Raw genomic sequence first — 115,343 nt, forward strand, 5'->3', positions numbered from 1 at the left:
ACATCAGTGTCATTAGGCAGTACGTTGTCCGTTAAGGTGACGTCTTCATTGGTGGTTTTTACTTCTGGAGCGGCCACGGGCGCATCATTCACAGGGGTGACGGTGATGGTTTCTGTGGCGCTCACTTCTGTCGTGCCATCCGTGATGGTGTAGTCAAATTCGACTTCGCCATTAAAGTTGGCATCAGGCGTGAAGCTGATGACCCCTGCGGTATCTATGTTCACTACGCCGTTTGGTACGGCGATGCTTTGTGCCACACCTGGGGTTAGGACGGTGCCGTTGATCTCGGTGATGCTGAGGGTGTCGCCATCGAAGTCGCTGTCAGCGTTTAGTGGGTCTAGTACCACGGTACCGTCTTCTGCTACGGTATATGCGTCATCTTCGGCATTTGGGGCGGTTGGTGGATAGTCTACAGTGATGGTTGCTTGGTTTGATTTATTGCCTGTCAGATCAGAGACCACATAGCTCACCGGTGTCGGATCTTCGGTGAAGCCTGTTTCTGGGGTAAAGGTGACTGCGCCAGTTGTTGGGTCAACACTCCATACGCCTTCGCCTGCAACCGTTAAGCTGGTAACTTCAAGACCTGTGTCTGGGTTGATAAGCTTTACGCTGGTTGGGTCGATGTCGCCTTCAAGGTCGGTGTCATTGCTGAGCACGTCGATGACCACTGGTTGACCTAGCGTACCAGTTTGGATTTCATCTTCGGCATTTGGGGCGGTTGGTGGATAGTCTACAGTGATGGTTGCTTGGTTTGATTTATTGCCTGTCAGATCAGAGACCACATAGCTCACCGGTGTCGGATCTTCGGTGAAGCCTGTTTCTGGGGTAAAGGTGACTGCGCCAGTTGTTGGGTCAACACTCCATACGCCTTCGCCTGCAACCGTTAAGCTGGTAACTTCAAGACCTGTGTCTGGGTTGATAAGCTTTACGCTGGTTGGGTCGATGTCGCCTTCAAGGTCGGTGTCATTGCTGAGCACGTCGATGACCACTGGTTGACCTAGCGTACCAGTTTGGATTTCATCTTCGGCATTTGGGGCGCTATTATCGTCGTTAAAATCATTATTATCATTATCATCATTATTGTAGCTAGCAATTAAACCAACCAAGCCGATCCCTGCAGCAGCAGGAATCCACCAAGGAATAGCAGCGGCAATGTATTCTTCCCCACCCAAAGCTTGTCCTTCTACGTCACCATTTTCTAATTGCGTGACATAGTCATACGTTTCACCAGTATCTGGAATGTAGTAATAATACTCTCCATCTTCAGCGATGCCGACTAAAGCACTGTCTGGATTGTCATAGAATCCTTCTATGATGAGATCGCTATCTTCACCATTTTCTTCAAATGAGACATGTAAGTCACTTTTGATGCGTTTGGTAATGATGTGATTAGGTGCACGGTTAATCGCGGTATCATGAAACTCGTAATTGACTTTGTCTGTCGCTTGGATGACTGTTGGCATGCCATCTTGGGTAACCACTTCTATTTGGTTGACGGTCTTATGCACATCGTTCGTTTTTACGATTATAGTATTCATGTTGTTCCCTTCTCTTTTTAATTCAGTGATACCGCTTAGCATATCTAGTTAGGCAAATGTAATTGCCCGTGTGCTATATCCGTATTAGTTGTTTGGGCGTTCTTCAACTACTGCCACCACACGACGATTGAGCTGTCGGCCTTCTGCATTATCGTTATTGGCTCTGGGCTGAGACTCACCATAACCAATGGCAGTTAAGCGTTCAGGCGCAATCGAGAATTGTGTTATCAACACTTCTTTGACGGCGTTTACGCGGCGCTGCGATAAAGATTGGTTGTAGCTATCACTGCCGCGGCTGTCTGTATGGCCTTCGATGGTCACGACAGTATTAGGATATTTCGTCACGAATGCAGCCAATTCAGATATTTTGTCATAGTATTCAGGGCGTACTATAGATTTGTCTGTCTCAAACAAGACTTCAAGGTCAATGGTTACTTTTTCAGCGAGTACAGGTACTGTTGGTTGCGCGATAGGTGGCGGTGTTACGACAGGCGCTGGGCAGTTGGGCACCACTCGGCTGATTTGATGTGTCTGATAGCGTTTGGTATCTAAGAGTGGTAAGGCACTTTCAGGGGTTATTTGATCAAGCGTACTTTTACCTGTATTGTCCATATCCACATAGAAGAAGTAGGTTTGACCTCCTACCAGCTGATAGTCTTTTTTGTCTGCTAGTAAGTTGTTGTCTTTAAAACCAGTAGCATGCGCACTAATTTGATTGGTACCAACGCAAGAGTTGACGACGGTATAGTTACCAGGATGCAAACTGACTTGAAATCTGTTGTTGATGGCCACATTGGCACTGGTTTGTTCTACGTCATCATCATTTTTGCGGATAAAGACCAGTCTCGTTTCATCGGCATCAACGTTGGTGGTCAAGATTTTTTGGAAGTCGGTATCAGCTTGGTTATTCCATGTCACATTACCCACTCGGCGGCTATCACCTTCATTATCAACACTATTGTGACCAGTCATGGCACAAGCTGACAGACTCAATAAAATGGTTGGCAATACGATAGCCGCTGTCATATTCTTGAATACTCTTTCCATGGTACATTCCTAATTTATCAATAATTTGTGGGTAACTTTTCTGAGTTATTTCTAATAATATACTATGTTTGCGATATAAATTTAAATAGAGACCATTTTTTATAAATATGTTTATTCAAAATAAGTATACCTGTATATATATTTTTGTTAAAAAAAATGCACATAATTTATGTGCAATTAGTTTACTAATCATATACAGCTCCGATATATTTAGTATATCTCAATATTCATGATTCGTCATGTGTTGAGAATAAACTTTAGTGCATTTTATTAATGAAGCTACTCGTACCCTAAACCTTATACATCCTAGCTTGAAGAGAATTTTTCTTAATGAGGCTTGATAATTGTTACAATTATCTGTTACCTGATTCTCACCTTTTTACTTGCTATCCTTTTTACCGACAAATTGTACAACAGCACTAAGTCCTTGATGACGCTTCCCCTCTGACACTATACGCAGCTTTTCGACGCCAATGATTTCTGTAAGCCCTGGGAGTTCACCCTGAAAATAATGTAATGATCCAAAACGCTCTATTTGACTCGCAGGTGGCCCTCCGATAGCATCTGTCTCAAGCTGGTCTTTGGTATAAGCTTCGACGATAAACACACCATTTGGCTTTAGTGCAGTCGCAATCTGTGCATGTATATAGTGACGTAACGCGTCAGGTACGTGTGCCCAAATAGAGACAATGGCATCCCATTTATTCGTACCGAACGGGTAATCAGCCAAATCAGCCACTTGAGTTGTGATTGTCACCCCTCTGTCTTTTGCTAATTGTGTCGCTTTTATCAGACCCACTTCGGACATATCCATCGCAGTAACGTTATAGCCTTGCTCGGCTAAGAAAACTGCATTTCTACCCTCACCCTCTGCCAGACATAATACGTGCCCGCCTGTGGGAATCTGCTCAAACGTTTCTCTCAAAAAATCATTAGGCTCTTTACCAAATGCAAATTCTGTGCCGCTATAGTGTTCGTCCCACATATTTATCATCCTTTTTGTTTGAAACTGTCTCTTACTTTAGTAGCATTTTGCATAAGATAGGCATAGAGTGCCAGTAAAATACTCTGTATTAAATCAGCGGCTTAAAACCAATCACACTACTAAATTTGGAAAATCTATGATTTTCTAGCTTTCTAACCCACCTTATCCCACATCTTACTAAGACGCTTAGGCGATACTGCCATACGGGTCTTCATTGGCTGGGCAAATAGCTGAATACGATACTCCTCCACCATCCAGCGATAGTCACTAATTGAGTCTTTATCCGCACGCCCTGCTAGTCGCTCCATGTGTAAATCTAGCGCATATACGCCATCAAGATCTGCATCTAGATTATACTCAAGGCGTTCAAGACGAATCTCTAACGCTTCTAGGTAGCGTGGATACTGCTGCCAATGACTATAATCCATGCGATAGACAAAATCAGCCAGATGTAAATCTTCTAATTGATCTTCGATATCTTCGATAGACTCACCGAATATCTCTCGATCTAGCATCAATAATCCTTGGCGAATACGCTGCCATCGGGTATAGACATTTTTGAGGGTTTTGATGACGCTTTGACCAGTCAATAAGAAATTACCAGCCACCACTTCTAAGGTTTTCTCATACTCTTCCGAGGTAAAAGGCAACTCCTCAGCAAGCGCCACAGCGATATCGTCTGCATTTTCAGGCAAGTCTGTACTGTGATCAAATAATATATAATGCTCTTCAAGCGCTGCATCTAAGGCCGCATCGATGACAATCGTCTTAAGCTTTTCCATATCACCAAGTGGCGCAAAGGCCAACTTAAAGATACTGTCAACTTGACTAGTGAGCTGCTTTTTCTTTGCGCCAAGCTTACCTTTTACTAAGGTCAACACCCCGATGCGATGCGCCTGTAGTGCTGCATTGACATCCGTATATTGATGAATCGATACCGCTTCGCCTGCTTCATCAGCGACCAAAGCCGCAAACTGCTTCATCACCACGCCTGCACTATGATGGTTTTTGCTAAAGGCAAAATGTTCAGGGAACTCAGTATGTGCCCCTTGCTGCTCATTAACTGCTTGACGGGTTTCACTGGCATGTCGAATCTGCAACGTTTGCAGGTCGCGACCTTTTTCGATAATACGGTTTTTATCATCGACCACACAGATTTGTGGCTGTAAGTAGCGGTCAATCGTAGACGGATTAAATTTATCTGGTGTCACTGACATAATACCGCGACGATTCAACGCTTGGCAGAGCTGCTTCAGTAGTCCTTGTCCACCAGCGGGTTGCAACTCGTCAAACAAGCCATCAGCTGTATCAGGAATAGGTACTATCTGACGGCGGATATCTTTGGGTAATGACTTAAGTAATTGCAACACTAGCTCATAGCGCCAACCAGGAACGCCCCACAATAGCTCGATAGCATCAAGCTGCGGCAACGCGACAAGTGGTACGCGAATGGTCACACCATCATCATCACTTGCTGGGTCAAAGATATAACGTAGCGGTAGTTTTAAATCACCCAACTTCCATACTTCTGGGAAGTCTCCCGTGGTCGGTGCTTGGCTATTGAGTACGTCATCATCGGTAAAGAATAAATGCTTAGTGTCCGTTTTTTCGACTTCAGCACGCCAGTCTTCAAAAGATTTACGACTGGCAATATGCTCAGGAATTTTTTTATCATAAAACTGGTACAGCGACTCTTCATCGACCAACAAATCACGACGACGTAACTTATCTTCAATGCGTTCGATGTCTGCAATTTTATCCATATTGTGCTGTAAAAATGGCGCTTGACGACCCAAATTGCCAGTGACCAGACCATCACGGATAAAGATTTCACGTGACTCACTTAGATTGACTTGCTCATAATTGGTCAGCTGCTTACTGATAATAATCAAACCAAATAGACTAATCTGTGCATAGGCTTTGACGCGACCTGTCTTCTTCGACCAATGCGGCTCAAAGTAGTGATACTTCAACAAGTCACCAGCAGCTGAGATAATCCATTCCGGTTCAATCTTGGCCACCGTACGCATAAAGACCTGAGAGGTTTCTACCACCTCAAACGCCATCACCCATGGTGGTATCTGCTTAAACACCGTGCTGGCTGGAAATATTTTGGCTTTTTGTTGGCGGGCGGCGAGATATTCGCCACGATTTTCAGTTTTGTGAGCGATAGTAGATAACAGACCTGTCATCAACGCACGATGCAGGTTTGCGTACTTAACTGCCTTGAGCTCTTCATCTTCAATCGCTGTAGGATCACTAGTAGCAATTTCTAGCGCCTTGCCTTTAGCAGCAGCTTTGGCATCATTGACATCAGTAAGCTTCAAATCAGTGACCATTTGCACCAGTTGACGATGCGTCTGATGCCACTCTCGTACACGTGGAAAGCTCAGATAATTTTTCTTAGTAAACTGCTTGCGCTGATTACCAGACAGCTTATTGCCATCTTCGTCCTTTTCAAATAGCGCCTTCCATAAGCTCAAATAAAAGAGAAAGTCAGAGTCATCTTGGCGAAACTCAGCATGCTTTTGATCCGCTTGCTGACGTTTATTAACAGGACGCTCGCGTGGGTCCTGAACTGCAAGTGCGGCGACAACGATGAGCATTTCACGAATACAATCAAAGTCAGAACCAGCCACCAACATACGTGCCAGCCTTGGATCGATTGGCATACGTGCCATCTTTTGACCAGTAGCTGTCAAAGCGAGATGATCAAGACCTTTTTTTGGTTTTGGCTTATTGGTTTTATTCGCAGAAGTGGCTTCAGTTTTAGAAGTAATCGCTCCTAGCTCGTCGAGCAATTTATGCCCGTCCGTGACCAATCGACTATCAGGTGACTCGATAAACGCAAAATCATCGACACTACCTAAGCGCAGATTGGCCATCTGTAAGATGACTGATGCCAAGTTAGTGCGTAGAATCTCAGGTTCAGTGAACTCTGGACGACCGCTAAAGTCTTCTTCACTATATAGACGAATACAAACACCCGGCGCAACTCGACCACAACGACCTTTACGCTGATTCGCTGCCGCTTGTGAAATCGCTTCAATAGGCAAACGTTGTACACGTGAGCGGTAGGAATAACGAGAGATTCTCGCAAAGCCCAAATCAATGACATAGCGAATACCGGGTACAGTCAGCGCTGTCTCAGCCACGTTGGTAGCGATAACGATACGTCGACCACGACCTGATGGCTGAAAAATACGCTGCTGCTCTTCGTACGTCTGCCGCGCAAACAGAGGCAACACTTCGGTGTGCTTAGGCCCATGACGCTCTAAGACCTCTTGTGTCTCACGAATCTCGGCTTCCGTCGCGGCAAATATCAAGATATCTGCCTGATCAGCATGTCCTTTGCTTTGTGCATCACTAAAGCACTCTTCTACTGCAGCAACGATGGCACGTGGCAAGTTCTCTTCAAAGTCATCATAGCTATCATCATCGGAGCTCGTCACAGGCTCATCAGTGAGTGGACGATAACGAACCTCTACCGGAAAGCTTCGACCTTCAACATTGAAGATTGGCGCCGGCACTTTACGTTTAAGTTTGGCATCGTAATGACTAAAGTACTCACTAAAGCGCTTGGTATCTAACGTCGCTGAAGTAATAATGACTTTTAAATCAGGGCGTTTGGGTAGCATCTTTTTCAGATAACCCATAATAAAATCGATATTTAAGCTACGCTCATGCGCTTCATCGATAATAATTGTATCGTACTTACTCAAAAACCGATCATGACCCAGTTCAGCCAACAAGATACCATCCGTCATGAGCTTCACAACGGATTGCGCCGATCCTTGCTCATTAAAACGAATTTTAAAACTTATGGTATTCCCTAAGGGTTCACCCAATTCCTCTGCAATACGGTTTGCCACACTTCTCGCTGCTAGACGCCTCGGTTGCGTATGCCCTATCTGCCCTTTAATACCACGCCCTGCCAGCATCGCAAGCTTCGGTAACTGCGTTGTTTTACCAGAACCTGTTTCACCTGCGACGATAATGACTTGATTATCGATGATGGCTTGAATCAAATCATCAGCACGTTGACTCACGGGCAGATCAAGGTTTAGCTTGGCTGGCAAGTCTGCAGGAATGCTATCCATACGTGCCTGTACTGCTTCCTGAGATCGAGTTTTTATTTTGTCGTATTGCTCGCGTTTTTTCGTTAGCGCATTATTGGCTTTGTCGTTATTCTCTTTTTTACTCGACACAACAGCACGTGCCAACTCTCGCTCTAGACGCGTTAAGTAATAGCTGTCTTTGGCGAGTACTGGTAAATCAGCAGCCATATGAGATTGAGCAACTGCTTTATCATTGCTCGGTATGGCACTGTTTGGTGCGGTATTTAAATTTTCGTGATTTGTATCATCACTTTCTTTATTCGGATTAATGGTGCTGTTGATTTGACGAGTAGCATCTTTGTTAGATGCTTGTGTGGTATTCTCAGAATTATTGGGCATATATACTTAGGCTATTTATTATTTAAAAGTGTTTAGATTATGGGGGTAATTTGAGTGTGATTCAAGTTGGTTCTGATGTTTGGTCGGTAACCAAAAAGGCTGTTACTGATTTTCAAAGCGCTCATTCAAAATATTTCTAAGCTCATCAGTCATAGGCTTAAATTTAAAATGTTCTGGCTCCATTTGAGCAATGAAAGGATACTGATCATTTTCAATCGAGTTATTCTCACAAGAAAAATGATTCATCTCCTGACCAGTGATGGCATTAATAATATAAAAAGAGGTATCGCTATCTTCAAACTGTGTCAAATTATAGTAATTATTCGGATCCCGCATAACGAGATTAGTACCATTAGAAAGAGTCGTATAATAGGCATCTTCAGTAGCTTGCTGTGCTTCTAGCTTTAAAGGGTTACCTTGGGTGGCGAAATAATACTTGAGCATATAACCAATATCGCTATTAATCACATCCAAACGTAAATGCTCACCGTCTTCTGTGACACATTGATATATTATAAAGGGCTCATACACACGTGGATTGGTGGTCGTGTTTTCATCTTTCACACTCTCCCATTCCATGCCCATAATAGGTGCATCTAACATGACACCTCCCTCTTCCATCAATTTATAACCTATCGGTACGTCTTGATCATGTACCATAGATTGAGAGCTGGATAACTCACTGTTATCTTCTATAGCATTTTCAGCCTCGTTACTTGATACTCCTGTAGTGTCATCAGATTTTTCTGGTTCATTCTTATTATTCCAAAACGCTACAGCCACTAGAACAACGAACAGTCCTATTCCAATGCCAATACCTGCAATAACCCACTTGAAAAATCCTTTTATGAAATTTTGCAAATCTGCTCGCCCTATTCTATTTTTATGAATGAGTCATTTATTTAATCAGCTTGTTAATCATACTTATTAATTATAACGCCAAATTTTTCAAATTCTTTATACTCAAATAGCCAACATATTCTTTATCTGCTAAATCCTCATCTATTGCTTTATCGACAAAATCGATGGGCTCAATCACTAACTGAAGGTCTGATATCAGATCATTCACGTTATATATATCGTCTATATCTACTTCAAACTTATCATCAATATGTGAAGCAGCATCAAAAGGAGAGCTACTGTCTTTAAAAGTAAACTGCTGATAGAACGCACTCTGTTTTGCTTGTTTAATAGCACCTGCTTGATTGGGGGCAACGATGAGTAACTTATAATGAAACTCTTCAAAACTGCCCTGCTGGTATCCGCCGAGATTAATGAAAAATAGCTTTAGGTTTTTACTATGGTCTGTTTGATTGTCAATTTTATTACTGGGCTCAACCAATTTAATAGCATGACCATCAACGTTGGTAACCGCACGATACGAGTCAATGTGCCATTTGTTTTTTACTTCTGGCCAATGCTCATTGACATCTGTAATTAATTCACTCACCTGATTGGCCACACCAAAGAAAATATCGTGCTGCTCAATCAAGCGACCTTTGGGCCGAGCGCCCAGTTGAATCATATATAGGGTTGGCATAAGTAATTGCCTTATATAGTCATTCCACTATAAAAGTATGACAGCGTTAACCTTGCTTGAAGTATTTAATATACATCTACACTCGGTTGCCTTGTACTACTTTTAAATTGAATCGACTATAGTTAAAGTTATGGGGTAGATTCTTAAATAAATAATGTCATACCAAGCTTACAACACACGTCCCGTCCTCAGTGCAAATGCCCAATCTTCACGACCATTCTTTGAAGCTAATTGAGCAGCAGCCTCATAATCATAAGGCACCTTAATATGCTCTGCTTGCCAGCGTTTCCCCTGCTCGGTATCAACACATCTAATAATTGCATAACTTGCATGAGGAGAATAGGTCTGCATTCTATGGACATTAGGTAAGTCATCTTCATAGGCGGGATAACCAACGCTACCAGTATTGATAACCATTTGATCGGTCGATAGCTTTACCGTACGCGGGATATGCGTGTGACCACATACGACAACGGCACTATCAATACCATTGAGTAATGCCAGAATATCTGCATCGCTACGTACTCTCGGTTGACCTGTATCTATATTTTCTAACAGATATATCATGTCATCCGTCGGCGACCCATGACATAGATAAACGTCTTTGCTTAAATGGCAATCAAAAGGTAAGTTTTGCATCCACTCAATAGCCGACTTAGGCAAGTCTTCGATAATAAAATCTAGCGTTGGATTGCTCTCAATATCTGCCGCTGTCGCCTCATATATCTGCCTATCTTGATTACCACAAATAGTAATAATATCGTCTCGATAGGTCGTCAGCAGCTCATAAGTTGCTTTCGGCGCAATCGGACCATACAAAATATCACCAAGATTGACGATTTGTTCTACATCACGATGTTTTATATCTGCTAGAACTGCTTCTAGAGCAAAGACATTGCTATGAATGTCTGACATTGCAGCGATGGTACTGATATGCTTACTATTTAAATGCTTCATATTCATGATTTCGTCTTCCAGCTAAGGTTAGGTCTAGATAGCCATAATAGAAAATAAAAAACCCGATGTTTAAGAGTAACTTAAAGCATCGGGCTTAATTTTATGACCATACTATTTGCTAAGCTATAGTAAGAAGAAATACGCCCATAGCCCCACCACAAGAGTGGCAATAATATTTAGAATAATACCGGTACGAATCATCTCTGTCTGCTTAATGAGTCCCGTACCAAACACAATAGCATTCGGTGGCGTCGCAACTGGTAGCATAAAGGCACATGATGCACCAATACCAATGACCAATACTAGCACTTCATGTGGCAAGCCCATCTGCTCTGCAATAGCCGCAAATACTGGCACCAACAATGCGGCAGATGCCGTATTAGATGCGAACTCGGTTAAGAAGATAATGAATGCAGATACCGCAATCATCACCACAACCAGTGGTGCAGAAGACAATGCATTAGCGACCGTTTCACCTAGTACTAGAGACGCACCTGATACTTTCAACACGGTCGATAGCGCAATACCGCCACCGAACAGCATGAGTACACCCCAGTCAGTATTGTCAGATACTTGCTTCCACGATACCAGTCCTAAGCTCACCACTGCTGCTGCCGCTGATAAAGCGATAATGGCATCTGTATCAGTAACATCTAGTGCTTCACCAATTTGTTTGGAAAATATCCAACTCAACGCGGTAACAAGGAAGACAATAATCGTCACCACACGTGGTTTATTCCAAGCAATAGGCTCATCTTCTACTATCACGATTTTACGATTTAGATTGGGTTTGAGGTATACATACATCGCACCTAATAATAGTGGCAATAGCACCAACATCATAGGTATACCGAACTTCATCCAGTCAATAAAGGCGATATCCAGTGCCTTTGCTGCGATAGCATTAGGTGGCGAACCAACGATAGTACCCAAACCACCCAGACTTGCCGAATAAGCAATACCTAATAGTACAAATACAAATGTACCGCGATCTTTCTCACGATCGACCTGTGTCAATATACCAAGCGCTAACGGTAGCATCATCGCCGCAGTGGCTGTATTCGATATCCACATTGACAAAAATGCTGTTACGCCAAAGATCAAAAACACAGCGGTATTTAACTTACCACCTGACATCGATAAAATCTTTAATGCGATTTTTTTGTCCAACTGCTGCACATGCAAGGCTGCTGCCAAAGCAAAACCACCAAAGAACAAATAAATCGTCGGACTAGCAAAACTCTCTAAACCGATTTTGGCATCGAAATCTGGTATACCAATCAGTGCACCCACGACCACGACCAATAGCGCAGTAATGGTAACGTGTACCGCTTCCGTTAACCACAGCACGCCAATGAAAAACAATAAGGCAAGACCTTTATTGGCATTGATATCGAACGGTAACACATTATAAATAATCATAGCGATAATCGCCGCAATAGCGACGACTATCAAACCTTTACCGGTACCCTTTGGAAAGGTATCGGTAAATAAATACTCATTACCATCATTAGGTAGATGGCTGTCTAGTTTTTGCTCTGACATAAAACGTCCTTATTTCCTCAAAGACAGTGTGAATACACCCTCTGTATAAACGGCATTATAGTATTGACTTTGTCATTAACCCAAAAAATACGTGGCTATCATAGCAGATATATGACAGAAAAATTAATTGACAAATCACTTAATAAATTCACTCTAGAACATCCTTTTAACCATCTTTAATGCTGACATATTTATTACCAATAAGTGCCATCTTAATTTTGGTGTCATTATGCCTTTTATCCATGCACTAGAAATAGAAATACACTATCCAAAGCCTATATGATATCTGGTTACATATATTCACTAAACAAGTGTACACTGTATATATACAAGAGTATAGCTGTCTCTCATACTGACTGTTAATCCAAATAATAATAGACATTGTTAAAGTCTATTTCTATTAGAGATTTATACTGGAAATACATAAAAATAAATAGGAGTACTTTATGACAGACGCAAATAAAACTGACTCAACCACTAAAATGGCACCGAAAGACATCAATCAAGACGGTCTAGCCAAAAAAGACCAGCAACGTACCGATGACTCTGCATTAGATATGATGCAAGGTATGCATGAACATGAAAACCACAGCGAAGAAAACGATAAATAAATTACCGTTTTATGTTTAACGCAAAAAAGAATAGGCGCTTATCATTATGATTAGTGCCTTTTTTGTCTTGGCTCTCTCTTTTCTGGCAAATGATCTGATGCATAGTTATATATAAATGCCGCCGTCAATACGATGGTGATGGGCACCAACAACGCACCATAGCCTACTTTGGCATACAAAAATGCCCCGACGACACTACCACCGCAGAAGCAGTACCAAATAATAGCCTGAAAACCTAGTGTCGGCTTGCTGATTGAGCGACCTGCTAACCAATTACCAATCGCTGCGCCCATATCTGATGTCAAGCCTGTGAGATGAGTCGTACGAATGACGGCACCACTATAAGTAGCGACCATCGCATTCTGCAATCCACAAGCCATCGCTGCGGCTAACTGTCCTAGATAATCATGTTGTTGATACAACCAATAGCTAATCAACAGCAGTGACGCTTCGATATATAGTGCTCGCCCATAACGTTTGCCTAGCTTTAAAGGTGCTTGTCCAATCACGAAACCACTCAAGATCGCACCCGCTAAAAAAGACAGCAGCAGCGCACCAATATACAAAATACTGTGCACATCTAAATAAGCAATCGCTGATGCAAACAAACTCACATTACCAGTGACATGCGAAACTGACAAATTAGCAAAGCCCATCAATGCAGCAGTATTGACACAGCCCGCACTAAAGGCAAGCACTGCTCCACCCCATAAAATCCACTTTGGTAGTTTAGTTATCATATTTACTGCCTGAAGGCTAACTTAAAAATAGCCCCTAGTATAAACCAAAAAAGGCAGCCAATTGGCTGCCTTCCTTATTTCTTAAATGCTGTTTTTTTAACAATGTTATTATTTATCTAAGAATGCTCTTGATTATCTAAGACAGTTACTTTGGTTCGTCCAACATCATTAACTGCTCGCTAATAGCAACGGTATTAAAACCAGCATCAACAAACATAATCTCTCCAGTAATACCGGATGCCCACGGAGATAGTAAGAACAATGCAGCATTACCTACTTCTGTCTGGGTAATGTTACGCTGTAGTGGGGCAATTTTTTCGCTGATATCAAGCATTTTACGGAATGATTTGATGCCACTAGCAGCAAGCGTACGGATAGGACCTGCTGAAATCGCATTAACACGGATACCTTCACCGCCCATAGAAGTCGCAAGATAGCGAACACTGGCTTCAAGGCTGGCTTTTGCCATGCCCATGACATTGTAGTTCGGTAATACTGAAATGCTACCTTCATAAGTCAACGTCAGCATAGAACCATGACGCATGGCTAATAATGCACGAGCTTCTTTAGCCAATGCAACAAAGCTATAGCTTGAGATATCATGCGCAATATGACTGCCTTCACGAGTGGTCGCGTTGACAAAGTCACCATCTAGCTGATCCATTGGTGCAAAGCCAATTGCATGTACCACACCGTCAATACCATCACCCCAATGAGCAGTCACTTGCTCAAAGCAAGCAGCAATAGACTCGTCAGATGCTACGTCGCACTCTAATACCAAATCTGCTTCGAATTTTTCTGCGGCCATATCCACACGTTTTTTTATCTTATCGTTTGGATAAGTCAAAATCAGTGAGGCACCCTCACGGTGTAGTGCTTCTGCGATTGCCCAAGCGATAGAGAGTTTACTTGCGATGCCCGTTACGACAAATCTTTGTCCTTGAAGTAGCATAGTATTTCCTTTTGAATCGATCAAATTTATTGACATTAAAAAATTATTTAGAGTTGTTATATATGACAAATAGCCAGTGATAATTAAACACAAATGATAGGTGAACTATTATACACGAATTAATTTAAGTAAACAGTCGTAAACTAGATTTGCCTACAATGGCGTCTAATATTGATTAAACATTGAACTACGAACCACAGCAGTATGAAGTTAAGCAGATTTCAAGTATAATCACAGCCCTTCCCAGCTTGCACAATTTTTATAAAAATCCTTTATAACCGTTATTTATAACCAAGGATTTAGCGTTAAGCTACACCCACATTTTGGATGGCTGCCAAACTTATGAGTAACACCCCCACAATAACATTAGATTACCTAGAAAGCGCTGAGTCATATCGTCAATTAATCGGCTCAACTGGCGAAGACTTACAGCGCCCTGGTCTTGAAGAAACGCCCATGCGTGCAGCAAAGGCTTTTGCCCATTTAACCCAAGGCTATCATCAGAACTTAGATGAGGTCGTCAATGACGCACTTTTCCCATCAAGCAATCGTGAGCTAGTATTGGTACAAAACATTGAGTTTTATTCATTGTGCGAACATCATATGTTGCCGTTTCATGGTATCGCACATGTCGGCTATTTACCTAACGGACAAGTCTTGGGCTTATCAAAATTTGCCCGTATCGTTGATATGTTTGCCCGTCGTTTACAAGTTCAAGAGAACCTAAGCGAACAAATAGCACAAACTATTATGGAAGTCACTGGTTGCCGCGGCGTCGCTGTCGTGATGGATGCCGCACATATGTGTATGATGATGCGTGGTGTAGGTAAACAGCATTCCACTACACGTACGATGTCGATGTTAGGCGAGTTTGTCCATGATAATCAAGCCCGTACGGAATTTTTGAGCGCGATACCTAAGCGTCAACCTGCTTTTTGATTATTAAAATAAATAGTCATTAAAGATATAATCATTAAATATAGAGTCATTAAATATTCAAAAATAAGAAAAGGACGCCTATGCGTCCTTTTCTTATTTTAGTTCTGCTAAAACTTAAGAAGCGATTGGTTTTACGTCATCAATCCAATCACCGTAACCTTCTTTTTCCATATCCGCTAATGGTACAAAACGCAGTGCTGCTGAGTTCATACAGTAGCGCTTGCCTGTTGGTGCAGGACCATCATCAAATACGTGACCAACATGAGAGTCAGCATAGCGACTACGTATCTCAGTACGAACGGAGAATATACCGCGATCTTCTTTTTCAACGACCATATCTGTACTCAATGGACGAGTAAAGCTTGGCCAGCCTGTTCCAGACTTATATTTATCACGAGAAGAGTACAGCGGCTCACCGGATACGACATCGACATATAGACCAGGCGCTTTATTATCCCAGTATTCATTATCAAAAGCGCGCTCAGTGCCCTCTTCTTGAGTCACTTTATACTGAATATCACTGAGGGATTTCTTTAATTCACTCTTGGCAGGCTTTACAAAGGTCTTTGAATTAAAACCAGTAGTAGCCACTGCAGTAGTTGAAGGTGTGGTTGATGTATTTACTTTTACACTACCGGCCGCTGGTTTAAACTGGCTAAAATCCAACTCATAGTTTTTTCCATATACGCTCTCGATAAACTGGTAACGACCAGAGTTGAAGGTATACGCTTTATAACGAAGTGGGTTCTTTTTATAGTAATCTTGATGATATTCTTCTGCTGGGTAAAAGGTGCTGGCAGGCACGATTTCTATCACCACTGGTTTGTCATAAACGCCAGAGTCTTGCAACGCTTTTTTCGCCGCTTCTGCGGTTTGCCTTTCTTGTTGGTTGTTATAAAAAATAGCAGGTCGATACTGGGTACCACGATCTACATACTGGCCGTCAGCATCGGTTGGATCAGCGATACGCCATAATGCCTGTACTATGCCATTGTACGTTATTTTCGTCGGATCATAATACACTTGCGCCGCTTCAGTATGACCGGTGCCACCTGCTGATACCTGACTATAAGTTGGGTTCTGAGTCTCACCACCTGTATAACCTGATACCACTTCCACAACACCAGGTATCTTTTCATAACCCGCTTCTACACACCAAAAACAGCCGCCAGCGACTGTCGCCACTGCCAGATTAGGATCTGTAGGCGCATAAGGGTTACCAGTGGTTGGTGGTGTAGTCTTAGCAGTATTTTCAGTGGCAGCACAGCCAACAAAAAAAGTACTGCTCGCCGCCACAACCATAGCAGCGACCTTGGTGTTTAGTTTGAGGTTCATTAGAGTATCCTAAAAATAATGTTATGGAGTGAGGCTACACAGTTATCATAACCCTTGTGTGTCACTGAAATACACCTAATTTGTTATAAAAATTTAACGTAGCTTAAAAACTCTATATTTAAACTGAACAGTCATCGTTTAATGTTTATGACTTAAGCTGCTTTATAAGTTTATAACTTTATACTTTTTAGATAGGGGCTTTTGAGGGTCTATAAGCTAAAGTCGTACAGCGTAATATAAAAAAAGAGCACACTACATTGGTTGTAGCGTGCTCTTCTTACACCGTGAGAATATATCTTAGGCTACTTTAATACTTTCTTTTTTGTCACTAATACATTGATCACTTGCCTGCTTTATCTTCGTTAAGATATCTTTTATTTCAGATGCTGTTAGGTAAAGTGGTACTGCATAAGTATCACTGACTTCTTTTGCAGCGGCTTTAGCAATATTATCAAAATCACTGGTTTGTAAGCCATCAACAGTGGGATCGATATTTAAGTCTGTAATTAGCTCACGTACTTGAGCGATTAGATGATCGGTTATCGCACTATCAATACTGTCACTTTCAGCTGCTTGCTCCGTTTTCACCATGCCTGTTTTTCTAGCCAATGCCGCCAGTCTTTTTTGGCTTACTTGACGGTTCACGTCCAAAACATAAGGCAATACAATAGCATTTGCACGACCATGAGGAATACGATAATACGCCCCTAATTGATGAGCAATCGCATGCACATAGCCGAGGCCCGCTTTATTAAAGGCGATACCACCATAGTGAGCCGCTACACCCATCGCTTCTCTTGCTTTTAGGTCGCCACCATCTTTATAGACTATCGGTAAGTAATGCATAACAGACTTGACCGCAGAGGCCGCATAATAGTCGGTCTCTACGCTAGCGTTCACACTCATCCATGCCTCTAACGCATGTGTCAATACATCGATACCCGTATCAGCGGTAATATGAGCTGGCATGCCTTTCATAATAACTGGATCAATCGCGGCTGCTAATGGCACCATTCTAGGATCAATAGAAAGTGCTTTTTGATGCGTCTTGTCATCAGACACTACTGCGCCAAGCGTGGCTTCCGAGCCAGTACCAGCCGTCGTAGGCACACAGTACAATGGGATGGCTGGTTTCCTTGCTTTAAGAATACCAATGAGTTGCTTAGGTTCGCAGCGATTACCCTGCGACATCGCCATCATTTTGGCAGCATCAATGACCGAACCGCCACCGATGGCGATGATTGCATCGCACTTTGCTGCTATAGACTGGCTTAGACCTTCTTCGATGACCGTAAAAGTAGGATCTGGCGTAACACCATCATAGACATGATAGCTGATATTTTTTTCTTCTAAATATTCAGTGATTTTCGCAGGTATACCAAGTTTATTTAATACCGCATCAGTGACAATAAAGACATTGGTGCTGCCTTCATTGATGAGCATATCACACAGCTCGTGACAGGAAGACTCACCGACGAACAGCATTGGTCTTCTGATAGGTATCACATAAGAGACAGCTTTAAGCACTTTGGCACGAGTCTTAGCAACGGCGACATACCCTGCATGTTGCAACCCAATACTACCTACTAATTTAGAAATACTATTTTGCTTCTTCATGGGCAAACAATCCTTTTAATAATACCAAAATAGCAATAAATACCATTTTAATCAGCGACTAAAAGCTATATTTACGCTAAAAAATCACTTTCTAACCGTAGTTTACCACTGCTATCTATATGATATCGCTATTAATATGAACTGCTACAGTCAATTCCATTTAGGTAGGATGTGTTGTCACGACTAAGTGCTACTCGCCTGTAGTAAACGCCTGACATACAGATGTTGTGGGTTATGAAAAATATCTTCAGTACTCCCCGACTCTATACATGTACCGTCTTTTAATACCATGATTTTTTGGCATAGCGCCTGCACGACTTTTAGGTCATGGCTGATAAATACATAGCTGATTTGCAGTTTTTGTTGAATCTCACGTAGCAGGTTAACCACTGTCACCTGCGTGGTACTGTCGAGCGCGGAAGTCGGCTCATCCAATATTAATAGACTTGGCTGCATGATAAGCGCGCGTGCGAGTGCCACACGTTGTCGCTGACCACCAGACAACTCATGCGGATAACGCTGCGCAAACTCAGCTGATAAATGTACAGTAGCCAAACTATCAATGACTGCCTGCTGACGGGTGGCCTTATCGACACCTTGGACGAGCAATCCTTCTTCAACGATTTGCATCACTGTCATACGAGGATTGATACTGGCAAATGGGTCTTGAAATACCATCTGAATCTGCGAGCGAAAAGTGCGCAGTTCACGTTTCGATAATGCTGAAATATCTTGCTCATTGACGACTATCTGTCCACTAACACGCGCCGTGTTACCAAGTAACTGACTTAAAGCAAGCGCTGTCGTCGTTTTGCCAGAGCCGGACTCACCCACGATACCCAATGCCTGTCCTTTATGCAGCGTTATATCTAGACTTTTAACAGCCTCAAACCAACGCTTGGTACCGCCAAATAGACTTTTTTCTATTGGGAACTGTACTTGTAGCGTATTTACTTGCAGTACCGTTGACTGCTCATTTTTATTATCATCCAATATAATCAACGCTTGACCAAAATCCTGCTGGATAAGCGTACGGGTATACTCTGCTTTAGGCTGATTGAATACAGCGGCCGTTTGTCCTTGCTCAATCGTTTTTCCTTGGCGCATGACAATGACATCATCACTATAACGTCTGACCAAATTGAGGTCATGACTGATAAGCACCATCGCCATATTATGCTGACGCTTTAGATCATCTAACAGCTCAAGAATCTCATGTTGCAACGTCACATCGAGTGCCGTCGTCGGCTCATCAGCGATTAAAATATCAGGCTGCTGCGCCAATGCCATCGCAATCATGACGCGCTGACGCTGACCACCTGATAGCTCATGTGGATAGCGATTCAGCTTATCAGCAGGATCGGTAATATTGACATCATCTAGCAAGGCGATACTTTGTTCGCGCCATTGCTTTTTAGGGATGCCACTTAAACGCAGTGACTCAGAAATTTGTTTAGCGACTGTATGTAGAGGATTGAGTGCGGTCATTGGTTCTTGAAATACCATGCCGATACGCTGCCCACGTATAGCCCGTAATGCCGTGTTCCGCCCTTTACCATTAGCTATCGGTAAGGTTGTCATACCTGCTGAATCTGCCAGCTGAACCTTACCTGTAACGGTTAAGCTATCTGGTAATAATCCCAATAGCGCGAGACTGGCTATTGATTTACCAGAACCTGACTCACCAACGATAGCTAGGGTTTGCCCTTGCGTCAGCTCATAAGACAACTCATCAACCAAAGCCACGCACCCATCGGTATGAATACTGAGCTTATCTACCGACAGTATGACTGTGTTTGTTGCCTGACCATCATTTTCATTTAATCGGTTATTTTTAGCAGTCGTCATTGTCATATTAAGAGCGCCTCGGATCAAACGCATCACGCAGTGCTTCGCCAACGAAGATGAGTAGCGATAAAATAAAGGTCAAACTGAAGAACCCAGATAAGGCCAGCCACGGTGCATCCAGATTATTTTTGCCTTGTACCATCAGCTCACCAAGCGATGGTGAGCCCGGCGGTAAACCGTACCCTAAGAAGTCTAGTGCTGTTAAGGCAATAATATTCGCCGTTAAAATAAAGGGCAATTGAGATAAACTTGAGGCCAAAGCATTCGGCAAAATATGTCTCAGCATAATCTGACTGTCCGAAACACCAAGATTACGAGCAGCTCGGACATAGTCAAAGTTACGCGCGCGCAAAAACTCTGCCCGTACCAAACCCACCAGACCCATCCAGCCAAACAATAGCATCAGGGCAAACAGCATGGTGATACTTGGACTGAATAAACTGACCAAAATAATAATCATAAACAGCTGAGGCATCCCGCCCCACACTTCCATAAAACGCTGCCCGATTAAATCAACCCAGCCACCGTAATAGCCTTGGATGGCACCAACGATAATACCAATCAATGCGCCTGCAAGTGTCAATGCCAAGCCAAACAATAAAGACACCCGTAGCCCATAAAGTATGCGCGCCAGTACATCACGGCCCAAATCATCCGTACCAAGCCAGTTTTGGGCGTTGGGTGCTGCTGGATAAGGGATGCCTAGTTCTACGTTAGGTGTCTGATCAGCAAAAGGAATGAGCGGCATAATATAAAAGCCCTGCTCATCAATCAATGCTTGCACCGCAGGATCTTTGTAATTGGTTTCGGTTTCGAACACACCACCAAAAGTCGTTTCAGGATAAGCCTTTGCGACAGGGAAGTAATAGTCACCTTGATACTGCACCAGTAACGGTTTGTCATTCGCAATCACATTGGCTGCCATACAAATGGTAAATATCAGCGCAAAAACAAATAGCGAGATAACACCAAGACGATTTTGGCGAAAACGGTTTAGGCGTGCCTGCCAGATAGGATTTAGCCGATGTTTTTTTGGCATAGAAACAGGAGATTCAGATGAGGGTGTTGAAGGTGATGGATGACTTGACATTAGCGCCCCTCAAAATCAATACGGGGATCAATTAGGTGATAACTTAAATCGCTGATTAATTGTAATAACAAACCCACCAAGGTAAAGATAAATAACGTACCAAATATCACGGGGTAATCACGCTGCTGAATGGCTTCAAACCCGAGCAAGCCTAGGCCATCTAATTTGAAGATAATCTCAATCAGAAAGTTACCAGCAAAGAAAATGCCAACGATAGCGGCTGGAATGCCGGCAATGATAATCAACATAGCATTACGGAAAACATGCCCGTATAAGACTTGCCGCTCTCCTAAACCTTTGGCACGAGCGGTAAGCACGTATTGCTTGCCTAACTCTTCTAAAAAGCTAAATTTGGTCAAATAGGTCAAGCCAGCAAACCCGCCAACCGTACTTGCTAAGAGTGGCAACGCCAAATGCCAAAAGTAATCTTTTACTTTGCCAAGGGCGCTTAGTTGGTCAAAGTTCTCAGAGGTTAGCCCTTGTAGTGGAAAGATATTCCAGTAGCTGCCACCAGCAAAGAAAACCAGTAGTATGACGGCAAATACAAAGACGGGTATCGCATGACCGATAGCGAGCAGCATAGCCGTTGCTTTATCAATCCCAGAACCATGATGCATGGCTTTATAGACCCCTAGTGGAATCGCGATCATATAAATCAGCAGCGTACTCCATAGACCAAGCGAGATTGATACTGGCAGCTTCTCTACAATAAGATCGGTTACCGTCTGACCTTTAAAAAATGACTCACCAAAATCTAGCTGAGCATAATTCTTTAGCATCAGCCAAAAGCGCTCGGGTGCTGATTTGTCAAAACCGTATTGCGCATTAATCGCTGCCACCATCTCTTCAGATAAACCGCGTGTACCTTGATACGTGCTGTTATTGCTACCTGCACTGCCCGCACCAATATTACCAGCTAATGCATTTTCTTTTGCACCTTGTTCAATAAGCGCAAGCTGCTGCTCAACAGGACCGCCGGGGGCTGCTTGTACAATGACAAAGTTTGCGAGCAATATTAAAAATAGCGTCGGTAATATCAACAGTAATCTTTTTAAGATATAACGACCCATAACAGCAGCTTCCTAACATAACAAACATGACGATAGAGAAAACGAGCGGTGAACGCAGTTAGAAGTTATTTTTCAGCTCGCGTAAAGCAGCAAATACAGTCAAAGACTTATCATCGTTGATGCTTACTTTAGCCTTCACGCCTGCTATCACACTTGACTCTTGTGTACGTAAGAATACATTGACCATACGCTCATGCTCTAGGGTCACAGGTAATGTCGGCATACCCTGTGCGGTTTGCGCTTCTGCTTGTGTTAATGCTTGCTGCATTGCCTCATTAGCAGGCTCAATTGATAATCCAAAACGTAAGTTGCTGGCCGTATATTCATGCGCAGGATACAGTAGCGTCTCAGCAGGTAAGCCATTCAAACGCTTAAAGCTGTCATGCAATTGCTCGATTGTTCCGGTGAAGACGCGGCCGCACCCTGCACTAAATAGCGTGTCACCACAAAAGCAATGCTTGCGACTATCGATATCTAAAATATAGGCCACATGGCTAGCTGTATGACCAGACACATCCCAAACCTGTGCTGAGCAGCCCCATGCACTTACCGTACTACCATCTTTGATGGTTTGATCTTCATCCACATTATGCTCAGTATGCGCCACTAGGTGCGTCATCGGATAAGACTCTTGTAGCGCTGCGACGCCGCCGATGTGATCATGATGATGATGCGTGGTCCAAATAGACGTCAGTTCTAGATTGTTTTCTTCTAGGTAGGCAACGACAGGCTCAGCCTGACCTGGATCAATGACAATCGCTTGCTTATTGTTTTCATTAATCAATGTCCAGATATAATTGTCATTGAACGCTTTAATCGGGTGAATACGAATACTCATGGTAAATCCTTACGAATAGTTATCTCTGTTGCTTAATTTTTACCAGATGTTTTTGTGAAACGCTTTAACATTCAAAATTGTTAGCTTTTACCATTTCAAACAGCTACTGTTTTAAATAGGTATTAACACGATCTTCTGCTGCCTTGTCCGTCCACCAGTAGTCAATGCCGACAGCATTGGTAGGCAGTTTTTCAGTATGGCGGTATTGATTCCAGTAGGCGACATTGGTGCCCGACTTTCCATATAATGGCACTAAATAATGACCAGCACGTAACAAGCGGTCAAGCACTTGGGTATATAACACAATCTCTTCACGGTTCTTAGCGCGACCCAACTTGTCTATGACATCGTCGATTGCCACGTTTTTAATACCAGCTGTATTTCTATTACCCGCTTGATCGGCTGCCGCACTACCCCAAAAGCTTGCTTGCTCAGCGCCAGGTGATAAGCTCTGCGCAAATACATCCACCACCATATCATAATCAAAATTGCGCATACGCTCATAATATTGCGGGCCATCGACTTGACGCAAGGTCGTATCAAACCCTAAACGCTTCAAGTTGCGAATGTATGGCAACAGCACTCGTCCCATGGTTTCGCCTGTCATCAAAATCTCAATTTGAGCAAGCTGTCCATCAGGTTGATACAGCTTCATATCCGCATAATAGAAACCCGCATCTAGCAATAGCTGACGTGCCTCTAATAGCCCTTGACGATTAAAACCGCTACCATCAGTAGTAGGTAACTGCCAGTCTGCCAATACCGCCTGACGTTGTATTGGTTCAAGCATGGATAACAAAGGAGTTAGCACCTGCATCTCAGCAGTCGAAGGCGTATCCGTTGCGGCAAGCTCAGAGCCATGAAAGAAGCTCTGTAAGCGCTCATATTGCCCATGAAATAAGGTTTTATTCATCCATTCAAAGTCATAAGCTGCCGTCAATGCCTGACGAACACGAATATCTTGAAAGATTGGCCGACGCATATTCATCACCAGACCTTGCATAGGTACTGGATTTTGACTGCTTATCGTCTCTTTGTTAATTAGCTTCGCTTTTACTGCGGGGAAATTATAACCCGTTGCCCAATTGGACGCTTTGTTCTCAGGGCGGAATCGATATTGGCCAGATTTAAACCCTTCAAACGCAATCTCATCACTTTGATAATACACAAACTTAATCATATCAAAGTTATAACGACCACGATTGACCATCAAATCACGTCCCCAATAATTGGCATCGCGTATATAGCTGACCGCTCGTCCTGCATCTACACGTCCGAGCTTATAAGGACCACTGCCCATCAATGGCGTTAGACTAATCTTCTCAAAATCAGCATCGATAGAGGATTTGGCAAAGATAGGAAACTGCCCAACCGTTAATAAGATTTCTTTATTCTCATCAGACGCAAAGACAAACTTCACTCGTTGCTTATCCAGAACTTGAACGTCCTTAATATCACCTAAATAGCTGCGAATGTACATCGGCCCTTTGTTCAATATCGCATCATAAGTGGCTTTGACATCATCGCTAGTGACTGGCGACCCATCCCAAAATCGTGCAGCAGGATTGATATGATAAATAATCCAACTGGTATCGTCAGGATCATACGTCACCTTGCTTGCCAGCTGCGGATACATCGTAAAGGCTTCATTTAATGAGCCAGTCATCAGGGTATCATACAGATAGTCGGTACCAGCCATTGCCACACCAGTGGTCATCCATTTATTGGCAGCATTAAAAGTGCCGCGCGCATCAAGCGAGAGCGTGCCGCCTGTCGGTGCATTTGGATTGGCATAAGGCATGAATGGTGCGTCAATATAGTTGGTAGGACTGTTATGACCAAGCGCAGTCGTGGTGATTGGCGCTGCGATACTGACAGGTATACAGCTCACTGCGGCAATTAGCATTATGGCTTTTAGCATGGTGTTTTTTATCATAATAAAGTTATAACAAGCCCTTTTGCCAAACCGATGAATATATTTAGAATTTAACTAGTGACTGCATGCTAATTGAAAACTCGCTAAGCATGATAAGTTGCACAAAATTTATCATAACAAACTTCAGTTTTTTAACCTAATGGTTTGCAATGCAAAGTATGTAGTATTACAAACCATTTATCTATCCACCCATCTATCCACCAAGCAAACATGCTGATTTTAGACAAAAAAAAGACGCAGCTTATAAAGTTGCGTCTTTTTTTCTAAAACTGGTGCTGATTTAAGCGTGCTTTTTTTCAAAGGCAATCATAAAATCAACCAGTTGCTGTACCCAGTCTAGTGATACGGCATTGTAGATGCTGGCACGCATACCGCCCACATCACGGTGACCTTTTAAGTTCATCAAGCCTGCCGCGGCTGACTCTTCTAAAAACACTTTATCAAGACTGCTGTCTGCCAAGGTAAATGGCACATTCATAATAGAACGATGTTTGATAGCTACTGGATTGTTATAAAAATCGCTGTCATCAATCGTTTTATAGAGTAAGTCTGCTTTTTGCTGATTAATCTTGCCGATAGCAGCCACCCCGCCTTGCTCTTCTAACCAATCAAAGACCAGTCCTGCCAAGTACCAAGAATACGTCGCTGGCGTGTTTGACATAGACTCTTTTTCGGCTTGATGCTCGTAGTTCATTAGCAGCGGACACCACTCACTCGCCTGCCCTAATAGATCCTCACGAATAATCACAATAATCAGACCTGCGGGACCAATGTTCTTTTGTGCACCCGCATAAATCATCCCAAACTTAGAGACGTCAATTGGCTGTGATAAAATACAAGAAGACATATCAACGATAATCGGTGCATCAACCGTTGGCGGCTCAAATATTTGCAAGCCATGAATGGTTTCATTAGCGCAATAATGGAAATATGCGGCATCTTCACTTAACTGCCACTCATTTTGGTCAGGCACATCGGTAAAGTTACTTTCTTTGCCCGTTGCGACCACGTTAGTCTCACCCAGTCCCAGTTTGGCATAGCGATCAGCTTCTTTGATGGCCTTGCCTGACCAAGCACCTGTCGTTAGATAGTCTGCGCGCCCACCATTCAATAGATTTAATGGGATCGCTGAAAACTGTAAGCTAGCGCCGCCTTGTAAAAACAGTACTTTATAATTATCTGGAATGTCCATCAACGAACGCAATTTCGCTTCAGCTTTTTCCGTAATAGCAATGTACTCTTTACTACGGTGACTTACTTCCATGACCGACATACCGCTTCCCTGCCAATCAAGCAACTCATCTTGAGCGCGTGATAATACAGCAGTTGGTATCGTAGCAGGCCCCGCTGAAAAGTTAGGCACACGGTTAGGAGCGACGGTATTGATAGTTGATGTGGTGGTCATAGTCATTATCCTAAATATGATGAAATCATCGTTGTTTGTTGGAGCGTAAAAGTAGGCTATCAAAAATACGGTGAAACTGATTTTAGTGGTTTTTATTTGCTAATGTCTGTTTTTTATGCCGATAGTTTATACAAGTAACTTATGACCACACCAATGGTCAACTGGCTTAACCCGATAATTTATCCCAAAGCTGACGCTTTAAGCTGCTATCAGTGAGCATTTCATCTAACGTGGGCACAGCCGTAAGCGTCGGATGCTCAAGCCCTTCAGGCAATTCAGTCAACGCTATCACTTGTATGTCTTCACTGCGACCAATTTTAAAGACATATCCAGCAAGACTGGCATTGGCAAGCTCTGCGGTATCCATACCTTCACAAATAGGAAAAGAGGTGGTCTCACAAGTGATGGATAACGCTTGGGTAATATTTTGCCATAGCTTTTGACTGTCATTATTGAGTGCTTGGATATCAACCAAAACCACCCAATCACCATAGCGACCGCCTTGCAAATCAAATGGGGATACTTTCTTAAAGCTATCATCATTATTTATATGCGCAATAGGACTCTGCCCGATAGCAGCAGTGGTTTGCTGAGCTATGTTATCTACGAGAGGTCTAACTGCCACATCAGGAGTAGTGGTATCAAAACTATAAGTGACAGGGCTTTGTTCGTTAGGTGATTCTAACTCTACATCATTAGTATCATGGTAATAGTTGCGCGTGGCGTCATCATCGATGGCCGCTGATACAGAATCAGCAAATGCTATATTTGACATCTCGATGCTCACAGCAGCATTACTTTGCTGCTCTATACTTGGTTGTTCAATGTTAGTAACAGACGACACAGCCTGAGTAGGCGTATCAATTGTAGAATCAGAAATAGTAGGCGCAGAGATATCTGCCATATTGATGGTGGCTGAGCTTGGCTGCACCCACTGATTGATACCCATCATCGCTAAAATTTGACGCTGCTGCATACGATGTTGCAATACAATTAGCGGGTCTGCAATGTCACTCATACGTCTTTACTATCCTACTCATCTAAGATGGGTTTACAGAATATCTGTATTAAAAAATGTCAAATAACAACTTGAATCATGCAACTTCTAGTCAGACCAATGCGTATCAAACAATGCCTACACACTTCACTCAGTAACATCACTCAGTCATAGTATTCAAAAGAGCTTTCGAACGCCTAGCCAGCCCTCTGAAAGCAGCATTAGGCAATCATACTCATCTTGGCTGACTATCGTATCGTGTAACATCACCGTATGCAATGTACTCAGCCATTGCTGATAATTATTATAGGTGTAACTCTCACCAGTGGTATCATTATAATCTATTTGATTGAGGCCCTGTTGTCTCTCTTGATAATTATCACTGCGTTTGTCACCTATTGCAGACGACTTAACGGTAGAGGCTATGCACACAGGCACAGTCTCTATCAAGGCCAATAGCTGAATACTATTGAGGTTTTGTGCCGTCAACAGCAACCACTGTAGATTGGCATCGCTAATGGCTGCTAAATCAATATCAATCAAACGTGCATGGCGGCGCAAGTCCACGATATAGTGGGCCACACTAGCATCGTTATAGTTAAGCATTGAACTATCAAGCATTGAACTATCAAGCTTTGAACTATCAAGCTTTGAACTATTAAGCTTTGAACTATATAGCGCTGATGTCATTTGGCCTTTGACATCTTTTGATAAACGATATGCCAGTAAAATCAGCATCGTTCTCTTAACATCGTTCAGTCGAGCAAAGACCTGACCTGAAGGATCAAGCTGAGCATATATCACCTTTGTACCAGCTCTCAATGTATGCTGCCATGACTCATACTTACTTGCATGTGACGGCTCATCACTTAGCACCGTAGATAGTACCGGTAACAGCTGTTGTAAATGCAGCGCTTGCCATAATGACAAAATAGAAGGCATCCAAGACGCATCACTTTTGGCGTCAGCTGATTCTGACTGAATACTATGCGTAAGAAAACCTTGATCCGTCATCTTATCCGCTAAGTCTATACTCAAATCAGCAGTTAACTGGCCGTTAAAAAGTTCAGTGATACCTTGTTGATAGCGCATAAGCATCATACGACATTTTTTTTGCTGACTATAATGCTGATAGCTTTCATTGCTGTGGCTGCTCTCATGCTTCAGACGTAGCTCTGCAATCACACTTTCGGATAAATTATGCTGACTCAAATTTTTTATGGCAGTTGTGATTAGCGCACTGTCTAATCGTCGATCGATACTCGCCACGGTTTCTATCAATTTATGGTCGATGGCATGCGGTAGTATTTGCGCTTGGCGATGATCATCGGTTTTATTGGTAGTAACTTCGTACCAAATGTCAGCCAAGTCATAAGTGCTTGTCGTTACTAGGGCTTGACCCTGATGGCATAGCATCACCACTTCAATCAAGGCCTGTGCGCCTAACGGGTGGTGACTGTGATTGAGCACATACTGTGGCAGCGAGACTTTTTCAATATCATCGATGCTAATCAGCGCTGCCGATGGCAAATCGCTATCAGGTTTGGCCTGCCAAGGTTTTAACCGTTCATGGACATCCATATCTTGCGACTGCACCTGCAATCGCCCATCAATGACGACATCTTGCGCTACAACGAAATCTAGCCCTTTCTCTTCTTTCTCTACTCCATTATTCAATGCTTGAGTAGAAAGTAGTTCTGCGTGGGGTAATTGTTTGTCAGTATTTTCTTTTTTATCTATACTTAGGCTATTTGTTTTTACTTTACCCACGTCCCCGAGTCGACGCTGCTCATATATTTCTTTTATTTTTTGCTGATTGATGCGCTTCTCTTTGGCAACTTGTACGGCAAACTTATGGTAAGCATTGGCATTGATAGCACCCATACGCTCGGACAAACTGGGATGAGTCGCAAACCAAGAGACATCCCCCAGGTCTGTGCCACTACTGGCAAAGAAAAAATGACTGAGTCCATTGATATCAGTGATACCTGTCAAGCGTGAACCAAGTGAATCTTGGTGGATGGCTTTTAGTGTCTCCATAATCGCAGGAGAGCGCGTCAGCTGCACACTGGTCGCGTCGGCAAGCAGTTCACGCTCACGGTTGAAGCTATGTTTGATTAGCTGCGCACTGGCCATGCTCGAAAAACTCAACCCATGTAACAACAATGTCCAAACGCTACGAGGCGCTTGGCGATCTACTACCGGTTTATTTTGTAGCCATTTCGACTGAATTTTTGCGGTTGATTGTTGATTTTTTGACTGACTTTGCCAGTACGCCACCCACTCACTATGAGTGGTAAAGCTTGCGGTTTTCGCTTCGGTACTGCGGGCATGATTATCGATGGACTTTTGTGATAGATCGAGGTTTTGGTTGACGGCATTATCAAAATAATTGCCATTACCGATAGGATCGCTCCAGTCATATAGTATCTGCAAGCCTGCCAACACTACCATCAGCTGCAGATTGAAGGTGGCATCGCCATGGAGGATATGACCATACTCATGACCGATGAGCCCGTACAAAGCCTCATCAGACAGCTTATCCAGTGCGCCTTGCGTCACGACCAACACCATATCCTGACTGTGCCGACCCGCCACGAAACCATTGATGCCTTGCTCATCAGGCAGCACATACAGAATAGGCATACTCAAGCCTGAAGCAATGGCCAACTGTTGCGCAATTTCATAATAGCGACGGTAGACTGGCGGAAAATCACGCTCATCACGCACCGCAATATGACGTGCATTATAGCGAACCTTTTGTACAGGCTCATGCTGATGAGCAATGCCCTGACTGTGCTCCCAAGCGTCTTGGCTATGATCAATAAACAACCTAACAGCCCCTACGCGCTGAGCAATAGCACGACCGCCCGCTTTTAGACGACGATACTCCAAAAAACTACCACCAACGAAGCTACCTAATGTCCAGATAATGACCAGGACTAATGCCCAATAATAAATGCCACCCGTAAATAACGTGAGCAACAGGGCCATGACACCGAGCGCCACTGCCATATGCGCAAATACAATGAGAAAAAACAGCCCATAGAGCAATAGACTGCGCTGAGTACGTGTGCGCTGTTCACCAAAAAAATCCATCTACTTGTCTTACCTAAACTTTATATGGTCTAAATTTTATATTATCTAAACATAGCCGAACGCATGTGAATATCAGCCCATATTGACAACGGGGGCTTGAGCAATCGCTTTTCTATCTTCAAACACCAACTGACTTAATGGGCGAAAGCCAAAAGTAGTGCTAACCAGATTGTTGGGGAATACTTCGCGATCATTATTATAAAACATCACACTATCGTTATAGTGCTGACGTGCAAAACCAATTCGATTCTCTGTATTGGTTAGCTCATCCATCAGCTCTTTAATGATACTGTCTGCTTTTAGCTCAGGATATGCTTCCACGACAGCTGAGAACTGTCCCAATGCTTTGGACAGCATACTCTCTGCTTTGGCAAATAAGGCCATATGTTCCAGTGAGTCTGGCTGGTGTTTACTCGAGTCCTGCAAGCTTTGGGCATGGTTACGTGCGCTGATGACGCGAGTGAGCGTTTCTTCTTCATGCGTCAAATAACGCTTGGCCGTCTCAACGAGATTCGGAATCAAATCATGACGGCGTTTCAGCTGCACATCGATCTGAGCAAAACCATTTTTTGCTTGGTTACGGGCGCGTACCAATTTATTAAATATGGATACCCCAAATACAACCACCAACACCACAAAGGCAATAAACAGCCAGACAAACATCTTCATAATCAAATCCTAAAACGTTTCGTATTGATATTAAGGCCTGTTGCATACTCCACCATCGCACTGACAGCGACTTTCAATGAATATTCAACACACTCTAATGTTACTAAAAAGTTAATACATTGTATTTTAACTCATATTAATCAATGAAGTTTAGAAATTGAATAAGAAATCGAAATATAAAATGGATAAAATTAACGCAAAAAAAAGCCCTTTACAATGAAGGGCTTAATACATAATACTAGCGTTTCTGGCTGATTATAGAACCAATTATCAAATTTTAGGCAAAAAAAAGCGACTCCAAAAGCACATCCTCGGCACACATCGTGACTATTACCGTTGCTACCTTCCGGTCCTGGCGGGATTCATAGAACAATGTTGCGAGGCTACCAATGGAGCCACCAGTTGCAAATTATACAAGATTTTTTTAATTTTACAACCCCTATTATAAAACTGTTTTTGTAAGGCAAAAAAATCAGTAACTTAGGTGACAAAATTATCACAGCATTGCATCTGAATTTTGCTATGTTAGCCTATAAAGCTGAGCATGATGGATAGCAACTAACAAATAAAATGCACCGCTTTTAATAGAGAGAGATAGCGTTTAATGATGGCTTCTCTCTTTATCATTGATATAACTTACTGAGGAGATAGTAATGAAAACCACTCTACTAAACAAAGCAGCCCTAACGACTGGCTCTGCACTTCTATTAACCACTATGATGGGTAGCGCGCATGCAGAACCAACTGGCTACGACCAGCTTACTTTTCAAACAGAAGTAAAAGAAGAAGTGCAAAATGATGAAGTACGAGCCAGCTTATACAAAAAAGCACAGGCAACAGACTCAAAAGCATTGGCCACTACGCTCAACACCTCTATCAACAATGCCATGAAAATCGCCAAGCGCTATCCTAGCGTCACTGTCAGCACAGGACAACAACGCACCTACCCTCGTTATGACAAAGATAATAAAATCATAGGCTGGACAGGACAAGCCAATATAGATTTGAAGAGTACTGACTTTGCCGCGACCAGTCAGCTCATCGCTGATCTACAAGAAACGCTTGTCATGGAAAATCTCAGCTTTGGTGTATCAGATGCTAAAAAAGATGCGCTAGAACAGAAGCTAATGACCAGTGCCTCTCGCGCGTTTCAGCAACAAGCTAAAAACCTAACTAGCGCATGGAATGCTCGCGGCTATCGCGTGGTGAACGTCAACCTAAATACAGGTAGTAACTACCCGCGTCCGATGTATAGCGCCATGAGCATGAAATCAGACTCACTTGAGTCAGTACCAAGCCAAAGCTTTGAGTCTGGCAACACTACAATCTCTGTGACGGCAAACGGTACGATTGAGCTGACTAAGTAAATCAACTTATACTAGTAGTTGGTTCATTTATAAATTGAACTATTCATACTAAAAAGGCAAGCGCCATTAGGGTGCTTGCCTTTTTTCTTAAGCTGTTATTTATGCCATCGTTATTCATCAATAAGACAAGCTTTAATCACTCTGACTTAACTTTAGCAATAATTTTTGATACAACGAGAGGTTTTGATAGGCTGAAATCTGTTCTGCCTTTCTTTTATTATCTTGCAATGTGGTGTTGTTCTGAATCACATAAATGGTACGCTCAACCTGCTGGAGCGTGCCTCCTGCCTTATCGGTCACAACTGCCGTGATACTGTGCGATCCTGGTAAAATATCTAGCGTTGGGATGGAAGCACTGAGACCCTGCGCCATCTCATCACCATCTAAATAAATACTCACGTTATCGCCTGCTTGCAAGGCTGGATCTACTTGTACCTTGACATCGATACTTTGTGCTGGGCGACGATAAGCACGCTCTTCGCTAGGCTCAGTGATCGTAAGCTGATAACTGACTGCGGTCGTGACGGCCAAACTGCTTGGACTATCAGCATCAGGTGTAATAGTCGTCTCTGCGGTGGGAGTCTGTGCCGTACTGCTCGACTGACTACTTGCATTGCTATTGTTACTTGAACTAAAAGCATCACTGCTAGTCATCACACTGGTCTGACTGACTTGTTTATCCTCTTGCTGCTCATAATTCTGTGGACGGTCGGTAAAGGTGACTTGGCCCGTCTTTTCATCAACGACTTTGTAAATAGCAGAGGCATTTGCCAAAGGGGCGTAGAGACTGGCGGCACTCATAATCATAGCCGTCAACAGCCCTATATTGCCTTTTGAGAAAATCAGTTTTGATAATGAGATCATAATCAGTTAACCCAGTTATAGTGTTCACTATTAATATAGTATTATGACAACCATTATGCGATATTTTTGGTGTTAAATCAGCAATGATTTCAAGGAAAATTAGTTATGGCATCTGACCAATTATTTCGCGCATAAAAAGACCAGCTAAGAATAACTTAGCTGGTCTTTTTGACTCAAAATAACTGAGTGCTTTAGCGACTAATTAGCAGCTGTAGTACATATCGAACTCAACTGGATGTACAGTCACGTTCAGACGTTGTACTTCTTCTTCTTTCAAAGCGATAAACGCTTCTAGCATGTCTTCAGTGAACACATCACCTTTTAATAAGAAGTCATGATCGTCACGCAATGCTTGTAGTGCTACGTCTAAGCTCTCTGCAACCGTTGGGATTTGTGCTTCTTCTTCTGGTGGCAAGTCATACAAGTTTTTGTCAGCAGCTTCACCTGGATGCATTTTGTTTTGGATACCGTCAAGGCCGGCCATCAACAATGCAGCAAATGCTAAGTATGGGTTCGCTGTTGGATCAGGGAAACGGGCTTCAACACGTACCGCTTTAGGGCTGCTCACGTGTGGAATACGGATAGACGCTGAACGGTTAGATGCTGAATAAGCAAGTTTAATAGGCGCTTCATAATGTGGTACTAGGCGCTTATAGCTGTTGGTCGATGGGTTGGTAATTGCGTTCAAAGCACGAGCATGCTTGATGATACCACCAACGAAGAACAGAGCTGTTTCAGACAAACCAGCGTATTCATCACCAGAGAACGTGTTTACGCCATCTTTAGAGATAGACATATGCACGTGCATACCTGAACCATTGTCACCAACGATTGGCTTAGGCATAAAGGTGGCCGTTTTACCAAACTGATGCGCAACGTTATGAACAACATACTTTAGCTGTTGCACTTCATCTGCCTTACGTACCATCGTGTTGAACGCTACACCAATTTCAGACTGGCAAGACGCTACTTCATGGTGATGTACTTCAACGCTACCTGCACCAACGATGTCTTCGATACGTTCACACATCACTGAACGCATATCTTGTGAACTATCGATAGGCGGTACTGGGAAATAGCCACCTTTGACACGTGGACGATGCGCCATGTTGCCCCACTCATACGTCTCGCCTGTTGACCATGCTGCTTCTTCAGCAGTGATTTTATGGCTAACACCAGACATATCAATTGACCACTTCACGTCATCAAAGATAAAGAATTCAGGCTCAGGACCAAAATAAGCAGTATCACCAATACCAGTAGACTTTAAGTACTCTTCAGCGCGACGTGCGATAGAGCGTGGGTCACGCTCATAGCCTTGTAGCGTTGATGGCTCGATAATGTCACAAGTAACGACAACGGTAACTGAATCAAAGAACGGGTCAACAAAAGCGGTTTCTGGATCTGGGCGCAAGATCATATCTGAGGCTTCAATACCTTTCCAACCAGCAATAGATGAACCATCAAACATCTTGCCGTCTTCCATTACTTCTTCGTCAATGGTATGTGAAGGAAAGCTGATATGTTGTTCTTTACCACGGGTATCGGTAAAACGAAAGTCAACCCATTTAGCATTTGTTGATTTGATAAGGTCTAATAATTTGTTCGACATAAATAATCTCCGTTGTGTTGATCACGTTATTGCGATTTAAAGTGACTGGTGCAATTTACTGGTTCAAAAATATCAGCTGTGCTCTTAATACTAAATAGCGCCTTCAATATTATGCTTATTATCAGCACTGTCAATGTCTTTAGTCAAGACATGGTTGTAATGCTTTTTCTCATTCTAACAACATATAACTCACAATAGTAAATTCTTCCAGCACTTATTAATAATTATTTTTGAATCAATTTTCAGCCATAAATAATCATGAAAGTAGTGATGCAAACGCTGTGCCAACTTATAAAAATAATCATACCTGAGACAATACCTCTCAACTTAATTAGCAATTATTACAATTACCTATGACACGCTTTATTCTTTATCAAGTATGGCCTGTCAACGAATAATACGTCTCTTATGTCTCGTTTATAGACATGATACATCATGTTTTTGCACTATTTTGGTTCCGAAAAAATGCACCAAATTAAACTATGTTCTATTTTGGTGCGTATCTGACACTTAAAAATATCAAACAAGCCAATAACCAAACTCTCCTCGCAGGTACTGCGTCAAAATTATTGTAAGGTAAAATAAGTTTTACGCATGACTTACTTAGATAGTCTGTACCCTACATTTGATAGACCACAAAATAATGGTAAGATAACCGCGCCTTACAAACGTATGAATCCAGAAGCACTTGAGTCAAAAAGCACTTGAGTAAAGAAGCACTATAGATAAATATAAGTCTAAAAATACAATCACATCCATAAGTTGAAAACCCAATGATTTTGATGATCGATAATTACGACAGCTTTACGTACAATATCGTACAGTACTTCGGTGAATTACAGCAGGACATCACCGTCTGGCGTAATGATCAGGCCACCATTGAACAGATTCAAACCCTTGCACCAGATGTAATTGTCATCGGTCCTGGGCCGTGTGATCCTGATCGGGCTGGTATTTCTTTAGCAGTGATCGAAACATTCAAGGGTGTCATACCGATATTGGGTATTTGCTTGGGTCATCAGGCCATTGGACAAGCATTCGGTGGTCAAGTGGTCAAAGCGGGTGAAGTCATGCACGGCCGGCTATCGGCCGTCTACCATAACGGTCAAGGTGTGTTTGCTGAATTGCCTAACCCATCACAAGTCACTCGCTACCACTCGCTCGTCATTGGCAAACGCAGCCTACCCGATTGTCTCGATCTGACCGCATGGACACAGTATGCTGATGGTAGTATTGAGGAAATTATGGGTATCCGCCACAAAACTTTTGCCATTGAAGGGGTGCAATTCCATCCTGAGTCTATTTTGAGCGAGGCAGGTTATCAGCTGCTCAATAACTTTTTGCAAACACATAATTTGGCAGTGCTAGCCTCGAACGAGTTACCACAAGTTGGTTAATTAGCGACTAAATATAAGCGACCTGCATTAAAGTAGAACCCAATTTAATCAAAATAAACATATAAAAATATTAAGCGAGAATATAATGAGTACAACAAAAATAGAGGGCAATCACACGCCAGATAATATTACTAAAATGTCCGATGTAGATATTCATAAATTATTGACGGCATCGTTAGAAAGAATTTTTCAACACATTGATTTGACCTTCGATGAGATGTATCAAGTGATGCTGATCATCATGCAAGGCAGATGTAGTGATGCCATGATGGGCGCTATTTTGACTGGCTTACGTATGAAAGGTGAATCAATCGATGAGATTACTGCATCGGCCAGTGCCATGCGTGCCTTGGCTTCTAATATCGAACCAAAGAACTGTGATTATCTGGTCGATATCGTCGGCACTGGTGGCGATGGCGCTAATTTATTCAATGTGTCTACCGCCTCTGCTCTTGTGGCAGCAGCGGCTGGCGCGCAAGTTGCCAAACACGGCAACCGCGGCGTGTCTAGCAAATCGGGTAGCTCAGATTTATTGGAGCAAGCGGGTATTAGTTTGGCGCTCACACCTGCACAAGCAAAAGACTGTATCGAAAACCAAGGTATCGGCTTTCTGTTCGCACCCAATCATCACAGTGCCATGCGCTATGCCATACCCGTGCGCCGCGAACTCAAAGCGCGTACGATTTTCAATATCTTAGGGCCATTAACCAATCCTGCTGGCACGCCCAATCTGGTCATTGGTGTTTTCACTGCCCAACTGTGTGAGCCTATCGCCAAAGTCATGAAAAACTTGGGCGCCCGTCATGTGATGGTCGTGGGTGCAAAAGATGGTTTAGATGAGATCAGCCTTGCCACCTCCACTACTGTCGCTGAGTTAAAAGATGGCGAAATATCTGTTTATGAGATGATGCCAGAAGATGCTGGCATTGAATCGCAGACACTGATCGGTCTCGATGTCGACTCTCCAGCGCAAAGTCTGGAACTGATTCGTGCGGCATTATCTGGAGCCGACACTCATGACCGCTCTGTACTCAAAGCGCGTGATATGATTGCACTAAATGCAGGTGCGGCAATATATACGGCAGGACTTGCCAGCAACTACGCCAATGGTGTGAGCCGAGCGCAAAAAGCCATCCAAAATGGTGATGCACTGCTCAAGCTTGAGTCTCTGGCCAACTACACACAGCAATTAGTGGCTCAGGGTTAACTTATAAGCACTCATATGATGCAAACTTTGCCACCACTGCCTATAGTCAAAGAAGTCTAAAACGGATACAAGGCCGCCGACTGCAGATTGTACAAGTCGTACATCTAGGAAGGGTAACGCCGTAGCCGTTTAGTAATTCTTTGACTATATTTACATTTAATATTATTTGGATACCCGTATGACCACAACTCACTCAGACATACCTTCAGTATTGCAGCGCATTGTCGCAACCAAAATAGAAGAAGTGAAAGCCGCGCGTGAGATTCTTTCTCTTGAGGATTTAAAAGCGCAAGTCACAGCTGATAATAAACCACGCCGAGGTTTTGCTGCGGCTTTACGTACGGCTGACATTGGTATCATTGCTGAAATCAAAAAAGCATCACCGTCTAAAGGCATTATCAATCATAACTTTGCACCAGCGTTATTTGCCCAGCAATATGAGCAAGCTGGTGCCAGCTGTTTATCAGTATTGACTGATCGTGATTATTTTCAAGGCGATGACAGCTATCTTCTTCAAGCGACTAATGCCACAAGCCTACCGATATTGCGCAAAGACTTTATGGTAGATGTATACCAAATCTATCAATCTTATCTGATGGGTGCAGACTGTATACTACTCATCATGGCTTGCCTTGATGACACGCAAGTACACGAGCTACATGCACTGAGTATCGAGCTAGGTATGGATGTGTTGATAGAAATACATACCAAATCTGAGCTTGAGCGCGCCCTAACATTGCCACGCTCAGCACACAATATCTATGGCATTAATAATCGCGACTTAAATACTTTTGACGTCGATCTGCAAACCACACTAGATCTAAAAAATATTTTAATCGAAGCATTAGCGGTAGACAACACAACCCTTAAACCGCTTATCGTTACCGAAAGTGGCATTCATAGCAGTGATGATATTCGTCTGATGTTAAGTCATGATATTCAGCACTTTTTAATCGGTGAGCAGTTTATGAAAACCGATCATCCTGGACAAGCGTTACAATCCTTACTTGCGGGCGTCGCAGCAGACGAGTAAAGTAGCTAAAATAGCTTAGGCTGCGATACGACTCGTAAGCTTATATTAGTATAAAACCAGCGACGATATAGACTATTAAGTCATTCATTCATCAACCAACGATACATTAACTTTTATGTCAAATTCTCTGTTTTCAAAAGAAATGCAAGACCAACTTAAAGAGCTAAAAGGCCAACTAAGCAAAGGTCGTGATACCACGTCACCTGAAGGTGAGGATCAAAAGCCAACTGAACCTGTGTCATTACCCACACAAAAACAAGTAAATAAGACTGTCAAGCAAATGAACAGCGAACATGTTGATGATGATAAAGTGCTGTTTATGCAAGCCATGCATGGTGTCAATCAGCTTGAAGATAAAAACGTCCGCTCACCTGCCAATGCAGCAAAAGCGGGCAAACCTGATGCGACCACACTGTCTAAACGTGCGGCTGCTCAAGGTAGTGAAGCCAGTGACTTGGGTGCAGGCTTGTCAGATATGCAAGCACTGCTCAATCCTGTGGCTGCTGAAGCATTTTTATCGTATAAACAGCCAACTTTGCAAAACAAAATCTTTGATCAACTTAAGAAAGGCAAGCTACGTTGGTATGATGCCGTAGATATTCATGGTTGTACGATAGAAGAAGCTCGCGACGCCATGACGCAATTACTGAGTCAAGCGAAACAAAAAAATGAGACTATGGTAAAAATAGTTCATGGCAAAGGTTCTGAGGCCATTCTAAAGACGTGTGTGAACGGTTGGTTACGTCAATTACCAGAAGTACTAGCTTTCTGCTCTGCTCCGCCTAAAGATGGCGGCAATGGTGCGGTGTTGGTATTACTCAAAAAACCTAAAGCAGATGGCGAGTAATTATTACTGTTAGCTCATTATTAGAAATAAAAAGGACTGCAAATAGCAGTCCTTTTTTATATAAATAAATTGTCTATTTCTATGGTCGCAAGCTGTAGACATACATATTACTTTCATGCACATTCTTTATTAAAGTGAACTTATCATGAGTATACAAACGATCGAAAATCGTGAAGCATTAAATGAGCATATCACTGCTTTGATTGCTATCGAACCACGATTTGAGCCTGTCCATAAGCAAGTTGGTACGCCAAGTCTTAGACACAATACAGGTGGGTTTGAGCAGCTGATGAGAGCAATGGTTGGTCAGCAGTTATCTGTCGCTGCCGCAGCCAGCATTTGGCAACGGTTGGTTGATGCAGGCTTGACGACACCGAATGCAATCATTGAGGCAACGGACGAGACTTTGCGAGCACAAGGACTGTCTAAACAAAAAACTCGTTATATTCGCTCATTGGTCGAGCACGATATAGACTTTACTGCATTAGAAACTATGTTAGACGAAGATGTCATAAATACACTAACCGCCGTCACTGGTATTGGTCGCTGGACAGCTGAGATGTACTTGTTGTTTTCTTTAAAACGCGCAGACGTATTCGCTGTCGATGACTTAGCCATCAAAGTGGCTGCAATGGAGTTGTTAGGTTTGACGGAGCGACCGACGCCGAAACAACTGAAGAACCTGACCCAAGACTGGTCACCGCACCGTAGTGCTGCCAGCCTATTGCTATGGTCGTATTACGGTGCATTACGCAATAAAACTGCAGTGCCTCTATAAAGCACTAGTGTTAAAAGAAGTGAGTAATACCATCGTTTAAATATCATATTGATAACGACCTCTATATGTAAAACCCTTACCAACACCCCTTTAATTTCTAGTCTAGAATTGGTTCCATATAGAAAAGCTATGTCTTTTTTTGACATGCTTAAATTTACTTTTCTTTAATACATGGCTTTTATGTATGAGTCCTTTGAATGTGTGGCCTCTCTTGCTTTTTACTGCCGCCTTCTTTTTTTGATGGTCGGCTGCATCGCTCTTAGTGCTGTCACTGTCTTTATTTAGATCCACAGCAGTATGCTCATCAGAACTGTCATCGCCAATATCACTATCCTTGCTAATTGATACCTCTTTTAATGTCTCAATGGCATTATTTTCTTGATTATGGTTTTGATCCTCATTATCAATGTGAAGCTCTAGCTCGGCTTGATCAACGATAAGCTGCTGAGTCGGCAATGCATGTTCCACCTTATATTTTGCGACTTCCTTTAAGATATCAACAAATAATATATTTTGTTTGTCATAGAACTCAACCACATTGATAGAGTTAACATAAGCCTGTAGCTGAATAACGTAGCAGTCTTGACGCAGCTCTAAAATATTAACCTGATTCCACTCTTGATTGGTTAGCTCATGCTCTTTTATAAACTCATCTAAGTCATTTACCATTTTGAAAATCACATCAAGATCAGCAGTACGCTTCAAATATAAATGATGAAAAAAACGAAACATATCACGAGACGTAAAGTTTTCAATCTGCATCGAGGAAAAGTCGCCATTTGGTACTGTCACAACCGTACGTGTCAATGTCCGCACACGCGATGAGCGGATACCAATATCAATTACCGTGCCTTCATAAGTACCAAATTTACAATAGTCACCGATTCGTACTGGCGAATCTGCGACGACGACGACACTACCGACAAGGTTTTCAATGGTCTTTTGTGCACCCAGTGCCAATGCTAAACCACCCACACCCAATGCAGCAATACCTGTGGTTAGGTCAAAACCCAAATTGCCAAAAATGACAATCACAGCAAATATAAGCAGCAACGCCTTTACCACTTTGCGCAGCAGCCCTAAGATGGAGACTCGCTCAGTATAGTTTTTCTTATAGCTTAAATTTACTGCACGAGTGAATATGGCATCGATGACTCGTAGTAGTAACCATGTTATCGCAACCCACGAAGCTATTTCTGTAAATCGGTTGACTGGCTCGCGCAAGGTCACCGACACGCCAGCGTATACCATCACCTCAGACAGTATCAGTGCCATAATTACCACGGAAAGCGGCAGTATCACCTTATCCGGTAATGGCAATGTCACACCGCGTACATGCGGATAAGTGATTCTCAATAGATGATACAACAGCCAAACCATGATATAAGTCAATATAAAGCTACTGACGATCATGGTAAGTGCCGCTACCAAATCGGCCAACTGATAACCGAAAAGCTTTTTGCCATCCAATGAATCAATGGTATAGCGAGATACCAAAGTTGGTTCAGTATTTTCTATTACTTCCGGTATCGAGCTGAGCGTATCGCTTGAAAACTGCCAATACTTTTCATCTCTTTCAGACGTCACTTTTTCGAGTATCAGTGACACACTTTTTTCACCAATATTAATCGCACCCACATTTTCTTGATCTGGTGGCAGCTGATCAGTGAGGTTACCCTCAGGCGTATTGCTCAGCTGCAAATCCGGCTGAAAACGGCCACCTGCATCTAGCGCTTGCTTAAATTGCCGTACGATGGTCGTTGGATTGTCAGACTTCGATAAATTTAGATAGTTACTCGCCAGCAGGTAGTCATTTTCACCCAAGGCGCTGATAAACCCTTGTACCGTATTCCTTGGTGTATCTCGCCCAAATGAGTCCGGTCGCGGTGATCTTGCTGGCTCTTCACTGCTACTCTCACTAATACCCAATGAACTGGCTTCTGCTGCAAAGGTATGAGTTGGCCATAACAAACTCAACAGCAGCACAAGTAACAATACCATCGCGAGTAATGGTACTTTAATGATTGAGTATGGTGAAGATAACTCGGTGCTGGGAATCAGACGATACTTAGTAGACAAAACAAACCTCTTAGCTTGTGGATAGTACAATAGAGAACAATGAAATTCTGACTATGATAGCAATTATTTATCACAGCAGTGCTTTTGATTACGCATTTTTGTAGCTATCTATATCGATCACTGCCCAAGCCATGTCTCACTAATTTATCTTGAATTTCTCATAAAAATTAGCGTATTTACAATCAGAAAAGACTATAAAATGAATAATTAGCAACTAAACATGAAAGTTATTCATGTTAGCGTGAAGAAACATTAGGTTAAAGTGGTTTATAAAGTAGTGATTTTTATAGATAATAAGCATAGTTTTGCTAACTTATTGCTTTTTGTAATTTTTAACCATATTAGCGTCAAAATGGTTATTTTTTATTTCTGTACTCCTCAATATGATTACTCTGGAATTGACTATGTTTTTACCACGTTCTTCTTCGACTGCCTATCTTCGCTTGTGTGTTCTAAGCGCACTTGGCGTATTTTCTTTAAATGCAACAGCAGCGACTGACGTAAGCAACAATGAAGTACCAGAAGTTGAGCTCGATGAAATTGTAGTAACAGCAACGCGTACACCGACTAAGGCTAGTAATGTTATTGCGCAGACACGCGTGGTCGATAGTGAAGAGCTAAAACATTATCAAGGGCAAAGTGCCTTTGAAGTATTAAAACAACAGCCTGGAATCAGTCATTATACTAACGGTGGCATGGGTACCACCTCAAACTTTTATATGCGCGGTTACGATAGCAAACAAATCTTAGTATTGATTGATGGCATACGCTATAGCTCAGTTAGTAATGGTGGCGCAGCACTTAACTTATTGCCTGCCGACCAAATTGATCGTATCGAAATTTTATATGGTGCATCGGGCTCTAGTATTTATGGTGCAGATGCGATGGGCGGTGTGATTCAAATATTTACCAAAGGTAGTAATATAGATCAAAGCAGTATGTCAGTTACCGCTGGTATCGGCTCAAATGATCAATACTTATACGGTGCTAGCGCACAGTTTGCCAATACTACTGGCACCACACTAAGCTTGTCAGTCAGCCATAATGAAACAGACGGCTTTAACGCAACGTTACCTGAACCTGATAATCAGTATTCGATTTATAACAGTGATAATGACGGCTTTGAGAGTGATAACTTTAGCATTGCTCTAAATCAACGCATTAGTGAGCAATTGCTGGTGGGTGCTAGTGCTATATATAGCAAATCAACAACTGAATTTGATAACGGCGCAGTAGATGCTTTTTCAGATCAAGAAAATGGGGCGGCTCAGGCTTTTGTTGATTGGCGCTATATGCCAGGCTCATCAGTAAAGCTACAATACGGTCACTCTATTGATGAAACGGATACGCCAACATATGGTAGTCATTATGATACTGAGCAAGATCAAATCAGCTTGGTAGGTCAACATCAGCTTTCTATTGGTCAAGGTTTTTATGGGATCGAATATCTAAATCAAAGCCTAGACAGTAGTGCCTATGAAATTGATGATCGTGATGTAGCCAGTGCATTTTTTGGCTATGTATTTGATATCAACCAATTCGATGCCCAAGCAAACCTACGCTATGATGACAACTCACAGTACGGTGATGAAACTACCTATAATTTAGGTGCTGCTTACCATATCAACCCTGATTGGCGTATTGGTACTAGCTATGCAAAAGGATTTCGCGCACCCACCTTCAATGAATTATACTTCCCTAATTACTCAAATCCAGAGTTAGAACCTGAAACTAGTGATAACTATGAAGCCTTTGTTGAATACAGTACGCCATTACAGTCTACGCGCTTGACAGGCTACTATAATGATGTTGAAGATTTGATCACTTCTTCCGCGCCTAGTTATATTCCTGAAAACGTTGCTAAAGCCAAAATAAAAGGGATTTCATTAACTTCGGATTGGACTATTGATAACTACTTGTTTGGTGGTAGCTATGATTATCAACAAGCTAAAGATGACAGTGGCGAAAGTAATGATGGTAATTTTCTTGCCATTCGCCCTGAGCACAAAGGTCTGATTTATGTGGGCTATCGCTTACCAAGCTTAGATATTCGCGCTGAGTATCAGTACGTAGGTGATTACTATAGTGGTACAGATAACATCGATTCACAACGCGTTGACAGCTATGGTTTGTTAAATGTAAGCGGTAACTATAAACTCACTGACAATCTATCTATGACTGCACGTTTAAATAATATTACTAATGAAAAGTATATTACTCTACCGGGTTATGACACTGATGGCACTAACTTCTTCACTTCATTAACTTATAACTGGTACTAGAGTTGTTCGTTCTGTTATTACAAGAGACCATCGATTGATGGTCTTTTTTATGGGTGACAATGTGAGCATCATCTATTACAATGACACCCTCCGAGAGGTGTTGCGCCATGACCACGAATATTGCATTGAAAGCTAAAATCATGCAAATCATAGGTTATGTTAGGCTCGGTTAACTGTCGAGTGTCCTATTTTTGGTCACTCACAGCGCAAACAACGGCACCTGCGTTTTTATTCTTTTTATCATAAATTAACCACTGATAGGAGCATATTATGGACGCAGTGTCTAACACCCCATCTGCCCATACGATCGATCCCTCTTTCACTGACTATAAAGTCGCTGACATCAGCCTTGCTGATTACGGCCGCCGTGAAATCACCCTTGCTGAAGCCGAAATGCCTGCCCTTATGGGTTTGCGTCGTCGCTACGAAGCCGATCAACCGCTTAAAGGCGCAAAAATCGCTGGCTGTATCCACATGACCATCCAAACTGCCGTACTTATCGAGACATTAGTCGCGCTAGGTGCTGAAGTACGCTGGACATCATGTAACATCTTCTCAACTCAAGATCATGCTGCTGCTGCAATTGCTGCTGCTGGTATCTCTGTTTATGCTTGGAAAGGCGAAACAGAAGAAGAGTACGAATGGTGCTTGCGTCAGCAAGTTCACGTTGGCGGCGAAGCATCAGGTCAGCTTTGGGATGCCAACCTAATTTTGGATGATGGTGGTGATTTGACCGCTCTTATTCATAATGACTATGCTGAGCTTCTTGATAATATCCATGGCATCTCAGAAGAGACTACCACTGGTGTACATCGCTTAGTTGAGATGTTAAGCAAAGGTACGCTTAAAGTACCAGCAATCAACGTCAACGACGCTGTTACTAAGTCTAAAAACGACAACAAGTACGGCTGCCGCCATAGCTTAAACGATGCTATCAAACGCGCTACCGATATGTTCCTTGCTGGTCGCCGCGCTTTGGTTATCGGTTATGGCGATGTAGGTAAAGGCTCTACGCAAAGCTTACGTCAAGAAGGCATGATCGTACGTGTATCAGAAGTCGATCCTATCTGTGCCATGCAGGCTTGTATGGATGGCTTTGAAGTATTGTCACCTTACATCAATGGCGATAACACTGGCGGCGCTTCAAGTATCAACACGCGTCTGCTAGAAGATACCGACATGATTGTGACCACGACTGGTAACTACCATGTATGTGACAGACATATGCTAGCAGCACTTAAGCCTGGTGCAGTTGTTTGTAACATTGGTCACTTTGATACTGAAATTGACACCCAATTCATGCGTGACAACTGGCGCTGGGTTGAGATCAAGCCACAAGTACATCAAATCTTCCGCTCAGACGATGAGAACGATTATTTGATCTTGCTTGCTGAAGGTCGTCTAGTGAACCTAGGTAATGCGACTGGTCACCCATCACGTGTGATGGACGGCTCATTTGCCAACCAAGTATTGGCTCAAATGTATTTGTTCGAAGAAAAGTTCGCTGAGCTACCAGCAGACAAGCGTACTGATAACTTATACGTAAAAGTATTACCTAAGAAATTAGACGAAGAAGTAGCCGCTGCGATGGTTGCAGGCTTCAACGGTACTTTAACCAAGCTGACTGAAAAGCAAGCTGAATACTTAGGTGTATCAGTCGAAGGCCCATTCAAGCCTGACGCTTATAAATACTAAAAGGAGCCAGACTGTGAGTAAGCCTGCGTTCTCTTTTGAGTTTTTCCCTGCAAAAACTGAGCAGGGACACGAAAAGCTACTGAGTACTTATGATGAGCTGAACAAGCTGTCACCGAGTTATTTTTCGGTGACTTACGGCGCTGGTGGTTCCACCCGCAGTCGCACCTTGGATATTGTGCAAGCATTATGTACACGTGGTGACACTGGTGTGGCTCCTCATATGTCCTGCATTGGTGATGACAAAAGTGAAATCGCTGAACTATTGACGCATTACAAAAGTTTAGGCATCAATCGTATTGTCGCGCTTCGTGGTGACTTACCGTCAGGTCAAGTTGGTATGGGTGAGCTACCGTTTGCGTTAGACTTAGTCAAGTTTATCCGTGAACATTCAGGCGATCATTTTCGCATTGAAGTAGCTGCCTATCCTGAAATGCACCCACAAGCGCGTAGCTTTGATTTTGATATTGACAATTTGGTCAACAAATTCCAAGCGGGTGCAGATGCAGCGATTACACAGTTCTTCTATAATGCTGATAGTTATCTATACTTGCGCGATACGTTAGAGAAGCGTGGTGTTGATACGGTTGCTAAGCCATTGGTCGCTGGCATCATGCCAATTACCAATTCTAGCAATCTGGTGCGATTTGCTGATAGCTGTGGCGCTGATATTCCACGTTATGTGCGCAAGCAACTAGCGGATTTTGGTGATGATAGCAAGGCCATCCGTGAATTTGGCTTTGATGTGGTGTATCGCTTATGTGAGCGCCTCATTAGCGAAGGTGTACCTGCCATGCATTTTTATAGTATGAATAAGGTTGAACCTAATAAGCGCCTGGTTGAAGCATTAGGCTTGACTGCTTAAATTATCATCGTATTTCTTGTTTAATGACTGGCATTCTTCGGAGTGCCAGTTTTTTATTGTCCAAATTTCAGAGCATGTTTTCTCTTCAAAAATGGTGATAAAATGAGATAAATTGCCGTCAAACAAAAAAACAGGCGCAGATAATATCGCGGTATTAACCAACTATTTGAAGATAGTTGGCAAGATTTAGCCATTTTTGGCTCATTAATATGACCGTCTGTAGCTGTTATAATACAGATTATCTTATTTAACTTTTAAAAATTTCTTTACTGTGTAATACTGCTATTTTATAAAAATTGCCTTTATTAAGAAAAATTCTCATAAAAGAAATGTCTTTAATTGCCCCAAGTGATATTCTATTGAACTAATAATAAGTACGATCAATCAAATTATAGGAATAAGACCACGTGCGACGTTTTTTTTATGCTACTAGCAATGACATCAATAATGCAGATGAAACAACTTACCCTCAACTTAGCACGTTACCTATAGGCACCAGTGTCGACCTCACAGAAAGCATCGTTCATCACTGGTGCCGTGTGCTACGCGCAAACATTGGCGATCAAGGTATTTTATTCGATGGGTTTGGCGGTGAATATCAGGTAGCGCTACAAACCATTAGTAAAAAGCATGCCACTGTGACTTTATTGGCTCATATAAATGATGATCGTACTGCCCCATTTATCAGTAAAATTGGTTTGGTGATGAGTCGCGGTGAGCGCATGGATTATGCGATTCAAAAGTCAACCGAGCTGGGTGTAACGGCTATTCAATTACTAAGTAGCCATCATGGCGAGGTCAACCTAAAACCTGCACAAGTGGAGAAAAAACTGGCACATTGGCAGCAAGTGGCTATTGCCGCCTGTGAGCAATGCGGCCTCAATCGTCCACCGCTTATTCTCGCACCAGTCTCTATCAATGACTGGTTACTTAAGGTAGTAGATAACAACCAAAAAATGGCCATCAGCCCTATAGTAACTGCACTCAGTCAAGATACTTACTATCAACGACTACAGCAGCCAGCTGACTTGCGTATGCAGTTGAGCGTGCCAGCATTAGGACAGCCTGCGGTGCCGGAGTTGTTGACAGTCACGCTAAAGCAGTCAGCACCTTATATCGAGCTATTGATTGGCCCTGAGGGCGGGCTCAGCGACGATGAATGCCTGAAAGCAGCAGATGTAGGTTTCCATCCTTGGCAAATTGGCACGAGAGTGTTACGTACCGAAACCGCACCAGTCGTTGCATTAGCGACCTTACATGCTTTGAGTCATTAGTTATCAAAATACCATGTATCTAACCTTATTTATTCTTCAACTTTGACGTTGTGAGTCCAATTATGACTAATGCCGCCGCCATGCCAATCGCAGACAAGCAGCAGTTGCTAGCACAGTTATGCGAACAACTCGATGACTCTATATTCATCTTAGATGCCAATTTGCGCTATTTATCGGTCAATGCTTGTTACGAGATGACTATTGGTTACACCGAGTCATTTTTACTTGGTCGACCACTAGGTATCTACGCGGCAGAATTTTTATCAAAAGAAGAAAGAGATATTTTAGCGGATATCACTAGCCACCTAGATACTAATGGTTTTTATACAAATGACTTTTCGATGGCCAATCGCTATGGCGAAATCGTTGATTGTCATATTACTTATCGCAAACTCTATATCGAACAGACTGTTTACTATGTCGGTATGCTGCGTGATACCTCTTCTGCCATCAAAGACAAAAAACAATTGGTACATTTGCTCAATTACGACCAGGTGACAGGCCTGCCAAACCGTAAAGTATTTTTGAGTCAAGTCAGTGACTTACTATTAGACAGCTACCAAGAAGTCGTTATTGTACGTTTAAATATCGACCGTTATCGTAGCCTTGCAAGCTTACTCGGTCCTGATGGCATAAACGCTTTGATTAACAATTTTGTCAAACGCGTCAAAAAGCTCAAACTCGATAACTTGCATTGTTTTTCCCATTTTGGTGGTGATGATTTTGCCTTATTATTCGAATGCCCTGATGCTAATACAATTCGGCACCAGCTAGACAGCTTAATGCAAATGTGTGAACGTCCTTTTTCTCCAGACAAATCAGAGGCAAAGATATATTGTCATGTATCCATTGGTGTTAGTTACTTTCCTAAAGATGGTGAAGGATTAACAGGACTACTGACCAACGCCGAAAAAGCGCTACATTATGTCAAGAGTCAAGGTGGTGACGATATTTGTTGGTATGACACCGCTATTGATGAGGCCACCACTGATAGTTGGCAGTTAGAGGCTGAACTCAGAGCCGCTGCCTCTGAAGGTCAATTTATTCCTTATTATCAGCCAAAATTTGAATTAGCAACGGGCACTATCACTGGCTTTGAAGCCCTAGTACGCTGGCAACATCCGACTCGTGGACTGTTAAGCCCAGTACACTTTATCGATGCCATTATCACCCATAAGCTATCATTTGAGCTATTCTCACAAATGGCTATCCAAATTGCCAAGCAGCTGTCGGTTTGGCAAAAGCAAGGCTTTCTTCAACATATCTGTATCAATGCTGACGCCGCGGAATTTAGCCATCCTAATTTTTCTGAGATGGTAAGCAGCCTCCTTACACAGCACGATATTTCTGCTCATCAGTTGCATATTGAAGTGACTGAATCTTCTCTCATTCAGCGCCATAGTAACGTTAAAAAACAACTGGAGTTACTAAAAGAATTGGGGATCTGTCTGGCCCTAGATGACTTTGGCACCGGTTATGCCTCGTTAAGTTACTTACAAGAGTATCCGTTTGATTTTATTAAAATCGACAAAAGCTTTATCTCTAATATCGAAAACAATCCTACCCAACATGCGATTGTCAAGGCTATCTTAGATTTGGGCAATGCCCTTAATATGCAGGTTATCGCTGAAGGTATCGAAACCGAGGAGCAGCGTGACGTGCTATTTGCCATGGGATGCAAGCAAGGTCAAGGCTATTGGCTGAGCAGACCCGTGCCAGCTGAGGCTGCAACCAATATGTTGATTCAGCAGCACGGTGTGGCATAACCCAAACTGATTGAAAGTTTTTTATCCAGTATAACCAATACTTTCATGTGGTTATTCATCTTTATCTTGAACGCCTAGCTGCGATTGCATAACGGATGCAAGGCAGGTTCATGACTTATCAGTCCTGTCACCAAACTTGTATAATCATCTGTGAAAGCCTATCTTTTATAGTGAATTTGTTAGGTCTTATTCAGCCTCAAGTCGACTCTAACAATCACCACTCTTTTCAATACGATTTTATGTAATCGATAACTTAGTCAATCTGTATTACAGCCCAGCATTTATTTAGGCTGTTCAGATTAAAGTGATCAGGACTTTTGCGCTATCTAATAGTGCAGCGACCTACCTACTCTTGACGATTATTGATTATATTCCAAAAAGGACAGGAAGTTATGCAATATAAAGCGCCCTTACGTGATATTCAATTCGTAATGCATGAGTTACTTGATAGCGAAAGCCACTATAAAACTTTACCTGCGTTTCAGGAAGCTGACCGTGAATTGATGGACAGCCTGTTCGAAATGGCTGCAAGCTTCGCTGAAAATGAGCTATCGCCATTGAACCAAAGCGGTGATGCTGAAGGTTGTCATTTTGATAATGGCGTTGTTACCACGCCAAAAGGTTTTAAAGAAGCGTATAAAGCGTTTTGTGAGCTTGGCTTCCCTGCTTTGTCTGCCGAAGAAGAGTTCGGTGGTCAAAACATGCCTTTTTCATTATCAACGGTTATCAATGAAATGGTTGGTACTGCCAACTGGTCATTCTCTATGTACCCTGGCCTATCACATGGTGCTATTCAAACCATCGAACACCATGGTACTGATGCACAAAAACAAACCTATCTAGAAAAAATGATCAGTGGCGAATGGTCAGGTACGATGTGCCTTACTGAAGCGCATGCGGGTTCTGATTTGGGTATCATCCGTACTAAGGCTGAACCTAAAGAAGATGGCAGCTATAGTATTACAGGCCAAAAAATCTTTATCTCTGCCGGCGAGCATGATTTAACTGACAACATTATCCACATTGTATTAGCGCGTCTGCCAGGCGCACCTGCTGGCACAAAAGGTATCTCATTGTTTATCGTCCCTAAAATGACGGTCAACGAAGATGGTAGCGTTGGTGAAAGCAACAATGTCGTTTGTGGTTCTATCGAGCATAAAATGGGTATTAAAGCCTCTGCCACTTGTGTCATCAACTTCGATGGCGCAACAGGTTACCTAATTGGCCCAGAAAACCGCGGCCTACAGTGCATGTTCACTTTTATGAACGTTGCCCGTATCGGTACTGCTGTTCAAGGTCTAACAGCTGCTGAGTATGCATTCCAAGGTTCACTAACCTATGCAAAAGATCGTCTGGCCATGCGCTCTTTATCAGGTACTAAAGCACCAGAAAAAGTAGCTGATCCGATCATTGTGCATCCAGCGGTTCGCAATATGCTATTGACTGAAAAAGCCTTTGCTGAGGGTGGTCGTGCATTGGTTTATTACCTCTCACATTTTGCGGATATCGTCGCAAAAGGCGAAGGCGAAGAGCTTAAATTTGCTGACCAAATGCTGTCACTATTGACACCAATTGCTAAAGCATTCTTGACCGAAACTGGTTTAGAAGCCGCCAATCATGGTATACAGATTTATGGTGGTCACGGTTTTGTGAGCGAATGGGGTATGGAACAAAATGTCCGTGACACCCGTATCGCTTGTCTATACGAAGGGACGACTGAGATCCAAGCACTTGATTTACTAGGTCGTAAAGTATTAGGTTCACAAGGCAAACTACTTGGCAACTTTGTCAATATCATTCAACAGTTCTGTGAAGAGAACAAAGAAAATGACGAGATGGGTCAATTTATTCGCCCACTTGTCAAGCATCTTAAAGAATGGGGTGATCTAACAGCACGTATCGGCATGCAAGCGACTGAAAGCCCTGAAGCAGTAGGCGGTGCAGCGGTTGATTACATGTATTTCAGTGGATATGTCACACTAGCTTACTTATGGGCTCGTATGGCACTAGTCGCACAAACTGCTATTGCAGAGGGTACAAGCGAAGCCGCGTTCTATGATGCTAAAGTAAAAACTGCGCAATTCTACTTTGCTAAATTATTGCCACGTACCACCACTCATGTACAGCGTATCAGCACTGGTGTTGAGCCATACATGAGCATGGACGTCGATCAATTTGCTTTTTAATTGACTGTTTGATGCAATCATTTAACGAGTCTTTAATACATTAAATGATTGCAAGTTAATCTAGCTAACGTCATTCTATCGGCAACATACTCAGGTATGTTGCCGATTTTCTTATTATTGTCTGGCTGATACCAATTAAATATAATGTCGGGCTTGCTCAACCTATTACCTCTTATATTAATCCTCGCCTGCTCTTTATCTAAATTATCTCTAAACCAACGACAATAGCTTAATTACTATTCACAACTTTCGTATTTTTATTATCAATATAGTCGTAAGTACTTTTGGTGCACGCACGATTCACGAAGAAATACACCCGCGCGCAAGCTTATTTGTTAAACTTTAATTATTAATCGCTCAGGTTACATTAGAAAAACAACCTATAACTTTAATACTCTTAACTCTACTCATTTGAACCAAAGGAATGTTTATGGCTGTCTATAATGCCCCTCTTAATGACATGCGCTTTATCTTAAATGATGTGTTTAATGCGCCTAAATTTTGGCAAAATAACGAAAATTTGGCTCATGTTGACATAGAAACTGTCGATATGATTTTAGAAGAAATGGCAAAACTGTCAAAAAACATTCTATTGCCTATCAACCGCAGTGGTGATGAAGAAGGCGCAACCTTTCAAGGTGATGGTGTCGTCACTACCCCAACTGGTTTTAAAGAAGCTTATAAGCAATTTGCTGAATCAGGTTGGGTTGGCTTAAGTGGTAACGCTGAATACGGCGGTCAAGGCTTTCCAAAAATGGTCACTATGTTGACTGAAGAAATGGTCTTCACTGCAAACCAATCGTTTGCACTGTATCCAAATCTGACAGTCGGTGCGACGCTTTGCCTTAATGCAGCAGCGTCAGAAGAGCAAAAACAAACCTACTTAGAAAAAATGTATAACGGCGAATGGGCTGGCACCATGTGCTTGACCGAGCCGCATGCTGGTACGGATTTGGGTATCATCAAGACCAAAGCTGTGCCTAATGACGATGGTAGCTTTGATATCTCTGGCACCAAAATCTTTATCACTGGTGGTGAGCACGATCTGACTGACAACATCATTCACTTGGTATTGGCAAAAACACCTAATGCACCAGAAGGTTCGAAAGGTATCTCCCTGTTTGTGGTACCAAAATTCTTGGTCAATGAAGATGGTAGCCTAGGCGAGCGCAACACATTGGCAGTGGGTTCTATCGAACACAAAATGGGCATCAAAGCCTCAGCCACTTGTGTCATGAACTTTGACAATGCTAAAGGTTGGATGGTTGGTGCAGAAAACACAGGCCTGTCTTCAATGTTCATTATGATGAACTATGAGCGTGTCACGATGGGCCTACAAGGCCTTGGTGGTTCTGAGCTTGCTTATCAAAATGCCGCTTTATACGCCAACGATCGTGGTCAGGGTCGTAGCGATACGCAACTCCAAAGCCCAGAAAAACCTGCTGATGCTATCATTCATCATGCTGACGTGCGTCGCATGCTATTGAATGCTAAAGCCAATACTGAAGCCTCTCGTTGTTTTGCCATGTACGTTGCAAAAAATCTTGATGAAGAGAAATTTAGTACAGATCCTGAGTTGGCAAAAGCGGCTTCTGCCCGTGTTGCCCTACTCACGCCAGTGGCTAAAGCATTTTTGACCGACAAAGCGTTAGAAGCCACGATTGATTGCCAGCAAGTATTTGGTGGTCATGGTTATATCCGCGAATGGGGTATGGAGCAAATCGTACGTGATACCCGTATTGCACAGATTTATGAGGGCACCAACGGTATTCAAGCGCTTGACTTATTAGGCCGTAAAGTCGCCCGTAATAACGGCAAATATGTCACACATTTCTTGGGTGAAATTCGTGACTTTATCGGTAATATGAAAGCAGATCATGGTATCAAACAAGCGACATTAGATGCTGCAGATACGATCGAAGCATTGACTCAGACTGTGCTTGGCAATATTGGCGAGCGTAAAAATGAAGTCAATGGCTGTGCCGTTGATTATATGCATGCCTTTGGTTATCTAGCATATTCGTACATGTTTGCACTGATGGTCGAAGCAGCCAATGGTAAAGAAGGTGATTTTTATACCAACAAAGCCAAGCTTGCTGATTATTTTGTCGGTCGTATATTGCCACGTATCGAGTCGCATGCGCAGATGGTACAAGCTGGTAGTGACCCGATGATGAACTTTGATCTTGATTACTTTAATGTACCTGCTAGCTAAGTAATTATCGTATAAAACACTCTTAAAAAAGGACAGCCACGTTGAGCTGTCCTTTTTTGTGCCAAAATGATTCTCATCATAATTGCTAACAAAATAAGTGACTATCAATGAATGGTTAAGATTAAAATGACGTACAATAAAGCGTTATTTTAACCAAATAAAGAGATTGTCATATTTTTAGAAAAACGCTTATTGTGACCCATTACACAGCAGAAATTACCAAAATAATCATAACAAAGGGTATGACGTGTCAGAAATGAAACACATTTTACAGCAGATTACTGCCTTAAGTGATGTACCCGATAACGCGGTACTAAAGCGTTTAATAGACGAGCTGCGGGTGAACGATAAAGAGCCTGCCCTCGCCAACGCAAATATTCAATCACTTATTGATATTCTTCGTCAGCATCCAGAATATGCTGATGGACTCTCTAGCTTCGTCCTAAAGATAATTATCCAATACCGTCAAATTGCTCTGTATACCGACACTGGCATCATGTCAGACCAAGGATTTTTTAACAGCTTACGCCGTTTGGTTGGTCATCGTTTTTTACCGATACTACCGCAAGAAGACTCTGTCGTTGAGCTGGTTGGCTACTTGTTTGATAAAAAGTCTGATGAACGCTGGCTTGCCAATATCGAAAAAGGTAAATGGGATACGTTGATAGAGCTGCTTAAGGTAGAAGAGAAGCATTTAGACTTAGTCGCCACCGTAAAAAACAGTATTTTGAATGCGATTATTATCTTATCTTATCGCATCAGTGGTATCGGATTACATCCTGATTTGATGGATTCGTACCCGCAGATGTTGAATTACTCAGCGTCTTTTGTGGCTCAAAACCAAGAAGCGGTACTCTTTGTCAATGAATACAGAAAAGCGCATGAGCTTGACACTCTAACGGACATCACCCCAGAACAAGCAGTCGACCCAGCACCCTTACTGGTGATGATTGAGCAGTGTGAGGATATCGTTGCTACCGTACGCAAACGTATCTACAAAACTGGTATCTCGATTCGATTGACGAATATGATGCTGCGCTTAGACCAAAGCTTGCAACGCATGCGCATCTTAACGGAGCTGGTTACAGATGATGATCACAAGCGCGATCGTGCCGTGATTGATCTGATTCAAACACTGATTACGACTGCCAATCGTCGCTATAGTATTGGTTACCTGATTGATAACAATACCAAACTACTCTCACGTAAAGTCACGGAAAATGCGAGCCGGGTTGGTGAGCATTACATCAGCACGGATAAGGCTGGCTATCGAAAGATGTTCAAAAAAGCCTCTATTGGTGGCTTTATTATTGCTTTTATGGCCACGATCAAAATATTGGCTTATCAATTGGCACTGGCTCCGATAGGTCGAGCATTCGTTAACAGTATGATTTATGGTTTGGGTTTTGTCTTCATCCATGTCATCCGCGGTACCGTTGCTACTAAGCAGCCAGCCATGACTGCGGCAGCTATCGCCTCTACCATATCTGATAGCTCTGGTAAAAAGTCCCATCAGCTGACCAAGTTATCAGAGTTGGTCGTCGATATTTTACGTACTCAGTTCGTTGCCATAATGGGTAATGTGATGCTAGCAATACCTGTTGCTCTCATCATCTCTTTTGCATGGCTACAATATACGGGTATGCCGATGATTGACTCCGAAAAAGCGGGTCACCTACTCCATGACCTAGATCCCTTTCACTCATTGGCATTGCCCCATGCTGCGATTGCTGGTGTGTACTTATTTTTGTCGGGTCTGATTGCTGGTTATTACGACAATTTAGCGGTATACAATAATATAGGTGCACGTATCCAACGCCATAAATTACTCATGTATATACTACCGAAATCATGGCTTCAGCGCCTTGGCGGCTTCATAGAAGCCAATTTGGGTGCCATCATGGGTAACTTTTTATTCGGTGTGTTCTTAGGTAGTACCGCGACGATTGGCTTTATCTTTGGCTTGCCAATTGATATTCGCCATATTGCGTTTGCCTCGGCGAACTTGGCACATGGGTTGTTTAATAGCTCTGCCGATGAGATAAGTTGGAGTGTTATCTTAGTCTCTATTCTGGGCGTGGCGCTTATTGGTATCGTCAACTTAATGGTCAGTTTTTCATTAGCACTGTTTGTCGCATTACGCTCAAAAGAGGTTCGTTTCTTCGAATGGAGCCGCCTAACTAAGTTGGTGTTTGGTCATATTATTAGCCATCCTTCCGACTTTTTCTGGCCACGTGACAAACCAATGAAGTATGCACGTATCGACAGCCAAGGGCATATGATATTTGACGATACCTCAGCGCAAAAAAATGGCAAGACATTACCAAGTAATTATGTGGTACGACGCTTGTCTGATGTCAGAATTTTACCTGAGTCTAAGCAAGCTAATGCCCAGCATCCTCAAACAAACACCGATATATACTATGACAATCAACCTGAGGGCGATCATGCACAAGCTCACGCCCCTTCTCACACGACTGTAGACCTTGACGATGGTTTGATGGATGAAGAGCTCAATAGTGTGCCCTATACTGACGATATTCAGTACAATCAAGCGGACCATACACTCAGCGACCGTGATTATGAGGCTAACAATGATATCGGTAAAGAATCACGTCATGTAGATTCGGATAACAAAGCAACTGGCGATGCAAAAACACCTCTGCCAAAACCAAAAAAGCCGCCAAAACTGCCTAATTAATAGGATGGTTTAGGTGGCTTTATACTTGGTTAACTGAGTATGGCAATTTTTATTTACCAGAAACAAGCCCAAAGATGTGATTTATAATAGCAATTGCGGCGTTCAGTATCTATCCATTCGCTATACGGATGAAATGACTGATTGCGGCATTATTGCTTGCGTTGGCACAACAGGTGACTCATACGATAATGCCTTGGCCAAAACCGCCAACGGGCTATATAAGTCGGAGGTGATTGAGTACCTAAAAGAGCAGTGGCATGGGATGAACGATGTTGAACTGGTAATTCTTGAATGGGTGGCACTTCGAGCACAGCTCTCGTCTTGCAAAGCTAGATCGATAATGAATCGATTTTTGAGGCTTCTCAGGTTTAATAAAGCCCGACTGCATAGTGCAATTGGTTATGTCTCACCTTTTAAGTTTGAAAAGCGGTATTATGATAATTTAACCCTGTCAGGCATTTCTGCCTGACTCAAGTAAACCAGTCTCTGATATAGTCGGGGCGGTTCAGCCCGCCAGATTAATACCCTTAAGGAGTTCGAACATGATCCTGAAACTTAACGTCAAACTCCATTATCGGCTCTCCGCGCCGATGGACCTTTTGCTTCAGATCGAAGCTGCCGATCTTGCGGATCAGCGAGTGCGTTCGGCCGAGATTTGGACATCAGACGTTGCGCATTTTTCACGGGTCGCCGCTGATGATGGCCTAGGAGAGCGGATTTGGATTCACGCCGAAGGGGATTTTAGCTGCACTTACATCGCAGAAATTATCGTTGACCGTCCTGCCTTGGATATATCGGCACTGTCCCAAACGCCCCTCCATCTTTTGCCCGGAGAGACGATCAAGCATTTGATGCCGTCCCGCTATTGCCCATCAGACGAGTTCCAAGCCTTCGTGGACGCCGAGTTTGGCGATCTCTCTGGCGGCGCACGGATTGCCGCGATGCGCGATTGGATCGAGTCGGCGTTTAGCTATGTGCCCGGATCGAGCCACGCACAAACCACAGCGCTCGACAGCTTTGTTCAACGTCAGGGCGTATGCCGCGACTTCGCACATGTTCTCGTGACACTAGCGCGCGCATCGTCGATACCGGCCAGGTTCGCGAGCGTTTACGCGCCTGATGTGACACCACAGGACTTTCATGCCGTGGCCGAAGTGTATCTCGAGGGGAGCTGGCATCTCATTGATCCGACTGGCATGGCAGATGCCGACACGATGGTCCGCATCGGTGTTGGATCAGATGCGTCCAGCGTCGCGTTCCTAACTGCGTTCGGATCCATGGAGTTTGTCAACCAATCGGTATCCGTGACTAGACAAGATTAGGATCCTGACCCTAGGCATGCGGGTCTGCATTTGAGACAATGACCGCCGCCATAACAGAAGGGAGACGACAGTGATCTTGCTTAATGGGTTTCGCGCTCTTCACTTTCTTTACCCTGCAGATCAGGGCCCTCGTTCAACAGATCAGAGACACGACAGAAATACCGTGTTGCGCGTCCAAGAATAAGCAAGATCAAGATCTGCTACAAATGAGTAACGGCGTCGGTGTTATCGTCTCAAGACAGATGCTGTCTCTCATGCACGATAAAAACTGTACTAAAGCCTCTCAGGCGGCGGCCTTTTTAGGACTAATCCCTATCTAGTCTCTAAACCAATTTCCAAAGTGGCACAGTCACTCAATGAGTTATCAGTATATGTTCGGTGCGCTATACAGCCATCGAACTGACCTATATTATCAAAATTGTGGTTTCTAATATGATGCCTTATTAATTAATGGCAATTACTTCCCTATGTTTATATAGCCTTTACTTTTCCGGCACGAATTGATAGAGGCCAAGAGATTCTTTTCTTGTCTTCAGGATCTCCCCATTCAGATAACAAAACTATTCTAAGCTGATCTACTGGACTAGAACCAAGTACCTTTTCAGCTTCTTTAACTGCTGACCAAGTATTAAAATAACCAAGTAGTTCATCTAAGCTCCAAAACTCCTCCATATTGACAGTAGTTACTTTGATCTCTGTAAATGGGAAAGGTAAGCTTTTATAACCATCTTCTACATGCTGTCTTTCAGCTGGCCAATATGGTCCAATAGTTTGGTAATAAAATTGTTGAATCAGGGTGTCAATTGCACCTTCTACGTGTAAAACACCGTAGGTAATTAAGGCCAAAATGCCGTTAGGCCGAGCAATACGTTCTACTTCTTTGTAAAACTTATCTAAGTCTAACCAGTGGGCTGCTTGAGCGACAGTAATCAAATCAACTGATTCATCAGCCAATCCGCTTTGTTCAGCCAAAGCTACTTGATAGATCACATTATCTTCTTTTCGGGCTTTGTCTATTTGAGCTAAGCTTGCATCAGTAGCAATAACCTCTTGAAATCTTTTGGCTAGTAGCACAGAAAGTTGTCCTGTACCACAACCGCAATCTAGAACACGATTTTGAGTAGCGCATAAATCAGCAAGCTCATTCACTAAGTCAAGAGAGTATGAAGGACGGTAGGCTGCATAATTATCAGAACTTTTAGAGAAATGGTCCTTAAAATCTAAATTTTTCATACTTTCATCTTTTTTAATATCGTGCTGACAAGCACTAAGTTAGTTAAGATTAAGCTGTGAGTATTTCACTTGCACAAGTTTTTTAGATTATACATGAGTTTACTTTGATACTTTTAAAGTATAAAAAGGCAGGATTTTGCTTTTAACTTATACAATAAAAAGCTTATCACTGCATAGGGAATTAGTAAGCAATAGAGCACGTATGATAGATAGATAGATAAATTCACTATCTACACTTTGACTAGGTCAGGAAGTTAAACCATTGATACCACTATTTTGTAGCCCAAGTTGTAGCCCAAGATTAAAATCACTACTAGAATACCGAAACAGTGAAAGCAGCTAAGTAGTTCGCCATAGGTATACCTCAAAGGAACCAGTTATTTCACTCTTCAAACGTATTAGTAGACTACTCAAAATAGACTGCTATCACAGAACCACCAATAACAGACAGACCGCTTATCTAGCCTGATACATCAAGGTCAGCTATAGCCCTCATTCTGAATTTGGGCACTCTTCGCTTGAGGTTATTATATAACCGTCACTAAGACGATAAGCCAGTAGACAATTGCCCCAAACACAGCCACCGTCGAGTGCGCGCGCATGTGGTAAATCAACCTCACCTTCTAGCGCAGCCCAATGTCCAAATAGTATCTTACGAGTGCGTGGTACTTGCCATTCAAACCAAGGCAAAAAACCCTCAGGCATCAGCTCATCCAAACCTGCTGAAAAACCAAACTCAAGCGTGCCATCCTGTTTACATAGACGCATACGCGTAAAATAGTTAGTGATAGCACGCATTTTAGTAAAGCCATTAATGTCTGGCTGCCAATCATCAGCTGACTTGCTATACAAATTCGGTAATAAGCGATCGAGTTGCCATAAGCTACTTTGTAATTGCGCTTCTACTTGTTGTGCATAGCTTGCTGCTTCATCGATACTCCAATGCGGTGGAATACCAGCATGCACTAGTACGGTCTTTTCATCAGGGTAAGTCAATAGCGGCTGATGGCGTAACCATTCAAGCAACTCATCACAATCATCAGCAGCAAAAATCGGCGCTGTTTTGTCTTTCTTTTTGAGCTTCGCCGCGCCGCGCCAGACAGCAATCAAGTTAATATCATGATTACCGAGGACTGTTGCTGCCGCTCCTTGTTCACATAGTGCTTTAATATGACGCAACGTACTCAATGAGTCTTCACCACGTGCTACCAAGTCACCGGCAAACCATAGCTTGTCTTGGGCTGGATCAAAATTCAATACTTCAAGTAATTTGAGATAAGCAGCATAGCAGCCTTGCAGGTCTCCAATGACATACTGGTGGCGAAAACTCATAATACCTCTATGCTTTTTAGATATTGATTTTTATAATAGCACTCTGATGTGAGTGCTATTATATGAATAGTTTTATGTGAATATTTTAAAAGGTGTTCAATATTAGGTTGGATTAAACTAACCTTCTACTTTACGTGCCTGATTGCTCAACTTAACAAAATCTTTCACACTTAAGACTTCAGGACGCGCTTGTGGGTCGATAGCACAAGCCGCAAAATCTTCTTCGCTCAACGTTGGCAATAGCGTAGATTTCTTAAAAGTCGCACGTAGTGTCTTACGACGATGGTTAAAGGTTTCGCGTACGACAATCGCAAAATACTCTTCATCTTCTGCCACGACTGGTTTAGTAATATGCGGAGTCAGACGAAATACAGCACTGGTCACTTTTGGTGGCGGATTAAAAGCGCCGCGTGGTACGGTCAATAGATAATCTGTACCGCAGTGATATTGCATAATGACGGATAAGCGACCATAAGTTTTGCTACCAACATCAGCAGTGATACGCTCAACCACTTCCTTTTGCAACATAAAATGCATGTCTTGAATCACATCGGCATAGCTGAGTAGATGAAAAAGTATCGGGGTAGAAATGTTATATGGCAGGTTACCTACCACCCGTAGCTTGCCACGCTCAGGACTATACAGCTCGCGATAGTCCACATGCATCGCGTTGTCTTTGATAATCTCAAAGTTTGGATGACTGTTGGCACCAATACGAATACGCAAACTATCCGCCAAATCACGATCCAGCTCTACTACGGTCATCGCATCGACTTCTGCCAATAGCGGCTCAGTCAGTGCGCCCATTCCTGGCCCAATCTCAATTAGATTGTCATCACGCTCTAGACGAATACTTTCAACGATTTCGCGAATGACGCTGCCATCATGCAAGAAGTTTTGACCAAAGCGTTTACGCGGTTGGTGTTTGGCAGCACGTAAGCTGTTAGAAATAGTTTGAGCATCAAACGTAGTTTTCGACATAAAAGAATCTTAATGTGTAAAAGATAAATGGGTGATAATGGCAACAATATGCCAATTATATAATCATGAATTATACCACAGCTCAGAATTAGGCTGTATTGTTGAAATATTATTATCGATAAGCTACCCATACTTTATCGCAACAGATACAGTGAATTTTTCTCAAACTATTTGCTCTAGCGCCTCTATGACGTTTTTTGAAAGATTAAAAGTTGTTGCCTGACTAGGTTTTCAATTTTTTGCCAATCAGCAAGATTGTAGCGAGAATAATGCGCCCTGATAGACAGATTCCTCTGTGGCCCTAAATCAAAAAAGTGAGTGCAAGGCGGTCTTGGTACATCTCTATTAGAACACTCTATATGAGTTATGATCTGACCTGTTTTATCTCGCTGAATAAACACATCCTTTGCAGAACTATCTTCACGCCATGGTTTATTGGTCTTCGGGTCGATACCTGTCTGTGTATAAACCTCCAATCCAAATTGATCATCGTTAAGCGGTTGATACTGAAAAACAGGGTGTACGTCACTTGCATTAATTGTTCCATAGCCAATACGGTGAGTTGGGTTAGAAACAGTCACTCTGTCGCCTGAGTTGACGCTGACCGACACCCAAGGATTATCTCCTAAGTTTCTTTTATTGTCTCTACGATAAGCGCTCTTAAGGGCTTTATTAGTCGTATCTAGCATAGTATTGTCGGTATAACGCAGATCAAAACCGAAACTGTTGATTTTTGAGTCATAAGTGCGCATGGGTTTTGGATGCTCACGTTTGTTACCAAACGTAGGGTCGCCGTCATACGCAACAAAATGCACAAGGTTTTTAGGCATATCAACAGGAACACCGCCCAGATCGCCAATATCATTCGGGCGAAGCCCTTCACCACAAAAATTAATAATAGGTAGGGATAATACGATGGTTATCATTTGGCTAAATTCTTTAATAAACATGCAACCCCATAATAAAAGAACACTGTCCTCTGACGTCACATCATTAGACATTAATTTGGAAGATTATTACTTGAAATAAGTCTGATTGGCTGTTTTTTTATTAGGATGCACTTCAAATGAACCACACAATAAAACTCGTTAATAAATAGACTGCTATAATCGAACCACTTAAAATAAGTCCTATTTAATGGTTCATAAATAAGCATTATTGGCGGTAACCTTATCCCATACTGCGTAAAAAATCTTGTTAAGGCACCGACTTATGCAAGAGGTTTTTCAATAAGTGATTTATCCGCCATCTCATTTGCCATTAGCAGCGCTTGATATAAGCTTGTCGCACTAGCACCACCACGGCCTGCCAAATCAAGTGCCGTACCATGATCAACCGAAGTACGAATATAAGGCAACCCTAAGGTCAGATTAACCGTATCACCAAAGCCGTGTGATTTGAGCACTGGCAACCCTTGGTCATGGTACATGGCAATCACCGCATCACAGTTCGCTAAATGCCTTGGGGTAAATAACGTATCCGCTGGCATCGCCTCTGATATATCGACCCCTGCTTCGATAAACTCATGCAACACTGGATTGATAATCTCAATCTCCTCGACACCTAAATGGCCACCCTCGCCCGCATGTGGGTTAAGCCCGCAAACTAAGATACGGGGCTGCGTTAAGCCAAATTTCTCTCGCATATCATCGATGACAATCTGCACCGTTTGGCGCACATTCTCTGCTGTAATAGCTGCTGGTATGTCTTTTAATGCTAAATGAGTCGTAACAAGTGCCACTTTCATGGCTTGATTGGCGAGCATCATCACGACTTTTTCACAGCCACTTTGCTGCATAAAAAACTCTGTATGACCGCTAAACATCGTGCCATCTAATAACTTAATGCCTGCATCAATGAGTGCGGACTTTTGCAATGGGCCGGTAACGATGGCGGCGACTGTCTTATTAAATGCTAGCTTATGCGCAATATCTAATTGTTGGGCAACCATGGCTGAATTTCTCGTATTAATTAGCCCGCTGATAACTGGTGCTGCACAAGGTGTATGAAGCAAGATAAAAGCCTCATCACTATGAGTCGTATTCGTTGACATCTGCTCTGAGAAATCATCGGCATCTATATGTGCGTCTACAGTCTGCCAAGATGGGCAAACTTTTAAGACCCCAGCAGTGGTAAGCTCCTTTGCGCGCTCTGTCATTGCGTCTGCATCCGCAGTTACCCAAATCGGCCGCGAAAAGTCTTGCAACTTATTTTCTGCCGCTAGTAGCAGTACGACGTCCATACCTATGCCAGCAGGTTCGCCTGTCGTGATTAATAGCGGTAATTTATTTTGTATCATAAAAATAGTCCCATATCTTGATTAAACATCTGATTTTATTGTTTTTATGGTTAAATACACTGGTTTTTATATCTAAGAACTGCAATTCATTTCTTCACTTATCAACCTTAATGGCTTCAGATTTAGTTGCCGTACCCGTCTAAAAAAAGCCCATAATGTGTTAAACTTTCGCATCTGATTGTAGCATTTACTGGCAAGCGTGAGACTGCGTTTTGTGTTCTATCGTAGCAGTACACCGCACTTGCTTTGCTGTATTATTGCCAATCATCAAATACTTATACCAAATATCTATTTATACCCTCTTTCATACCGACTTTTGATACATTAGGCACTCATGGCAGATACCGAAAAAAACGACGACTTGCTCAATCAAACACCGCCGCACAATATCGATATTGAAAAGGCGTTGCTTGCCTCTTTGATGAGCATCGAAGAGGCGTATGACAAGATTGCTGATATCGTTACCAAAGACGACTTTTATGCTGGACGACATCAATACATCTTTGATGCGATTGCTCATTTGGCAGCGGTCAATGAGCCTTATGACACGGTCATGGTGCATGACTGGTTGGAAGCACAGAAACTACTCAAAGGTGCGGGCGGCGACAGTTACTTGGCAGATATTTTGAGCCAAAGCCCTGCCACATTATTCAACCTCACAGCCTACGCACAGCGCGTACGTGAGCTATCAACGCTACGCCAGCTGATTACCACTGGTAATGATATGTTGACACTAGCCTATAATCCAAAAGACCAAAGCGTTAGTGACATCTTAGACAGTGTCGAGGGCAAGATATTTAGTATCAATGAGCAGCATAATAAGCGCGCTGAACAGCGTGGCCCTGTCGGCATTACCTCTGTACTGACCAACGTCATCGATAAAATCCAAGAGCTTAAATCCAATCCCGATGGCATGATTGGTTTGCAAACGCCATTTGCTGAGCTGAATAATAAAACTCAAGGCTTGCAGGCAGGCGATCTAATTATTGTCGCCGCGCGTCCTTCTATGGGTAAAACAACCTTTGCGATGAACTTGGCAGAAGGCATTTTATTTAACGAAGACTTACCAGTCGTGGTGTTTTCGATGGAGATGCCCGCCGAGTCTATCGTCATGCGTTTGCTGTCATCGTGGGGTGCGATTAATCAGACGCATCTGCGTTCTGGACAAATGAATGAAGATGAATGGGCAAAGATGATGAATGCCATTCAACATTTGCAATCCAAACACCTGTATATCGATGATAGTACTGCCCTGCCACCATCTGAGATGCGTTCACGCTGCCGCCGTATCGCCAAAAATCATGATGGTCGTCTAGGTGCTATCGTAGTCGATTATCTCCAGTTGATGAAAGTGCCAAACCTAGATGGTAACCGTGTTGGGGAAATCTCTGAGATTTCTCGTAGTCTAAAAGCCTTAGCACGGGAACTTGAGTGCCCAGTGATTGCGCTATCGCAGCTTAACCGTAGTCTAGAGAACCGTCCTAACAAGCGTCCGATTATGTCGGATTTGCGTGAATCTGGTGCGATTGAGCAGGATGCCGATTTGATTATGTTCATCTACCGTGATGAGGTTTATAATGAGAACTCAGACCACAAAGGCGTGGCTGAAATCATCATCGGTAAACAGCGTAATGGCCCTATCGGTACCATACGTTTGGGATTTGAAGGACAATTTACTCGATTTATTAATCTGACGCCAGAATACTATCAAAACGTCAGTTTCGAGAATGACGAATAGTCATAGCTTTAAATATTATGCTTGCTTAGTCTTAGATATTTGATAAAAAACAGCTCTCAACAACCATAGCCAGTGCCACATCAATTGGGTTGATGTAGCATTGGCTTTATCACTTCATAACTTTGCTAATAAAGAAGCCAATTATGCGTACTATCACTATCAAACCAAAAGCCATTACTCATAACCTCAACCAAGTTAAAAAAATGGCGCCACGCTCTAAAGTTCTGGCCATGGTGAAATCCAACGCTTACGGACACGGGATAGCGGCAGTTTTGCCAGCATTACAGCAAGCAGATGGTATTGGAGTCGCCACCTTAACTGAAGCACTAGAAGCACGACAATTAGGTTGGAATAAAACGATTGGTTTGATCGAAGGTGCGTTTACCGCTGATGAGTGGCAGCAAGCCATTGATAGTGATATTAGCTGCGTCATTCATCATGCACCGCAACTGCAATGGGCATTGGAAAATATCCCACCAGCTAGTAGTGCCACTAGAGTAGTTTGGATTAAATACAATACGGGTATGAATCGCCTAGGTTTCGATGCCGAGGGTGTGATTGCAGCAGCTAAACAGCTCCATGCAGCAGGATATCAACTGATCCTCACCACACATTTTGCCAATGCAGACAACAGCACTCACCCATTAAATGCGATGCAAATACAACGTTTTTCAGACGTATTAAACACCTTACAAGAGACTGTTAGCGCTGAGATTCAGGGTTCATTGTGTAATTCAGCTGGTATCGTCAATTTTTCAGCGCATCATTATGATTGGATACGTCCAGGTATTATTTTATATGGTAGCTCACCTGTCGTTGATAAAAGTGCACAGGCATTAGAGTTACAGCCAGCGATGGATTTTAGCGCGCAAATCATTGCCCTACAGACAGTCAATGCAGACCATGCCATTGGTTATGGCAGTCGTTGGATAGCACAAAAAGACACTAGAACGGCTCTAGTCAGTATCGGCTATGGAGATGGCTATCCCCGTGTCGTCAACGATGACGCTTATGTCTCTGTCATTGACACGAGCAATAATCAAAGCTATCGATGCGCGGTCATTGGACGAGTGGCAATGGACATGATTGTCATTGATGTCAGTACTGCGCCAGAAGACATTGCTTTAGACAGTAAGGTAATGTTATGGGGCGATGCGCCGCACGTGGATGAGGTCGCTGCACATGCGGGTACGATTAGCTATGAGCTGCTATGCCGCTTGAGCATACGTCCAAAGCGTGTACAAGCATAGTAATCACAATAAGACGGTGAAATTGCCTAGTACTAGAGTGACTGAACAATCAGGATAAATTGGGCGTTTACATTAGAAGTAATTGCGCTATACTAAAAGTTTGTTGTCACCCCAGTATACGCACTGATGCGATGCTATTGAAGACTGATAACGTTTCACTGACTGCGATCGACTGCTAGGATTACTATGAGTTTGCGCCATTTTTTGACCCTATCTGATTTAACCAAACAAGAACTAGAAACCCTTATCAAACGCGCAAGCGAATTACGTAAGATGCAACATGCTGGCGAGATATATCAGCCTTTTGTTGGTCGTACGCTGGGTATGATTTTTGAAAAATCCTCGACCCGCACGCGTATTTCTTTTGAAACAGGTATGGGCCAGTTTGGTGGTAATGCTATCTTTTTGTCGCCAAATGATACGCAGCTTGGACGTGGTGAGCCGCTAGAAGACTCAGCACGTGTGATCTCTAGTATGGTTGATATCATCATGATTCGTACCTTTGGTCACGAAAATGTTGAAACGTTTGCTGAATACTCAAGCGTTCCAATCATTAACGCTCTAACTGATGAGTACCATCCTTGCCAGTTGCTTGCTGATATGCAGACCTATTATGAGCATCGCGGCAGTATCGAAAATAAAATCGTCACATGGGTCGGTGATGGCAACAATATGTGTTCGTCATTTATGCAAGCAGCACACCAGTTTGGTTTTGAGCTACGTGTGGCAGCGCCTTACGGCTTTGAGCCAGATCCTAAATTGATGGAACGCTTCTCTCACTGCGTCAGCCTCGTTGAAAACGTGCAAGATGCGGCAAAAGACTCGAACCTAATCGTCACCGATGTATGGGCAAGTATGGGACAAGAGTCAGAGCAAAACACCCGCGCTCGTCGTTTTGCGCCTTATCAGGTAACACCATCACTGTTAGACAAAGCTGATCCTGAAGTCGTGTTTATGCATTGCTTGCCTGCGCATCGTGGTGAGGAAATTTCTCATGATATGTTAAATGATCCACGCTCGGTAGTGTGGGATGAAGCAGAGAATCGCTTGCATGCACAAAAAGCATTGATGGAGTTTTTGTTAAAAGACAAAATCAAAATCTAAGAAATATAGCTATAAGCTATTTATCAATGAATAAATATATAAAAGGCAGACCACATTGATTGCGGTCTGCCTTTTGTTTGCTACTACATAACAAGCTACTATAGCGTTTTTAACGGATGAGTGTCTTGTAACGAGCAAAAAGGTTTAACGAGTCAGTGTTGTTACCCCGTCACTGCTAGCTTTTAGCAATACATCAGCTTGATTGGCAGCGAAGATACCATTACATACCACACCTACGATATTGTTTAGCGTTTTCTCAAGCTCTATTGGATTACTCACATCCAAATCATAGGTGTCTAAAATCACGTTGCCATAATCGGTAACGAAATCTTCACGGTAGACTGGCTCACCGCCTAGACTAACCAATTGGCGTGCAACATAAGAGCGTGCTTGCGGTAGCACCTCGATCGGTACTGGGAACTCACGTCCAAGTATCTCGACACTCTTACTCTCATCAACCATGCATATAAATTTATTAGAAGCTGCTGCCACGATTTTTTCACGAGTGAGTGCGCCACCACCACCTTTAATGAGCTGCAAATGCTCATTTACTTCGTCCGCACCATCGATATAAATATCAAGCGTACCAGCAAAGTTTAAATCAACGATCTCAATACCAAGGGCACGAAGTTTGTCTTCAGTGACCTGTGAGCTAGCAACTGCGCCAGCAAGCTTTACTGTCGGTAATAATTCAATCAAGCAATTGACTGTGCTGCCTGTGCCTACACCAAGTATCATGCCATCTTCGACATAGTTTAGAGCAGCTTTGGCTGCGGCTTGCTTTTGTGCTTGCTGATCACTCATCATAAATCCTTGGAAAATAAACGGACAGTCAATTCTATATAAGTTGGATACGGCGTTAGACTCGCTTAGCCTACCACTTGTAGCACTTTCACTCGCCTGCCTTGTATCCAAATTATCTTGAACCGACTATATCATTATAAAAGAGGTAAAATGCGCCGCTATTATACCCGATGAGTTTGATCGATGTCAGCGTAATAGCCACGCTAATCACAAGAGATTCACTAAATCTTTAAAATGTAGACAGATAAGGCAACCAAAAAACTAAGGCCAGTAGCGTGACCAATAATACTGGCGGTGTAATAACCAGCCCAATTTTCATGTACTGTCCCCAACTGATTTTATAGTCTTTTTCTGCCAGTACATGGAGCCACAATAGTGTTGCCAGACTACCGATAGGCGTAAATTTCGGCCCCAGATCATTACCAATCACGTTGGCATAAATCATAAGCTCACGAGTGGCATCTGGTACTTGCGCACTATCGATAGCCAGTGCACCAACTAAGGTGGACGGCATATTATTCATGATAGATGCCACAATAGCAGATAGGAATCCCGTTCCCAATGTTGCGATAACGGCGCCTTGCTGTCCTAGCCAATTTAGCATTTGAGCACCATAGGCCGTCAAGCCTGCATTACCCAAACCATAAACCACCAAATACATACCGATTGAAAACAATACGATTTGCCAAGGGGCTTTTCGCAAAACATCAGATACTGAAACCACTGCACCGCGTCCACCTTGCCACCAACGACCTGCGATTGCCATTAGCACTAGCGCAGCGACGCCTGTCACAAACGAGATAGCAATGCCCAATGATTCTGTCGTAAAGTAAGCAACAAGTAATAATGCTAAAAGCGGAAAAGCCGCCTTAAAAACGAGCGGGTCTTCAATCGCAGTCTCTGGCGCACTCAGCTCAGCAACAGAGTAGTGTTTTGGAATGTGCCGCGCATAGACGACCCATAACACAGTGAGTGTCGCGATCACGGAAACGATATTGACCGGTACCATGACCGCCGCATAACGTCCAAAGCCAATGTCAAAATAATTGGCACTGACGATATTGACTAGATTAGACGTCACTAACGGCAAGCTTGCGGTATCAGCAATAAAGCCTGTCGCGATAATAAAAGCCAAAGCAGATGGCGGTGAAAACTTAAGACGCATCAAGATAGCGATGACAATCGGGGTCAATAGCAATGCTGCCCCGTCATTGGCAAAGAAGGCAGAAATAAACGCGCCTAAGATCACAATCATAGGAAACAATAGACGCCCTTGTCCATTGCCCAGTCTAGCGACGTGCAGCGCCGCCCAACCAAAGAATCCAGCTTTATCTAAGATAAGAGAGATAATAATAAGTGCGACAAAGGTAAAAGTTGCATCCCAAACAATATCCCACACAACACCAATATCCGAGATCTGTACCACGCCAAACGCTAAGGCGATCAATGCGCCACCCATTGCGCTCCAGCCGATACCCAGTCCTTTAGGTTGCCAAATCACTAAAATTAAAGTGACGATAAATATAGTCAATGCGATCATCGAGTAACCTTTCTAAGCTCAATTATTATAAGAAGCCGTATTAAAAAATACATGATGAGAGAGTAAATTAGAGGGATTTTTGATTGACGCGCTTCGATAGTTCTTCAGCGCTCTCTACCCGTTCAGAGTAGCGGTCAGTCAAATAGGCTGAGCGCCCACGAGTTAACCAAGTAAATTTCACCAACTCCTCACAGACATCAACGAGACGCAGATACAAAGGTGACTTATCCATACGGTCGCCGTCGTTAAATTCCAAAAATGCTTTGGGGATAGACGATTGATTGGGAATCGTAATCATCCGCATCCAACGACCAAGGATACGTAACTGATTGACCGTGTTGAAGCTTTGACTACCGCCACTCACTTGCATCACTGCCAATGTTTTACCTTGGGTCGGACGCACGCCACCTAATGACAGTGGAATCCAGTCGATTTGTACTTTCATGATACTGGTCATGCTGCCATGCCGTTCTGGACTCACCCAAAGCATGCCTTCTGACCACTGTGCTAGCTCTCGTAGCTCTTGCACTTTTGGATGATCTGCATCAGCGGCATCAGGCAGTGGCAAACCTGTCGGGTCAAATGTCCGAACCTCACAACCATACCAGCGCAGTAACCGACTCGCTTCTTCGCTTGCCAGCCTAGAAAATGAGCGCTGGCGTAAAGAGCCATATAGCACCAATATCTTGGGTGGATGGCGCGAATCATTTGGACCAATCAACGCTTCAATATCAATCGCTTGAATTTCATTTGCAGCAATACTAGGCAATTCATCTAAATTCGGTACATTATCTAGGCCAGACTGTTCTGTGTTAGCGTTTACCATGATGAATCACTTCCCCATCTTCTTTCGTAAAACTACTCACTGGGTGCTCTAATAACTCAAACACTCGCTCTGACGGACGGCATAACGCGGCGCCTTTATTGGTGAGCACTATAGGTCGGTTGATTAAAATAGGATGGGCAATCATCGCATCGATGATCTGATCATCAGATAATTCAGGATTGTCTAAACCTAACTCATCGTTAATCGACTCTTTGCTTCGTAATAGCTCTCGTGGGGTGATATTCATTTTTACCAATAGCTCAACTAGATACTCACGGGCTGGCGGGGTTTTGAGATACTCGACCACTTCAGGATGCTCACCTGAAGCATGCATAATGGCTAAGGTATTACGAGAGGTTCCGCATTTGGGATTATGAAAAATTAATGATGTCATAGTGATTTCACTTATTGTCTGAATATGTTTTTGAACTCTGGATATATTATTTGAATACAGTCTTAATAGTTATCTTACTCGCTGTTTGAGTCATTAGTATTAACGACCCCACATCCACTTAGACTGTCCATAAGGGACGCACACAATTCTGGATGTCCCGCGCAGCAGTCTTGCAATAGAAACTGAACGACAGCTTCCATGTGCGATAGCGAAGCACGATAGATAATTTGTCGGCTTTGACGTTGCGAAACCACCCACCCTGCTCGTGCCAGCACTGATAGATGCGCTGACATGGTGTTATGTGGTACGGATAATTGACGGGCAATTTCACCCGCAGGCAGACCCTCAGGCTCTTGACTGACAAGCAACCTAAAGGCTTTTAAACGAGTATCTTGAGAGAGCGCAGCAAAGCTTGCGATAGCATTATTTATTTCCATATGTCCAATAATATAGACATATTAAAATTATTCAATATTTTTTAATAAAATATTTGTACAAAACCAACCTTATCTTTCATCAAAACTTGAAATCATTGCAAAAACTGCAATAGGGTCTTGCAAGATAATCAAAATCGGCATAGGCTAATCTATTTCGTTTTTATATTCATCTACAACCTGTATTAGGGATCATTATGCTGTCAAACTGGGTACGAGCCATCTTACAAGCCACCGTCTATGACGTTGCGATTCAAACACCACTTGAAGCGGCACCCAAGCTGACCCAACGTTTTGCCAATGACATTCGTTTTAAACGCGAAGATTTACAACCGGTCAAATCCTTTAAATTGCGCGGTGCCTACAACCGTATCAGCCAATTGAGCGATGAGCAAAAAGCGCGCGGTGTCATTTGCGCATCGGCGGGCAATCACGCACAAGGCGTGGCCTACTCTGCTCGCAAACTTGATCTTAACAATATCATCGTGATGCCGACCACCACACCTGACATCAAAGTGGATGCCGTTAGAGCACTAGGCGGCAACGTCGATCTCCATGGCGACAGCTTCGATGAAGCCAATCGCTATGCAATCAATCGCGCTGAGACCGAAGGCTTAACCTTTATCCCGCCTTATGATGATGAATTGGTTATTGCGGGGCAAGGCACTATTGGTCTAGAACTGACGCAGCAGTGGCGAAATATGGATTACGTCTTCGTTGCGGTTGGCGGTGGTGGTCTCATCTCTGGTGTCGCGGCATTTTTAGGCGCAGTGGCTCCGCATGTCAAAGTCATCGCTGTAGAGGCGGAACAATCTGCCTGTTTAAAAGCAGCACTGGAAACAGGTGAACGCGTTAAGTTAGAACAAGTTGGCTTATTCGTCGATGGTGTGGCGGTTGCTCAAATTGGCGAGCTGCCTTTTGAAGTTGTCCGTACGCAAAAAAGTGATAGCTCAGGCCCTATCGTCGAACCTGATGTGATTACCTGCACCAATGATGAGGTCTGCGCCGCCGTCAAAGATATCTTTGAAGAAAACCGTAGCATCGTCGAGCCTGCTGGTGCCTTGTCTGTTGCAGGTATGAAAAAATATATCGCAGCCAATAATCTGCAAGGTAAAAACTGCGTCGGCATTATCTGCGGTGCCAATATGAACTTTGACCGTCTGCGTTATATCGCTGAGCGTACCGAAATCGGTGAGAAAAAAGAAGCCATTTTTGGCGTGACTATCCCTGAGCAAACAGGCGCCTTTTTAAACTTCTGCCGTAGCCTGCATGGACGTAATATCACTGAATTTAACTACCGTGCTGATAGCAAAAAATCACCAGACTCGATGGAACCTGCCTCAATATTCGTCGGTATCGCCTTAAAAGAAGGGGATAAAGAGCGTCAAACTATCAGTAACCAATTGGCCGCTGATGGCTACACCGCTTATGACTTGACCGATGATGAGGTCGCTAAATCTCATATCCGTCATTTGATTGGTGGTCATGCGCACGTCGAAAACGAACAGTTACTAAGTGTGGTATTCCCAGAACGTCCAGGCGCATTGCTGACTTTCTTAGAGAAGCTTGGCGATGATTTTAATATCACCTTGTTCCATTATCGTAATCACGGTGCTGCTGAAGGTCGTGTGTTGGTTGGCCTACAAGCTTCTGAAGGTAGCTCACGCCAATTACAAGATGCCCTACTCGATATTGGTTACGAATGCACCACACTCAATGACAACATTGGCTATCAATTGTTTTTGAAGTAATAAAAGCAGGTGCCAACCTCTCTCTACCCTGTTAGCTTTTTAATGGATTAAAAAGCTGACAATGGTGAGCGGATAGCAGCGGTCATTTTTAACAGTTATTAATGAGTGTGAAGCAATGATGAAAAATATATTAATGATCCTAATACTGCTGGTTTTGGTCGTTGTGGGTTATAAACTTTTTCAACCTGAGCGCGCACCGAGTAGCTCTATAACGGATTCATCCAATACGCCTCCAGTAGGCGCTGCTCTAACCACTGCTGACTTTGACGAGATACAACCCACGTATGTCGATTTAGACCCAAATTCAGAAGCAGTCCCAGTAATCAGTTCAACAACAAACTCACAGCCCACAACATCCAGCTTTTCATGTGATGGTAGACAACACTGCTCTCAGATGACCTCGTGCGAGGAGGCAACTTACTTTACACAACACTGTCCTAATACAAAAATGGACGGCAATCATGATGGCATACCTTGTGAACAGCAATGGTGTAACTGATTTCTGTAAACTAAAAATGCAATATATCCCCTATCTAGCCCATCAATCAAAAAAACTTATTTGCAAATATAAAATATGCCCTAATCTTATTAAGATTAGCTTATTTTAAATAAATACAGACATCCATATAGAGTAGCTGTTATGCAAAATAATACAAACAACAAAACCCAAGGCTTAGCCAAAATTCGCCTTGATAAATGGCTTTGGGCAGCGCGTTTTTATCGCACACGTACGCTTGCCAAACAAGCCATCGAGGGTGGACGAGTTCACTATGCTGGTAGCCGTGTAAAAACCAGCAAAGAGATTGCAGTCGGAGATGAATTAACCATCCGCCAAGGCTCAGCCACTGCCATGACCGAAAAGACCGTCATCGTTGAAGCGCTAACCACTCAACGTGGTAATGCGAGCGCAGCTGAAGTATTGTACTCAGAAACCAAAGAAAGTGAGACACGACGTGCTTATTATGCTGAACAGCGAAAACTTGCCAATTTGGCCCGTCCTGATAATAAACCTAATAAGAAAGAGCGCCGTGATTTGCATCGCTTTAAAAGCAACCAAGACTAGAATGCCAGCAGCCCCACACTGAATGATAGACAATATCGACAATAATATTCGTCATATGACCATATTGTTCAGCCTATGCTCTTGCCATTCATAGTATTAACCGTTACGCTGACAGCCGATTCAATCAATCAATTGCATGCTGATAAAAGCCGCATTAATAATGCTGCTCTCTTATGGCATGTTTTTTTTGTTATACAAGGTCATACTATGCTGATGAAAACCTGTACACCATCGTCTGTATTATTGGTTTGTTTAGGAAATATTTGCCGTTCACCAACTGCTGAAGAAGTTTTTCGTCAGCAAGCAGCGATTGCTGGATTATCAATAAAAGTAGACTCTGCAGGCACAGGTGATTGGCATATCGGTCATAAACCCGATGAGCGAGCACAGCGTCATGCCAAAGCGCATGGTTATAAAATCAATAAACTCATCGCACGCCAAGTAAATGATGATGACTTTCGCAATTTCGATTTGATTTTGGCAATGGATGCGCAGAACTTAGCCGACTTGCAAGCGCTCAAAAACAACATATCAGATAATCAACAAGATATGGCCAAGCTGGCATTATTCAGTGAAGAAGATCCAACGTATGGCGGTGATGATGTACCAGACCCTTATAAAGGCGGGGCCGATGACTTTGAAGAAGTCATTGAACGTATAGAATCAAGCGCACAAGCTTGGATTGAGAGTTGGAAAGCTTGCTAGCGATAAAAGCTAGATTTACACGCCTTTTGTGTCTCGCATCCTTTATAATGATTACTGTGTAATTTCTTATCTATTTGCCATATGGGTTACGTTATGAACTCAGTTTCATGTCTTGATTTTAATGATCAACCTGCCACAACAACGGATTCAGCAGCTAGCTTACTGCCTAATGAATCCGTTGATTTATCACACAGCAATACTATGGCACTGACCTGTATCGCTGACTATGTTGTGACGTTGACAGATGAGGCACAGCTTGACACCTTTATGGCAGACTATGCAAAAAATACAGGGCAAAAAAAGCCATTGTTTGTGCTGTCTGGTGGTAGCAACGTATTATTGCCCACACAACTAAATGCAATTGTGTTACAGCCGAAAATGCGTGGCATCAGCTTGACCGCCCAGACGGATAGTTACGTCGATATTGAAGTGATGGCAGGCGAAAACTGGCATGACTTGGTTGTCCATACAGTCAGTCAAGGTTGGTACGGATTAGAAAATCTTGCGCTAATACCTGGTCTCACTGGCGCTGCACCGATACAAAATATTGGTGCTTACGGTGTCCAGTTAGAAGACCACTTACAATATGTTCGCGCTTACCACATCCCCACCCAGACGTGGCATCAGCTATCAATCGCAGACTGTGAGTTTGGCTATCGCGACAGTATCTTTAAACAGACTCCTAATACATGGCTAATAAGCCGTGTAGGGTTCAGATTACACACAGATATAAGCAAAGTGTTAGCCAGTTACGGTGATGTACAGACAGTCGCACAACGTTATGCTGAACAGCAAAACCGAAACAAGGCTACTCCTGCTGATGTGATGCACGCTATTATAGATATTCGCCAACAGAAACTTCCAGATCCCAAACATCTGGCCAACTGTGGCAGTTTTTTTCAAAATCCGATTATTCCCCAAGAGCAATTCATTGCGTTACAAGCCTCTTATCCAGCTATCGTTGGTTATCCAATGCCTGATAATAAAATAAAAGTTGCAGCCGGTTGGCTCATTGAACAGGCAGGGTTAAAAGGTGGTGGTATTAAACCCATTGTCACTCATCAGCAGCAAGCACTGGTACTCACTAACCATGCTCCTTATCAAGCAACTCAAGAAGATGTGGCGATAGCACAGCGTTATATCACTGATACAATCTATGAGAAATTTGCGATTCAGTTATCGCGTGAGCCAGTTTGGGTAAATACTGACAGCTCGATTGGGCATGATGAGCATGTGGCCTAAAAAGTCACGGTCTAAGCGGCTGTTATCTAAGCGATTATGGCATTATTACTTGCGTTCAGCTGAGCGTATGATAACGCTGTTTCGTATCATTAATATTACCTTTTTGCTTGGCTCCACAGCCGTTATCTTAGTCCTCATTAGTTTATTCACACCTTTATTCTCGCAATCGATTGTTTATCTATTTACGCTACTTCCCTTGCCAAAGATACCTTCTGGAGCGGCGAGCTCTCCACCGACGGCCTATGTAGTATTAGGCGGCGGACTGACCAACGACCAGAACAATCAAATTATTTTAAACAGCTATAGTCTCAATCGTGCTCGTACTGCTGCGGGCGCTTATCACGACCTGCCCTTACCTATTGTACTCAGTGGTGCTGAAGCGCCTTGGCTCGGTCAATGGCTCATTGAGCATGATATTGATGGACTGATAAGCGAAAACGCCAGTATGAATACTTGCGAAAATGCACGATTTACCGCAAAGCGTATTCCACTACGTCACGTCTACCTCATCACTGATAGCTACCATATGGCACGCGCCCGTAGACAGTTTGCGCTAAATGGTATCAATACCACGCCTCTCAGCGCTCCTCTGCCAGTTGGTCGAGACTGGGAAAAACCTGCACAGAATCTAACTCATTCACGGCGCGCCGTTTATGAAGTCGCCGCTTATTTGCGTGATGTGATACGTCCGCAGATGGATTGTCGTCATGCCAGAGATGTCACTTCACAGCAGCTATTAACGCCTAGAGGCAATGCGGCAAAGTCACCTACAGAATAGAACTGAATTTATCATTTGAGCTAGATTTTATTTGATGATGAGCATAGCTAGCAGCTATTTCACTTTTATGTTCACAGGCAATCACCACATTAATAATAGGTGTATAATGCCACCAGAAATTGCTATCTAAGAGACTCTCCATGCTCAGTATATTTTTGTTAATTCCGTTAAGTCTCATGTTATTTGTGGTTGCCATTTGGGCAGTACGTTATGCGGTAAAATCAAACCAATTTGAAGACTTAGACAATGCCTCACAGCGCATTATATTGGATGATCGTCAAGAGCGTAGGCAGACCATGCAAGCTCATGAGAATGCTACATCTACTAAGCAAGCAAATGGTAGCACTGCAACTGATACAGCTGGTGATAAAACAAACGGTACTGACACAGAGTCCGTCAATCCTTCTAATATTGATAGCAATCCAAAAATATAGCCTCGAGAGATAGTCGGTTCGAGATCATCTAGAGGCAAGTAAGACAAATTCAAGTGTTACACATAATAGACTGAACAAGCCTAGCACCTTGTCTAATCAATATAGAACTGACCATATCTTGACTATACGTGACTCACGATTATGTTTCGTCCAATACCATCTATTTAAGTAGATTCAATCTTTCACTGTTTTTAGGAGAATCACCCCATGACCACAGCTTTGCTCGTTGCGGCATTACTAATGGGATTTTTTGGTTCACCACATTGTTTAGGTATGTGTGGTGGTCTTGTGACAGCGTTTGGCCTATCGATGAAAGATGCCAGTCCTGCTAAACGCCGCGCCCTTGTCGCCACCTATCATCTAGGCCGTTTGAGCAGTTATGCATTATTGGGCTTAATCGCAGGATTGATTGGAACCACTGTACTAGCGCCATTAATGATGGGCAATAGCATGCCACGTATTTTATTGGGCTTAGTATTGGTATTTGTTGGTGTCACCATGCTTGGCGCACCATTTTTAAACAAACTTGAACGTTTTGGTATGCGGTTTTGGCAGTATCTAAGCCCGCTGCGTCAAAAAGTATTTCCGCTCAACACGTTTCCACGTGCACTAACTGCTGGCTTACTTTGGGGTTTCTTGCCTTGTGGATTGGTGTATGGTGCCTTACTCATCGCCGTAGTTGCTCATAATCCACTGAATGGTGCGGCACTCATGTTTGTCTTTGGCTTAGGGACAATACCGATGTTGGTCGCCACTCACGAAACGGTTGGCTGGTTACGTGACAAAATTGGACGCTTTCGTTTAAGACAGCTAAATGGCGCTGTCATGGTCATATCAGGTTTGGCCGTTGCGGTCGTACCGATGGTCATGTCAAGTATGCATGGTGGGCATGATATGTCTAATATGCATGGCGATCATATGCAAATGAGCGACTCAGAAATGACGGACATGCCTATAGATGCAGATATGGATCACAGCAGTCACCATATGATGCCATCGGATGACAGCACATCTCACCAAAGCATGGATCATAGTATGCATGATATGAGTGATGCGTCGATGGACATGAATCATAATGAACACTCTGAAACGATGGAACACGCTCAATAGAGTTCATCAACCACAGATATAGTCAGTGAACTACTAAACCGCTACGGCGTTATCCTCCTTGGATGTAATACATGTACAATCTGCAGTTGGCTGCCTTGTACCCATTTTAGAGTTCTTTGACTATATTATTAGAATATAACATTGCGTGCTATCAAAGCTTGCCGTACAAAAAAGCCCTTAACATCAATATGAATGTTAAGGGCTTTTATCATTTTATTCGCTGCACACTATAGTTAATTCAGCTTAAAAGAGAGTCAAGGCAACCGAGTACCGATGTATATTTAATACTTCAAGCAAGGTTAACGCTGTCACTCTTTTATAGAGGATTGACTACATAGAAAAACTAGCAGCTTTAAAAGTACTACTCTTGCCATTGTTCAAGCGAAAACTTAGTATCCAAATGTTTTTCTAAGGCGGGTACATTGAACGCGTCATCCTCACTCACAAAACTAATGCTGATACCTGTTTGTCCAGCACGCCCCGTACGACCAATACGATGCACGTAATCGTCTGGCTGATCAGGCAAGGTATAGTTAACCACATGACTGATATCGTCGACATGGATACCGCGCCCAGCGACATCTGTTGCGACCAAGATAGAAGCATGACCATCTTTAAAGCGCTGCAGGTATTTTTCACGTTTTTGCTGTATCACATCACCTGACAGCATCACGATTTTGTGGTCTGCACGCAGCTTGTGGTATAAACGCTTAACTTGGTCTTTACGGTTGGCAAATACGATGACTTTGTCTACTGCAGGATCACTAATAATACGCTGCAATGCTTCTAATTTCTGATCTTCTGTCAGTAAGTAAAAGTGCTGATCGACCAACTCACTGGTTTTGTGCTCAGGCTCAATTTCAACAAACTGCGGCTCATGTAACCAGCGATAAGCCAAATTCATCACATCTTGGTTAAAGGTGGCAGAGAATAGTAAGCTCTGACGGTCTGTATTGGCTGGCATCCGGCCTACTAGACGCTTGATATCAGGAATAAACCCCATATCCAACATACGATCCGCTTCATCCAACACCAATACTTCAACGCGATCTAAGTAGACCATGCCTTTATTCGCAAGGTCGATCAAACGTCCAGGAGTCGCAACCAAAATATCAACATATTGACGCTCAAGCTCATGCTGCTGTGTTTCATAATTGGTACCACCCATGATACACACGCTATGTAGGGCCGTATATTTAGTCAAAGCGATACAATCATCAAATATTTGCTGGGCAAGCTCACGGGTGGGTGCCATTACAACTGCACGTGGCTCACCTAAATAGCGCTCTTCATCACTCGTAAAAGGACGCTTAAGCAGTGCCTCCATGATCGTCAATAAGAAAGTCGCTGTCTTACCAGTACCTGTTTGAGCCTGTCCAATAGCGTCTTGATTTGCCAACGTATGTGGTAGTATTTGCGCTTGGATAGGCGTCAATGCAGTAAACCCTAAATCACTGACAGCACGTAATGTCTGTGCTGAAAGCGGCAAATCAGTAAATGTCGTAAAATTACTCAAAAAAATATCCTTTTTGTATTAATCACTTGTATGTTGTCCATCGTAAGCAAACGCATTATAGAACGTTATAATACTATATAGCGTCATCAATAATCATCGCCACATCAAGTCTATAGATAACTGATAGCTACTCAGACATAAAAAAGCCAAGCCCGATACTTACTCTGACCTAATATGCTGAAATTTACTCAACATAGGTAAGATAAGACGGGCTTGACTCAGTAGTATATCAGTAGTTTGTACAGACATTATAGCTAAACCGCTCTAATGACCGGATAGATTACTCGTCTACTTTTCTAACTTCTTCAGCTTGAAGACCTTTTTCGCCTTCTACCACACTGAATTCAACCTTTGCGCCATCTGTTAAAGAGCGATAGCCATCACCTTGAATCGCGCGGAAATGGACAAAAATATCTTCTCCGCTCTCACGTTGAATGAAACCAAAACCTTTTGAATCATTAAACCACTTAACAGTACCTTGCTCACGAGCTGACATAATATTACTTCCTAAAAAAGTCCGCTTAGCCCCAAATTCCTTTGCAACATTGCATACAAACGGGATCTAAGATTATGAAATCAAAAAACTTAAGAGTCCTACACTAATTACTATTACTAACGTATAGCTTTTATGATAGACAATTATCTCTACAGACATTTTTTACGCTTATAGAGACGATAAGTAGCTTTCATACTAGCCTTACTTTAGCTATAGCAACAAACTTGCAATAATTATTGCATAAAAAATATCATAGCACGGGTTTTTAGCAACATAAAGACTTTTAGCATGCTTTTTTACTTTCAGGTTGATTTTTCATGTAATTTTTTTATAACCACCATTAGCAAGCTGTTATCATAAACAAATAAGCACCATTGAGTGACATAATTCGCTTTTTTTACGATCCTTATGCCCTACAATAAAAGATAAACCACTAACCTTACTTAATCGCTATAGAGACCAGTATGATGACCTCATCACAACCTACCACAGTATTAGAGACTTCTAGTCAAAGCAGCACTAAACAACTTACTCATAAGCTGCTGTTGGTCAACGGGGTCAACTTAAACTTATTAGGTAAGCGTGAGCCTGATATTTATGGTCACGCAACGCTTGCTGATATCGAAAAACGCTTGATTGCACGTGCTGCTCAGCATGATATCGAATTGATTTGCATACAATCAAATCATGAAGGTCAGCTGGTAGATGATATCCAACATCATGGACTGTTAGCAGATGCGACAGCGCAAGTAGATGCTATTATCATTAACCCTGCTGCATTCACGCATACTTCAGTTGCTCTACGTGATGCCCTATTGGCCACACAAAAGCCATTCATAGAAGTACACTTATCTAATGTTCATGCACGCGAGCCCTTTCGCCATCATTCTTATTTGAGCGATGTTGCAGTCGGAGTTATTTGTGGTTTGGGACAGATGGGTTATCAAATGGCACTAGATTATTGGCTCAACAACCTCTACTCTATCAACCTTAGCGACTAACAATTATGTGTTATTTCTTGAAGTGATAGTTTTAGGTGCTAATAATAATTGTTTGTGAGTGTTCAAGATGAATAAATCAACTATAGTTTGATTAAAATACTAGCATTATGGCTGAATAAACAACCCAATATACGGTGATATGAATGGCAAAATCGTCTGGAAAGCGCTTTATGAAACTCGCTGGCATGACTGCAAGTATTGCCGGAAAAGCAGCTAAAAACTCATTTAAGCACCTATCAAGCGATGAAGAGAAACGTCTGCAAGCACGCTCAGAGCTCATGCAAGATGTGGGAATTCAGATAGCTGAGACACTTGGTGAAATGAAAGGCGCCGTCATGAAAGTGGGGCAAATTGCGTCACAATATAAAGACGTGTTTCCGCCTGAGGTTGCCACTGCTCTAGAAAAGCTGCAAAAAGATGCGCCGCCCATGCCATACGCACAGATACAAGCACAGATAGAACGTGAGCTTAAAGCGCCTGTGGGAGAGCTATTCAACGAGTTTGAAGAAACACCATTTGCTGCTGCCTCTATTGGGCAAGTGCATAAAGCCGTATTGCCCTCTGGTCAGAGAGTCGTCGTCAAAGTTCAATATCCCGATGTGGATGAAAACTGTGATAGCGACCTTAAACAAGTACGCATGGCTTTGAAAATTGCTGGCGTGCTCAATATGAGCAAGCAATTACAAGAACAGTTGTTTCATGAGATTCGCCAAAGTTTGCATGATGAGTTGGACTACATTAAAGAAGCGCATAACTTACGCGTATTTGGTGCATTTCATGCAGAGGACGAAGGTCTTATTATTCCGAAAGTTATTAGCAGCCACTCTTCTAAACGGATTTTGACACTGACTGAAGAGATGGGAGAAACGCTCACCGTCGCAGCGAGTTGGGATAATGATATCAAACAAGAAATAGCCAAACGCCTGTTTCATTTTACTGCAGGGCAGCTATTTGGACTGTATCGTATGCACTGTGACCCACATCCTGGCAACTTTGCCTTTCGCAAAGATGGTAGCGTCGTGGCTTATGATTTCGGCGGTATTCGCAGTTATAGTGACAACGAGGTTCAACTGTTTCGACGTTTCGCTAAACATGCGATTAAAAGTGATGTAACTGCCCTTGAGCAAGATTTGGTGGCGTTAGATATTCGCCGTGATGATGATAAAAACATCCCTGGTGAATTCTATGAAAAATGGCTATCCATTGGCCTAAAGCCCTTTTCCATTGAACCTTACCAGAAAGGCGCTTTCGATTTTGGTAGCAGTCAAATACACCACGAAGCCATTGCACAAATGCGAACATCTTTGAAGTATTTCGGTCAGTTTCAGCCTTCTGCGACGACCATGATGCTCGACCGAACCGTGTCAGGACAATATTGGAATCTGGTCAATTTGGGCGTAGATATTGACTTATCACCGCTTATCAGTGAGTACATCGATATATAGCATGATACGAAGTAAAAACTTATATCAAAGCAGCTAGGCCATACTAAACGTGCAGCGCATGTCCACAGCGATCACAAAACTCTGCTGCGATGGCATGACCAAACTTACCACAGTTGGGACAAGTAACGGGATTGAGTTGAGGACGCATATTACGTGCTAGCTCAGAAGTAAAAATACCTGTAGGTACGGCAATGATCGAATAACCCGTAATCATGACCATGCTCGCAATCGCTTGACCAAGCGGGGTCTTGGGTGACATATCACCATAACCGACCGTCGTCATCGTAACGACCGCCCAGTAGATAGACAGCGGAATACTGGTAAAACCGTTCTCGGGCCCTTCTACTACGTAGATAATCGAGCCAAAAATCGTAACTAATAGTACGAGAGATAAGAAGAATACCGTGATCTTTTGCTGACTGGTCTTAAGCGCCGAGGCCAAAAATCCTGCTTGTTGCATATAAGCTTTGAGCTTGAGTACGCGAAAGATACGTAAAATGCGCAAAACGCGTATGACGAGTAGATACTGCACACCTACGAACATTAGGCTTAAGTAACTTGGTAATACGGACAACAAATCCACAACCCCAAAAAAACTAAAAGCGTAACGCAAGCGATTAGGGGCTGAAAATAACCGTAAGGCATATTCCATCGTAAATAAAATGGTAAAAAACCATTCTGCGTAAAAGAATATAACGCCATACTGCAAGCGCATATACAGCACACTATCAAGCATAACCACAGCCACACTGGCCAAGATTGCAATCAATAATACAATATCAAAAAGTTTGCCTAAACGAGTATCCGTGCCTTCAATAATGACATGAATACGGTTACGCAAGTGTGTAATGGCTTCGGCAGTGAGTTGCTTCATAGAGTCGGTAGCTTCATAAAATCAATGGCTTGATGGCATCCAATGACTTAAAATGTGATGGATAAGGCCAAGTTAGTCAAAATACACAAAACTGGTTTATAATATTGCTCACCTATCACAGTGAATACAATCTATAAGTTGCCACAGTGTAGCAAAAAAGCACTCTCAACAACATACAAATCGTTAACGTGTCAGTAGCTCTATTACTTTAAAGAGATAGTGCCATCTATATGATAAGACACGTGACTTAGTAATAAAGATGATTAATAAACACTTTTTTAAGCACAATAAATAGTACGCAGAACTTAAGGATATTATATGGCAGGCCATTCAAAGTGGGCAAATATCAAACACCGCAAAGCTCGTCAGGATGCGGTAAAAGGTAAAGTATTTACCAAGATTATCCGTGAAATTGTTTCTGCTGCCAAGCAAGGTGACCCCGACCCTGATAAAAACCCGCGCTTACGTGCCGTTATCGAAAAAGCATTATCTGTCAACATGACCCGCGACACGATTAACCGTGCGGTCGACCGTGGTACAGGCGGCGGCGACAATGAAAACATGGAAGATGTTAGCTACGAAGGTTATGGTGTCGGCGGTGTGGCAGTATTGGTCGAAACCATGACTGATAACCTAAATCGTACGGTCAGCGAAGTACGTCATGCTTTCACAAAAAATGAAGGTAATCTTGGCACTACAGGTTCAGTGGCTTACCTGTTTACCAAACGCGGCGAAATCACCTTTAACGATGTGAGTTTAGAGGATGAAGTCATGCTGGCAGCACTAGATGCTGGTGCCCTCGATATCGAAAATGATGGCGAAAGCTTACTGGTCATCACTGAATGGGAAAGCTTCGGTCAAGTTCAAGATGCGCTTAATGCAGCGGGCCTTGTCTCTGACAATGCGGAAGTAACCATGTCGCCATCCACCATTGCTGAAATAGACAATGTTGAAGATGCCGAAAAAGTCATGAAGATGATTGATATGCTAGAAGATATCGATGATGTACAAGAGGTTTATAGCAATGTGAACTTCTCTGCTGACGTAATGGCACAGCTTGAAGGATGATCGATACAGTCTCAAATGTGTCTTATGTTACTGAACTTTGAGACCTAAATATCAGAAATAACCTTTAGTATTAATCATTTAAATCTTAGAGCCAGACAGTTTCTTACTGTCTGGTTTTTTGTTGTCACAAGCACCCTTATAAATATTGTTTTTGTGAAAGTTGAGGAATATAATCGCACACAAACAGTAATAGTTATTATTTGCAATAATGCGAATAATTAAGGACTCTCTATGAGTATTACGATCCTCCCTTCTCAAAATCTCACTACCGATACATCTACTCTTTCTGATAATAAAACCACATTATCGCCTGTGTGTTCATTACTGGATTTCGATAAGCGTCAACCTGCCATTATTGATGAGATTGTCGCCAATAATCGGTTTGGTGAGATCGATGGCGCTATCAGTCAACGACTAAAAGATTTAGGGTTTTTACCTAATACTTTGATTCACATTGTAGCCAAAGGGTTATTTGGTAAGCCACCTTATGCCGTACAGCTGAGCACTGGCGCACAGTTTAGCTTACGTGCCGATGAACTGATAAAAATACAATGCCGCGCTGTCACATAAAGGCAAATGATAAAAGGCACTAATTATTGGATGCCCATCTGCTCTATCCAAATGCTTTTCTCATATAGTCGACTCCATTTAAAAGTAGTACAAGACAACCGAGTGTAGACGTATATTAAATACGTTAAGCGAGGTTAACGCAGTAACACTTTTTTAGTGAAATGACGATACCAGTCCTTTAACAGCGATTCATAAGCTTATGTCCTCTTCAGTAACCCTTTCAGTACCAGCCAATCAAATAAAAGCCAGCACTGCTCCTATCACACTGGCTTTGGTCGGCGCCCCCAATTGCGGCAAAACAGCTACCTTCAATGTACTTACAGGCTCTAAAGCTAAAGTGGCAAACTACTCTGGCGTCACGGTTGATAAACGCAGTGCTAGCCTACTTGGGCACTCAAACGTCAATATTTTAGATCTACCGGGCACTTATAGTTTAAAAACAGCCAGTCTCGATGAAGAAGTCACTCGTAAAGTACTGTTTGGTCAGATGCCTGGCGAATCTGTCCCTGATGGGATTATATTTGTGGCTGATGCAACCAATCTACGTATGTCATTACGTATGTTGCTAGAGCTGAAAAACTTAGGCTTACCCATCATCGTGGCGCTCAATCTAAGTGATGTGGCGCAGAGCCGTGGTTTGGTCGTCGATGAGTCGATACTATCAAATGAGCTGGGTGTTCCTTTCGTACAAACAGTCGCCATTAAACGTAAAGGCTGCACGCAGTTACTCACCTTAGCCGATGAGCTGATTGATTATATTGGTAATAGCGAGCAGCCCATACATTTTTTTGAGACTGATACTGACACCCATACGATGTACCAACAGGCTGACGATATTCTCAGCCGAGCCATGACGGCAGCACAGCGTTTGCCCAAATGGCATGAACGTCTAGACCAATTGACACTTCACCCCGTGATAGGTGTTGTCATCTTATTGATGATTTTATTTATCATATTTCAAGCAGTATATGCATGGGCCACACCACTGATGGACAGCATTGAGTGGCTAGTAGGCAGCGTGGGAACTCTGTTATCACAATGGCTGCCGGATGGAATATTACAAAGTCTCATTGTAGATGGCATCGTGGCTGGTGTGGGTAGCGTTGTGGTGTTTGTGCCACAGATTGCATTACTGTTTTTGTTTTTGTTGATACTTGAAGATTCAGGGTATCTGCCTCGAGCCGCTTTTTTGTTAGACAATCTATTGGCCAAGATAGGTCTGTCTGGACGCTCGTTTATTCCCCTATTATCAGGGTTTGCGTGCGCCGTACCAGCGGTTATGTCGACCCGTACTATTCCTAGTCACACAGAGCGATTGGTAGCGATTGCTGTTTTACCCATGCTAACCTGTTCGGCTCGTTTACCTATTTATGCACTCATTATTGCCGCTGTTATACCCAATCATACGGTACTTGGCATATTTAATTTGCAAGGCATTACGTTATTTATACTATATGTGGCTGGCACGTTTTCAGCAGCGCTTATCTCTTGGCTGTTCAAGCGCTTCCATAGCACAAAATCAGAGTCTTCGGCTTTTCCTTTATTGATGGAACTACCCACATATCGTATGCCCAATGTTAGGCATATAGCGGGTGAGCTTTGGGACAAAGTAAGTGCGTTTCTCATGAAGGCTGGTACCGTTATTTTCACCTTATCTGTTGTGCTATGGGTGTTGGTTACTTTTCCAGAAGCCCCTACTGGTGCCACTGGCCCCGCTATTGATTACAGCTTTGCTGGTATGCTTGGGCATTTAATTGAGCCTATCTTTGCACCTATTGGCTTTACATGGCAGATGTGTATTTCGTTAATTCCAGGGCTTGCAGCAAGAGAAGTCGTGGTGGCGGCTTTGGGTACAGTATATGCCGTGGGTAGTGTTGGTGATGAAGCTATCAATCAAACGCTTATCCCGATTATTCATGCCCAGTGGGGACTTGCGACTGCTTTTGCATTTTTAGCATTTTACGTATATGCACCTATGTGTTTGGCCACGCTGACGGTTATCCGCCGCGAGACCAAATCGTTAAAGCAGACGTTAGCCATCACTGGCTACTTGTTTGTATTGGCTTATGTCATGGCTTGGGTAGTTTATCGAATAACGGGCCAGATTTTTGGATTCTAAGGAGTTAATAATGAGTATATGGTTAGAATATTTTATCGTCTTTATAATCGTTGCCATCTCTATTTACTATGTATGGACAAAGGTTATATTTAAGAAGTCACAAGGCTGCTCTGGCTGTAATAAATGCGCCAAATAAAAAAGCACCAAACCCCATTACAGGTTTGGTGCTCAATCGATTCATAAAAAAATATTTACGCTTATGGTTTACATTTGATCCCTTCAAGCGCTAACAGATATTCTTTTTTATCTAGCCCGCCTGTGTAACCGCCAAGTTTACCGTCGCTAGCAATCACTCGATGACAAGGCACGATAATACTAAAAGGGTTTTTGCTATTGGCATTGGCAACGGCACGAAACCCTTTAGGACTATCAACACGCTTTGCTAATGTGGCATAGCTGATCGTTTCGCCATGATTGATATCTTGTAGTGCCTGCCATACTTGCTGCTGGAATTTAGTGCCCAAGCTCATATCTATCGGCAAATCAAACGCCTGAAGTTCACCTTTAAAATACGCCGTTAATTGCGCGATGGCTTCTATTAACAATGCTTGAGAAGGTTCGTTCTCGCTTAGGCTATTATTGTCTATAAAGGTAAAGTCTTGTTCTGTAAGCTTATAATGCTTTTTAAGTTTAGGAATAGATTTTGAGTGCTGCCAAGAGTTACCTGCTAGCAACCAATTGGCTTCAACGAGCATAGGGTGACCATGCTCATTGACACGGGCGATTAGCGTTAGTCGATGTGATCCAAAGGCTGCGGTGGTAACTATCATGGCTTCTACTTCCCAATTGTCTTAAAAATGACTTACTAGGGCGTGTCTTCAATTCACTCGATAGTCATCTAAACGGGCTAAAAATGGCTAAATCTTGCCAAACATCGTCAAATAGCTGGTTAATATCCCGATATCATCTGCGCTATTTTTCTTGTTTGACGGCGATTTATCTCATTTTTATCACCATTTTTGAAATAAAGACACGTCCTAACTAAAAACAGCTATTTTATTCTTTATCATCAGTCTCGAATAACGCAGCAACAAACTGTTTCGGACTGAAGGCACGCAAATCATCAATCGACTCACCCACACCAATATAGCGAATAGGCACATCCGTCGTTTCAGCAATATTAAAGACTACGCCACCTTTCGCCGTACCATCTAACTTGGTAATCGTAATGCCGGTCAATGGTACGATTTTATTAAATAGCTCTACTTGGTTAATCGCATTTTGCCCTGTACCAGCATCAAGTACAATCATGCCTTCATGCGGTGCACTTGGATCGGCTTTACGCATGACACGTACGACCTTCTCTAGTTCCGCCATCAAGTGAGTTTTGTTTTGCAGACGACCAGCAGTATCCGCGATTAGCACATCGATGTTTTTGGCTTTGGCAGACTGCATGGCATCAAAGATAACAGACGCACTATCAGAGCCATGACCTTGTGCTACTACTGGTATGTTATTACGCTCACCCCATATCTGTAACTGCTCTGTCGCAGCAGCACGGAACGTATCACCCGCTGCCAACATGACTGATTTACCTTCACCTTGCAAGCGCTTGGCAAGCTTACCAATCGTTGTTGTTTTACCCACACCATTGACACCAACGACTAGGATGACAAACGGTTTTTTGGTGCTATCAATCACTAAAGGTGCGACTTTCGGGGTTAAAATATCGACCAGCTCACTTTGCAATGCTTTATATAATGAATGTGCATAAATCAAATCACCACGGGCAGTCTGCTCGGTTAGGCTTTTGATAATACGATTGGTTGCATTCACCCCAATATCGGCAACTAGCAGCTGATCTTCAACTTCTTCTAATAGCTCATCATCGATCTCTTTGCCACCGATCAAGATACTGACCATACCTTCAGCAAGATTTTTACGTGACTTACTCAGTCCCGTTTTCATACGGTTAAACCAACTGCCTTTTTTATTATTTTCTTGGCTCTCTGCTGATTCTGGCGCTGTCTGAGTTACCGCTTGCGAATTACTTGCATTACTATTGGCATTGCTACTTGCAGCGCTTGCAGCTGGTGTATCGCCTAACTGATCCTGCAACGGCATGGTTGGGACAGTAGAAATGCTACTAGGTGCCTCGACTTTGTCTTTATCAAATGTCTCACTGTCAATTGGTGAACCCAGAGCGATATTGTCTGCTGCATTGGCAACAGCATTGATACTTGGTACTTCTTTATTTACCGTACTGTCTCTTTGCGATGCTGCAGCATCAACAGTCTCATCGATAATAGGTACAGATTGTGCCGATAGACTGGGTAAGGTTATATCGTCGTCATCCAAGTCATCAAGATCTCCATCGAGGTTAATGACCACACGGCTATTATTGTTTGGGTTATTCATAAGCTTGCCCTAAAAGTTATCACGATCAGTTATTTGTTTATTTTGAATAGATTTATCGGTCATGATGTTTTGACCATCGCCATGACTGACAATTTTCGCCTAGTTTAGCATAATTCGAGTGGCGCTCAGCCCTTACCGTCATAGACTATCATCAAAAATTATTCGCCTAGAAGAGGATGCAATCCGCTTAGCAAGCTTCGCTTAAGATTTGGACACAAAAATCTGACCTTGCTCATGCTAAACTTCACCTACTCTACTAGGGCATATCCTCAATTCAAGTGATTGTCATCTAACTGGGCTAAAAATGGCTAATTTTGCCAAACAGCGTCAAATAGCTGGTTAATATCTCGATATTAACCAGCTATTTTCTCATTTGACGGCAATTTATCTCATTTTTACTTCCATTTTTGAAATAAGGACACACACTAAGTCTTATTGTGGAATTTACGGTTTGTTTGACCACTGCTCATCCAACACTTACTTTTAGGAATTATCTATGTCCTCACTACTTAACACTTATAAAAAATATGGCAAAAAAATAGCCAATATTAGCGCGGCTACATTATTAGTGACCGTCGCACTATCAGCCACAGGATGTAACACCACACAAGGTTTTAAGCCGACTGCCAGTGTCATGGTCGGAGCCAACACATCTTTGTAGTGACTTCTGTAGCCGGTTCCATATAATTTGGATACAAGGAAGACGAGTGAAAGTGCTACAAGTAGTAGACTACACAAGACTGACATCGTATCCAATGTATAGAGGATTGGCTCTATCATCACAATTAAGTTTGATATACTCGCTCATTACCTTATAAATCGTCAGTTCACAAGTTGCCATTTTATATAAGTAGAACATACCATGACACTATCTTTATCCTCTTCACTACCATCCTTTTTACCACTACCCAAAACCTCACTACGCATTGCCTGTACTATAGCGATGATGACGACTCTTGCCGCTTGCCAAACCAATGCTATCGACTCGAATCCATTGTCTACGGTTCAAAGCCCAGTAACTCAGAGCACATTGAATCAAGATAAAGCAGGTCAAAACCAAACGACAAATGATAACCAGTCATCATCACTAACCATGGATATGTCAGGTCGACATGAGTATCAGTTAGAGAATGGTCTAAAAATAGTGGTAAAAGAAGACCATCGTGCACCAGTGGTCATGTCTCAGATATGGTATCGCGTAGGCTCAACAGATGAGCCAGCCAACAAAGGCGGCATCTCACATCTACTTGAACATATGATGTTTAAAGGTACTACTAACGTGTCAAGTGATGATTATGAGCGCTTAATTGCGAAGTTTGGTGGCGTCAACAATGCCTTTACGAGCTACGACTATACAGGTTATTACGAGCTGTTCCCCGCAAACAGATATCCTCTAGCGCTTGAGCTTGAGGCGGATCGTATGAAAAACCTCGTCTTTAATGAAAAAGAGTTTGTCAAAGAACATCAAGTTGTCATGGAAGAGCGCCGTCAACGTACCGATGACAACCCACTGGCAAAAGCATACGAGTCATTTCGTTTACTCGCATTGCCTGATAGTCCAAAAGGTGAATCCGTCATCGGCCCTATGAGTGAGATTGAATCAATCACACTACCAGAGCTCAAAAACTGGTATCAAAAATGGTACGCACCAAACAATGCAACCTTAGTCATCGTAGGTGATGTCGATCCTCAAGACGTGTTGGCTCAAGCCAAACGATACTTCGGTGAGCTAACCCCAAGTAATTTATCCAAACGTCCGACTGTTAGTCAAAAAGGTTTCCGTGGCTATCAGAAAGTCGACTCTGAGCAAGCCGTACAAGTACCTGTTTTATTAATGGGTTATAACGTACCCAGCCTCGTCACAGCAGATAAAAATAATGAAAAACAAGCATATGCGCTCTCACTTGCTCAAGATGTATTAGATGGCGGCTTATCTGCTCGCCTTGAGAGTCGACTAATACGTGAGCAAGGACTACTGACTACAGTGGGAACTTCTTATGATTTACTCGATCGCGGTGATGGCCTATTCTTGATTCAAGCAACTCCACGTGAAGGCGTGAGCTTAGAACAAGCGCAGCAGGCCATCATGACTGAGATAGAGAAGCTAAAAACTGATCCAATTGCCGCCGATGAAATCAGCCGTGCCAAAACCAATACGGTGACCGGGCTTGTCTACGCACAAGATAGTATGGAAGGTCAGGCACGTATGATTGGCTCGTTGCAGTCCATTGGACTAGATGACAGACTGCTTGCTGAGCTACCCGCCAAACTTGATGGCATCTCGATCACTGATATACAAACCGCCAGTAAAAAATACTTAGTAAAAGACAATTTAACGGTCATGCATATCATCCCGCCTAAAGACCAAGTAAACACAAAAAAATAATGGTGTGGTAATTGCGCCGATCATAAAGACGTTACTATTAATAAGAAGAAAACCATGACTCAAAATAATGACTTGTTGCAGACAAGAAGAAAACCTCTAACTCATGCACGAATACCAATGCAACGATCAAACGCCGCATCTAAAAAACTATCTAATCTAGGCATAGGCGTATTGTTCGGTATGACGATATTGACAATGCCAGCACAAGCGGACTCAGCGGCTACTGAAGAATATCGCGGCTCAGCGGCTGCCGTAGATACGAGCGCACCCATTGCAGCACTATCAAAACTGACGAGTCTAAAAGATGCCAAATCTTTAACCGTCAACGTACCGACGATTCAGCAGTTCAAAACCAAATCGGGTGTACCTGTACGCTTTGTACAAACAACAACATTACCAATTGTCGATGTCGATTTACGTTTTAATGCGGGTAGCGCACGTGATGGCAGTATCCAAAAAGATAGCTTTGGTATTGCTAATATGACAGCCACCATGCTGACTCAAGGCTCTAAAATCTTGGATGAAAATAAGTTCACACAAGCAGTTGAAACATTGGGTATCAATCTAGACAGCAGTGCCTATAAAGACATGTTTATCGTCTCATTGCGGAGCTTATCTGATGATAAACATTTGCTGCCTGCCATCGACTTAATGACCCAGATGCTCAGTGAACCTGCTTTTGATGATGATATTTTAGCGCGCAACAAAGCACGATTATTGGTCGGTTTGCAGCAGCAGAAACAAGATCCAAATAGCCTTGCCAGCATTGCCTTTGATCAGGCGCTATATGGAGAGCACCCCTACGCTCACCCATCCGCTGGTACGCTTGAAAGCGTCCCTAATATCGGCAAACCACAGCTGATAGATTTTAAAAATCGTTATTTAGTCGCGGCTAATGCCTCACTTGCTATGACAGGAAACCTAACCTTAGTACAAGCGAAAAAATTGGCTGAAGATATCACTGCCGAGCTACCGACAGGTCAGGTAGCACCTGAATTGCCTGAGCCAAAATCACTAAGCCAAGCAAAACACATTCATATTCCATTTCCAAGCACCCAAACTACCGTACTGATGGGCCAATTGGGTAGCAAACGCGCTACCAATACAAAAGATCAGCAGCAGCAAACCAACTTTGCTGTCGGCAACGAAGTCATGGCTGGCGGAGATTTTAATGCACGGCTGATGACTGAAATCAGACAAAATCTTGGCTACACCTACGGCATATCAGGATCTATGAACCCAATGCTTGCAAAAGGCCCATATCAGATTGGGTTTTCAACTCGTAATGATAAAGCTCGTGCTGCCATTGATGCCAGCTTAGAGGTTATCAATGACACTTTAGATGAGGGTATTACCAGTAGCGAGATGCAGCTGACAACAGATGGTCTTAAGAATAGTTTTCCAATGGGGTTTGCGAGTAACGCGGGGATTAATGGTTTGCTTGGCATGATGAATTTCTATCAGTTACAAGACAACTATCTGACTAATTACATCAACCGTATTGACCAAGTAAAGCTATCAGAGGTCAATCAAACAATGCGCGACACGCTAAAGCCTGATGGTTTTTTGATTGTCACTGTTGGACAGGATGACCCTTGGAAAGATAAAAAGTAGCTATTTAACTTAAGAGCGATGCCAAAAATAGTATCGTTCTTAACGTTTATCTTTAGTGATAAAGACAGTCAAGAATGTATTTAGTTGGCAATCGTTACGGCAACGTCATAAATAAAGTTTTCAGGTTTATAGTTTGCTCCATTGTAAGCCAGCCGAATCACGTGCTTGTCGTAAGAGCTTACTTGATAATCACCGTTGGCGAAGTTATATAACGTAGGTACTATTAACAATGCTTCGATTTGACTATTATTAACTTTGACTGAAATATTCTGACCTTCTTGTGGATATAAAAAATAATCACAATAATCATTTACCATAACTTCTGATGTACGCTTAATAACCTGACTGCCTACATCCTCTTGTATCAGCTTTGGACAGACATCTGAACGTTGTGAAGCCAATCGAGCATAAGAGTTTCGAATATTGTTTTCAATCTCTTCCGCTTCTTGTAAGGTTTTATCCGCATTGTTAGAAGGCGCCTCGGTCATTGGCATACTGTCCTCAAAAACAGAATCCGGACTGCAACCACTGATAAATAAAAGCGAGAATATGACTGAACCAAATAAAACGATGCGCTTGTTATTTGACTGCAAGAATGTTTTGGTTGGTTTGTAGGTATTATTATTTTTTGCTGAGTACTGCTTTTTCATAAATTCTACTTATAATAAATTTCTTACAAAAGTATGGAGTTACTAAGATTGACAGGCGAGCTTTGCAAGCTGTCTAGCGACTCAATCCAGAGGTCAAATAAGTGGTACTTTTAGTTATGCGAATATATTTTATCAACATATTCGTTAATACCAAAAAAATTTATGACTCATGCGTTTATTTTTTACCTCTAAACCATCCTATAGTTGAGCTTCTTTCTACTACTGTCAGCAAATACTTATTTGTTATTCTCATCACTGATAGTCACTCTAATAACGACAAGGAGAGCCACTACTCGCATGGTTGAAACCCCACTTACGATAGCCATCAGTATCTAAATGAATGGCGCCCGTAGCATATAGCCCTAAACCAAAATTATGAGATTGTCCTTGATATTGCCAGAACTGGCATAGTCCATCCTGCATCGTACTACGCCGCCATAAGTTGTCTTCATACTCTGGCACCCAAATATCCATAGCACTGGCATTCATGTGCTTGCTACTGTCAGCGCCACCCGCACAGTCATTGAGACCAGGACTACGATATACCGAACGTATCTCACTACTTGTAGGTAGGATGCCCTGCTGCTTAAGCTCACTATACAGACGTAACGTCGGTACAATGTTTGCCCATAATTCCTGCGGAGGCAGTTGATAAGGCTCATAGCCACATTTACTCCAGCTACGAGCAGTGGTCAATAACTGCGATAGCGGCGGTACGTTTTTTGCACCCACTTGTGAGCCGAGATAACGCTGATACTCTGCCACTTGTTTGGCACGGTAACTGTTGTTATTCAGCCATACGTTAAAGTCCATACTAACGGCGTCATTGTAATCATTGTTTGCTGCGTCCTGTCCTTCATGATTGTGCTCCGTGCCATAAGTAGGACGCCGATTGATATTTACACGTTTGTTTTCTTCGATAGATAGACGGGCATCCAAGTTAAAATCACGCTGTTTTTGAGTAATCAGTCCGCGCATACTATCGCCATTGGTAGCGTTTTCGCCACTCAGCATCGTAACACCAGGACTGTGAATTGAACCATTTGTAGAAGGTTCAATGTAGACATTGCTACTACTACCTTGACGTACCTGTATTCGACGTTCACTATTGTCACTGACAATAGCGGCATTAGCCGTAATACTACTAGCGTACAAGACAAGTAGCGCAAGAACAGGCTTATACATCTGCCTACAACTATGGATTTTTAAGTTATTCATTGCAAGAATCTACCGCTAAAAACGTTTTATCGATACTATCAAATTTTCGGCAAGCAAGCTAAACTATCGCCTCTAATCAGAGGGGTGATATTCGTAATTAACACTTATCCTCATAATTTTTATAATCATGTGACTTTATTGCTTAGGTGTTACTTTTTACGCAACATTGCCCTAGTGTAAATAATATATCGTACTCTCTGAATCTATATCATTAGATAAAAATTCCTTTTTACACCAATTGCCAGACTCACTTTGCCTATGTCTTCTAATCCGCAGTATCGTTTTTCACGTCAGAGCCATCATTTTGGCCAAGGTCATGCACCGACGTTATGGCAGCGTATTCATATCGACCCATGGTTAACCTTGCTTTTATTGACGGTTTGCTGCATTGGTTTGACGATTTTATATAGTGCTGCAGGCCAAGACGTCAATATGGTCATACGCCAGATGATCAGCTACGGTGTGGCCTTTACCGTCATGTTTATCATGGCGCAGATACCTCCTAGTATCTATCGTACCTTTACGCCTATATTTTATGTGCTTGGGCTCATTTTATTGGTGCTCGTCGATATTATCGGTGAAGTACGTATGGGTGCTCAGCGGTGGATCAATTTACCTGGATTTGGTAGTGTACAGCCGTCAGAATTTATGAGACTTGGCATGCCGATGATGTGTGCTTGGTTTTTGTCCAAACGTGAACTACCACCATCCGCTTCTAGTATCGCTATCACGTTGGCACTAATCATAGTTCCGGTCTTACTGATCGCTAAAGAGCCTGACCTTGGTACCTCGCTATTAGTAGCAGCCAGTGGTATTTTTGTATTGTTTTTGGCAGGTCTGTCTTGGCGACTGATTTCAGCAGCAGCCATTTTAGCAGTGCCTCTTGTCGCCTTCGCTTGGAATTTTCTATTACATGACTATCAGCGTACACGCGTAATGACACTGCTCAACCCTGAGGCCGATGTTCAAGGGGCTGGCTGGAATATCATTCAATCCAAAACCGCAATTGGGGCTGGTGGCCTCACAGGAAAAGGCTACTTAGAGGGCACACAGTCGCACCTACACTTCTTGCCAGAGGGTCACACAGATTTTATTATTGCGGCTTTTTCTGAAGAGTTTGGCTTGCTAGGTGTGTTGCTATTGATGTTTATTTACTCTTGTATTCTAATGCGCGCCTTATATATTGCCTTTACCCACCCTGATGCCTATAGCAGACTCTTGGCAGGTGCGATTGCGATGTCTTTCTTTGTTTATATATTTGTCAATGTCGGCATGGTCGGTGGTATTTTACCTGTCGTTGGTGTTCCACTGCCTTTTATCAGCTATGGTGGTACCGCTATCGTGACACTAATGGCAGGCTTTGGGCTTTTAATGTCTATTCATACCCATAAGTCAAGTTAACGCTAATCTATCAAAAATACTTAAAAACAACTGGAAGGGGTAAGGAGAGATAAACTAGAAAATACCCCTTCTATCCAATCTTTTAACTATTAAGTTAACGGATTAAAGTAGTGAATTTAGACAGCAACAAGTTTGAAGACAGCGAAGCATGAATAATCAGATATTGATTAAAACCAATAATTTTTAGTATTTAATTATTTCAGTGGAAAATATATACAGCGCCATAAAAAGCAATTAAATACGTTATCAAAATACCCATAAATAGTTGATATAAATAATATAAGTATCCATCCTTTCTCTAATACCTTTGCTAAAAATCCCACCTTCGTAAATAGTACTGATAGATTTTAATCCTTGTTTTTTACAAATAATTGCGTTAACCTCGTTCAAATGTACTTGGATACATAACCCGTACAGAGCTACTAAAAAAGTTTTCATTCAATTATATTCTGGTTGTAGCTCAGCCGTATAGTAAGCAGCTGATAGGTTTTGAGCTTTCAAATACACTACTTAATTAACGGTTTAGCTACAAAGTTATACGTAAAGACATTTATTAAACAATAGGTTCAGTACTTAACTATCTTATTTAAATTATTTGTTTTACTAGTATCGTTGACTATCATTTGAGCGTGTCATAAGTACCTTCAGTTAAGTGACTGTAACCGACTTATGATAATGAAAAATTACCCTATATTAAGATCTATAAAAGCCCTATCTGGTATTAACTATTACATAAAAATCAGATGAATAATGCGGCTTCAGAGTGTATGACACAGTTAAGTTGAACAGATACTGTCACACTCTATCTAATATGATTAGAGTTAGGTTTTAATGTACACGTTATAGAGGTATCTATGAACAAGCGTTTATCTGGTTTACTTACCGTCTCAGCAGTATTGTTTGCTGGCTCTGCAGCCGTTACTAATGCAAATGCTGTAGAATCAAAAACCTCCCTTACGATGGTTTCACAAGATAACGCCTCCCATATCGATCGTGTGCTTGGTGAGCTTAGCCGTCAACATGATGGTGCATCAAGTTTGGTTAAGTCAGCACGTCAACCTACTTCATTAGCGCTTAGCAGTTCGCTATTGGCCAATGATACGACTCAAGTAAGTAATGATGAAGATGTACTAGAGCGTCTGACAGCTGTCGCCTCCAATTCAGTCAGCAAATTTAAGCAGACTGGTCTAGCTTCTTGGTATGGTCGTAAATTCCATGGTCGTAAAACAGCCAGTGGCGAAACATTTGATATGAATGCATTGACGGCTGCCCATCGCTCATTACCATTGAACTGTTATATTAAAGTCACCAATAAGACAAACGGTAAAAGCGTCGTGGTAAAAGTGAATGACCGTGGTCCATTCCATGGCAACCGTGTATTAGATTTATCTTATGGCGCTGCTAAAAGCCTAGGTATTACGAACAAAGGGGTTGGCAACGTTTCTATCGAGCGTGTGTCAGGACCATAGTTCTGCCGCAATAGTTCTGCCCCAGACTTTATCTAAAAGATACGTCAAAACCTGATACCTATATCAAACAATAAAAAGCGCCTAACCATGATGAGTTAGGCGCTTTTTTATTTAGCTCAAATTGACTATATTGAAGATATAAGACCTTACAATTCAAATGCGCTTTCAATCGCATCATCAAGCCGCTCTACAGCAATGACATTAATACCTTTAAACTGAGGCGCATTCTTAGCAGGCGCATTCGCCTTTGGAATGATGGCATGCTTGAATCCATGCTTCATCGCTTCTTTTAGACGCTCTTGACCATTAGGTACAGGGCGAATTTCACCAGAGAGTCCTACCTCACCAAAGACCGCCAATGAAGATGGCAATGCCCGTTCCTTAATGCTTGAGGCACAGGCCAACAATACTGCTAAATCAGACCCTGTCTCTATGACTTTGACACCGCCGACCACATTGACATATACATCTTGCCCACTGGTATGAATACCACCATGACGGTGCATGACCGCTAACAACATAGACAGACGCTGAAAGTCTAATCCTAATGCCATCCGTCTAGGTGAACCTTGCGAATCATCAACTAAGGCCTGTACTTCTACCAATAGAGGTCTTGTACCTTCGCGACTGACCATGACAACAGAACCAGCCACAGGTTTGTCATAGCGACTCAAAAATATCGCTGATGGGTTGGCAACTTCTTTGAGACCCATGTCAGTCATACCAAAAATACCCAACTCATTAACCGCACCGAAACGGTTTTTTACAGCACGAATCATGCGAAATTTAGAGTCTGACTGACCTTCAAAGTACAACACTGTATCTACCATATGCTCGAGTACACGAGGTCCTGCTAGTGTGCCCTCTTTCGTCACATGACCCACTAAGAATAGTGCGGTGCCCGTTTGCTTAGCATAACGAGTCAAAATAGCTGCAGACTCTCGAATCTGACTGACACCGCCCGGTGCAGAGTTGATCGCATCTGTATAAATCGTCTGAATAGAGTCAATAATAGCAATCGCTGGCTGCTCTTGTGTCAAAGCTGCACAAATTGTCTCCACATTGGTTTCAGCGAGTACGCGCAACCTATCTGCAGGCAAATCCAAGCGTTTGGCGCGCATGGCTACCTGCGCAAGTGACTCTTCACCTGTCACATACAGTGCACTTCCTGCCAGTGAGTCAGCACGTGCCATATTAGTCGCCGTTTGCAACAGGATAGTCGACTTACCAATACCAGGGTCGCCGCCTATCAGTACTACAGAACCAGCGACCAATCCACCACCCAGCACTCGATCGAACTCACCAATACCCGTAGGCAGTCGCGTGTCTAACGTTACGCTGACCGCGTTGAGTGGCATGACCGCGCTATGCGTACCTGAATAATTACCCGCAGGTGTACCAGTACTACGAGAAGCAGCACGACTGGCATTAGGCTTGGCTGTACTTTTATTATGATGTGGCATGCTGACATTAGGTGCTTCGACCAAGCTATTCCACTCGCCACAATCGGTACACTGCCCTGCCCACTTGCCAAAATGCGCACCGCAATGCTGACAGACATAACTGCTCTTATTTTTTGCCATAATTTATGAGCCTTATTCAGGTGTTCAATCAAAAATAACTGAGAAAATATCGTGGCACTTTTATGAGTGCTAGTTAGAGGTAAGTATTGGTTTGAGAATGATTTAGAGATCAATCAGTCATAATCATGATGGACTATGCATAATAGAGGTGATGGCATCAAATATAGTCAAGTTCAAATAAATCCGCTACACCGTCATCCTCGCTAAGCATACTAATGTATAACTTGCACTCGGTTTCCTTGTATCGAAATTATTTGAATTCAACTATAGAATGATGTTCTAGAAATAAGAAAATTAGCGATAGCAGTAGCTGGCTGAAGGCATCAATTAAACCTTTTGATTCTAGCAACCAGCTTAAATATTAGGGCGTGTCCTCATTTTAAAAATGGTGATAGAAATGAGATAAATCGCAGTCAAACAAGGAAAATAGCGCAGATAATATCGAGATATTAGTCAGCTATTTGACGCCGTTTGGCAAAATTTAGCCATTTTTAACCCATTTAGATGACTATCGATTGAATTGAGGACACGCCCTAATGTGGTATATATGAAAAGGTATCGGTTTATACCTGAAAATCCTTACCTAAATAGACGGATTTTACTAGCTCATTGTCTAAGACTTCAGCCGAAGTACCTTCCGCAATGATGGCGCCCTCTGAAACGATATAAGCCTTTTCACAAATGGCCAATGTATCGCGTACATTATGATCCGTAATTAAAACCCCAATGCCACGATTTTTTAGGGACAGAATAACGTCTTTGATATCACCAACAGAGATAGGATCAACGCCTGCAAAAGGCTCATCTAATAAGATGAATTTTGGGTCAGCTGCCAATGCGCGTGCAATTTCACAGCGACGACGCTCACCACCTGACACACTCATTCCCAAAGATTTTCGTACATGCTCTAAATGAAATTCACCGATTAACTTTTCAAGCTCTTGCTTTTGCTCACTTTTAGTTAACTCTTTACGAGTTTGCAAAATAGCTAGGATATTATCTTCGATAGACAATTTACGGAAAATAGAGGCTTCTTGCGGTAAATAGCCAATACCTGCACGAGCACGCTCATGCATCGCATACTTAGATAGGTCCATTTTTCCTAACGTCACACGGCCTTTATCCATGTTAACCAGACCCACCACCATATAAAAACTAGTCGTCTTACCTGCACCGTTGGGTCCTAACAACCCAACAACTTGTCCTTGTTCAACAGAGAACGAGACATCTTTTACGACCCAACGTTTACCATAGCGCTTACCTAGATTTTGCATCGATAATCGCTCAGCAGGTACTATATTATTACCCGTGGCTGGAGAGTCTATATTTTTACTATCACTCATAACTTACTCATACTGTTGAAAAATCTAAGCACTGGTGCAGGCTGGTTAGTATATTGGTACATAGACGATTTAACGTCTTAGCGTACGCCACTTTGGCTGCTGCCACTACTGGGCGGAAATACCAATTCTACTCGCTGATTACCACCAGCAGTTGCCTCAACATCGCCTGCTTTTAGGCTATAACGAATGACATTACCAGCAAAACTTGCACCATTCTGAACCAACTTGGCATTACCTGTTAAAGTAATGATGCCGGTAACCGCATTATAATCGATCTTGCTGGCTTGGCCTTTTGCTAAGCCTTTTTCTTGAGTCACTACCTGCTGCATAGTCGCTGGACGTCCGGTCGCTACGGCTGAGTTAATACTACGCTGCTGCGATAAGTTGACAGTGATATTGTCCGCTGTCATCTTAAACGTACCTTGAGTGATACTGACATTGCCTGAGTAACTGGTCACCCCTGTACGCTCACTATAAGTCGCTTTGTCAGCCAGCAGTTTTATTTCTTGATTAGAATCTGATGGTAGTGCATGGCTGTAAAGTGGCAATGCTAGCAGCATGACCATTGGTAACTTGCGCAGTTGGCGCAGTTGGCGCAAGCTATGTACTTTTGAATTTGAGCGCAAAGTAGGCAAAAATTTAGATTTCATAAAATCACTCGTTTTATAATGGGTAGTAGAATTTGCAAACTTTGTGCTAGCTGCTGTCTTTTAATATAAGCAATAAGCACAGTTATCATTAGAACAATGCTTTATCTTGGCGTTCAGAAGGGGTAAAAGCAACAGCGACGTGGCCAAACTCATACTCACCTGTTTCAAGATTGGCAGTCATACTAGAAGCTTCAAAACGATTCATCCCTTGCACAACCTGAACAGGCTCGTCACTATATACTTTACCTGACTTAGTATTACCTTTAAGGGTACTACCTGTGACTTTTATTGGCTCAACCTCAGACGCGTCTTTGTTGCCTTCACTAACAAGTGAGAAGCCACCTGATAGACTAAGCTCACCTGTCTCTTGACTGATAGCAGCCGTACCTGCTTCAATACGATAGCGCTGTTCAGCGGACGGCTCCCAATTCATAATGATACCTGACATTTCGTCCAAATTGGTCTCTGGATTATGCGTCAAGGACTCAGCTGTCAGCTCATACTCAGTCTCACCTTCATCGTTAGTCTGTACCGCCTTAATTTCTGTTGCCTCATAATCGACATCAGTGGGCGCCATACTAACTGGTGGCGCAACATCACCCTGCTGCTGAAAAAACCAACCTGCAATACCAGCAATAATTAATGCAATAATTACTAAAACACGAGTATTCACGACAAATCATCCTGAGTTTTTACTTCATCAAGCGTATAGTGCGCAATAAAGTCTTGATAGTGTCCATGACCCTTTAAGATGAGATCACATATTTCACGTACAGCGCCAGTGCCACCTGCACGAGTCGTGACCATATCGCTTCGATTGATTACTTCCGCATGTGCATTAGGGACCGTGGCAGAAAACCCAACCGTTTGCATAGCTTTAATATCTGGTAAATCATCACCCATATAAGCACAATCAGCTACCGTAATATTGAGCGCTGGATCAAGTGTTGATAGTAGCTCATTCAAAGCAATCAGCTTATCGTCACGCCCTTGTACCACATAGCCAACACCCATCTCGAGGGCACGCTTATCAACCATAGCGCTGCTACGACCAGTAATAATAGCTGTTAAGATGCCATAACGCGCTAAAGACTTAACACCAACACCATCATGAACTGAAAATGCTTTGGTCTCGATACCATTGGCATCATAGATGATTTGACCATTTGATAAGATGCCATCAACATCCATTACCAGTAATTTTACCTGTCCAGCTTTTTTGATTAAGTCTTGCATCATGTACCTCTTGCTTAACGCTACTTATTAGATTTTATTATGATAAACCGATAATACCAGTCTGCTTACTTTACACCAGCTTGCAACAAGTCATGTACCGTAATAATCGCTTCTAAACGATCTTCGTCATCAATAATTAACAACTGACTGATGCTGTTTTCGTTCATCACGCTAAGCGCATCTGAGGCACGCATAGATTTACTAATACGGCGTGGATTGCTGACCATTACGTCACCCATCGGCGTTTGTAAATCGATACCTTTTTCTAGGCCACGACGCAGGTCACCATCTGTAAACACGCCAATGACTTTATCACTATCATCAGTCACCACTGTCATACCTAAACGCCCAGCAGACATCGTAAATAAAGCTTCTTGCAGTGGAGCGTTCTGATGAATAAGTGGCAGATTCTCAGACTGAGTATGCATTAAATCTTCAACTCGCGTTAGCAGCTGACGACCTAGTGCACCTGCCGGATGCGACAATGCAAAATCTTCTGAGGTGAAGTTGCGAGCATGTACTAAAGCAACCGCCAAGGCATCGCCAAGAGCCAAAGTGGCCGTGGTGCTCGAGGTAGGTGCTAGATTAAGAGGACAAGCTTCCTGAAACTGACCAAGTGTCAATACGGTATCAGCGGCACGAGGCAGCATGCCACGCTTATCACGGCTAATGCTAATCAGTGGAATATTTAGACGCTTAACGACAGGTAATAGCATCTTGATTTCATCAGACTCACCAGAGTTAGAGATAGCAAGTAACACGTCACCTTTTACCAACATACCCAAATCACCATGTCCCGCTTCACCAGGATGCATAAAAAATGATGGTGTACCAGTAGAGGCAAATGTTGCCGCGATTTTACGGCCAATCAGCCCTGACTTACCCATACCGGTCACTACAACTCGACCCTGACAGGCCAAAATAGTATCGCAAGCTTGTGCGAATCTATCATCTATCTGTTCTGTCAATAATGTTAGCGCAGATATTTCTGTATTAATCGCTTCGATAGCTCTACTGATAAACTGCTTATGGGTCAAATTAGCTTGGGTATTATCCATGAAAACGCTCTATTTTTATAATAAATCAATCAGGTATTTTACTATACTATGACTAATATTAGTAACATTAGGCAAAACCTATCGATAGCAATTAAAAGCCACCTATTGAATTATTATTATGTGTTTATTTATACAAAAAAAACCCACTATAGTAGCAGGTCTTAATCTAATAAGTCATATCTTAACGATGCAGTTGCGGCAATGCATTGAAAGATTTAACCATTGTTATCATTAGATCCATCATTTGGCTTATCTTCAAAGCCTGCATTGTCTGCTGGATTCTCAAACCCACGATCTTGACCAAATCCACCACGCTCAAAACCACGCTCTTGACCTTGACCAAAGCTACCGCGTTCAAAACCGCGCTCTTGGCCTTGGCTAAACCCACCACGGTTAAAACCACTACGGTTAGATGCAAAACCACGCTCTTCAAAGCCACCCGTACTAGCAGGGTTACTGCCACGCTCGAAACCACCACCTTGATAAGCCGTTGGTGCTGCGCTTTGAGGTTGTTGGGTGCTAGTGCCAGTTGTCGTGCTACTACGAGGATTTCGAGCTGGCACTACGGTTGAGATAGCATGTTTGTATACCATTTGACTAACGGTATTTTTAAGCAAAACAACATATTGATCAAATGACTCAATCTGGCCTTGCAGCTTGATGCCATTGACCAGAAAAATAGAAACAGGAATGCGATCTTTACGCAGCGAATTCAAGAACGGATCTTGTAAAGTTTGTCCTTTTGACATGAAATCTCTCCTAAATATTATATAGTTATGTTTTGAGCGCCAATTATTTTAAGTGTTGATTTAATTATAATGGCTGAAGGTAGATACAATAATAAGCTATCTTTATAAAACGTATCTAAATAAACCCTAATTGTTGTCAAGTGATTCCACTTTATCGTGAATACATTATTATTGTAAATAATTAAGTAACTACTTGTATCACTGATGATTATTTCAACGAGCATCAGTAACTAGCAATTAGGAAAGTAGTGTTAAAGCCGTTACTTTCATAGATTTAAATTATAACAGTTATCCACGTTATAATTTGAAACTAATTGTCACTACTTTCTAATGGCTGTGTAAATCCTGTTCCTATACCAAATCTTAAGTACATTACGCTTTGCCCACAACCTATCTTTGAGCTAATAGACTAATCGTACAAGCAATTTTTAGTATAGATACTCTCTTACCTCTGCCATCGTTGTAAATGTCTTTATGATAATACCCGTGTCTACAGAGGTATTCTCATCATTAGGCAAATCAGGTGTATTTATCACCTCTGTCGTGGCATGAGGCAATTGCATGACTTTACGCAACCAAGTGTACTGCCGTTTTGCCAGTTGTCTTGTAGCATATAATGCCTTATTTTGCATTTGCTGACAAGCAAGCGCCTCGGCCTCTGCACTGGGCGGTAATGAGTTGGCTGATAGCTCAGCCGTATTATTTAATTTTACTTGTCCATCTACTGATTGTGAATATTGTCCAAAAGCATCGTAAAACTGTGCTTTATCCAAATGCGGCAATTCAAATATCGGATGATTAATGTGTACCAAGTACTCCAATACTTGTCTATAGCCAACACAGCGCATAGCAGGCAAATTAGGTGTTAATGTATATTGCTCAAGTAAACCAATCACTTCAGCCACTAGCCCTTCATCCCACATTATATCTAGACGCTGAGCAATACGCGCATGCAGCCATGGACGATCCGGCATAATTGTCAATGCATGCCACTGCTGATTGGGATTATGTGCCAGTGCTTGTTTAGGCTGACGTTGCCAGTCACTGATGGGGATGTTTGTTTGCAGATAAACTTCAACCGCTCGGGTAATGCGCTGAGTATCAGTTGCATTAAGGCGCTCATGACTTATCGGGTCAACTTGACCAAGATAATCATACAATGCTTCAATATCTTCCTCTTGCCGCCACTGCTCCACACGTGCACGCACGCTATCATCACTATCAGGCACAGGTGATAGTCCATCAAGTAGCGCCATGTAATACATCATGGTGCCGCCCACTAATAACGGTATCTTGCCATTCTTATGACAGTTATCAATCAAACTAGCGACATCTGCGACAAATTCCGCAACACTATAGCTCTGTGTCGGATCAATGATATCAACCAGATGATGCGGATAACGTGCCAGCTCACTAGCCGATGGCTTTGCTGTACCGATAGTCATATCACGATATATCAGTGCTGAATCTACTGAAATCAGCTCGTAGCGCCCTGTATCATATAGCTCATATGCCAATGCAGTTTTGCCACTCGCGGTTGGCGCCATCAAGCACACCACGCTATTATCTGTCAGCTTATGAGATAAACCATCAGACGAATGTCTCATAGAATTGCCTTTAATCATTATTTATAGGTAAGTAATATTTATGTGTCAGTAAGGTGTGCTACCGAACCTAGCTTGGTATTTCTTCAGGGGTAGATAAAAGCATCAATGTTACTAGGTGACTGCTACTGATTGCCTTGATAGAGTTTTTAATTAACAACGCTTCAATATCTGTTATAAATAGCATCAAGTCTTGCGTAGACATCTGCTGGCTCATGGTAATAAGCTGCTGATTTATTTCTCTCGCACTAATGATATGCTTATCGTGCGGCAATACATTACTGCGCAGTATCTGTGATTCAAACAGTTGGTTCAACTTTGATTGCCAATCCTGTTCTCCAATAAGAAAGCACTGTGCTTGGTGGAAAAACAACAACCAAGGTAAGGTCTTATCATCAACATTTTTAGCAATATCATTGCCAAGTGCTAATTTATCTAAACCACTAATAACCTCTAAGCAAATTGGTAGAGGTCTCGTTCCTACCAACACACCATTAGAAATACTAGTACGCTGACTGATAAACTTATTGCTACCTAATTCTGTCTCTGTTGAATATTGAGATTGAGACATTATCTGGGTTGTCTGACTGGCTGGAAGCTCATAGGATTGCTTAGCAGTATTTACCTGCCTACTGCGATTCTGAGATACAACACTGTCGTAAGGCTGATCGGTAGCGACAACTTCTACCTCTTCACCACTTATCAGCTTGTTATCTTCTATTAGTGGTTTGTCAAATTTTGCAGGCTGTTCGTTTACTTCGATATTTTTCAGCTGAGACTGTATCGTATGGTTTAAATGCGCCATAATATTATTTAGCGGGCTAATCTTAATGCGCTGTTTCGATGGATGCACATTGATATTGAGCCACTGGGTTGGTAGGTCAAAATAAAGTGCGTAACCCATACCAGTTAATTGCGCACTCTGAGCCAATTGACGGAGCTGATTATTAATCAATGCTTCTTTAACCAGTCGACCATTCACATAGATTAGCTTTGGTAACGCAGCTGACCCCTTGGCTTGCTGCTCGTGATATATAGGCCACAACCAACCGCTGATACTTGCTTGACTACCAAAGCTATTATTATTGGCGTACTCCATCGTCTGTTGCATCAGGCTAGACAGATCAATCGTGACCTTTATGGCGTTATCTATTAATGAAATACCCGTGGCTTGCTCAAGACGTGATAACGGCAGACGGCTAGCATTTTCGTTGCCGTTTCTATTAACCCTTATCGTGCTATCATCTATATCCACACTATTTGAAGGCATTGAACCTACAGATAGTGACGTTGAAGACCATATATTTGAAGACAGGGTATTTGAAGACAATGTATCTGAGGATAGAGACATGCGTTTTTTATTGTCATGAAACAGCGTCAGCGACACATCTGCTCGCGCCAAAGAAACTTCTCGCACGATGGTCTCAATATGCCCAAACTCAGTCGCAATAGATTTCAAATTACCGCGACGGGCTGGCACATTGAAATATAAATCTTTGACAGTAATCGTCGTTCCGCGATTGTGTACGACAGGTATTAATTTTGGTGTATCAGCCAAGACACCAGCAACCTGTAACTGACGACCAACACCACTATCATCATAACTACTCGTCAGAGTCAAACGGGACACTGCAGCCGTTGCCGCTAGCGCCTCACCGCGAAACCCCAAAGTGGTGATGCCGTGTAGATTAGCGACATCAGCGACCTTACTGGTTGCGTGACGAGTAATTGCCATGACCATATCATCGGGATGGATACCAACACCATTGTCTATGACCTCTATCATACCCATGCCACCTTGGGTAATATGCACCTCTATATTGGTAGCACCAGCATCGATGGCGTTTTCAAGCAACTCTTTGACCACAGCTGCCGGACGCGTCACTACCTCACCCGCGGCTAATTGATTGATTAACAATGGCGACAGTTTTTTGATACGTGTATTAGCGTAATTATCAGACATGAATAAGCATCATATATTTTGGACTACAGGCATTTTGTATGACATTAAATTTTGAGCGTTGATAAATCTAAATCTAGCGCTTGTCCTGCTTTCGATAGTCGCAGCTCAACCAAACGAGATTCTTTACCATGATTATCACCATCACCTTGGGTCATATCGACAAATAACGTGGGCGCCGGTAGATAGCTATCAGCACGGCTTGCCCATTCGATAATGACCAGTGCATTTGGCTCATCCAGATACTCATCAAACCCAATAAAAGATAGTTCTTCTGGGTCTTGCAGACGATATAAGTCTGCATGATAGACCGGTTTAGTTGTGCCATCACTTTGCTGAATACTATAAGGCTCTACCAAGGTATACGTCGGGCTTTTTACTGCCCCTGTATGACCGAGCGCTTGCAGCCAATAACGGGTCAACGTGGTCTTACCTGCACCCAAGTCACCTGCCAGCCACACACTGCCCGTCAATGGTAAATTAGCCAATTGCTGCGCCAATGATTGAGTGTCTTGCTCAGATTTCAGTATCAATGTTTGCGAGTATATGCCGTCTTTTATAGATTCATTAATCTGCATCAGTCTGAACCTACCTGTACCTGCTCTGTCTGTACTTGCATGGTCACTGATGGGTTGATAAAGCGCTCGCCGCGAATCAATTTTGCATACAGTTCAGGGTCATGCCATTCTTTAGAAACTTGGTCACTGAATGCAAATTCTTCCAAAACCAGTTTGCCCATTTGATCATTGGCCACATCATCAGCGAAACACTGCGCATAACCCGTTGCTGTTTCGTGGGCAATCACTGAATAAACGCTGACATCCGACTCGCCGTTTTGCATTTTAGTCTGACGCAAAATTTCTTGCGCCCAAAAGAAGATAACGCGTGAGAATTGCTCTGCTGACGGTGATACTGGCAAGCTTATCCAGCGCGCACTGAATTTTTTGCAAGCATCAATATATTCAGGATCGTCTTTATTCCAAAAACAGATAGCATGATCGAAGCTGTCGATGATGTCTTTGATCGAAGACTTTAACAAACCAAAATCATAGACCATCTGACCGTGATCTAAACGCTTAGCTTCTAGAATCAGCTCAATCTGATAGCTGTGACCATGAATCGAGTGCTTGCAACGCTCAGAGCTACAATTACGAACGATATGGGCATTTTCAAATTTAAAAAGTTTACGAATACGCATAATAATTTTGACCAAAACAGTAAGCACCATCGTGCTAGATATTAATATCGTCAAATCCACATAAATCCGCTACATTGTCATCTTCGATAGGCACACTAATGTATAGTGTGTACTAGACTTCTTTGTATCAAAATTATTTGAATTCGACTATAAATAAGGGTTTGCCGCGTCTATTCATCGGCTTGTCGCTCATTATAGCAAATCGCCATGTATCCGTAAGTAAGCACTTATGAATACTCATATTTATTATACGAATTGACATGACGCAATTTTAGCTAATAGGAGCAATCCATTTAATCGTAGGTGAATTGTGCGCGTGCTATCTATTAGCACCTCTTCAGCCTATACTCAATCCAGTAAACGGCTATGTTGGCCGTCATTATAACGGCACTGCCTCAAACCAGCTCACTTTGGCTTAGAGAATGGCATGTGTTATATAAAAAGGAAACTACCATGAGTAAAGGTCAAGACAGTAAAAAGAATGTAAAAAAGAAACCACTTTTGACAGCAAAAGAAAAGAAAGCGGCGAAACAAGCTAAGAAAGAAGACAACGGCAGTATCCTAGGTAAACACTAATAGTAAATACAACAATATGCCAATCAAGCTTAACATTTTGATTGGCATTTTTTTTGTGTTAGCTACTAATTTTTAATTAGCCACTGCGCGGTGCAAACATAATAATCGCCATTCCTATCAGTGCAACTATCGAACCCAAAATATCCCAAGTGGTTGGTCGGATACCATTCACCGTCCACAACCATAGAATTGCCATTACAACATATACCCCACCGTAAGCGGCATAGACTCTGCCCACAGCCGTCGGATGCAATGTCAGCAACCATACAAAAGCTGCCAAACTCAGTACAGCAGGTATCAGAAGCCAGATTGACTTCCCTTCTCGCAGCCATAGATAAGGGAGGTAGCAACCGATAATTTCTGCTAATGCGGTAAGCGCAAACAGCCCAACGGTCTTTAATTCTGTCAAAACTTACTACTCCTCACCCACTACTCTTCAATCGTGATAAATCCAGTCAGATACTGTACGGCATTACCAGAAACCAGCACCCTATCCTCTACAACTGTGCAATCGAGCACCCCACCGCGACTGGATGCTTGATAGGCCTTATATCCACCTTCGTACACTAGCTAGATAAGCCTGATATTCTCTGCCAAAATTTTGTGTCATTATTCTTTCTTCTGGTTGAATTTGAAAGCGTGTCATATAAATCATAAAAACAGGCACTAGCACAAATGGCAAAAAATGAGACAGATAGAATGCCCAACCTAATAAGATAAGCACCAGTCCTAAATACATTGGATTGCGAGTATATTGATAAATACCGAATGTTACTAAATTCGTAGATTTTTCGGGCGTATGCGGATTAACAGTGGTTTGTGCTTTTTTAAATTGAACCACACCCATAATGCCACTGCTCAACCCTATGATACTCAGAGCAATCGCAAACATATTTTTTCCATCAAAATAGAACTGTAGACTTGGTATGATTCTAGAAGCACCATACATAACAGCTGCTGTAATAATGACTTGCGCTACAGGTGGAACTTTGAGCTCTAGAGCGTTCATGGTTAGACCTTCTCTATTTCTAATGAATATTATGGTGGTATTCCACAAAGCATACTAACAAGGAAAGTTAAGAAAATACCCTTTTTACGTTCTCTCGTTTTACAAAGGTTTTAAAGCATTAATAATATTTCTACATTTTTTAAAGATTAATCTTGGTCTTCATCTTCAGAGAAGTCAAAATAAAGGATATTTGACCAGAGTCCAAGGCCGAGATCGTAGATAGCTTGTTCTGGATTATTCGCGGACAATGCTTTTGGCGGTGTTGAGCGACGACCGAACAGTCTTTCCCAGAATCCAATAGGTTTAGGCTGCTCGCTCACTACTGGCGCAGGCAATAACAGTGACTGGTATGCTGCTTCTATCTCAGGCTGCAGGTTCTGCACTTGATTGAAAAGTGCCAGATTTTGTGCTTCTACTGGCGTCTCACTCATCTCAAAAATCTCGCCACACTCCAAAATAAAATACTGATTTTGGTTCTCTGGCATTTTTAAAAATTCAAGTGCCTCTGTGATTGGGACCTGAGCAGCAGGTAACGTGATACTTGCTAAGAATGCTTCAAGGTTTTGCACACCACTAGTATAATCCCCAATGAGAGCAATTTTTTCAGGGTTGTCCCAAATCACTGATAGACAGGCTTGCGGATTACCAGAGAGCAGAACTTTAAAGACGATTGGAATGTCATAATTATATTCTGAAATACCAGTTAGCACACGGCTACTATCATCTTGATTTAGTTCGGGGATAGTATTGGTCGAATACAGATAACTACGGTTCGCCATAATAATCACTCCAATTTATAATAATTAAATCAATCGCCATACATGCTTTTGTTTACAATAGTATGTAAGACCGTCCATTCGATAGTCGATGTAAGCGCCATTGTCATTATCCAATATACCCTGATTAAAATGACATGACAGTCAGAATCACCGTAAAATCTATCATATAGTTGAATTCAAATAATTTCTATACAAGGAAGCCGAGTGCAAGTGATACATTAGTATGCTTAACGAGGAGGATGATGTAGCGGATTTATATGGACTTGACTATAGCAAATAAACCTCTTAGAGAGAGCTCTACCGAGGTCATACCGACACTTTACATAGGAAGTTAGCGTCATGATGCGTATTGGATTATTTTTATTAACCAACTTAGCAGTGATTGTGGTATTTAGCATTGTGTTCGGTATATTGTCGAGGTTTTTTGGAATTGGTGGTGTGCATACAGCAGGTGGGCTGAACTATGTCAGCCTTGCTATTATGTGTGGTATCTACGGTATGGTTGGCTCGATAGTATCGCTGTTTCTGTCAAAGTGGATGGCTAAGAGATCAACTGGTACGGTCGTCATAGAATCTCCACGCAACGCTACTGAGCAATGGCTGGTCGATACGGTTGCCAAGCAAGCACGGGCGGTAAATATCGGCATGCCTGAGGTTGGTATTTTTAATAATTCTCAGCCAAACGCCTTTGCGACTGGTTGGAATAAGAATAAAGCGCTAGTGGCAGTATCGTCTGGCCTACTACAGAATATGAATCAAGATGAAGTCGAGGCAGTATTGGCGCATGAGATTGGTCATGTGGCCAATGGCGATATGATCACGCTTGCCCTTATCCAAGGCGTGGTAAATGCTTTTGTGATGTTCTTTGCACGAATTATCGGTAGCTTCGTTGATCGTACTGTGTTCAAAAATACCAGTGGTCGTCCAGGAGTTGGTTATTTCATCACCAGTATTGTAATGGACATTTTGCTTGGGTTTTTGGCGTCTGCCATCGTGATGTGGTTTTCACGCTTACGTGAATTCCGTGCGGATCAAATGGGTGCAAAATTGGCCAGCCGTGAAAAAATGATCAGTGCGCTTGATGCGTTACGTCCTTCTGCACAGCGTCCCGACCAAATGCCTGAGAGTATGAAAGCGTTTGCAATCTCGTCTGGGCAAACTCAAGGCTTTAGTATTGCAAACCTATTCCGCTCACACCCAACGCTTGATGACCGTATTGCGGCGTTGAGAGCGTATAATCCTAGTGAGGCATAATTTTATTTGCTGCTTTAAGTGTAATTTATAGATTAATTTTATAGTCTATAAGTTACGTTTTAATGTGAATGTAATACGTTGAAGCCTTGGTTACGGAGATATAAGTCTGTTTTAATTGAGACTTTTATTTGATACACAATATCCATCAGATAAAATTAATAGATTCGTTACTCATCTTTAAATGCACCTCTAAAATCAACCATATGCTCAGGAAACAATACTCCCACTCTGCCTGTTTTATAGTTAAAACCCAGTTGCCCTTTCTCCATTATCATTTCAATTTCTTCTTTCACTTCTGGCTTCAGCTTATTCACAATATATTGAATAAATTTGTTTACTACATCCCTATCTGTGTGTATGCGGTCAAATTTGACAGACTTCATTGACACTCCAATTGATTTATCCCAAAAATCTTCATACTGAAGGAAAAGTGGGATAT

98 protein-coding genes, 1 other RNA gene and 1 pseudogene (1 of these 100 running past the window's edge) are annotated in these 115,343 nt (G+C 42.6%); 41 read left to right on the forward strand and 59 right to left on the reverse strand.

All coding sequences use genetic code 11. The features are described from left to right. From I6E61_RS04195 to I6E61_RS04230, 8 genes are all read right to left on the reverse strand, one after another. Positions 1 to 1,538: Ig-like domain-containing protein (locus tag I6E61_RS04195; RefSeq protein ID WP_197130285.1), on the reverse strand; the 1,538-nt coding region annotated here is incomplete at its 3' end. Between the two features lie 84 nt (positions 1,539 to 1,622). Further along, the gene (locus tag I6E61_RS04200; RefSeq protein ID WP_197130288.1) at positions 1,623 to 2,585 is read right to left on the reverse strand and encodes an OmpA family protein; all 963 of its coding nucleotides are present in this window, start codon (positions 2,583 to 2,585) and stop codon (positions 1,623 to 1,625) included. 379 nt (positions 2,586 to 2,964) lie between these two features. Further along, positions 2,965 to 3,570, reverse strand: coding sequence for a bifunctional 2-polyprenyl-6-hydroxyphenol methylase/3-demethylubiquinol 3-O-methyltransferase UbiG (locus tag I6E61_RS04205; RefSeq protein ID WP_197130291.1), 606 nt, complete (start codon positions 3,568 to 3,570; stop codon positions 2,965 to 2,967). 152 nt (positions 3,571 to 3,722) lie between these two features. Continuing rightward, a complete protein-coding gene (gene hrpA, locus I6E61_RS04210; protein ID WP_197130770.1) occupies positions 3,723 to 7,856 on the reverse strand; it encodes an ATP-dependent RNA helicase HrpA in 4,134 nt (1,377 codons plus the stop codon). 273 nt (positions 7,857 to 8,129) lie between these two features. Beyond that, complete coding sequence (locus I6E61_RS04215) at positions 8,130 to 8,888, reverse strand: hypothetical protein (RefSeq protein ID WP_197130294.1); 759 nt, start codon at positions 8,886 to 8,888, stop codon at positions 8,130 to 8,132. A 70-nt stretch (positions 8,889 to 8,958) separates the two neighbouring features. Continuing rightward, complete coding sequence (locus I6E61_RS04220; protein ID WP_197130297.1) at positions 8,959 to 9,567, reverse strand: DUF1543 domain-containing protein; 609 nt, start codon at positions 9,565 to 9,567, stop codon at positions 8,959 to 8,961. Between the two features lie 168 nt (positions 9,568 to 9,735). After that, entirely contained in the window at positions 9,736 to 10,530 is a 795-nt protein-coding gene (locus I6E61_RS04225) for a metallophosphoesterase (RefSeq protein WP_227685665.1), read from the reverse strand. Between the two features lie 117 nt (positions 10,531 to 10,647). Next, positions 10,648 to 12,069: a DASS family sodium-coupled anion symporter gene (locus I6E61_RS04230; protein ID WP_197130315.1), complete on the reverse strand. Its 1,422-nt coding sequence runs from the start codon at positions 12,067 to 12,069 to the stop codon at positions 10,648 to 10,650. A 446-nt stretch (positions 12,070 to 12,515) separates the two neighbouring features. Between I6E61_RS04230 and I6E61_RS04235 the strand changes: the two genes are divergently transcribed. Further along, positions 12,516 to 12,680, forward strand: a complete 165-nt coding sequence (locus I6E61_RS04235; RefSeq protein WP_197130318.1) for a hypothetical protein — start codon at positions 12,516 to 12,518, stop codon at positions 12,678 to 12,680. Between the two features lie 50 nt (positions 12,681 to 12,730). On the opposite strand, the gene I6E61_RS04240 is transcribed toward I6E61_RS04235, so the two are convergent. Then, positions 12,731 to 13,420: a YoaK family protein gene (locus I6E61_RS04240; RefSeq protein WP_197130321.1), complete on the reverse strand. Its 690-nt coding sequence runs from the start codon at positions 13,418 to 13,420 to the stop codon at positions 12,731 to 12,733. Positions 13,421 to 13,565: 145 nt separating this feature from the next. Next, a complete protein-coding gene (locus I6E61_RS04245; RefSeq protein WP_197130324.1) occupies positions 13,566 to 14,372 on the reverse strand; it encodes an enoyl-ACP reductase in 807 nt (268 codons plus the stop codon). Between the two features lie 342 nt (positions 14,373 to 14,714). On the opposite strand from I6E61_RS04245, the gene folE reads away from it, so the two are divergent. Next, positions 14,715 to 15,311 (forward strand): GTP cyclohydrolase I FolE, encoded by a 597-nt coding sequence (gene folE / locus I6E61_RS04250; protein ID WP_227669216.1) that lies wholly within the window; start codon positions 14,715 to 14,717, stop codon positions 15,309 to 15,311. Between the two features lie 114 nt (positions 15,312 to 15,425). Here the strand turns inward: folE and msrB are convergent, their stop codons facing one another. The 12 genes from msrB to ffs all read right to left on the reverse strand — a co-directional run bounded on the left by msrB (position 15,426) and on the right by ffs (position 31,607). After that, the gene (gene msrB, locus I6E61_RS04255; protein ID WP_197130342.1) at positions 15,426 to 16,646 is read right to left on the reverse strand and encodes a peptide-methionine (R)-S-oxide reductase MsrB; all 1,221 of its coding nucleotides are present in this window, start codon (positions 16,644 to 16,646) and stop codon (positions 15,426 to 15,428) included. Between the two features lie 297 nt (positions 16,647 to 16,943). After that, positions 16,944 to 18,263: an iron-containing alcohol dehydrogenase gene (locus tag I6E61_RS04260; protein WP_197130345.1), complete on the reverse strand. Its 1,320-nt coding sequence runs from the start codon at positions 18,261 to 18,263 to the stop codon at positions 16,944 to 16,946. Between the two features lie 183 nt (positions 18,264 to 18,446). After that, positions 18,447 to 20,117, reverse strand: coding sequence for an ABC transporter ATP-binding protein (locus I6E61_RS04265; protein ID WP_197130348.1), 1,671 nt, complete (start codon positions 20,115 to 20,117; stop codon positions 18,447 to 18,449). Position 20,118: 1 nt separating this feature from the next. Next, the gene (locus I6E61_RS04270) at positions 20,119 to 21,150 is read right to left on the reverse strand and encodes an ABC transporter permease (protein WP_197130776.1); all 1,032 of its coding nucleotides are present in this window, start codon (positions 21,148 to 21,150) and stop codon (positions 20,119 to 20,121) included. Between the two features lie 50 nt (positions 21,151 to 21,200). After that, complete coding sequence (gene yejB / locus I6E61_RS04275; protein WP_197130351.1) at positions 21,201 to 22,271, reverse strand: microcin C ABC transporter permease YejB; 1,071 nt, start codon at positions 22,269 to 22,271, stop codon at positions 21,201 to 21,203. 58 nt (positions 22,272 to 22,329) lie between these two features. Further along, positions 22,330 to 23,109, reverse strand: coding sequence for a hydroxyacylglutathione hydrolase (gene gloB / locus I6E61_RS04280; RefSeq protein ID WP_197130354.1), 780 nt, complete (start codon positions 23,107 to 23,109; stop codon positions 22,330 to 22,332). Positions 23,110 to 23,212: 103 nt separating this feature from the next. After that, a complete protein-coding gene (locus tag I6E61_RS04285) occupies positions 23,213 to 25,045 on the reverse strand; it encodes an extracellular solute-binding protein (protein ID WP_197130357.1) in 1,833 nt (610 codons plus the stop codon). A gap of 280 nt (positions 25,046 to 25,325) precedes the next feature. Beyond that, positions 25,326 to 26,450: a 3-phosphoserine/phosphohydroxythreonine transaminase gene (serC, locus tag I6E61_RS04290; protein WP_197130360.1), complete on the reverse strand. Its 1,125-nt coding sequence runs from the start codon at positions 26,448 to 26,450 to the stop codon at positions 25,326 to 25,328. Positions 26,451 to 26,616: 166 nt separating this feature from the next. Further along, positions 26,617 to 27,468 (reverse strand): hypothetical protein, encoded by an 852-nt coding sequence (locus I6E61_RS04295; protein ID WP_197130362.1) that lies wholly within the window; start codon positions 27,466 to 27,468, stop codon positions 26,617 to 26,619. Positions 27,469 to 27,624: 156 nt separating this feature from the next. Next, positions 27,625 to 30,546 carry a M48 family metalloprotease gene (locus tag I6E61_RS04300; RefSeq protein ID WP_197130375.1) on the reverse strand — a complete coding sequence of 974 codons (2,922 nt, stop codon included), beginning with the start codon at positions 30,544 to 30,546 and terminating at the stop codon, positions 27,625 to 27,627. A gap of 72 nt (positions 30,547 to 30,618) precedes the next feature. Next, complete coding sequence (locus I6E61_RS04305) at positions 30,619 to 31,215, reverse strand: LemA family protein (RefSeq protein ID WP_194196619.1); 597 nt, start codon at positions 31,213 to 31,215, stop codon at positions 30,619 to 30,621. A 295-nt stretch (positions 31,216 to 31,510) separates the two neighbouring features. Then, positions 31,511 to 31,607: signal recognition particle sRNA small type (ffs, locus tag I6E61_RS04310), an RNA gene on the reverse strand. Between the two features lie 261 nt (positions 31,608 to 31,868). Between ffs and I6E61_RS04315 the strand changes: the two genes are divergently transcribed. Further along, positions 31,869 to 32,582, forward strand: a complete 714-nt coding sequence (locus tag I6E61_RS04315; RefSeq protein ID WP_197130377.1) for an SIMPL domain-containing protein — start codon at positions 31,869 to 31,871, stop codon at positions 32,580 to 32,582. A gap of 132 nt (positions 32,583 to 32,714) precedes the next feature. Here the strand turns inward: I6E61_RS04315 and I6E61_RS04320 are convergent, their stop codons facing one another. Further along, complete coding sequence (locus I6E61_RS04320; protein WP_197130380.1) at positions 32,715 to 33,446, reverse strand: DUF4124 domain-containing protein; 732 nt, start codon at positions 33,444 to 33,446, stop codon at positions 32,715 to 32,717. 202 nt (positions 33,447 to 33,648) lie between these two features. Further along, a complete protein-coding gene (gene glnA, locus I6E61_RS04325) occupies positions 33,649 to 35,058 on the reverse strand; it encodes a type I glutamate--ammonia ligase (protein WP_197130383.1) in 1,410 nt (469 codons plus the stop codon). Between the two features lie 773 nt (positions 35,059 to 35,831). Between glnA and I6E61_RS04330 the strand changes: the two genes are divergently transcribed. The 5 genes from I6E61_RS04330 (at position 35,832) to I6E61_RS04350 (ending at position 40,320) form a co-directional block, all read left to right on the forward strand. Next, entirely contained in the window at positions 35,832 to 36,455 is a 624-nt protein-coding gene (locus I6E61_RS04330; protein WP_197130386.1) for an aminodeoxychorismate/anthranilate synthase component II, read from the forward strand. A gap of 85 nt (positions 36,456 to 36,540) precedes the next feature. Next, positions 36,541 to 37,662 carry an anthranilate phosphoribosyltransferase gene (gene trpD / locus I6E61_RS04335; protein WP_197130388.1) on the forward strand — a complete coding sequence of 374 codons (1,122 nt, stop codon included), beginning with the start codon at positions 36,541 to 36,543 and terminating at the stop codon, positions 37,660 to 37,662. 178 nt (positions 37,663 to 37,840) lie between these two features. Then, the gene (trpC, locus tag I6E61_RS04340) at positions 37,841 to 38,695 is read left to right on the forward strand and encodes an indole-3-glycerol phosphate synthase TrpC (protein ID WP_197130391.1); all 855 of its coding nucleotides are present in this window, start codon (positions 37,841 to 37,843) and stop codon (positions 38,693 to 38,695) included. Positions 38,696 to 38,810: 115 nt separating this feature from the next. Continuing rightward, positions 38,811 to 39,542 (forward strand): Smr/MutS family protein, encoded by a 732-nt coding sequence (locus tag I6E61_RS04345; protein ID WP_197130394.1) that lies wholly within the window; start codon positions 38,811 to 38,813, stop codon positions 39,540 to 39,542. Between the two features lie 145 nt (positions 39,543 to 39,687). Next, a complete protein-coding gene (locus I6E61_RS04350; protein ID WP_197130396.1) occupies positions 39,688 to 40,320 on the forward strand; it encodes a DNA-3-methyladenine glycosylase in 633 nt (210 codons plus the stop codon). 102 nt (positions 40,321 to 40,422) lie between these two features. On the opposite strand, the gene I6E61_RS04355 is transcribed toward I6E61_RS04350, so the two are convergent. Next, positions 40,423 to 42,399 carry a mechanosensitive ion channel family protein gene (locus I6E61_RS04355; protein ID WP_227685667.1) on the reverse strand — a complete coding sequence of 659 codons (1,977 nt, stop codon included), beginning with the start codon at positions 42,397 to 42,399 and terminating at the stop codon, positions 40,423 to 40,425. Between the two features lie 404 nt (positions 42,400 to 42,803). Between I6E61_RS04355 and I6E61_RS04360 the strand changes: the two genes are divergently transcribed. The 10 genes and pseudogenes from I6E61_RS04360 to I6E61_RS04400 all read left to right on the forward strand — a co-directional run bounded on the left by I6E61_RS04360 (position 42,804) and on the right by I6E61_RS04400 (position 58,702). Beyond that, positions 42,804 to 44,681 carry a TonB-dependent siderophore receptor gene (locus tag I6E61_RS04360; protein ID WP_197130398.1) on the forward strand — a complete coding sequence of 626 codons (1,878 nt, stop codon included), beginning with the start codon at positions 42,804 to 42,806 and terminating at the stop codon, positions 44,679 to 44,681. A 270-nt stretch (positions 44,682 to 44,951) separates the two neighbouring features. Continuing rightward, positions 44,952 to 46,376 carry an adenosylhomocysteinase gene (ahcY, locus tag I6E61_RS04365; protein WP_197130401.1) on the forward strand — a complete coding sequence of 475 codons (1,425 nt, stop codon included), beginning with the start codon at positions 44,952 to 44,954 and terminating at the stop codon, positions 46,374 to 46,376. A gap of 13 nt (positions 46,377 to 46,389) precedes the next feature. After that, the gene (gene metF / locus I6E61_RS04370) at positions 46,390 to 47,238 is read left to right on the forward strand and encodes a methylenetetrahydrofolate reductase [NAD(P)H] (RefSeq protein ID WP_197130404.1); all 849 of its coding nucleotides are present in this window, start codon (positions 46,390 to 46,392) and stop codon (positions 47,236 to 47,238) included. Between the two features lie 407 nt (positions 47,239 to 47,645). Next, the gene (locus I6E61_RS04375; RefSeq protein WP_197130407.1) at positions 47,646 to 48,512 is read left to right on the forward strand and encodes a 16S rRNA (uracil(1498)-N(3))-methyltransferase; all 867 of its coding nucleotides are present in this window, start codon (positions 47,646 to 47,648) and stop codon (positions 48,510 to 48,512) included. A gap of 62 nt (positions 48,513 to 48,574) precedes the next feature. Next, the gene (locus tag I6E61_RS04380; protein ID WP_197130410.1) at positions 48,575 to 50,278 is read left to right on the forward strand and encodes a bifunctional diguanylate cyclase/phosphodiesterase; all 1,704 of its coding nucleotides are present in this window, start codon (positions 48,575 to 48,577) and stop codon (positions 50,276 to 50,278) included. Between the two features lie 392 nt (positions 50,279 to 50,670). Continuing rightward, positions 50,671 to 52,464 (forward strand): acyl-CoA dehydrogenase C-terminal domain-containing protein, encoded by a 1,794-nt coding sequence (locus I6E61_RS04385; RefSeq protein WP_197130414.1) that lies wholly within the window; start codon positions 50,671 to 50,673, stop codon positions 52,462 to 52,464. 430 nt (positions 52,465 to 52,894) lie between these two features. Further along, positions 52,895 to 54,679: an acyl-CoA dehydrogenase C-terminal domain-containing protein gene (locus I6E61_RS04390; RefSeq protein ID WP_197130417.1), complete on the forward strand. Its 1,785-nt coding sequence runs from the start codon at positions 52,895 to 52,897 to the stop codon at positions 54,677 to 54,679. Positions 54,680 to 54,926: 247 nt separating this feature from the next. Further along, entirely contained in the window at positions 54,927 to 57,380 is a 2,454-nt protein-coding gene (locus tag I6E61_RS04395) for a site-specific recombinase (RefSeq protein ID WP_197130420.1), read from the forward strand. Positions 57,381 to 57,447: 67 nt separating this feature from the next. Beyond that, positions 57,448 to 57,849: pseudogene (locus tag I6E61_RS14150) on the forward strand (hypothetical protein); the annotation flags it as partial. 73 nt (positions 57,850 to 57,922) lie between these two features. Continuing rightward, a complete protein-coding gene (locus tag I6E61_RS04400; RefSeq protein WP_197130423.1) occupies positions 57,923 to 58,702 on the forward strand; it encodes a transglutaminase family protein in 780 nt (259 codons plus the stop codon). 471 nt (positions 58,703 to 59,173) lie between these two features. Here I6E61_RS04400 and I6E61_RS04405 read toward each other — a convergent pair whose 3' ends face one another. From I6E61_RS04405 to pdxA, 5 genes are all read right to left on the reverse strand, one after another. Beyond that, entirely contained in the window at positions 59,174 to 59,935 is a 762-nt protein-coding gene (locus tag I6E61_RS04405) for a class I SAM-dependent methyltransferase (RefSeq protein ID WP_197130425.1), read from the reverse strand. A 492-nt stretch (positions 59,936 to 60,427) separates the two neighbouring features. Then, a complete protein-coding gene (locus I6E61_RS04410) occupies positions 60,428 to 61,267 on the reverse strand; it encodes a symmetrical bis(5'-nucleosyl)-tetraphosphatase (RefSeq protein ID WP_197130428.1) in 840 nt (279 codons plus the stop codon). Between the two features lie 117 nt (positions 61,268 to 61,384). Further along, the gene (gene rsmA, locus I6E61_RS04415; protein ID WP_197130430.1) at positions 61,385 to 62,248 is read right to left on the reverse strand and encodes a 16S rRNA (adenine(1518)-N(6)/adenine(1519)-N(6))-dimethyltransferase RsmA; all 864 of its coding nucleotides are present in this window, start codon (positions 62,246 to 62,248) and stop codon (positions 61,385 to 61,387) included. A 185-nt stretch (positions 62,249 to 62,433) separates the two neighbouring features. Then, positions 62,434 to 63,198 (reverse strand): hypothetical protein, encoded by a 765-nt coding sequence (locus tag I6E61_RS04420; protein ID WP_227685669.1) that lies wholly within the window; start codon positions 63,196 to 63,198, stop codon positions 62,434 to 62,436. Between the two features lie 260 nt (positions 63,199 to 63,458). Beyond that, positions 63,459 to 64,547: a 4-hydroxythreonine-4-phosphate dehydrogenase PdxA gene (gene pdxA, locus I6E61_RS04425; protein WP_197130433.1), complete on the reverse strand. Its 1,089-nt coding sequence runs from the start codon at positions 64,545 to 64,547 to the stop codon at positions 63,459 to 63,461. 334 nt (positions 64,548 to 64,881) lie between these two features. On the opposite strand from pdxA, the gene dnaB reads away from it, so the two are divergent. From dnaB to argF, 3 genes are all read left to right on the forward strand, one after another. Continuing rightward, positions 64,882 to 66,285 (forward strand): replicative DNA helicase, encoded by a 1,404-nt coding sequence (gene dnaB / locus I6E61_RS04430; protein WP_197130436.1) that lies wholly within the window; start codon positions 64,882 to 64,884, stop codon positions 66,283 to 66,285. A 143-nt stretch (positions 66,286 to 66,428) separates the two neighbouring features. Further along, positions 66,429 to 67,535 (forward strand): alanine racemase, encoded by a 1,107-nt coding sequence (alr, locus tag I6E61_RS04435; protein WP_197130440.1) that lies wholly within the window; start codon positions 66,429 to 66,431, stop codon positions 67,533 to 67,535. A 186-nt stretch (positions 67,536 to 67,721) separates the two neighbouring features. Further along, entirely contained in the window at positions 67,722 to 68,639 is a 918-nt protein-coding gene (gene argF, locus I6E61_RS04440) for an ornithine carbamoyltransferase (protein WP_197130443.1), read from the forward strand. A 144-nt stretch (positions 68,640 to 68,783) separates the two neighbouring features. Here argF and rpiA read toward each other — a convergent pair whose 3' ends face one another. From rpiA to I6E61_RS04465, 5 genes are all read right to left on the reverse strand, one after another. Then, positions 68,784 to 69,443 carry a ribose-5-phosphate isomerase RpiA gene (gene rpiA, locus I6E61_RS04445; RefSeq protein WP_197130446.1) on the reverse strand — a complete coding sequence of 220 codons (660 nt, stop codon included), beginning with the start codon at positions 69,441 to 69,443 and terminating at the stop codon, positions 68,784 to 68,786. A gap of 229 nt (positions 69,444 to 69,672) precedes the next feature. After that, positions 69,673 to 70,983: an arsenic transporter gene (locus I6E61_RS04450; protein ID WP_197130451.1), complete on the reverse strand. Its 1,311-nt coding sequence runs from the start codon at positions 70,981 to 70,983 to the stop codon at positions 69,673 to 69,675. A 67-nt stretch (positions 70,984 to 71,050) separates the two neighbouring features. Further along, positions 71,051 to 71,809 (reverse strand): arsenical resistance protein ArsH, encoded by a 759-nt coding sequence (gene arsH, locus I6E61_RS04455; protein WP_197130470.1) that lies wholly within the window; start codon positions 71,807 to 71,809, stop codon positions 71,051 to 71,053. Continuing rightward, positions 71,796 to 72,203 (reverse strand): arsenate reductase (glutaredoxin), encoded by a 408-nt coding sequence (gene arsC, locus I6E61_RS04460; RefSeq protein WP_197130473.1) that lies wholly within the window; start codon positions 72,201 to 72,203, stop codon positions 71,796 to 71,798. The genes arsH and arsC overlap by 14 nt, the downstream gene beginning before the upstream one ends. A gap of 74 nt (positions 72,204 to 72,277) precedes the next feature. After that, positions 72,278 to 72,640 (reverse strand): helix-turn-helix transcriptional regulator, encoded by a 363-nt coding sequence (locus I6E61_RS04465; protein ID WP_194196647.1) that lies wholly within the window; start codon positions 72,638 to 72,640, stop codon positions 72,278 to 72,280. A gap of 194 nt (positions 72,641 to 72,834) precedes the next feature. Between I6E61_RS04465 and ilvA the strand changes: the two genes are divergently transcribed. Beyond that, positions 72,835 to 74,388, forward strand: coding sequence for a threonine ammonia-lyase, biosynthetic (ilvA, locus tag I6E61_RS04470; protein ID WP_197130476.1), 1,554 nt, complete (start codon positions 72,835 to 72,837; stop codon positions 74,386 to 74,388). Between the two features lie 180 nt (positions 74,389 to 74,568). On the opposite strand, the gene I6E61_RS14340 is transcribed toward ilvA, so the two are convergent. Then, on the reverse strand, positions 74,569 to 74,739 hold the full coding sequence (locus I6E61_RS14340) for a hypothetical protein (protein ID WP_227685690.1): 171 nt from the start codon (positions 74,737 to 74,739) through the stop codon (positions 74,569 to 74,571). Here I6E61_RS14340 and I6E61_RS14345 point away from each other — a divergent pair. The 7 genes from I6E61_RS14345 to I6E61_RS04505 all read left to right on the forward strand — a co-directional run bounded on the left by I6E61_RS14345 (position 74,711) and on the right by I6E61_RS04505 (position 79,720). After that, on the forward strand, positions 74,711 to 74,887 hold the full coding sequence (locus I6E61_RS14345) for an excalibur calcium-binding domain-containing protein (RefSeq protein ID WP_320158570.1): 177 nt from the start codon (positions 74,711 to 74,713) through the stop codon (positions 74,885 to 74,887). The two genes, I6E61_RS14340 and I6E61_RS14345, sit on opposite strands and share 29 nt — an antisense overlap. Positions 74,888 to 75,028: 141 nt before the next feature. After that, positions 75,029 to 75,451 carry an RNA-binding S4 domain-containing protein gene (locus I6E61_RS04480; RefSeq protein WP_197130482.1) on the forward strand — a complete coding sequence of 141 codons (423 nt, stop codon included), beginning with the start codon at positions 75,029 to 75,031 and terminating at the stop codon, positions 75,449 to 75,451. Between the two features lie 207 nt (positions 75,452 to 75,658). Further along, the gene (locus I6E61_RS04485) at positions 75,659 to 76,156 is read left to right on the forward strand and encodes a low molecular weight protein-tyrosine-phosphatase (RefSeq protein WP_197130485.1); all 498 of its coding nucleotides are present in this window, start codon (positions 75,659 to 75,661) and stop codon (positions 76,154 to 76,156) included. Between the two features lie 93 nt (positions 76,157 to 76,249). Continuing rightward, a complete protein-coding gene (gene murB / locus I6E61_RS04490) occupies positions 76,250 to 77,398 on the forward strand; it encodes a UDP-N-acetylmuramate dehydrogenase (RefSeq protein ID WP_197130488.1) in 1,149 nt (382 codons plus the stop codon). Beyond that, a complete protein-coding gene (locus tag I6E61_RS04495) occupies positions 77,388 to 78,176 on the forward strand; it encodes a YdcF family protein (protein WP_197130491.1) in 789 nt (262 codons plus the stop codon). Before murB ends, I6E61_RS04495 begins: the two co-directional genes overlap by 11 nt. Positions 78,177 to 78,316: 140 nt before the next feature. Beyond that, positions 78,317 to 78,610 (forward strand): cbb3-type cytochrome oxidase assembly protein CcoS, encoded by a 294-nt coding sequence (gene ccoS, locus I6E61_RS04500; protein WP_197130494.1) that lies wholly within the window; start codon positions 78,317 to 78,319, stop codon positions 78,608 to 78,610. A gap of 207 nt (positions 78,611 to 78,817) precedes the next feature. Next, positions 78,818 to 79,720, forward strand: coding sequence for a sulfite exporter TauE/SafE family protein (locus I6E61_RS04505; protein ID WP_197130497.1), 903 nt, complete (start codon positions 78,818 to 78,820; stop codon positions 79,718 to 79,720). Positions 79,721 to 80,081: 361 nt separating this feature from the next. Here the strand turns inward: I6E61_RS04505 and I6E61_RS04510 are convergent, their stop codons facing one another. Then, entirely contained in the window at positions 80,082 to 81,236 is a 1,155-nt protein-coding gene (locus I6E61_RS04510) for a DEAD/DEAH box helicase (RefSeq protein WP_197130501.1), read from the reverse strand. A gap of 280 nt (positions 81,237 to 81,516) precedes the next feature. After that, a complete protein-coding gene (locus tag I6E61_RS04515) occupies positions 81,517 to 81,732 on the reverse strand; it encodes a cold-shock protein (protein WP_197130504.1) in 216 nt (71 codons plus the stop codon). Positions 81,733 to 82,196: 464 nt separating this feature from the next. On the opposite strand from I6E61_RS04515, the gene aroQ reads away from it, so the two are divergent. Beyond that, positions 82,197 to 82,733 carry a type II 3-dehydroquinate dehydratase gene (aroQ, locus tag I6E61_RS04520; protein ID WP_197130507.1) on the forward strand — a complete coding sequence of 179 codons (537 nt, stop codon included), beginning with the start codon at positions 82,197 to 82,199 and terminating at the stop codon, positions 82,731 to 82,733. A gap of 143 nt (positions 82,734 to 82,876) precedes the next feature. Next, a complete protein-coding gene (locus I6E61_RS04525; RefSeq protein WP_194196657.1) occupies positions 82,877 to 84,178 on the forward strand; it encodes an AarF/ABC1/UbiB kinase family protein in 1,302 nt (433 codons plus the stop codon). A 43-nt stretch (positions 84,179 to 84,221) separates the two neighbouring features. Here I6E61_RS04525 and I6E61_RS04530 read toward each other — a convergent pair whose 3' ends face one another. Next, positions 84,222 to 85,052 (reverse strand): ion transporter, encoded by an 831-nt coding sequence (locus I6E61_RS04530; RefSeq protein WP_194196658.1) that lies wholly within the window; start codon positions 85,050 to 85,052, stop codon positions 84,222 to 84,224. Between the two features lie 318 nt (positions 85,053 to 85,370). Here I6E61_RS04530 and I6E61_RS04535 point away from each other — a divergent pair, with 318 nt between their 5' ends. The 3 genes from I6E61_RS04535 to feoB all read left to right on the forward strand — a co-directional run bounded on the left by I6E61_RS04535 (position 85,371) and on the right by feoB (position 88,809). Continuing rightward, positions 85,371 to 86,120, forward strand: a complete 750-nt coding sequence (locus I6E61_RS04535; protein WP_194196659.1) for a YebC/PmpR family DNA-binding transcriptional regulator — start codon at positions 85,371 to 85,373, stop codon at positions 86,118 to 86,120. Positions 86,121 to 86,351: 231 nt separating this feature from the next. Then, positions 86,352 to 86,690 (forward strand): FeoA domain-containing protein, encoded by a 339-nt coding sequence (locus I6E61_RS04540; protein ID WP_197130510.1) that lies wholly within the window; start codon positions 86,352 to 86,354, stop codon positions 86,688 to 86,690. A 199-nt stretch (positions 86,691 to 86,889) separates the two neighbouring features. After that, positions 86,890 to 88,809, forward strand: coding sequence for a ferrous iron transport protein B (gene feoB, locus I6E61_RS04545; RefSeq protein ID WP_197130513.1), 1,920 nt, complete (start codon positions 86,890 to 86,892; stop codon positions 88,807 to 88,809). 197 nt (positions 88,810 to 89,006) lie between these two features. Here the strand turns inward: feoB and I6E61_RS04550 are convergent, their stop codons facing one another. Together I6E61_RS04550 and ftsY are read right to left on the reverse strand one after the other, a co-directional pair. Further along, positions 89,007 to 89,579 carry a methylated-DNA--[protein]-cysteine S-methyltransferase gene (locus I6E61_RS04550; RefSeq protein WP_197130518.1) on the reverse strand — a complete coding sequence of 191 codons (573 nt, stop codon included), beginning with the start codon at positions 89,577 to 89,579 and terminating at the stop codon, positions 89,007 to 89,009. Between the two features lie 226 nt (positions 89,580 to 89,805). Beyond that, positions 89,806 to 90,717, reverse strand: a complete 912-nt coding sequence (gene ftsY / locus I6E61_RS04555) for a signal recognition particle-docking protein FtsY (RefSeq protein WP_227680899.1) — start codon at positions 90,715 to 90,717, stop codon at positions 89,806 to 89,808. Between the two features lie 946 nt (positions 90,718 to 91,663). On the opposite strand from ftsY, the gene I6E61_RS04560 reads away from it, so the two are divergent. From I6E61_RS04560 to I6E61_RS04570, 3 genes are all read left to right on the forward strand, one after another. Next, entirely contained in the window at positions 91,664 to 91,828 is a 165-nt protein-coding gene (locus tag I6E61_RS04560; protein WP_197130520.1) for a hypothetical protein, read from the forward strand. Between the two features lie 201 nt (positions 91,829 to 92,029). Continuing rightward, positions 92,030 to 93,553, forward strand: a complete 1,524-nt coding sequence (locus I6E61_RS04565; RefSeq protein ID WP_197130525.1) for a pitrilysin family protein — start codon at positions 92,030 to 92,032, stop codon at positions 93,551 to 93,553. Positions 93,554 to 93,607: 54 nt separating this feature from the next. Continuing rightward, positions 93,608 to 95,167 carry a pitrilysin family protein gene (locus I6E61_RS04570; protein ID WP_197130527.1) on the forward strand — a complete coding sequence of 520 codons (1,560 nt, stop codon included), beginning with the start codon at positions 93,608 to 93,610 and terminating at the stop codon, positions 95,165 to 95,167. An 80-nt stretch (positions 95,168 to 95,247) separates the two neighbouring features. Here the strand turns inward: I6E61_RS04570 and I6E61_RS04575 are convergent, their stop codons facing one another. Together I6E61_RS04575 and I6E61_RS04580 are read right to left on the reverse strand one after the other, a co-directional pair. Further along, complete coding sequence (locus I6E61_RS04575; RefSeq protein WP_197130530.1) at positions 95,248 to 95,817, reverse strand: hypothetical protein; 570 nt, start codon at positions 95,815 to 95,817, stop codon at positions 95,248 to 95,250. Positions 95,818 to 96,084: 267 nt separating this feature from the next. Beyond that, positions 96,085 to 97,002, reverse strand: a complete 918-nt coding sequence (locus I6E61_RS04580) for a D-Ala-D-Ala carboxypeptidase family metallohydrolase (RefSeq protein WP_227685671.1) — start codon at positions 97,000 to 97,002, stop codon at positions 96,085 to 96,087. 291 nt (positions 97,003 to 97,293) lie between these two features. Between I6E61_RS04580 and rodA the strand changes: the two genes are divergently transcribed. After that, a complete protein-coding gene (rodA, locus tag I6E61_RS04585; protein ID WP_197130536.1) occupies positions 97,294 to 98,436 on the forward strand; it encodes a rod shape-determining protein RodA in 1,143 nt (380 codons plus the stop codon). An 854-nt stretch (positions 98,437 to 99,290) separates the two neighbouring features. Continuing rightward, positions 99,291 to 99,905: a septal ring lytic transglycosylase RlpA family protein gene (locus tag I6E61_RS04590; RefSeq protein ID WP_197130539.1), complete on the forward strand. Its 615-nt coding sequence runs from the start codon at positions 99,291 to 99,293 to the stop codon at positions 99,903 to 99,905. Positions 99,906 to 100,051: 146 nt separating this feature from the next. Here the strand turns inward: I6E61_RS04590 and radA are convergent, their stop codons facing one another. The 11 genes from radA to I6E61_RS04645 all read right to left on the reverse strand — a co-directional run bounded on the left by radA (position 100,052) and on the right by I6E61_RS04645 (position 111,286). Continuing rightward, positions 100,052 to 101,488, reverse strand: coding sequence for a DNA repair protein RadA (gene radA / locus I6E61_RS04595; protein WP_197130542.1), 1,437 nt, complete (start codon positions 101,486 to 101,488; stop codon positions 100,052 to 100,054). A gap of 563 nt (positions 101,489 to 102,051) precedes the next feature. Then, complete coding sequence (gene lptB / locus I6E61_RS04600; protein WP_197130789.1) at positions 102,052 to 102,762, reverse strand: LPS export ABC transporter ATP-binding protein; 711 nt, start codon at positions 102,760 to 102,762, stop codon at positions 102,052 to 102,054. Between the two features lie 146 nt (positions 102,763 to 102,908). Continuing rightward, on the reverse strand, positions 102,909 to 103,397 hold the full coding sequence (gene lptA, locus I6E61_RS04605; RefSeq protein ID WP_227669241.1) for a lipopolysaccharide transport periplasmic protein LptA: 489 nt from the start codon (positions 103,395 to 103,397) through the stop codon (positions 102,909 to 102,911). A gap of 172 nt (positions 103,398 to 103,569) precedes the next feature. Beyond that, a complete protein-coding gene (gene lptC, locus I6E61_RS04610; RefSeq protein WP_194196671.1) occupies positions 103,570 to 104,154 on the reverse strand; it encodes an LPS export ABC transporter periplasmic protein LptC in 585 nt (194 codons plus the stop codon). Then, the gene (locus I6E61_RS04615; RefSeq protein ID WP_194196830.1) at positions 104,151 to 104,717 is read right to left on the reverse strand and encodes an HAD family hydrolase; all 567 of its coding nucleotides are present in this window, start codon (positions 104,715 to 104,717) and stop codon (positions 104,151 to 104,153) included. The genes lptC and I6E61_RS04615 overlap by 4 nt, the downstream gene beginning before the upstream one ends. A gap of 65 nt (positions 104,718 to 104,782) precedes the next feature. Continuing rightward, positions 104,783 to 105,775: an SIS domain-containing protein gene (locus I6E61_RS04620; protein ID WP_197130547.1), complete on the reverse strand. Its 993-nt coding sequence runs from the start codon at positions 105,773 to 105,775 to the stop codon at positions 104,783 to 104,785. 215 nt (positions 105,776 to 105,990) lie between these two features. Next, a complete protein-coding gene (hfq, locus tag I6E61_RS04625; protein ID WP_110923773.1) occupies positions 105,991 to 106,524 on the reverse strand; it encodes an RNA chaperone Hfq in 534 nt (177 codons plus the stop codon). Between the two features lie 428 nt (positions 106,525 to 106,952). Next, on the reverse strand, positions 106,953 to 108,131 hold the full coding sequence (gene miaA, locus I6E61_RS04630) for a tRNA (adenosine(37)-N6)-dimethylallyltransferase MiaA (protein WP_197130550.1): 1,179 nt from the start codon (positions 108,129 to 108,131) through the stop codon (positions 106,953 to 106,955). Between the two features lie 67 nt (positions 108,132 to 108,198). After that, positions 108,199 to 110,091, reverse strand: a complete 1,893-nt coding sequence (gene mutL / locus I6E61_RS04635; RefSeq protein ID WP_197130553.1) for a DNA mismatch repair endonuclease MutL — start codon at positions 110,089 to 110,091, stop codon at positions 108,199 to 108,201. Positions 110,092 to 110,135: 44 nt separating this feature from the next. Then, positions 110,136 to 110,636 (reverse strand): tRNA (adenosine(37)-N6)-threonylcarbamoyltransferase complex ATPase subunit type 1 TsaE, encoded by a 501-nt coding sequence (gene tsaE, locus I6E61_RS04640; protein WP_197130808.1) that lies wholly within the window; start codon positions 110,634 to 110,636, stop codon positions 110,136 to 110,138. Positions 110,637 to 110,665: 29 nt separating this feature from the next. Next, on the reverse strand, positions 110,666 to 111,286 hold the full coding sequence (locus I6E61_RS04645; RefSeq protein WP_197130556.1) for a 6-carboxytetrahydropterin synthase: 621 nt from the start codon (positions 111,284 to 111,286) through the stop codon (positions 110,666 to 110,668). A gap of 453 nt (positions 111,287 to 111,739) precedes the next feature. Between I6E61_RS04645 and I6E61_RS14285 the strand changes: the two genes are divergently transcribed. Continuing rightward, positions 111,740 to 111,862 (forward strand): hypothetical protein, encoded by a 123-nt coding sequence (locus tag I6E61_RS14285; RefSeq protein WP_264753840.1) that lies wholly within the window; start codon positions 111,740 to 111,742, stop codon positions 111,860 to 111,862. A gap of 76 nt (positions 111,863 to 111,938) precedes the next feature. Here I6E61_RS14285 and I6E61_RS04650 read toward each other — a convergent pair whose 3' ends face one another. From I6E61_RS04650 to I6E61_RS04665, 4 genes are all read right to left on the reverse strand, one after another. Continuing rightward, the gene (locus I6E61_RS04650) at positions 111,939 to 112,271 is read right to left on the reverse strand and encodes a YnfA family protein (RefSeq protein ID WP_197130559.1); all 333 of its coding nucleotides are present in this window, start codon (positions 112,269 to 112,271) and stop codon (positions 111,939 to 111,941) included. A 20-nt stretch (positions 112,272 to 112,291) separates the two neighbouring features. Further along, the gene (locus tag I6E61_RS04655; protein ID WP_265091278.1) at positions 112,292 to 112,429 is read right to left on the reverse strand and encodes a hypothetical protein; all 138 of its coding nucleotides are present in this window, start codon (positions 112,427 to 112,429) and stop codon (positions 112,292 to 112,294) included. Continuing rightward, on the reverse strand, positions 112,410 to 112,871 hold the full coding sequence (locus tag I6E61_RS04660; protein ID WP_197130563.1) for an isoprenylcysteine carboxylmethyltransferase family protein: 462 nt from the start codon (positions 112,869 to 112,871) through the stop codon (positions 112,410 to 112,412). Before I6E61_RS04660 ends, I6E61_RS04655 begins: the two co-directional genes overlap by 20 nt. Before the next feature lie 146 nt (positions 112,872 to 113,017). Beyond that, complete coding sequence (locus tag I6E61_RS04665) at positions 113,018 to 113,650, reverse strand: hypothetical protein (RefSeq protein WP_197130565.1); 633 nt, start codon at positions 113,648 to 113,650, stop codon at positions 113,018 to 113,020. Between the two features lie 339 nt (positions 113,651 to 113,989). Here I6E61_RS04665 and htpX point away from each other — a divergent pair, with 339 nt between their 5' ends. After that, entirely contained in the window at positions 113,990 to 114,904 is a 915-nt protein-coding gene (htpX, locus tag I6E61_RS04670) for a protease HtpX (RefSeq protein ID WP_197130568.1), read from the forward strand. Between the two features lie 167 nt (positions 114,905 to 115,071). On the opposite strand, the gene I6E61_RS04675 is transcribed toward htpX, so the two are convergent. Further along, positions 115,072 to 115,343, reverse strand: the 3' end of a protein-coding gene (locus I6E61_RS04675; RefSeq protein WP_197130571.1) for a hypothetical protein. It continues 892 nt past the right edge of the window; only the last 272 of its 1,164 coding nucleotides appear in the window; its start codon lies off the right edge, out of view; it ends in the stop codon at positions 115,072 to 115,074.

It is taken from the genome of Psychrobacter sp. NZS113 (assembly GCF_015864825.1).
GTDB lineage: Bacteria > Pseudomonadota > Gammaproteobacteria > Pseudomonadales > Moraxellaceae > Psychrobacter.

Bases quoted from the DNA above. Each gene is read 5' to 3' on its own strand.
- I6E61_RS04620 (WP_197130547.1), bottom strand. From the start codon at position 105,775: ATGGATAATACCCAAGCTAATTTGACCCATAAGCAGTTTATCAGTAGA.
- trpC (WP_197130391.1), top strand. From the start codon at position 37,841: ATGACCACAACTCACTCAGACATACCTTCAGTATTGCAGCGCATTGTC.
- I6E61_RS04270 (WP_197130776.1), bottom strand. From the start codon at position 21,150: ATGCCAAAAAAACATCGGCTAAATCCTATCTGGCAGGCACGCCTAAAC.
- gloB (WP_197130354.1), bottom strand. From the start codon at position 23,109: ATGAGTATTCGTATTCACCCGATTAAAGCGTTCAATGACAATTATATC.
- I6E61_RS04485 (WP_197130485.1), top strand. From the start codon at position 75,659: ATGCTGATGAAAACCTGTACACCATCGTCTGTATTATTGGTTTGTTTA.
- lptB (WP_197130789.1), bottom strand. From the start codon at position 102,762: ATGCAAAATCTAGGTAAGCGCTATGGTAAACGTTGGGTCGTAAAAGAT.
- I6E61_RS04660 (WP_197130563.1), bottom strand. From the start codon at position 112,871: ATGAACGCTCTAGAGCTCAAAGTTCCACCTGTAGCGCAAGTCATTATT.
- arsH (WP_197130470.1), bottom strand. From the start codon at position 71,809: ATGGTAAACGCTAACACAGAACAGTCTGGCCTAGATAATGTACCGAAT.
- I6E61_RS04575 (WP_197130530.1), bottom strand. From the start codon at position 95,817: ATGAAAAAGCAGTACTCAGCAAAAAATAATAATACCTACAAACCAACC.
- I6E61_RS04235 (WP_197130318.1), top strand. From the start codon at position 12,516: ATGACAGACGCAAATAAAACTGACTCAACCACTAAAATGGCACCGAAA.
- rsmA (WP_197130430.1), bottom strand. From the start codon at position 62,248: ATGTCGAAAACTACGTTTGATGCTCAAACTATTTCTAACAGCTTACGT.
- I6E61_RS04200 (WP_197130288.1), bottom strand. From the start codon at position 2,585: ATGGAAAGAGTATTCAAGAATATGACAGCGGCTATCGTATTGCCAACC.
- I6E61_RS04495 (WP_197130491.1), top strand. From the start codon at position 77,388: ATGTGGCCTAAAAAGTCACGGTCTAAGCGGCTGTTATCTAAGCGATTA.
- I6E61_RS04535 (WP_194196659.1), top strand. From the start codon at position 85,371: ATGGCAGGCCATTCAAAGTGGGCAAATATCAAACACCGCAAAGCTCGT.
- I6E61_RS04540 (WP_197130510.1), top strand. From the start codon at position 86,352: ATGAGTATTACGATCCTCCCTTCTCAAAATCTCACTACCGATACATCT.
- I6E61_RS04360 (WP_197130398.1), top strand. From the start codon at position 42,804: ATGTTTTTACCACGTTCTTCTTCGACTGCCTATCTTCGCTTGTGTGTT.
- I6E61_RS04645 (WP_197130556.1), bottom strand. From the start codon at position 111,286: ATGCGTATTCGTAAACTTTTTAAATTTGAAAATGCCCATATCGTTCGT.
- I6E61_RS04245 (WP_197130324.1), bottom strand. From the start codon at position 14,372: ATGCTACTTCAAGGACAAAGATTTGTCGTAACGGGCATCGCAAGTAAA.
- lptA (WP_227669241.1), bottom strand. From the start codon at position 103,397: ATGGTCATGCTGCTAGCATTGCCACTTTACAGCCATGCACTACCATCA.
- I6E61_RS04265 (WP_197130348.1), bottom strand. From the start codon at position 20,117: ATGACAATGACGACTGCTAAAAATAACCGATTAAATGAAAATGATGGT.
- I6E61_RS04225 (WP_227685665.1), bottom strand. From the start codon at position 10,530: ATGAATATGAAGCATTTAAATAGTAAGCATATCAGTACCATCGCTGCA.
- I6E61_RS04580 (WP_227685671.1), bottom strand. From the start codon at position 97,002: ATGTATAAGCCTGTTCTTGCGCTACTTGTCTTGTACGCTAGTAGTATT.
- pdxA (WP_197130433.1), bottom strand. From the start codon at position 64,547: ATGATACAAAATAAATTACCGCTATTAATCACGACAGGCGAACCTGCT.
- I6E61_RS04480 (WP_197130482.1), top strand. From the start codon at position 75,029: ATGCAAAATAATACAAACAACAAAACCCAAGGCTTAGCCAAAATTCGC.
- I6E61_RS04205 (WP_197130291.1), bottom strand. From the start codon at position 3,570: ATGTGGGACGAACACTATAGCGGCACAGAATTTGCATTTGGTAAAGAG.
- htpX (WP_197130568.1), top strand. From the start codon at position 113,990: ATGATGCGTATTGGATTATTTTTATTAACCAACTTAGCAGTGATTGTG.
- hrpA (WP_197130770.1), bottom strand. From the start codon at position 7,856: ATGGCTGCTGATTTACCAGTACTCGCCAAAGACAGCTATTACTTAACG.
- murB (WP_197130488.1), top strand. From the start codon at position 76,250: ATGAACTCAGTTTCATGTCTTGATTTTAATGATCAACCTGCCACAACA.
- ahcY (WP_197130401.1), top strand. From the start codon at position 44,952: ATGGACGCAGTGTCTAACACCCCATCTGCCCATACGATCGATCCCTCT.
- I6E61_RS04465 (WP_194196647.1), bottom strand. From the start codon at position 72,640: ATGGAAATAAATAATGCTATCGCAAGCTTTGCTGCGCTCTCTCAAGAT.
- I6E61_RS04350 (WP_197130396.1), top strand. From the start codon at position 39,688: ATGAGTATACAAACGATCGAAAATCGTGAAGCATTAAATGAGCATATC.
- I6E61_RS04665 (WP_197130565.1), bottom strand. From the start codon at position 113,650: ATGGCGAACCGTAGTTATCTGTATTCGACCAATACTATCCCCGAACTA.
- glnA (WP_197130383.1), bottom strand. From the start codon at position 35,058: ATGTCGAACAAATTATTAGACCTTATCAAATCAACAAATGCTAAATGG.
- ilvA (WP_197130476.1), top strand. From the start codon at position 72,835: ATGCTGTCAAACTGGGTACGAGCCATCTTACAAGCCACCGTCTATGAC.
- I6E61_RS04285 (WP_197130357.1), bottom strand. From the start codon at position 25,045: ATGATAAAAAACACCATGCTAAAAGCCATAATGCTAATTGCCGCAGTG.
- arsC (WP_197130473.1), bottom strand. From the start codon at position 72,203: ATGACATCATTAATTTTTCATAATCCCAAATGCGGAACCTCTCGTAAT.
- I6E61_RS04385 (WP_197130414.1), top strand. From the start codon at position 50,671: ATGCAATATAAAGCGCCCTTACGTGATATTCAATTCGTAATGCATGAG.
- alr (WP_197130440.1), top strand. From the start codon at position 66,429: ATGCGTACTATCACTATCAAACCAAAAGCCATTACTCATAACCTCAAC.
- I6E61_RS04345 (WP_197130394.1), top strand. From the start codon at position 38,811: ATGTCAAATTCTCTGTTTTCAAAAGAAATGCAAGACCAACTTAAAGAG.
- yejB (WP_197130351.1), bottom strand. From the start codon at position 22,271: ATGGGTCGTTATATCTTAAAAAGATTACTGTTGATATTACCGACGCTA.
- rpiA (WP_197130446.1), bottom strand. From the start codon at position 69,443: ATGAGTGATCAGCAAGCACAAAAGCAAGCCGCAGCCAAAGCTGCTCTA.
- I6E61_RS04410 (WP_197130428.1), bottom strand. From the start codon at position 61,267: ATGAGTTTTCGCCACCAGTATGTCATTGGAGACCTGCAAGGCTGCTAT.
- ccoS (WP_197130494.1), top strand. From the start codon at position 78,317: ATGCTCAGTATATTTTTGTTAATTCCGTTAAGTCTCATGTTATTTGTG.
- I6E61_RS04560 (WP_197130520.1), top strand. From the start codon at position 91,664: ATGTCCTCACTACTTAACACTTATAAAAAATATGGCAAAAAAATAGCC.
- I6E61_RS04390 (WP_197130417.1), top strand. From the start codon at position 52,895: ATGGCTGTCTATAATGCCCCTCTTAATGACATGCGCTTTATCTTAAAT.
- argF (WP_197130443.1), top strand. From the start codon at position 67,722: ATGAGTTTGCGCCATTTTTTGACCCTATCTGATTTAACCAAACAAGAA.
- I6E61_RS04300 (WP_197130375.1), bottom strand. From the start codon at position 30,546: ATGGATTTTTTTGGTGAACAGCGCACACGTACTCAGCGCAGTCTATTG.
- I6E61_RS04405 (WP_197130425.1), bottom strand. From the start codon at position 59,935: ATGAAAAATTTAGATTTTAAGGACCATTTCTCTAAAAGTTCTGATAAT.
- I6E61_RS04525 (WP_194196657.1), top strand. From the start codon at position 82,877: ATGGCAAAATCGTCTGGAAAGCGCTTTATGAAACTCGCTGGCATGACT.
- rodA (WP_197130536.1), top strand. From the start codon at position 97,294: ATGTCTTCTAATCCGCAGTATCGTTTTTCACGTCAGAGCCATCATTTT.
- I6E61_RS04515 (WP_197130504.1), bottom strand. From the start codon at position 81,732: ATGTCAGCTCGTGAGCAAGGTACTGTTAAGTGGTTTAATGATTCAAAA.
- I6E61_RS04295 (WP_197130362.1), bottom strand. From the start codon at position 27,468: ATGAGTGACATTGCAGACCCGCTAATTGTATTGCAACATCGTATGCAG.
- I6E61_RS04420 (WP_227685669.1), bottom strand. From the start codon at position 63,198: ATGTTTATTAAAGAATTTAGCCAAATGATAACCATCGTATTATCCCTA.
- miaA (WP_197130550.1), bottom strand. From the start codon at position 108,131: ATGAGACATTCGTCTGATGGTTTATCTCATAAGCTGACAGATAATAGC.
- I6E61_RS04400 (WP_197130423.1), top strand. From the start codon at position 57,923: ATGATCCTGAAACTTAACGTCAAACTCCATTATCGGCTCTCCGCGCCG.
- serC (WP_197130360.1), bottom strand. From the start codon at position 26,450: ATGACCACCACATCAACTATCAATACCGTCGCTCCTAACCGTGTGCCT.
- I6E61_RS04505 (WP_197130497.1), top strand. From the start codon at position 78,818: ATGACCACAGCTTTGCTCGTTGCGGCATTACTAATGGGATTTTTTGGT.
- I6E61_RS04330 (WP_197130386.1), top strand. From the start codon at position 35,832: ATGATTTTGATGATCGATAATTACGACAGCTTTACGTACAATATCGTA.
- ftsY (WP_227680899.1), bottom strand. From the start codon at position 90,717: ATGAAAACGGGACTGAGTAAGTCACGTAAAAATCTTGCTGAAGGTATG.
- hfq (WP_110923773.1), bottom strand. From the start codon at position 106,524: ATGTCAAAAGGACAAACTTTACAAGATCCGTTCTTGAATTCGCTGCGT.
- folE (WP_227669216.1), top strand. From the start codon at position 14,715: ATGAGTAACACCCCCACAATAACATTAGATTACCTAGAAAGCGCTGAG.
- I6E61_RS04260 (WP_197130345.1), bottom strand. From the start codon at position 18,263: ATGAAGAAGCAAAATAGTATTTCTAAATTAGTAGGTAGTATTGGGTTG.
- I6E61_RS04315 (WP_197130377.1), top strand. From the start codon at position 31,869: ATGAAAACCACTCTACTAAACAAAGCAGCCCTAACGACTGGCTCTGCA.
- msrB (WP_197130342.1), bottom strand. From the start codon at position 16,646: ATGAACCTCAAACTAAACACCAAGGTCGCTGCTATGGTTGTGGCGGCG.
- trpD (WP_197130388.1), top strand. From the start codon at position 36,541: ATGAGTACAACAAAAATAGAGGGCAATCACACGCCAGATAATATTACT.
- I6E61_RS04590 (WP_197130539.1), top strand. From the start codon at position 99,291: ATGAACAAGCGTTTATCTGGTTTACTTACCGTCTCAGCAGTATTGTTT.
- dnaB (WP_197130436.1), top strand. From the start codon at position 64,882: ATGGCAGATACCGAAAAAAACGACGACTTGCTCAATCAAACACCGCCG.
- I6E61_RS04450 (WP_197130451.1), bottom strand. From the start codon at position 70,983: ATGATCGCATTGACTATATTTATCGTCACTTTAATTTTAGTGATTTGG.
- mutL (WP_197130553.1), bottom strand. From the start codon at position 110,091: ATGTCTGATAATTACGCTAATACACGTATCAAAAAACTGTCGCCATTG.
- I6E61_RS04550 (WP_197130518.1), bottom strand. From the start codon at position 89,579: ATGATAGTTACCACCGCAGCCTTTGGATCACATCGACTAACGCTAATC.
- I6E61_RS04220 (WP_197130297.1), bottom strand. From the start codon at position 9,567: ATGCCAACCCTATATATGATTCAACTGGGCGCTCGGCCCAAAGGTCGC.
- aroQ (WP_197130507.1), top strand. From the start codon at position 82,197: ATGATGACCTCATCACAACCTACCACAGTATTAGAGACTTCTAGTCAA.
- radA (WP_197130542.1), bottom strand. From the start codon at position 101,488: ATGGCAAAAAATAAGAGCAGTTATGTCTGTCAGCATTGCGGTGCGCAT.
- I6E61_RS14285 (WP_264753840.1), top strand. From the start codon at position 111,740: ATGAGTAAAGGTCAAGACAGTAAAAAGAATGTAAAAAAGAAACCACTT.
- I6E61_RS04530 (WP_194196658.1), bottom strand. From the start codon at position 85,052: ATGAAGCAACTCACTGCCGAAGCCATTACACACTTGCGTAACCGTATT.
- feoB (WP_197130513.1), top strand. From the start codon at position 86,890: ATGTCCTCTTCAGTAACCCTTTCAGTACCAGCCAATCAAATAAAAGCC.
- I6E61_RS04240 (WP_197130321.1), bottom strand. From the start codon at position 13,420: ATGATAACTAAACTACCAAAGTGGATTTTATGGGGTGGAGCAGTGCTT.
- I6E61_RS04305 (WP_194196619.1), bottom strand. From the start codon at position 31,215: ATGAAGATGTTTGTCTGGCTGTTTATTGCCTTTGTGGTGTTGGTGGTT.
- I6E61_RS04615 (WP_194196830.1), bottom strand. From the start codon at position 104,717: ATGCAAGACTTAATCAAAAAAGCTGGACAGGTAAAATTACTGGTAATG.
- I6E61_RS04230 (WP_197130315.1), bottom strand. From the start codon at position 12,069: ATGTCAGAGCAAAAACTAGACAGCCATCTACCTAATGATGGTAATGAG.
- I6E61_RS04320 (WP_197130380.1), bottom strand. From the start codon at position 33,446: ATGATCTCATTATCAAAACTGATTTTCTCAAAAGGCAATATAGGGCTG.
- I6E61_RS04380 (WP_197130410.1), top strand. From the start codon at position 48,575: ATGACTAATGCCGCCGCCATGCCAATCGCAGACAAGCAGCAGTTGCTA.
- I6E61_RS04565 (WP_197130525.1), top strand. From the start codon at position 92,030: ATGACACTATCTTTATCCTCTTCACTACCATCCTTTTTACCACTACCC.
- I6E61_RS04570 (WP_197130527.1), top strand. From the start codon at position 93,608: ATGACTCAAAATAATGACTTGTTGCAGACAAGAAGAAAACCTCTAACT.